This is a genomic window from Chryseobacterium paridis, from assembly GCF_016595215.1.
GTDB classification, from domain to species: Bacteria; Bacteroidota; Bacteroidia; order Flavobacteriales; family Weeksellaceae; genus Chryseobacterium; species Chryseobacterium paridis.
Genome location: NZ_JAENHK010000010.1, coordinates 1 through 115,343, shown reverse-complemented (window position 1 = coordinate 115,343; position 115,343 = coordinate 1). Strand labels below are relative to the sequence as shown.

Below are 115,343 nucleotides of genomic sequence, written 5' to 3'. Positions count from 1 at the left end.
TGTCAATGGTTTCGTAGCATGCATATGAGCATATGCACCTTCCCTTGCAGACCATTCTGATCCGGTTTTTTGAAAAGCTAATACCTCATCAGAAAGCTTTTCGTCATCTGCCAGGTAGGGCTTATAAGAACCAGAGATATAGTTGAGGTGCAAACCCATCATATGAGATGAATATTTTAAAGACAACCAGGTGCTGATCCCCGAACCTATATCGCCACCTTGTGCTCCATATCGTGGATACCCTAATTCCAACATTAATTTATGCCAAATATCAGCAACAAATTCGCTGTTGCAACCGGGATCAGTAATTTTGCCAGAAAAACCAAATCCTGGAACAGACGGGATAACCAAATTAAAAGAGAAATCAGGGTCTTCAGTCAATAGAGGTATCAATTTCATCATTTCCAGAAATGATCCTGGCCATCCATGGGTAATGATCAATGGTATCGATCGCTTACCCTTTCCTTTGATATGCATAAAATGAATCTGATGGCCATCAATATCAGCCATGAAATTGGGATAAGAATTGATTTCAGCTTCAACTTTTCGCCAATCAAATGTTGTCTGCCAATAGGTTGTTAGTTCTTTCAAATAAGTAAGATCAGTACCATAATTCCAATCAGATCCTGTTATCTGATCTGGCCATCGGGTTAGATTTAATCTTAATTTTAGATCCTCCAGAACTTGTTGTGGAACATTGACTGAGAATGGTTTAATCATATTGTTAGGTGTTGGCATTTTTAGAAATAAATGATTTGTCTTTGTAATCAAAGGTAACGAAATACCGATAAAGGCTAAGCTACTCTTTTTAATTAATTCCCGTCTGGTTAGCTGTTTCATTGTCAAAAATTGAAATAATTCCAGGTTTAATTTATTCGCATGATTTTGCCGCTTCAAGAATCAACTGAGCCACCTCTTGTGGTTTGGAAGCTAATGAAAAATGACTGGCTTCTAAATAGATTATCTTTTCAGGATTCATTCTTTCTGCCATTTCTCTCTGCGTTTCTGGCAAAATCATATGATCGTTTGAAGACACCTGATACCAGGTTGGTTTATTCCTCCAGGCAGGATCGCCCATTACACTACCAAAACATTGACTATGAATTGGTTTTTGTGCCAAAGACGCTACTAAGGCATCAGTTTCATTTACATCATGACAAAAACTTTTACGGTATTCATCATATGTAATCCATAAAAAGCCTTTGCTATCACGATATATGCTTGCTCTTCCGGATGGTTGCTCTGTCTTTTGTGCGGATATACTTCCTAAACTCTCTCCTTTGTCTGGTGCGAATGCTGCAATATAAACCATACCCACCACCTTATCATTATTTCCGGCACCAGAAATTACGGCTCCCCCGTATGAATGACCTACCAGCAAAACCTTCCCGTCTTGCGCATCAATTAAATCGTTTGTTTTTTCAATATCGTCCTCTAAGGAAGTTAGGGGATTTTGAACACTTCTGACTTTATATCCTTCTTTGTGTAACAACGGAATAATATGTCTCCAATTAGAACCGTCCGACCATGCTCCATGCACCAATACAATGGTTAAATCTTTTGTTTCCATTTTTTGATTATTTTAAAAGTTCAAACCAATCACCAGGTTCTTTAATCATAATACCTGGATCCAAATTCGTTAAACTGATACCCAATCGCTCTACTGCGTTTGGAGTCTCGACATAGACAGGGGGTTGATGCATGGTACCATAATGCATGGGAACCACAAAATCAGCCCTAAGAATATTTGCCGCTACAGCAGCTTGCTCTGGATTCATTACCGCCTCAATGGAACTCATTGGCCTTAGTGGTGGAAAATCTACAACGGGTGCATTGATCGGTAAGAATGCAATGTTGATCGGACCAAATCGGTGAAAAATCTTCCACCACAAACCATGATACAAGGTATCTCCGGCATGAAAGATTCTCAATCCCCCACACTCTATAATCCAGCTCAACTGTGGATCTCCAAACCCATCAACAGCAGGTGCTGAAAAAATCCGAAACGGCCCGATTTTTCTTTCTTCCCACTCCCCGATTATTTCAGTCTTGAGCCCATATTTTTTGAGTTCCATCTCCGTATGCGTTGTCAAAACCATATCAGCATCGTTGCCTCTGGCCGCAGTCGGCCTAAAAACGGGCGCATCTTTGCGAAGTGCCACACTTAATGCCTTAGCATCTGCGTGGTCACTATGTAAATGTGTTAATAACGCAACTGAAGCCGCGCTTGGTTGAGAAGATGCCGGAAAGTGCTCCTCAGGATTATGGATCACCGCTAACGGGGAAATATCCAGAACATAATCTATTAAAAGTGTTTCTCCTGCGCATTCAATTTCTACTCCGGCCCAACCCAGCCGTCGTATTCTGACTCTTTTTTTATTGTCCATGATGTTTTCTCATTTTTTATTGAAGAGACAAATGTGCGGGTAAAAAAGAGGACATTGATAGGCAGATATTCCTTAAAAGTTAGCAATTCTTCCTGTATTTGATATATGAAAATATGATCGGAATGTAAAAGGGTTTATTTATTCTGCAATGTGAATTTATCACGGTATTGAATGGGAGATATGCCTTCTCTATTGCGAAAAAAACGACTAAATGTCTGGATATCATTGTAGCCCAATTGATAGGCAATTTCCTTGATTGAAGAGTTGCTGTAATTAAGCTGCCTTCTGGCATGGATCATAATCCTATCATGAATAATCTCACGTGGAGTACGTTTTAGGATCGTAGAAAACAAATTGGCCAGTGTTTTTGGTGATTTGTTTAATTTTGATGCATAAAAAGCAACATCATGATGCTGAAGGAAGTGAGAATCTACCAGATAGTTAAACTCTCTGATGATATCCAGTTGCTTTTTCTCCACGCCTTCTAAATAGGTAGATTTGCTTAAAATTCTTACAGAGAGAATAAGCATTCTTTTAAGCATCGTTTCCAACATTTCTTTTTTCAGGAGACTTTCCTTATGCATCTCTTTACAGAAAATTTTCCATGAGGTCTCAAAATCTTCAGCTTCACTTTCATTTAAAACCAACCTTGGAACGTGTCTTGCGCTATAAAATAACAAACCTTTGCTCCCCACCTGACTATCCTGATCAATCATACAGAAAAAAGGTTTATTGAACCGGATCATTCGAGCACTGGAAAGTTGTACATGATCGATTTTGTGAAATTCAGTTAAAAAGATAATCTCATTTTTTGAAAGCTGATAGGGAACGCTATCAATGGTTATTGCTAAACTATCTGCGGTATTCCAGATAAAAGTTTTGTCCATTTTCTGAGCACGAAAAACATGAGCCTGATTTTCACGATCAAGTTCACTAAGGCTGAGAAATTCATTCGAGTCATTTTCGAAAACCATGATTACAAATATAACTTCGTTTTTGAAATTGTCAGATATTCCAAGGTAATTGGCTTGGGTGGAAAAAAACCTTCATGGTCACATTTTACACACCCTATCATCAACTAAAGTTTTAACAAATGTATTAAAAATGAAAATCAAATAATTATTGAGAATTGGTCAATTAAATTATCTTTGCCACAAATCCCTTTTTTCACATCAGTTCTTTGCTGTATTTTTTAGGCTTCTTCCCAATATTCTTTTCAAATACTCTTGAAAAATGACTGAGATTCTCAAATCCCATTTGATAGCCCACTTCCGATACGGATAATTTTTCATCCCGTAAAAGCCGTGCAGCTTCTTTCATACGTACATTTTGATAATAATCGTAAATACCCATTCCAAAAACCTGCGTGAAAAGTTGACGCATTTTTAATTCATTCATCCCTGCAACTTGCTTTAACTGTGCGATAGGAACTGGTTTGTCTAATGACGAAATTAGGGTATCCCTTACACTGTAAATAGCTTTTATGTCCTTACTGTTTAGTTTTTGATGAACAGATTTTTCCCGCTTATTCAAGCTTTGAAACAAATAAAAAAGCAGCTCAATTGTTTTCAGCTTGTAATAGTAACTGTTTAGTCCGGTAGGTTCTTCTTTTTTTACGATGTCATTTATTGTTCGAAGAATATCGTCCGTCATCATTTCTTCAATCAAAAATTGATTGCCATTGTCGAATAAGAATGGGAAATGCTCAACATCATCATTCAGAAAGCTTTTTAGATAATCGGCACTGATAAACACAGAAACCACTTTTACATGCCAGTTTTTTCTGAAAATGCTTGTATGTGGAAGTTCTGAGGGAAATATGCGAACGTATGGCGGCTTTTCGGGTGTTTTTAATTTTCCTTTTCCGTTCGTGGGTTCATCATCAAATACATTATGGAAAAAAAAGCGGATGCTGTTTTGAATTTGCTTCGGTGGTGTAGTTTGCCGTGAGAATGTTTTCTTTACTTTATAAGAAGCTATAAATAATGCAAAGTCAGGTAAAAAATCGAAATTTTTCTGAAAGTGCATATCTATATTTTGCTCCATGTTCTCTCCAATATCATAACCGATTTTATTCGCAAATTGAAGAAAGTCTTGTCCATTGCCTTCTGTTTCCATAATTTTTACGACTATTTTTATAAGTTATTGAATTATTTTATTCGTAAAAATACTAACAATTTTGTATTGTAAAACAAAAAATAAAAATTATGAAAAAGCAGGTTTTAATATCAGGTGCAAGTATTGCCGGATTGACCCTGGCCTATTGGTTAAACAGATTCGGGTATAAGGTAACCATTGTCGAAATTTCAAAAGGGTTGAGAAGAGGCGGCTCTCCCATTGATGTAAGAGGAGATGCCTTAAACGTTGCAAAGGAAATGGGCATACTGGAAAAAATAAAAGCGAAAGAATTTTTGCATGTCGATGAAATTGTAAATGCCAAAAATGAAACAATCGTTACATTTTCATTAAATGCCCAAGCCGAATATCTTGGTGATATTGAAATTCATCGCGATGATCTGGTAGATATACTTTATGAAAACATTCCAAAAAATGAAGTAGATATTCTATTTGAAAACAGAATTGATACCTTAGTTCAGTATGAAGATCGGGTTGAAGTCACTTTTAAAAATGGAGCTAGCGGTAGTTTTGATTTTGTTTTTGGTGCTGATGGAACGCACTCTGCTGTAAGAAAAAAAATATTTGGAGAAGAAGAGAATTATTCAAAGTTTTTTGGTGAATATTTTGCTTTTGCTGAAGTACCATCCATTAAAACCAAACCCAATACGGGAGTGCTATATAACGAGCCTCGTAAGTTTGCGGCGCTCTACCCATTTAAGAATACGGTGAATGCTATTCTTGTTTTCAGATCTCCTAAGCTCAGTTTTGATTACAGAAACCAGGAACAACATAAACAGATACTGAAAGAAACTTTTCAAAACTGTTCATGGAGAATACCGGAAATTTTAGATACGATGCTTCAATCCGATAATTTATACTTTGATGAAGTTTGTCAGATTCATATGCCTTCCTGGACTAAAGGACGTATTGCATTGGTGGGTGATGCCGCACACGCAGCGAGCTTTCATACAGGAATGGGTACAAGTTTAGCAATGCAAGGAGCATCTATTTTAGCAAAGGAATTGTCTTCAAATGATGATTACATAACTGCATTTGCAAAATACGATGAAACATACAGACCGTTTGTTGAAAGTGTACAGGCAAAAATCCATCGTGGAATAGCTTATTTAGTCCCTGAAACAGAAGAAGCCATCCAGGAGGCCTACAAACGTTTTATGGTAAAATAGATAAATAGACTGGCAAACATTAAATTCTATATTCAGCATACTTTTTCTTACCATGAAAATTATAAAGAAATTTCAAGTAATTTGAAAATAGAATTAATATTAACTCTTTAAAAAATCGAATAAAACAAAGACCTACTGGTTTTCAGTAGGTTTTATTTTATATCTGTAGATAACGAATTCAAAATGTTTCTACATTATACCAATTGTGCTTTTAAGCTCAGGTCCATGCTCACTGCCCTATTTGTGATTGCGCCCAAGGATACATAATCAACACCCGTGCGTGCGTAAGAGAGGATGTTATCGAGAGTGATTCCACCTGATGCTTCAGTCTCATATCTGCCGCCTATTATTTCAACAGCCTCTTCCACTAGTTCCGGCGAATAGTTATCGAGCATAATGCGGTACACGTTGCCCGTTTCCAGTACTCGGCGAACATCATCCAGGTTCCGGGTTTCTACCTCTATTTTCAGGTCGAGATTGTTGATCGTCAGATATTCATTGGTCTTCTTTATAGCCTTCTCAATACCTCCGCAAAAATCGATATGGTTGTCCTTGAGCATGATCATATCATACAACCCCATGCGGAGATTGTATCCGCCACCTATGCGTACAGCTTCTTTCTCAAATTCACGGAACAACGGCGTGGTCTTTCGGGTGTCGAGTATTTTGGTTTTAGTCCCTTTTATTTTATCAACATACCTATTGGTAAGGGTGGCAATTCCGCTCATGCGCTGCATGCAATTCAACACCAGGCGTTCGGCTTTTAGTATGGTGTGCACACTGGCTTCAACTGTAAATGCTGTTTCGCCGTTGTTCACCACATCGCCGTCTTTTTTATAAAGGGTAAATTTTGCACCTTCTTCCAAATAATGGAAAATTTCCTGTGCCACCTGCATACCTGCCAGTATCCCGTCTTCCTTTATTTTGAGTACCGCTTTACCTTTTGCATCGGCCGGGATGGATGCCAGTGTAGAGTAATCGCCGCTGCCCACATCTTCCAAAAATGCTTCGGCAATGAATTCCTGTGTTGTCATTTGTTTTAGTATTTTCAGATGTAAAATTAGTACATATTATTGGCTTAATGATAATAATTCTCTAACCGTAAAGACTTTAAACCAATGAATAATTCTGATGCTTAAAGAGAGCTCAAACACCGAAACTATTGATGTTAATTTTTTAAGCATTTTGATTGACAAAAAAAGATTCATTTAACAAAATCCGTCACCAAAAAATAAAAATCAATTCTATTTTTTTTGAGACCAAGCCCAAAAAGCAGAGGTTAATATTCCTAAAGCTAAAAACTCTAATGTAAATTGGATTTCACTAGCTACAGCTGAAGTGAATTTGAGTTTGAGATAAGGTGTAAAAAGGAAAAGTGGAAATAATGCTCCTTTGATTAAGCAGATTAAAATTCCTATTGAAACTACTTTCTGCCAGGCTTTCCCAGCAATATTATCCCAAATGTAATATACTATTACAAATGCAGCAATAACGGGTTCTGCAAAAGTCAGATAAGCGGGTACGAGTACGTGCCAACCATAAGGCAGTTCATAAATAGCCTCATGTGCCAGATGTGAATAAGAGGCAATAATAGGAGCAAATAACGAGTTAAGCATAGGCTCAACTATAAACTGAAAAAGGCAGGTTATTAAAATTGAAACCATAAACAGTTGCCATTTCTTTTTAATAAAAAAGTTGCTAATTACCAATGCAAAAGCTAAAATTAAATACCCTAAAAGTTGTGGCCCGGCCTTTATAAATGGAAATATCCAGGATGTTGTTACTACACCTTCCATTAAGTTCGCACGAATAAGTACTTCTTTTAGCATTGAATACAATAAAAAAACAATAATAGATTGTATTATAATTGATTTCTTAGACAATTTATCTTTAGCCAAATAATAAAAAATAAAAAGTGCTAATATAGATAACCACTTATTTAGCAGTCTTGGAATTAAAGGTACTCCTGAGTTGTCTGGATATTGGACACCAATGACTTGAAGCATTACAATATGGATACTCAAACTGACCAAAATTGCTATGATAAATCCTGAAAATAAAATGATACTTTTTTTAGCCATAATTTAATTATTACATTTTAAACACTTTTAGCTATTATCAATTCCAATTTAATGAGATTTACTACGAGAATCTATATCGTAGTACTGCCGCTTATTATACACAGAACTTGCTGCTCTTAATAAACTTTGGCAAACTTATTCCGGTACTCAATAGGCGTAAGTCCGGTGATTTTTCTGAAAATATCGCGAAATGCCTTCGTATCTGTATAGCCTACCTCATACATTACTTCGGAAACATTTTTTCGTGATGCTTCAAAAAACTTTTTGGCAGCCTCTATCCTTACCCGCTGTATATATTCTACAGGCGTATTGTTGGTAGCATCTTTAAACCTTCTTTCAAACGTACGGCGTCCTATACCGGCATATGTCGCAAGATCTTCAACCGTTATTTTCTCTTCATAATGTTCCTCTATAAAATCCTGAACTTTTTTAATCTGTTCATCTATATGACTTCTCTGACCACGGAAAATGGCAAATTGAGACTGGTTATCTCTGCTTATGTCCAGCGCAAAATATTTTGAGATCATAATAGCAGTTTCCCTGTCTGAATATTTTTCTACAAGGTATAATATCAGGTTCCATAAGCTGCTGGCTCCGCCACTACTGTAAATATTATCATGTTCTGTTATAATAGCACCGTCTTCCACTTCTATCTGTGGATACCTGTTTTTAAACTCGTTGATATAAGCCCAATGAGTGGAACATTTACTGCCGTCCAGAAGACCTGTTTCTGCAAGAAGGAAGGCTCCGACACATAAGCTGGCAAGACTTGTCCCTCCGAAATAAAGTTTCCTGAAATAAGGAATTGCATCTGCATTAGCTGCTATACCTTCATCCATCTCCCCAAAAGTAGGAGGAATAATAAGCAGATCAGTATGAGTAACATTCTGAAGGAGTCTGTTTGTCTTTATCGTATACTCCCCGCTATTAGCCGGAACATACTCGGTTAATCCTACATACTCTACTTTAAAAATGGGCTTTTTCCCAAACACGGAAAGAAACTCATTGGCAGTATGAAAAGTCCTGAATGCCGGGGTTATGGCTTCTATCGTTCCATATTGAGGAACAAAAACTGATATCTGCATACCTTTTATTTTGTGGTAAAGATACTTATATTTTTTGTCGTAATCCACCCCTTAAGTTGTCGTTTTTGCAACAGTCTTATTTTTATTATCCATACGATCTTTGTCATAACAATAACAACAAAAAATTAAAGCAATGAAAAAACAAGAAAAAATCAAGGTACAAGCTGAAATTAATGCTCCTGTGGAAAAAGTTTGGAAAATGTGGAATTCGCCGGAAGACATTATGAACTGGAACTCAGCAGACCCAAGCTGGCATTGTCCGAGCAGTAATAATGATCTCCGGGTAGGTGGTACATTTACCAACCGAATGGAAGCCAGAGATGGAAGTTTCGGTTTCGATTTCTCCGGTATCTATGATAAGGTTGAGCAAAATAAGGAAATAGCTTATACAATGGCCGACGGAAGAACAGCTTCTACTATCTTCAATATGCAGGACGAAAAAACATTGATAACAACAAGCTTTGATCCTGAAACCCAGAATGATCCTGAATTTCAGAAGCAAGGCTGGCAGGCCATTCTAAATAATTTTGTAAAATATGCAGAATCACCTAATAATTAATAAATCCAAAATCATGAAAAAGAATAAAATAATCTTCTGGGCAGCTACCATTGTACTGATCCTGTGGGAAGGCGCTATGCCAGCTGCAACATTATTGTTTGCAAGAGAATATGTAAATGCTGGAACAAAAGCCCTGGGATATCCAGACTATTTTGCTTACGCATTAATTATCTGTAAGGTATTAGGAATTGTGGCCATATCATTTAATCAAATACCGGATAAAATAAAAGAATGGGCCTATGCAGGCCTGGCTTTTAACCTGATATTTGCATTGATAAGCCATGCATGTGTTGACGGGAATGTAGGATATATGCTTATGCCACTTATATTTTTAGTAGTGCTGGCAATTTCTTATCGCTTCCGGAAATGGAATGTCCGAAAAGAAAACTTAAAGGCTTCCGGGGCTACTTCCTATGATAAAATATCCTCAGTACAATAGCCTTCGGATAATTTTAAAAAATTAAATATATTCAAACATCTAAAATCAAAAAAAATGACAAACAACAGCGTTTCATTACACAGAATAATCACAGCTGCTCCGGAAAAAGTTTTTCGCGCATTTGCGAATGCGACAGCTTATGCCTCATGGATTCCACCCTATGGATTTATATGTACTGTACAGCAGGCAGATTTTAAAGAAGGTGGACAGTTTAAAATGACTTTTATTAATTTCAGTACCGGTAACGGACATTCCTTTGGTGGTACCTATACTGAAATCAGAGAAGGGCAGTTTCTTAAATATATTGAGAAGTTTGATAATCCAGATTTGAAGGGCGAAATGACTACTACAGTCTCATTCAACAAAGTATCGTGCGGAACAGAAATCAGAATTGAACAAACCGGTATTCCTGAACAGATACCTGCAGAAATGTGCTATCTGGGCTGGCAGGAATCTCTGGAGAAATTAAAAAGACTTGTAGAGCCTGAAATTCCGGATGCTTAATGTAACCATATGCTTACACAACAAAATAAATCTGCAAAATTCGGAGTATTCATAACCCTGGCAGGGAATTGTAAAGAAGCACTTACTTTTTACCAATCATGCTTTGGAGGTGAACTTTTTCTTGAAATATTGGAAATGCCTCTCAATCCATATTCCATTAAACCAGTGATTAGTGGTTCTCTGATCTCTGAACGTATCGTTCTTTATGGTTCCGACCTTGTTCATGATGAAGGATATCAAATGGGTAACCACCTTGCAATTTATTTTCCCTGCCGGAATACCTCGGAACGGTTTAGTCTCATAAAGCAGCTTGTCGGAGATATAGAAGATTTTCCTATGGAGATGAAAAAGCAAAGGCTCATCGAAATAACAGATCTTTTTGGGGTTCGTTGGATATTGGGGGTGAGTCCCGAAAAGTAAAAATAGTTAAGGATAAAATCCAACAAATCCAGATGGAACAGATAACGTCAACGCTTTAAACTAAAGTTTTTAACAAACATATTAGGGCAAAAGCCTTCAATAAAAATAAAAACCTACAATTTCAGTAGGTTTTTATTTAATATCTGCGGAGAGTGAGGTAAAATAACCTTCTCTTTATTAGGAGAAATCATTAAAAGACTAAGAACTGGCTTAAACTTAAGTCATGATGATGTTGCTTTTAAATAGTAATAGAATTATTAAAGCCATTATAAGTGATATTGAGAATAGTAAGCGAAACTTTTCTTTTACCCCATTACCAGATTTAGCGAAAGGTTTAGGAAAGCATCTAAGGGAATTATTAGCTTTTTAATTTATTTAATAAAGTAATCAATGTTTATTATTGTATAGCTTTGTTTTATAATATCTTGCTAAATAGTCATAAATAACCATCTCAAATAATCTTTGATTAGATATAAAAAGCCTGTTGATATTCATATGAAATATACTTTGAAAAAAACTTTGTATTGATATTCCTAAAGATTGAGTTTCATGATGCTTAATAATGTTCTGCAATGCGAGATAACTTTCTTTAATATTGGAAATCACTGAATTCCTCTCTTCTAAAAATTCTTCTGATTGAAGAAAATCTAAATATTTTGGTTGAAACTCTCGATATTTTTTGTCTAATTGAGAATTTAATTTTTTATCCGCATTAAATTCTCGTTTAAAGGCTGTATTAAAATCTTTGATCCAAACCAGCTTTTCCTTAAGTGATAAATTCAGGTTATTTAAAATCTCATCAATATAAAAAAGAGAAATGATAATTTTTTCCTCATCATTATAATGGAGGCATTGTAAAGTAAATTCACTATTTTTTTGGAATAAAGTTTCTGCATCTCCGATGGTGCCTTCTCCATATCTCTCAATTTCTCTATTATAAGTGTCAATTTGGATATTTAAAATCTCACCACTATGTATGTGTTTATTTAAAACTGCATTAATGTTGTAAATAACGGTATGAAAAAAATGAACTTCATTTAATTGAAACCTTATTCTAATATGAGATCTCGGAACATTGTATCTGATAAAAAACCATTTTGAAGTAATGTTCTCATCTTGAAAACTTTTAATTAATGGCTTAAGTAGATTTAAAATTACATCCGAAATTATGATTCCTGTAGAAATTTTTAAATATACCCATTCACTTCCAAAAATAAATTTCCTTTTTACCATTCTTATTCAATTTTATACATTGGAAAAATAAATTCGTGTCTAAAATTATCATTTTCATCATATAAAAATTCTTCAATTAATATTGATTTTTCATTATTAATAGTTTGCATAAAAAGTCGAGCCATATGATAATTTTCTAAATTCAATGCTAAGGTTTTATCAGACTTAACTAACTGAATCCATTTAGGAATTTTTTTTTCATTTCTCCACATTTTTAATTTTGAAATTAATTGATCTGCATCATTCTTTATTTTAAATAGGAAAGAAACATCACTAATTGTAATCTTCCATTGCGCTTTACATAAAATAATATTTTTATATTCTACCCTTGGTAAAAAAAAATAAAGCTGATTCAAACCTCCCCAATCAAAAGTCAATCCAGATTTTATATCTTGAGAATTTATATCAGATAAAAAATGATAGATAGGTAAAGAATTGGAATAATAATTATGCGCGTTTGTTAATTTTGGTTTTACTTCTTTATTAAGTGTTTTAGATCGTAATATAATCCTGTCATCCTTTATAGAAATGTAAAGATCTTCTAATAATATTTGATTTTCCGGAGGTAAAGTAGATTTTGCCAAATACGGAATTTCATATGTTCTTAAAATAGGTCTTCTAATTATATTTCCTATTCTAGCATCTGGTAAATGTATAACTTCAGCTAATATAACATCGTTTTCAAATTTTTCCTCTTTTTTAGAAATAGTTTTTGCAATATCTTTGATTTTTGATTTTTCTGAACAAAATCTTCCAATTAGATTTGCGGCACTACTTCCGTTAACGCCGTATAAAATCATTTTTTCAAATCCATTTTCTGAAATTAGCTCTCCCATAAAAGAAATTGTGTAAGGAGTTGTAACCCAATTTTCTTCAATATCAGCAAAATCTTCATCAGAAAGAGTAACTATAAAATTCCCCTTGTGTAGGGCTTCTTGAAGTTTTTTATTAAGAATGATTTGAATTGGGGTTAATTTGATTATTGTCTCTTCATTCTTAACTTCTTTTATTTCCAAATCATCCAAGTAAGAATGCATACCTTTTGCCTCAATATCTTGTCGATAACCAATCCCAATCTCTGTATCTAAAACATAAGATAATGGAAGCTCTTCATTTTCAAATGTCTCTTTGAAAGCCCTCTTAAACCTCTCCAAATGTGTTTCTTTATTTGCGGTTGAGATTTTATTGAGAAAACTAATGCCACTCTTAATTTGTTTTATCCAATGATTAGATAATTTATACTGATTATTAAAATAAAGATCGGACTGAAATAGATATTTCCTTTCATACTGTACTTTAAATGATTTAAGAAGTTCTTCAATTTCAAAATATTTTTCGATTAAATTACCTACTTTTTGATCCAGCTCCAAAAGTTTGCTACGCACTAAAACTAAAGTTGATGCTTCTTCCTTTTTTTCTTCAATTTTGGACAAGATTTTAATTATATTTTCAAAAAAATCATCTCCTGAAACATTTGGCTCAAGTTCACTTACTAAAACTTTATTTAGTATTAGCTCTTGAATAAACTCATGTGCTTCCTCCTTTGTTATTTCATCATTAATAAGAATTTCTGAAAGTTGGGAAATATTTCCTCCTTTTCTGGAAAAATGTAAAACAAGTTTTAATTCATCTGTTAATGTTGCGGTCGAAATAATATAATTTCTTTTATCATTTTTAATTTCATACTCCACATATCTAATTTTGTCTCCAACTATATAAATACTATTATTGGGATAAAATAATAGTTGATCTTTAACACTAAGTTCAGTTTCAATATTCTTTGATAAAGTTGTTAAAAAATGCATATCTAATTTTGTATCTCTACTAATTGCATTTTCTATAAAGTTGTTTTGTTTAATGGCGGAATTACATTCGATATTCTCTTTATCAAATTGTCCTAAACCTACACCTGAAAATAATCCAAATGGTGTACAACGTGTACTCATTCGAATATAATATTTTAAAAGTGAGTCTTTAAGTTTTTGACTATCCTTATCTTGTAATTCTTTATTTGAAAGCCATTTAATTAATATTAAATATAAATCAGGTGAGGCCAAATAAATTGCTTCCTGAAAAACCGGATTAATACAGATTTCTTTTAGTTCATTATCCAAAAATCCTTCACTTCCATATTTTGTTAGAAAGTTTTTATTTGAGAACAATGGAGTTCGAACAATAAAATTGTCAAAAAATTTATATGGAAAACGTGGCATTGATTTTCTATTTAGGTTGGTAGCCCGGAATACCTAATTGCCAAGCAGCAAATGCAAAAATATCCGATAGATTAGAATGTGCGTGAATAATTGCAGTATTATTTCCATGCCCACCTTCAAAATCAACTTGTAACAAAATAGGATTTTTTGATTCATCATCTTTTATTAGTTTTGCTGCAAATTTCGCTGGTTCCCATACAGCTACACGCTCATCATTGATACCACCAGTTATTAATGTAGAAGGATACTTTATTCCCTTTTTAATATGTAAATATGCATCCATCTCAAGCAAATCTTTAAATTCAGCGGGATCTTTAACTGATCCGAATTCCTCAATATTACTATTAGGTGCTATTTCGTCACGAACTGCATTTACCATTCCTACTTCTAAAATAACAGCTTTAAATAGATCGGGTCTTTCTGTCATTGCTCTTCCAACAGTAATTCCACCTGCGCTGGCTCCCCAAATTGCTATTTTCTCTTTTGATGAGTATTTTTCTTTTATCAAATATTCAGTGCAATCAATTAAATCCTTCCATGAGTTAGGTTTGGTATTTTTATGCCCCCCTAAACGCCATTTTTCGCCTTTCTCTCCACCACCTCTTACATGAGCAACAGCGAATATTCCTCCTTCTCCCGCCCATAAAAGATAAATTCGAGCAAAGAAAGGACTTCTTGATATTCCATAAGCACCATAAGCATCAATTAGTAACGGAGCTTTTCCATCTTTCTTTAAATTTTTATTGTAAATAAGAGAAATCGGAATTTCCTCACCATCTCTTGATTTTACCACTTGCTCCTCAACGACAATATCCTTAAACTCAGGATAATCAATTGAAGGAACTAAGTTCTCCGTTTTGAAAGTATTATTTTTTATATTATATTTAAAGCGTTGCTTGTCATTTGCCCATCCGGAGCATGTAATCCAGATATCTGAAGATTTTTCATCTTTAACTTGCATTTCAATATCCCCTGAAGAATATGGAAGGAGTATTTGCTGATCCTTACCATCTTTATAAAAATATAATTTAGATTCCACACCATTCTTTGTTGTTGTATAATATATACCGTCTGTTGTTACCTTAAAGCTTTTTATAACTTCATCTTTTCTTTCCGGAATAAGAATTTCTGGAGTTTTAAAGTTTGGCTTTTTAACATCCGTCTTACAAAGTTTGTAATTTGGTGAATCATATTTTGATAAAAACAAAGCACTTTGATCTAATAGTTGTAAAGAACGAACTTTATCATCCTTTCCATAAAATTGTTTCCAATTTTTTTTTCCTGCCAATAAATCTTCTTTTGGAATTATGTAGGTCTTTCGATATTCATCATAATCGAGAATCATTCCGATATAATATTGGTCATTATAATCTAAAATGATTGGATATTTTGAATCACTAATATGTAATTCAGGGTTATTTTTTGTCGAAAATATATCTTTTCGATTTTTTGGATCTGTCCCAATTTTATATAGAATAGTCTCTGTATTCTTATTATATATTTTAGATTTTGTATCCATTTCAGGATAATATACATAAAGAAAGGCATTATTATCATCTAGCCATTGAACTCCACCTACATTTGACGGTTGTATATTAGTAATAATTTCTGGTAAAGTAGTTTTGTCATTTACGTTAAGGATAACCATCTCAGACATTTCTTTACCGTTTTCAGACATGGCAATAGCAATTCTACTTCCATCTTTACTAGGACTAATATAATTGATTACAAATTCATGGTTATTACTTGTACTATAGGTTGATATAAAGCTAGATGGAGAGTAAAGTAGTTGTTCTTTCCCTTGAAATCCGTCTCTAAAATATAATTTTGCTATCTTTTCGGTAGCATTTTTTTTTAAATAAAAATATTTATCATTACCAGTAATTTTAAGATCAGATATAGAATATCCTTGTCTCTTATCAAATTCAAGCCTTTTTTTCAAATAATAAGCTCTTTTAGGGAGTTGGTTAAGAATAGAATTAGTATAATCTGTTTGGGATTTCATCCAAGCCATTGTTGTTTCATCCTTTAAATTTTCTAAATTTCTATAAGGATCTATAATCTTAATTCCATGATAGACATCAGTAACTGATAATGTTGGAGCTAGATTTGTTTTCTGACCGTAAATAGAAAATAACCAAAAACTGATAATGATAAATATTACTTTTTTCATTTTTTATCCTCTGATACTATTACCATCCTTAACTGGCGGCTTACTTGGTTCGTCATCATTATCAATGTTTTCCCAAGCGTTTAGATTTCCTAAGCCTCCAAAAACTTTGTTTAAATTATTGATTTTTGTAACTTGTAGTTTGTCCAAAGATAACTTCTTTTTTTCTTGAATTTTCTTTTTCATTATTTATAATAATTAAATTAATTGTGGGACAAAGAAAAAGATTTCTAATAATTTAACAAAAAAACACATCCCTGAATTTATAAATCCTGTGTTAAAAACAGGGGTAATAAATTAAAAATCAGATATATATTTTTTTGTTAAAAAAATATAAAAAATTTTTTTTTAACTAGAAAACCATATTTTTGCATCGAATTATATGGTGATGAAAATTTTATTTTCTTTAGTATTGCTATTTAGCAATCTAATTTTTGCTCAAAAAGGTATTAATCGTTTACAAGAATTCAATTATGAACAATTGAAAAAAAAATTCTTTGATAATTATGATCAAGATAAAACGACTGAATCGATAGTTATTGCTAAATATTACCTACAAAAAGCTAAGCAAGAAAACAATAAAGATCACATTGCTGAAGGTTACATTCTTATGCATATCAATGTAAGTTTTCAAGATGCTTTAAAGTATTTAGATAGTCTATCTATCATTACAAAAAACTCGAAAGGTAATGTGTTTCCAGCAAAACTTTATTTATTAAAAGGTAATGTTTATTATAAATATGATAATCTTAAAAGTGCCCTAGATAATTATATTTTGGGATTAAAGTATGCTAAGTTACAAAATAACAAAGACCAGATAGCGTACGCTGATATGAACATTGCTTATTTAAATACTTATATAGGAAAAAATAAAGATGCTATAAAAATATTTAGACATTACCTTTATAACACCAATTATTTATCAGAATTTGATTATCAACAATTACACATAAGTCTTACCAATAGTTATATTGAACTATCTGAAATTGACTCTGCAAATATTTTGATTAAAGAAGGATTAAAGGAAGCAATTGTAAATAAAAATAAATATAGTCAAAGCCAATATCTCTACCTTTCCGGCAACTATAACATAAAAATCAAAAATTATAAAAGAGCTGTTGAAGATTTGAAAATAGCTGAAAGCTATTTTTCAAGTATTCATGATATCAATGTAAATTCGGTTCTCTATAGCTTAGGTAAAGCATATGATGGACTAAATCAAAAAGATAAGACCATACAAAATTTTACAAAATTAGATTCACTTGTAGTAAAAACGAACAATACTTTTCCTGAGCTTAAAGAAGTTTACACTTACCTTATTGATTACTTTAAGAAAAAAAATAATACAGAAAAACAATTATATTATATAGATAGATTTTTGAAAGTTAATCAAAAGCTTGATGAACAATTTAAATATTTATCTGTGGAACTTCCTAAAAAGTATGACGCTCCAAATTTACTTCAGGAAAAACAAAATATTATTGATGGTTTAAAAAGAAAAAAGATTTTCTCATATACTGGACTTATTGCACTGACATTATTACTTATAATATTATCCTTTTTGTTTTATAAATCTAAAAAAGCAGAAAAAAAACATAAAAAAATTGCACAAAACCTTATTTATTCTATCGAAAATCGTCCAAGGGAACAAAAAAACAATGAGAAAGAATCTATCTTAGAAGAAATAGTAGAAATTGAATTAGAAGAAAAGATTGTAAAAAATATATCTGATAATGTTAAACTAATTATAATTAAAGAATTAGAAAACTTTGAAAACAAAAAATTATTTCTTAAAAAGGGCATAACGTTATCTTCTCTTGCTAAATCGATCAATACCAATACTACCTATTTATCTGATATAATTAATAATACTAAAGCGAAGAATTTTACAACTTATATTAATGATCTACGAATTGATTACGCATTGGAACGCTTAGTTGAAGACAAAAAATTCAGATCTTACAAACTTCCTATTATTGCTGAAGAGCTTGGATATAACAATGTACAGGCATTTTCTGTTGTTTTTAAAAAGAAAACAGGAACAACACCATCAATATATATAAAAGAAATCGAAATTTCACTTCAATAAAAATCTCTTTACACAAATTCATATAAATAATTAGATTGCAACTAATTACAACTATAAGGATTTATAAATTCATGGGAATGAATTTATAAATCCTTATACCATTATTTTTTTTCATAATAAATTCTAATCTATGTTTGTCCAACCAAATTTGGAAAGACAGCGGAATCCGAAAAGCTAAAAGAGTAGGAAAATTATTTAAATTTTTATTATGAAAAATCTTAAAAAATTATCAAGAGAAGATTTGAGAAATTTAGGAGGAGGTCGTAGAGCCTGCTCTGTTGCGATACAAGGCAGCGATGGAAAATGGACAACTCGCACAGGCTCTTGTGTAGAACCATCCCTTAGCAATATGTTTAACGGGTATTGTGAAACCGGTTTAGGGCAAGTTGATATAACTTCAAATGGTGGAGTTTCTCACTGTAATGATTAGTAAATCTATAACAATAATTTAAAAAAAATATTATGAATAATTTAAAAAAATTATCACGAGAAGACCTAAGAAATTTAGGCGGTGGGAGAAGAGCTTGTTCAATTGCAATTCAAGGAAGTGACGGAACTTGGGTAACAAGAACTGGCTCATGTATGACATTAACAGCTGAATCACCATCAGGATTGCAAGTCTCTACAAGCTATTGCGAAACTGGGTTAGGAATGATTAATGTAACTTCAAACGGAGGCGATTCTCGTTGTAATTCATAACAAAATAAAAGAGGAGAAGACTAAGGTCTCTCCTCTTATTAAAACCTAATTATGAAATTTTTTTTCTTGTTTGCAATTATATTAAGTTTTGCAATTTATTCATGTTCTAAGAAGAAAGAACAGCATGCAACTATTATAGAAGGTTATATTTCAAATTTACCAGATGGAGTTTTATATGTTTATGAAGATGATTCTTCAAATAGAATAGATAGTGTAACCACTAAGAATGGTAAATTTCATTTAAACCATAAATGGAACATTAAAAATAATTCCAGCTATTTGGGACTAGATCATAAGGACAAGAATGGAATTACCAGATCTTTCAGTTTTCCAACCCATGCAAATTATAAAGGTGCTCCATGGGAGTCTCAATTTTTTATGTCAGATTCAAGAATTCTAATAAATGGCACGCTAAAAGATTTTAACCCCAAAGGAATGATGTTACAGTCAAAATACAAATTAGTTTCTAGCCCATCAATTATTTCAGGAAAACAAACAGATGCTTTATATAATATTGATACCGATTTATTTGAAGGAAAAACAACCAATGATAAAATAAATTTGATACAAGAAAAGATAAAAAAATACCCTTACTCTTATCATTTATTATTTCAAATAGAAAAAAATAAAAATAACTTTACTCCTGATCAGCTACAAACCTTCCTTCTATCTTTTCAACAAGATGTTATTAATAGTCTTACTTATAAGCAGCTATTAACATATAATAAAAAAATATTTAATCAAGAAAATATAAAATTGCCTTTATTGGTAGATGATAAGGGAAATAAAACAAATATCCTAAACCCTGCATATAAGACACATCTAATAATATTTTGGGCAAGTTGGTGTGGACCTTGTCGAAAAGAAATTCCATTACTGAAAAAAAATTACACCAGAAAAAATCACTCAATAGAATTCATCTCTATCTCTATCGATTCCAACAGAAATTCTTGGTATAAAGCATTAAAAGATGAAAACATGACCTGGAAACAATTAATTATTACTCAGGAAAATGAAAATTCCACATATGAAGATCTACAAATAAAGTTCAAATTAAACAAAGCCATACCCTATACAGTTATGGTTGACAATAAAATGAACATTTTATTTCAATCAACAGGATTGTCGTCTGAAAAAGAAATTGAAAATATGATCCTGAAATAATAAAAAGTATATCTAAAAAATTAATACTTAAAATACATTCGGATTACATGAAAATAGAAAATTTAATAAAAAATTTAAAAATAGACCAACAAGAATTCTTCTTCCAATTCCAATCGCATCCTAATTATCCATCAGCGTTAGCGTTATCTGATACATTAAACTTCATGGGAATCACAAATAATGCTTATCACTTAAATAAGCAATATTGGCATGAGATAAAAGATGAATTCATTATTATATACAAAGATGCTTATTCTCTTATTAAAAAAGAAAAAAATGGCTACCGTATTTATTCTAACGAAATAAAAATAATCCCTGAAAAAGAACTTCACCAAGATTCAGAAGATTTTGTATTGCTTTTTGAAAAAGATGAAATCACAGAAAAGAAACACTTTTTAAATTTTAATAAACTAGTTTATATACTTTTTACTTTATATGCAATTTATTCATTAGTACTTTTTTCATGGGTTGCATCATTATTCAATATCCTTTCTATCATAGGGCTTTATTTATCATACGAAATTTTTAATCAAAAATTTGGACGATCAGCACCGCTAATCAATAATATATGTGGAATTGGTTCTCACTTTAACGAGCAAACCTCTTGTCATAAAGTAATTGATATTGATAGTATTAATTTTTTCGGATTAAAGTTATCTGATTTTAGTTTAATTTATTTCGTAAGTATTTCTATTCTAGGTCTTTTTAATACTAATATTAGTGCAATTGTTGGAGTTTTAACTCTAATGGCAATACCTTTCCTGTTTTATTCAATTTATATTCAATCTTTTGTAGTGAAAACTTTCTGCAGAGTTTGTTTATTAATAATTTCAATTTTAGGATGTCAAATCTTTATTAGTATCTCTTTTTTTATTGATCAAGAAATTTATTGGTTGGGAGTCGGTTTGATTCTATTGATTTTTGCAACTACATCAATTTTAATTTGGGGAATTAACAGTACTCTCAATACTTTCAAAGAAATAAAAAATAGCAATATCAAGAATTTAAAATTTAAAAGAAATTATAAATTTTTCAAAAGCGAACTTTTAGAAAGTGATAAAATATTATTTGATAATAATCCATACTTTTTACTTGGTAACAAAAATGCTAATCTAAATATTTCAATAATATCCAATCCATACTGTAGTTTTTGTATGGATGCACATTTAATTCTGGAAAAAATTCTAAATAAATATCCTAACGATATTTCTGTACAAATCAGATTTAATTATTCGAAAGATCAATCTACTGAATACACCAACTTATTGAGCACTTTTATTCAAAGTTATAAGTTTAGCTCAGAAGCTATTTTCTTATTAGAGCTAAAGAAATGGTTTCTTACAAAAGATTTAACTAAACTCACCCCAATAAATAAAACTATTAGTTTTAAAGAAGAGTTAAATGATTTGCATGAAATCAGTTTAGAGAATGGTCGGCACTCATTAAATTTCACTCCATTCTTTATTATAAATGGTCATTTATTTCCCGATAAATATGATAGAGAAGAAATTTTCTATTTCATCGACGAAATGTTGGAAGATTTAGATTTTATAAAATCAAAATAAATTAAAAACCTATTCTTTTCAACATAAAGTTACTTCTATTATAAACTTTACAGATGAACAAAAAAAAATTCCCCTTTTATATCCAACCAGATTCAAAAGATTGCGGACCCACTTGTTTGAGAATCATTAGCAAGTATTATGGCAAAAATATTTCACTGCAACAAATACGCAATCTTTCAGAAACCACTCGCAATGGTAGTAGTCTGTTAAGTTTAAGTGATGCCGCAGAAGATTTAGGATTTAGATCTCTAGGAGTTCAGGTAAGTTTTGAATCACTTGTAAAAGAGATTCAACTTCCATGCATTGTTCACTGGAACAAAAATCATTTTGTTGTTGTTTATAAAATTGATAAAAATAATATTGTTTATATATCTGATCCCAGTTATGGATTAATTAATTATAATCGTGATGAATTCATAAAACAATGGATCGGAGTAAACTCTAATGAAAAAACAGAAGATGGTATTGTCCTTATGTTAGAAACAACACCTTCGTTTTTTCAAGATGAGTTTGATGACACTGACAACAAAGCCAGTTTTAAGTTTTTGTCAAAATATCTATTAAAATATAAGTCACTTATTATACAACTTGCAGTTGGACTTATTGCCGGAAGCTTACTATCTGTAATTTTCCCATTCCTAACTCAAAGTATTGTCGACGTCGGAATTCAAAATCAGGATCTTAATTTTATTTATGTAGTTCTTCTTGCTCAGGTCATGCTTTTCTTGGGGAGAATGGGAATTGATATTATTCGCAGTTGGATTTTACTTCATCTCTCATCAAGAATTAATATTTCCATTATTTCTGATTTTTTTATCAAATTAATGAAACTACCTATTAATTTCTTTGATACAAGAATGACCGGAGATATCATGCAGAGAATAAATGACCATCACAGAATTGAGCAACTCCTCACTAATTCATCACTTAATACCTTATTTTCTCTCATTAACCTAGTTATTTTCAGTATAATACTATTATTTTATGATTATAGGCTTTTTATCGTTTACATTGTGGGTGCTGGATCATATATTGGCTGGATTCTATTTTTCTTAGGAAAGAGAAAAGAACTTGACTATAAGAGGTTCTCACAGGTTTCTCAGGAACAAAGCAAGGTAATGGAACTAATTAACGGAATGCAGGAAATCAAAATGCACAACGCCGAAAAACAAAAGCGTTGGGATTGGGAATTTTTACAGGTTAAATTATTTAAAATCAGAATAAAATCTCTCTCTCTTGAGCAATGGCAGTCTGTCGGAGGGAATTTTATTAACCAAATAAAAGATATCTTAGTAAGTTTTCTTTCTGCAAAATTGGTTCTTGATGGAAATTTGACTTTAGGAATGATGCTATCCGTTCAATACATTATCGGTCAATTAAACAGTCCTTTACTACAGTTAATTGATTTTATCAAACAAACTCAAGATGCCAAGATTTCTCTTGAAAGATTACGTGAAATTCATGATAAAGACGATGAAGAAAGCAAAGACGAGCAATATGTTCACGATCTTCCGCAAAAGGATATTGAAATTGAAAATATGTCTTTTCGATATATTGGCTCAGACCTGCATATTTTTGAAAATCTAAATTTAATCATTCCTTATCAAAAAACAACAGCCATTGTTGGAACCAGCGGAAGCGGAAAAACAACACTTTTAAAACTTTTAATGAAATTTTATGAGCCAACAGAAGGTGAAATTAAAATAGGAAATACAAAACTGAAGAATATTTCGCCAAGATATTGGAGAGATCATTGCGGTGTTGTGATGCAGGAAGGCTATGTTTTCAATGATACTATTTCTAATAATATTGCTATCGGAGAAGATCATGTTAATAAAGAAAAACTGAGAAAGTCCGTTGAAATAGCCAATATCAAAGAATTTATTGAGGAATTACCATTAAGTTACAACACTAAAATCGGAAACGAAGGTTTAGGAATAAGCGGTGGTCAAAAACAAAGATTATTCATTGCAAGAGCAGTTTACAAATCTCCGGATTATATTTTCTTTGATGAAGCAACTTCTGCATTAGATGCCAACAACGAAAAAGTAATCATGGAAAATCTTGAACAGTTTTTCAAAGGTAAAACAGCCATTATTATTGCACACAGACTTTCTACCGTAAAACATGCTGATAAAATTATCGTTCTTCATAAAGGAAAAGTAGTAGAAGAAGGAAATCATGGAGAATTGGTTGCTTTAAAAGGCGAATATTACAGATTAGTGAAAAATCAACTGGAACTTGGAAATTAATTAAAGTATAACATAAAGTATAACATGGCAGAAAAAGAAATCTTAGATAATATTGAACTACGCTCAGAAAGCGTTCAGGATATTCTGACCCAACCGCCTCATTGGATGATCCGTTGGGGAAACAGCATTATATTTATCATTCTTTTACTTATTTTATTAATGAGTTATATTATAAAATATCCGGAATTTATTCCTGCTCCTGTTGTAGTGACTTCACAAAATCCACCCGAAAAACTGGAAGCCAGAACCAATTCTAAAATCGAAAAAATATTCATTAAAGATCATCAACAGGTTCATAAAAATGAAGTTCTGATGGTGATGCAGTCCAGTGGAAACTATAGAGATGTTTTAGAGCTAAAAAAATTGGTTGACTCATTATCTCCAAGTCAATTACCATTTTTTCCTGTTCAAGAAGTTTCTCATTTTAAATTAGGAGAATTACAAGGTGATTACAATAGTTTTGCAAAGGCATTTCAGGATGAAGCTTTATTTACAAGACTTCAGCCGTATGCTCCAGAAAATTTAGCAGCTAGCCAAAGTCTTTCTGAATACAGAATAAGAACGGCTACTCTAAAGCAACAAAAAAGTCTGGAACAGGCAAAATACGATCTTACAAAGAAAAATTATCAACGCTCTCAGGAATTATTCAATCAAGGGGTAATTGCTTCGATGGAATTGGAAAATGAAAAAATAAAATATCTTCAGGCTCAACAGAATCTTGAAAACATTACGATTTCTCTTTCTCAACTTGAAGAAGGAATTTCGAATTTAAATAAAACCAGAAGCGGAACCGCGATCAATACTGAAAAAGATAAGATCACCTACTCTTCTCAGACGCTACAGTTGTTTGAACAGCTAAGAAAATCTTTGAAACAATGGGAACAAAATTATCTTATCATTTCCAATACGGAAGGGATTGCGAGTTTTCAGCAGTTTTTTGGCGAAAATCAGTTCGTAAAAACTGGGGATATCATTTTATCTATTCTTCCTAAAAACACGGAAAAATTGATTGGAAAAATGTCTGTACCGGCAACCAATTCGGGGAAGATCATGGCTGGCGAAAAAGTTTTAATTAAATTAGATAATTATCGTTTCCAGGAATACGGTATTGTAGAAGGTAAAGTTCAAAATATTTCGCTTTCTCCAGATAAAGACGGAAAGTATTATGTAGACATAGTTCTTCTGAAAGGCTTAAAAACTTCTTATAATAAAAACCTTACTTTCGATAAAGAATTAAAAGGTAGTGCCGAAATTGTTACACAGGATTTAAGACTGATTGAAAGATTCTTCTACCAAATCAGAAAATTATTAGGATATCAATTATAAATAATTATGAAAATTGAATTTACAATTTTACTTTAACTAGTTTTTTATAAATCTTTCTCTCTATAAAAATAAAAATCAAGTATATAAAAAACAAAATATTTCCAAACAAACTATTATCTATAAAATAATAAGAAAAACAAGAAAATAATATTCCTATAGAAACGTAAAGAATACATGTTTTTACCTTATATGGTATCGGATAATATTTTTGTCCTAAATAATAGGAAGTGATCATCATTATAAAATAAGCAATAAGTGTTGCCCAAGCACTTGCCCAATAACTGTACAAAGGAATAAAGAAATAATTAATTATTACCGTAAAAACTGCACCCATTAGCGATATATATGCACCAAATCTGGTCTTATCTGAAAGTTTATACCAAATTGAGAGGTTTAAATATATTCCTAGAAATATCCCTGCAATCAAAACAATTGGCACTATGGGTAAACCAATATAAAATGCTGAATTCCTAATATATAGTTCAGAGATCCAATTAAGGTTGGCACACAACCCAACGCATATTACACAATTAATTATAATAAACCAAGTCATTAACTCAGAATATATTTTAGGTGAATTTTCTTTTTTGGAGTTTGCAAAGAAAAAAGGCTCGACACCTAATAAATATGCTTGCCTAAATAAAACAATAAATGTAGCTAATTTACAAACAGTTCCATATATTGCCATTTGAGCTAAGTTTTCACCATTTGGAAGAAGATATTTTAAAAATTGCCTATCCATTGTCTCGTTAATTACACCCGATAAACCAGCAATCATTATTGGCCAAGAATAGGACAACATTTCCTTCCATAATTTAATATCAAATTCAATTATGGAAATATTTTTAAATTCCTTTAATAACAATATTAAAGAAAGCATACTTGCTATAAGGTTAGCAATAAAAACATATCCAATTCCAAATTTGGGATTATATTCTAAACCCATTATCCCACTTGAAAACTTTGGAAGTACTACAATAAAAAAAATTACAAATATGAAATTTATAAAAGCATTAATGGTTTTAATTATTGCATATTTTTTAGATTTACCATCACTTCTGAGAATAACAAAAGGCATTGCGCAAACTCCATCTATTGTTAATACTATTAACATTATCACTAAAAGCCCAACTTGAGTAGGTGTTTTAAATGCATCTGCCAACCATTGCCGAAAAAATAATGTTATGATCAAAAAAAATATTGATATTCCAATTACACTTAGGGAAGATGTAGATATCAATTTTTTCGAACTAATATTTTTATGAGCAAAACGAAAAAATGAGGTTTCCATTCCGTGCGTTAATAAAACTATAATTATCCCTGCCGCAGAATAAAAATCAACAAATGGAGCAATTGCATTTGGACCGAATCTTTGTGAGATAAAGGGGGCTATAACAAATGGAAACAACTTAACAATAACTGTACTAAAACCGTACATCGCAGTTTGATAAAATAGTTTTTTTAACACTTTAGCAATAGTAAATTGAAATTAAATTAAAAATGAGAATTCAAAATTAGCGTAATTATTGGAAAGTAGTAGTAATTAGTTTACCAAAAAGCCTTAACATTTATAAGATTCAATTTTCTAATCCATCTTAATCATTCAATATTTGGGATTATCCTAATATTTAAAAAAAGATGTGAGAAAAAATTCTACTTTGTTTGGCAATGAAACTAAAATCGGATATTGTAGACATGATTTAAGTCCATAAACTCACTTTAGGAGGTCTGTCAAAAGTTGCAAATTCAAAGAATTTTAATCCATTTAAATAAAAATTGAGCCGATAACTTTGTTCTATTAACATAATTCAACATTTTAATGATTAAATGTCAAACTAAAAATTACTCGAATCAAAATATTAAAACCTACAACACTTTCGTTACAAATCAGTTAAATGCATTTTTATGACTTTTTAAATTTGTTTCTGTGGGAATTTTTAACCTATTTAAAAATTCCCACAGAATTGACACAAACTTTTGGAGCATTTTTCAAAATTACAGCAATCAACATAAACAAAAAATCCTGTAAATCATTGATTTTGCAGGATTTATTTATTTTTAAAAGCTTTTTGAAAACTTTCGTTTTCACATTTTGCGGAGAGTGAGGGATTCGAACCCCCGGACCTGTTACAGTCAACAGTTTTCAAGACTGCCGCAATCGACCACTCTGCCAACTCTCCTTAAACTCCGGTCACACCGTCGTTTTCAGTGGTGCAAATATAGAGAGTTTTTTATTTCTGACAAAATATTTTTGTCAGTCTATGTATAAAAATTTAAAATTTATATACAAATGCGTTAATATTCATCCCGGCGCCTACCGACGCAAATAAAACAACATCACCTTCATTGATATCATGAGAATCCAGTTCATCATTTAATATCATAGCAAGTAATGATGGAATTGTTGCAACGCTGCTGTTTCCTAGCTTTTTAATAACCATCGGCATCACATCTTCCGGCATGGGGCTATCATACAACTGATAAAATCTTTTTACAATAGCTTCATCCATTTTTTCATTAGCCTGATGAATAATGATCTTATTCAACTCGGTGATTTGATAGCCACTGTCATCAAGGCATTTCTTCATGGCATCAGGTACATTGGAAAGCGCAAATTCATAAATTTTACGTCCATCCATCTTGATATATTTCGTATCCGGACATCTCTCATTGTTGTATGATTTTCCGAAAAACAGATAATCTTTTTCATTCAATGTAAAAGAGGCTGAAACATGAGATTTTATTCCTTTGTCTTCATCAGAAATTTCCAAAATAGCAGCTCCTGCCCCATCTGCATAGATCATGCTATCTCTGTCATGAATATCGGACACTCTGGAAAGCGTTTCTGCTCCAATAACCAGACATCTTTTAGCCATACCTGACTTAATAAATGCATTAGCCTGAATAACACCTTCGATCCAGCCGGGACATCCGAATAATACATCATAAGCGACACAATAATTATTTTTGATCTTTAGTAAATGCTTGACTCTTGAAGCAAGACTGGGAACCATATCAGACTGAACAGTCCCAAAACGTACATCGCCAAAGTTATGGGCAAATACGATATAATCTATCGTTTCACGGTCAATTCCAGCATTTTCTATGGCTGCTTCTGCAGCGATAAAACCAAGATCAGAAGTAACCTGATCATGTCGTGCATATCTTCTCTCTTCAATACCTGTAATGTCTTTTAGCTTACTAGCAATAATAGCATTACTTTCTTTTAATGACTCGCCGCTTTTGTTTATAAAATTGTGTTTATCAAAGAATAAATTGGTAATGGTTTCTGGGGGAATGTAGTTTCCTACACCAATGATTTTACTTGTCATTTAAAGGTTACAATATTTCATATTTCAATTCATTTTAATACAAAAAATTAAAATGGTTAGACAAATATAACGACTATTGTCAATAAATAGTGTTCAGCAAAAAGAATTATTCAATCCTACTTCTGTTTTCACAGGTGGAATAGGTATAGAATTCATATAAAAAGCATTCTATAGCCAGCTACAGGCATTTTATGAATAAGTATGTTTTGCATTTTAATTTCCACCATTTCTGTTAAAATATTTTAAGAAATGATTTATAAAAAAAAGACTGTCTCAAAATGTAATGCTCTACTCTGAGAATCTCCTAAATGACAAAAGTGGTTAGATGGAATCAGAGAGAGGGACTTTTGAGACAGCCTCATTTAATCATTATTTTTTCAAGCTAATGCTAATTATAAAAAAGCAATTTTATGAAAGATAACAATCACTGGTCTTATAATATATCCCCTTTGATTCATATTCAAGCACACCCGTTTTTCTATTAATTTTTACATAGAATGCTTCACGACTAACCGGGCAATTTTCAAATTTTGCTAGATATAGATAAATAAAATCTTTATCTATCTTGAAAGATCCTCCAATCGGATTTTTGTAATCAAACAATAAATTATAAGTTCTAGCGAGAAGTAATGCTTCAGGTAAATTGTCAACATATCCTATAAAATCTTTCAATTCTCTTTCACTCGTAAAATATTTCGGTTTTTTATTTTGATATGCCGTTATATAAGTGAAACACCAACCAGGCAAGCATTCTCTAAAAAATCCTTTTTCAGATGAATGAGTTTTCACATACTTTATATTCTTTACTTCTTTATTTTCATAAATCAACTTTTCTTCCAGGGTATCATCTTTACGCATAACCTTCCAATATTCATATTTTTGATTTGGAATTATAAACTTATATAAATCATTTCTAGATCTTAAAGTATCTGGAATCTTTATATAATCACTAGGGACAATTATTTGACTAAATATTAAATTAGAAAATAAAATAGAAAACATTAACATTATCTTCATTGAAGTTTTTTTATGGTATTGAAATAAAATAAGCCTCGTTTTTTTATTAATATTAATAAAAATACTAGTAGCCGTCACGTGTAAGATTATCAAAAAATTTGCAGTTCATAATAAAAAATTCATTGTATAATTATTTTAGATTTAAGAACTCTAAGTAACCTGTTATATTCCACTTCAAACAGCGAAAGAGCCCCCCTCTGATAAGAAGGATAAATTAAAACTTCCGATTTCTAATGCATACATAGTCTCATCTTACAGCATGCCATCTGTTCAGTAAAACATAATTACAGGTTCAATGATCTTTTTATTATATGAAAGTATTCTCTAAATAAGCTACATTGCAGAATTATATTTTATTTCTTTAGAATAAGTTCTAATTTACCTTTTAGTTTTCCATCATAAATTTTATACCCCTGATTTAATAAGCTATCTACATATTTTTTGCAACCATAATAATAAGGTGAATTTGTTGTATGGGTAGTCTCAAAATCTATCTCATATTTTTTGCTATCATCAAATTCATAGAATCCTCTAATTACGTTAATATGCAAAACAGATTTTACTGTTTGGTGCTTTGGAATTAATAAGATATTTCTTTTACATTCTTCGTTGTTCCAATCCATAGGATTTGAAGAAAATTCTGGTTTAATAGGTAATAGTCTTTCTTTATTTACATAGATATTGGAGGTACCCAGAAATCCACTAATATTTAGTAAATAATTATTATCCGTATTATTTGTAATAATAAAGTTATTAGGGTATCCGTAGAATAACGTTTCTACTTCAGTACTAATTTTAAGGCAATCTTTATTACTAATTTTAACTTGAGAAGTAAAAAATATAAATGATAGTAAAAAAAATATAATAACGACTTTAAGCATATTTTTTATTAATTAATATCTATACGTTGTTAGATTTCATTTGATTAAAACAAAAGCTAAATAAAAAACAAAATGGGAATAAAATAATTTTCTTCATAATTCTGTAATTGACGTTTCATTAATTTAAAAAAAAGAGCGAATGTTTGTGCATGTATATCTCTTTTCTATTAGAAAAAAGATTTTTGAGACAAATACAGCCCATTGATAGCTTTCGGTATATACAAATTACTAATCAATTTTAACTGCGTTATTATCTTCAACTATTTTTCCTGTTTTTTCATCATACTTAAGTCCTTTGGGAAGTTTTGGAGGAGTGGCTAATTCGTTAGAAAAAAAAGTGTGTATATCTATTTTTGTTCTTGGAATATCTATTTTATTAAGAATTATTGTATTCTTTTTAGCTAAGGAATCTAGAAACTGTTTAGGATAGAAAACATCATTGAAGAAAACAGTACCTTTAAGATAATAATCTGTCTTTTCCAGTGGTCTAAGTGGTTTTGTAGGAGCACTAAATGTTTTTAACTTTAAAACTTTCGTGCATGCAGGAGGAATGACAATTTTGCTTTTCGTGTTTTGCAAAAAGTAAAAAGTTTGCTTATAATCAATATTATATTTTTTTTGGGTTCTATCCATTAATACTTTACTAAAATCATTGTTATAATTATACTCATCATATTCTCTTGCGAAATTATCATAGCCAATAATCCTTTCATTATTCCATAGCTCGAATCTCACATATAAAGAATTTTCATAAATCACAATTTTTTTGTCTGTTGTGTTGTGAACCTTCACCATTAGGTAACCTTGCGGATTATTAATACTTACAATCTGTATTTTCTGAGCTTTATATGTTAAAACCAATAATATAATACAAAAAAAAGAAAAAAATGTTTTCATTATCTAAAACCGTTAATCAATGAATTAAAGTAGTAAGTTGGATAGTATCGATTAAAAGCTGGTGAGAATTTTAAATTTGCACCTGTCATATAATCCGATTGTAGATGGGCAAAAAATTCTGAAGCGGTTGTAGCCATTTTATGAAAGATAGCAATCACTGGTCTTATAATATATCCCCTTTGATTCATATTCCAGCACACCCGTTTTTCTATTAATTTTCACATAAAATGCTTCACGACTAACCGGGATTTCCGTAAAAAATGCCCCTAAAAAGGTCTAACTTTTTTGGGGCAGTCTATAACATTTTTAAATTGTTGTTATGCTTTATTTGCATAAAGGCAAGTTACTAATACATATCTTCTCAATATGATATTTTTTTTAACCAATCATTATTCTTTGCTTTTTTAAATATTTCCATTTTTTCTCTCTATTTTCAAAGAAATAAACATCCACAGTTGTTCCTTTAGAGTTTGCCGCCCTTTTTTCTATTATTATAAAAGCTTTTTGTTTATTCTTATCTATGTAAAGATTGCTAAAACTTACTTCTATTACTTTTCTATTATAAAGCCCTTTTTTAGGTTTTGTTAGAACAATATCATATCCATTAATTTGATTAATTGGTAGGACATCTATTTTAAATTCTGTAAACCGATTTTGATTAATATTAAGCCTATCATTCTTTATTTCAACTAGACATGGTACACACTCATTAAGTGTAAAATCATCATAGCTAACTGAATCTTCAACTTCCACAGTATTATTTCGCCTTTCATTATTAGATAAAATATTATCTGTTAAAGCGTAATATCTATCAATGGAATCTAGGATAATTGGTAAGTTTTGATGAATTATTTCTTGCCCTATTGATTCTGATGTTTCTTTTTTACTGCAATATGAGAATTGCAGTAAAAAAATGAAGTAAACTAAAAATTTAAATATTTTCATAAAAGTTTTTATAGATTTAAAATTTCCAACCATATTGATAGGATAAATTAATTGTAGCTTGGTTTGTACCTGAAACTACCCCCAAAATATCTCATCTCCCAATAATCACCATAGCCAATTAGTCCTCATTTATTAGTAGGAGGATCACTAGATAATAATGATCTACCCGATTGAAATCCAAATTGGATCCTTCCTCGTGATTTAAGCCACTGGTAATTACCCTTTGTCTAAACCCTTGCCTAAAATTACCATCTACAATAATAGATGAAATTCCTCTCGATAATCCTCGTGATATAATCATTACCACTTTTATTAGATCATCACTTCCAAAACTGTTCGTCAATACATAATTACGATTGGTATCCTGTAAGGCTCTTACAGCATGCCCTCTGTGAAGTAAAACACAATTACTGGTTTAGTGATATTTTATTATATAATAGTAGTCTCTAAATAAGTTACATTGCAGAATTATATGTTATTTCTTTAGAATAAGTTCTAATTTGCCTTGTAGTTTTCCATCATAAATTTTATACCCCTGATTTACAAAGCTATCTACATATTTCGTACAACCATAGTAATAAGGTGACATTGATGTATGGGTGCTCTCAAAATCTATCTCATATTTTTTGTTATCATCTAATTCATAGAATCCTTTAATTACATTAATATGTAAAATAGATTTTACTGTTTTATATTTTGGAACTAATAAGATATTTCTTTTACATTCTTCGTTATTCCAATCCATTGGATTTGAAGAAAACCCTGGTTTATTAGGCAATAGTCTTTCTTTATTTGCATAGATATTGGAAGTACCCAGAAATCCACTAATATTTAGTAAATAATTATTATCCGTATTATTTGTAATAATAAAGTTATTAGGGTATCCGTAGAATAATGTTTCTACTTCTGTACTAATTTTAAGGCAATCTTTATTACTAATTTTAACTTGAGAAGTAAAAAATATAAATGATAGTAAAAAAAATATAATAACGACTTTATGCATATGTTTTTTGTATTATTAATATCTATAAGTAGATAGTATTCGTGGCATTGCTCTAATTATATGGTCTTGTACTATTGTTGAAATATTTAGTCCCCATTTTGCTTCTTCCATATAAGCTCTCGTCTCAATATAGCGAATAGTTTCTTCAGTAGCAAATTTCCCCAATTTAGCCTTAAGCTCCAAGTGTGTTCTGCATTTTAATTTCCATTATTTACGTTAAAATATTTTTTTAACGCGTCATAAAAAAAGAGAAGCAATTGCTTCTCTTTTTCAGTTGTATTATGTAATAATTTTCATTTTTACTTGAAAATTTTAAAATCATTACTATATATTATTCTTTAATCCACTTGATTGTTTTGTCAATATTTTTTGATTTAACATTAATCATGTACTCTCCCTTAACTAATTGATCTAAGCTAAACGAAGCAACCTTATCCTGATTCAATCTATTCCCTATCTTACTAAATACCAATCTTCCTGTTACATCATATACAGCAATATCGAAAATATCATTTTGTTTTGTAAACTTAATATTCAATACTCCTTTGCTTGGATTAGGATATATTACAAATACATCATTATCCTTAGATACTTCATTCACCGCTAAATTTTCATTAATTGTAAAAGTAACAGGGTTGATGTGGTAGAAAACATTTCCCACACTGGCCACCATAATTCTCGCCTGATTTGTTGTAATATTAGGAACTGTAATCACTTGCGAACCATCATTGGGTGTAGAAGCCAGAATCGTAATTGGATAAGTAAGACCTCCATCAGTAGAAAGCAAAATACTTACATTAGCACAGCTTACAGGGGCAGCCGTTGTATTGGCAACATCCCATGTTACGGTTTGAGAAGTATTTCCCATCCATGCTGTAACCGTAGCAGGTGAAGTTACTTTAAATGGTCCTGAACCTCCATCAACAGTAATCGCAACATCATCATTAGCAACACCTGCACAACCTGCATTATTATCTCTTACGGTCAACCTAAATGCCATAGATCTGGCATAAGTAGGTAAAACCTCTCCTTTAACTGTTGTATTGCTTAATACATCAGCAATTTTCGGGAAATATCTGTAAGGTGCAGTAACTGGTAAAAATGATCTGAATAATGGAGCATTTCCAGTAGCTGCATTCCAGTTTCCTGCCGGACCTACATCATTTTGTTCCCAACAATAAGTAAGTGCGTTCCCTTGTGCGTCTGTTGCAGAACCTGTTAATTTAAAAGGGGTATTTAAAGGGATTGTATAGTCGCTCCCTGCATTTACAACAGGCGCTGTATTGGAAACAGGAGTTGTTACCTGGCATGTTGCTGCCTGAATTGTTGAAGTAATTGACTGGAAAGAACGTGTATGGAAAATTGGAATACTATTATTAGCTAAATTATTTAAAGCTCCACAAATACCTGCGTATGCCATAATCGTAATACCACTTCCTGGTTCTACCGCATTAGATGCTGACCTGTTACCATTGCAGCTGCTTGTTGTAGCATTAAAAGTATGTGGACCTCCGAACTGATGTCCTACTTCGTGAGCTACATAATCTATATCATATGGATCTCCAACAGGATTGGGTGATCCTGTAATTCCACTTCCTTTTTGACCATTAACACAAATAACTCCTAATCCGGCCAATCCGCCACCTCCTGTACTAAAGGTATGTCCTATATCATAATTAGCACTTCCTATCAGTGCATCAATCTGAGCCTGGCTTTCATCAATCAAGGTATATGCATCATCATTACCGGTAAAAGGATCTGTAGCAGCATTCGTAAAAATAACATTGGTTTCATTAGGAACTAAGATCAGTCTTGCAGCTACTTCCTGTTCGTACACCCCATTTACTCTGTTTACAGAAGTTACGATTGCTGACAAGGTTTGAGCAACCGTAGGTGCAGCTAATCCTGTTGCTGCTTTTGCATATTGATTGGTACATGCTACTACAAACCTGAAAATTCTAATTTGATTTCCTACGCTTGGGGTAACGGTTTTTTGAGCGCTTTTTTTTTCTGCTTGTATTTCCTCGTCTTTTGTACCACAGGTTCTTGGGTTCCTGTCAATTAAATCACTTTTGTTGTAAATGATATAATTATTAATATCAGTTTTTGCATAAGGATCAATATATATGTCCCCGCTTACCACCGATTTTATTTGAGCATGGAATCCCAGTTCTGTAAAATCTAATTTTATAGTTGCATATTTATCATCGACACCCTGCCCTGTAAAAGTAACGAGTTGAGGAAATTTCTGTGCTAATTCAGGTGCCATCACCGAAGATTTCCAGATCTTGAATTTCGCTTTTGTTCCGTTCGGCATAGGCAGAACAATAATCGGTGCGTTATCTTTAGAATCATTATCTCTCAACTCCGGAACAGCGTTGAAATAGTTCTTCATTCCTGATACATTCAATGTATAAGTAAGGAATTTTTCAGGTTGAACAGTTTCGGATTTGATACTCCTTTCACTGATAGGCGTAAAAAAGTCCTGAGCTTTCCCTAAAGAAATAGAAAAGACAAACAGTACTACATAGAATAATTGTTTAATTTTCATAGAATATGGTTATTTAAATGTTTAAAAAAATTAATTCCTTCAATCAATGCTTTAAAAAGCTATTTCTTAAATTCATTACCCATTTTCATATGAAACAGCACAATAAAAAGAGCTTCAGTTAAAAGCCTCTTTTCCGAATTCTAATAAATGAGCTGCTACACAAACCCCTCCTTAGAAAGTCTTAATACTGACATTCTGAACATTTATTAATTTTGCATCTGAAAAAATCTTTTACATACATCAACTATCATTAATTAAAATAATGCAAAAGAATCCGTGATTTATTTTAAAATCAACAGCGTGAAGATAGTAAAAACAAAATTAATTTAAATTAAAAAGAATAAGGACTAAAAAATTATTTAGGAAAACAATTAATTATTGCTTTCAACAGATACTAATACTTCCTTTATCTGATATTCTCTCTCCCAATCTTCGAGTAAATGTAGAATCGGTAGCAGAGCAAGTCCTTTTTCTGTAAGAGCGTATTCAACTCTGGGAGGTAATTCTTTAAATTCTTGTCTGATGAGCAAACCATCTTCTTCCATTTCCCTAAGCTGATCTGTTAAAACTTTTCTGGAAATAACGTGAATGCGTGCAGCAATTTGTCCAAAGCGCAATACCCTGTCTTTAATTACCATTACAATGATGGGTTTCCATTTACTTCCTAATGCCGACATCGCTTTACCGAGTGGGCAACTGCATTGGGTCATTTTATTCTGTCTCATAAGTTACTGCGTAGTTACTATCGTTGGTTACGTCAAAGTTACCACAATTTTCTCTCCAATAGATACAAAAATGAATTATTATTAGTTACTTTGTGTAACAAAAAGAATTCACATCATATAAATTTAAAAAAAATGAATACAGACGCATTATTCAGTCCATTTAATTATAAAAACCTTCAGCTGAAAAACAGAATCGTCATGGCCCCTATGACCAGAGCGCAATCAGCAAATGGGATACCTACACAGCAAATCGCAGATTATTATGGCAGAAGAGCTGCTTCAGAAGTTGGATTAATCCTTTCTGAAGGAACCGTAATCAACCGTCCGGGTTCAAAAAATATGCAGAATATCCCTGACTTCTATGGCAGCGAAGCTTTAGAAGGTTGGAAAAATGTAATCGACCAGGTTCATCATAATGGTGGTAAAATGGGACCACAGATATGGCATGTTGGTGATACCAGAATGTCAGAAGAATATCCTTTAGTTCCTATGGAAAAAGCTTCAACCATGTCATTGGAAGATATTGAAGACACGATAAAACAGTTTGCAGCTTCTGCAAAATCAGCCAAAGATCTTGGATTCGACTGTCTTGAAATTCATGGCGCTCACGGTTATCTTATCGATCAGTTCTTCTGGGAGGTAACGAATACAAGAACGGATGAATATGGAGGTAAAACATTAAAAGAAAGAACCCGTTTTGCAGTAGATGTTGTCAAAGCAATAAGAGCTGCTGTTGGAGAAGATTTCACCATCATCATCCGACTTTCTCAATGGAAACAACAGGATTATAAAAGCAGATTGGCAGCAACTCCAGCTGAAATGGAGGATTGGTTACTTCCTTTGAAAGAAGCAGGAGTAGATATTTTCCATTGTTCACAGCGTCGTTTCTGGGAACCTGAATTTGAAGGTTCTGATCTGAATTTTGCAGGATGGGCTAAAAAAATAACCGGACAGCCAACGATTACTGTAGGTTCAGTGGGTCTTAAAGGTGATTTTATGGCAGCATTTGCTGGAGAAAGCTCAGAAAAATCTGATCTTACAGAATTGTTGCGAAGACTGGAAAGACAGGATTTTGATTTGGTAGCAGTAGGACGTGCCTTATTGAACGACCACCAATGGGTAAAAAAAATAAAAGAAGGAAAAATAGAAGAACTTTCAGGCTTTGCAGCTGAAAGTATGGGAGTTCTGTACTAAGCTATTTTCCTGTTTTTAATCATCATAAATTTTCTTCAATAACCGGAAGTCTAATCTCCTGACTTCTACTATGCCATTGGTTTTCAAAATCATTGGCATAAAAAACCTTCAAATTCTAAGAATTTGAAGGTTTTATTTTTATTGCAGAAATTACTTTACAACCGTTGCTTCCAGTTCGACTGTCAATGTTTCAAATAATCCTGTCACTTCCAACATCGTTACCGCCTGTTCGATCTGATGTTTCGCAATCCATTCCTGAAGAAGAGGAAAATGAGGCCATAATTCTTTAGTGGATGTGGTATAAATATTTAATCTGACAATCCCACTGCACTCATAACCGGCAGCTGTGATTACCTCTTCCAGATTCGCTATTGCCTGCTCGAGCTGAGATTTCATATCCTTATTACTCGATGTCCCATCCGGGTCAATCGCCGCCTGTCCTGAACAGTATAAAGTGCTTTCAACATTTTTTACTTCTACAGCTTGAGAATAACTGCGTTCCTTTTGCCAATCCCAGGGATTGATTGTTCTTTTTTCCATTGTTTTGATTGTATCAATTAATAGAGCAAAGTTGCAATTTATCCTGTGATCGGTCTCTTGACCTTTATCACGATTATGGAGTGAGTAAGATCACATATTAAGGAGAAAGGCGGCTCAATGTTTCCCGCGAAACACCAAGATAAGCAGCCAGAAGAGATTTTGGAACACGCTGCACTAATGCAGGATGTTGTTCGAGCAATTGGGTATATCGTTCTTTGGTACTGGAAGTCATCGTAGAGATAATCCGTTGTTGCGCAGCTATAAATCCAAAATATGCTTTTTCAAGAAAGAACCTTTCCATCTTTGGGATGGCATTGCACAACTTTCTATAATCCTCTAAAGTAAGGCACAAAACTTCAGTATCTTCAACGCATTCCAGTGACATGGTTGCTTTGGACTGGGTGTAAAATGCCCGGAAATCACTCTCCCACCAATCTTCCATGGCAAATCCGACAATATGACTTTTATCGGTATCGTCAGTATACACCAGTTTTAAAAGTCCTTTTAAAACAAAGTAGTTATACGCTACAGCCTCTCCTTCCTGTATTAAAAACTGATGTTTTTTATATTTTTTTGGGGTGAAATAAGAGGATACTACAGCAAACTCTTCATCGCTCAGCGGAACGATTTTTTCAATATGTATTCTTAACAGATCCTGCATTCTTGATAGCTTCGAAAGTATAAAAATACTACTTTTACTTTTTTTACCATTCAATTTAAAAAGATGGTCACGTTTTTCCCACCTTATGGGTCTTAAAAAGAAATGACATGCAGGAAAATTACCGTCAATTATTAACTTACGCCTACAATATTACAGGTTCTTACGACGATGCTCAGGATCTTGTGCAGGACGTAATGGAAAAATATATTTCTTTGGACAAAACTGATATCAGGAATGAAAAGAACTTTTTAATTAAAAGTACGATTAACCACGCCATTAATTTCAAAAACAGACATTCAAAAAAAATGGTATATGGCGAATGGCACCCGGAACCATTATCTCTGGAAAATGCAGAAACTAAACTTATTAAAGAACAAACCACCCGTTATACCCTATTGGTACTTTTAGAGCGATTAACTGGTAAAGAACGTGCTGTATATATTTTGAAAGAAGGATTTGACTATTCTCATCAGGAAATCGCTGAAGTTCTTGACATCACTATTGAAAATTCACGAAAGCTACTAAGCAGAGCAAGCAAACAACTTCAGGATATACGATATACTCCGGATCATATTGACTCTCCTATCCATAAAGAAACCCTTACCAAATATCAAAAAGCATTGAGCGAAGGCAGTATTCCAATGCTTGAAGAGCTTTTAGTGAACGACATCAGGCTTTCGGCCGATGGTGGGCAACGTGTACGGGTTGTAAAAGCGGTTGAAGTGGGCAAATCAGCTACAGCAACTCTTCTGGCTTATGTTCAGCAACAGTTTCTTCATCACAAGCCTTATACTTTCCATATTTTCAATCACCAGCCTGCTATTTGTTTCTGGAGGGAAAATCATATCTACAATTGTCACATTCTGGATGTGGATGATCAGGGGATGATTCGGGAAATTTATTCCATTGTAGATCCTGAAAAATTAAAAAAACTTATGTAATCGTCACGTTTTAGAAGAGCTGTTTGTCTTTAAAGAAAAAAGCAATATGATAACACTACTTCGCATTGACAGCAGTCTCAGAATGAATGATTCTTATTCCCGATTGATGGGTGATTATTTTGTACAGGAATGGAAAATACAACATCCTCAGGGAAAAGTAATTCAAAGAGATGTTACCTTACAGCTTACTCCTCATTTGACTCAGGAAACTTTAAATGGTTTTTTTGATGAAACAATTCATTCTGAACATCTGGAATTGTCGGATCTCCTGATAGAGGAATTGCATACCTGTGATGAAATCCTGATGACCTGTCCCATGTATAATTATGGGATTCCTTCTTCATTAAAGGCTTATTTTGACCAGGTAGTCCGGACGAAAAAAACATTTACAAATGACAGCAATGGGATAAAAGGATTACTCCTGAATAAAAAAGCATCCATTATTTCTGTCATGGGCATGCCACAACCTCTCACGCAGAAAAGAAATCCCCTCGAGGTTCAGATAACCAATATTTTTAATCAACTGGGAATCATGGAGATCAGTTATTTTCCGATGGACGGAATGATCAACCCTGAAGAGGCTGTCCTGAAAATGGAACAACAAAAAAACTTTATTAATCAACATTTTAATCATCAAGAATATGCAACACATACAACAAGCCATTGAAAGCTTTATTAAAGCTGGCGACAATAGTGATATAAAGCTAATGGAGGAAATCCTTCACAAAGATTATCAAAATATCCAGGACGGATTCTTCGATCAACAAGGCATTTTTATGATCTCTAAAGAACAATATATAGAACATATCCGGAATAAAACATTTGGTGGAAAGCCCAGAACCATTTCCTATGATTCTATCGAAGAAAAAGGAAATATTGCCATTGCAAAGCTAACTTTGGAGAGTGAAGTTCTCCGGTTTTCGTCTACTATCGTTTGTGTGAAGGAGAATGAAAAATGGGAAATAATCACCAATATTCCTGTTATAGAAAAGAAGTAAGCTTCAAATACAATGTCATTAAAATCAATGTAGGAATGGGCAATCTTCCTATATTGATTTAAAAAGGAATTAATCGGTTTTAGCAATTGATCTGATCGAAACAATGCGTTTTACAGGTTAAAAAAAATTAAGGAGATTTGTAAAACAGAAACAATTGAAATCTATTCGAGAGTTTTAACGGTTAAAATAAACAATAATGTCCACTCAACCTACTATAGCTATTCTATTTCCCGGAGATATGGGAGCTCAAATTGCAAAAGCACTCGTCAAAAATAATTATACAGTAATCACTGCCGGGGAAGGAAGATCAACTCGAACTTTAGAAAATATTAAAAGCATAGGAATTGATGATGTTGGTTCTTTACAGAATATAGCGGAACAAGCGGATGTTGTTCTTTCGCTTACCAGTCCTGAAGGAAGTCTGAAAGTTGCAAAGAATATCATGTGTTGCCTGGAAAATACAGATAATCGTCCTGTTTATATAGACTTGAATTCCAATACTCCTGAAATAGCATTGACTATTGAAAAATTATTTTCATCAAAAAATATTCAATTTATAAATGGTGCCGTAATGGGAGCATCCAAAGATATCCCGGATCATGGAACATTGATTGTAAGTGGTGAACATCGAAAGGTATTTCTTGATCTTTTTTCTTCTGTATTTAAAATAAAAGATGCTGGTGAAAAAACAGAAGCTGCCTCTGCTTATAAACTACTGTTTTCTATGATAAATAAAGGAATGAATGCATTATTTTTTGAAACCATGACCGCCGCAGCCCATTTTGGTATTCTCGATGAGCTGAATGGCAGTCTTCAGGAATTCCTTCCCGGAACCTATCAGGATCTTATGAAAACAACTCCAACCTATCCACAACATATTTTCAGAAGAATAGATGAAATGAAAGGCCTTACGGATATGCTGAAAAGTGAAAATTTACCTAGCGTCATCGCTTCCGGAACCGCAGAAACATTTGAAAGGGTTTATAAATCCGGAATTTTTGAAAATGAAAATTTTGAAGGCGTTATTGAAACCCTGCAAAGTTTTAAAAAACTATCCTCATAGTAATTATTCTCATTTTTTATATGTTCCGAACAACTGATCCCAAATAGACGTATAAAAACCAAAATTCTTGGTTTCGTCCAAATGGTGTTGATTATGAAATTGAGTGGTTCCTACAAAAAGCTGATTAAACCGCGAAGGAAAAAACTCTTTGTTCAGATGTCCGATAGTTCCCCATATAAGATTGATAAAAAGATATAATGTAATAGAGACAACAGAAAAGTCATGGCATACCAATAGAGCTAAAATCATTAATCCAAATCCAATGGTTTCTACCGGATGCAGTACAAAAAGACTTAAAAAATTGGTATTGACATGTTCATGGTGTTTACCATGCAATACCTTATAGACAAAAGGTAAATGTGCTGCATAATGAAAAAGATACATACAAAAATCCATTAGGAGAACTAATGCAATAACCTCTATGAAAATAGAACTTACTGAAAAAGTTTGATCAAGTTTAATCCAGTCGTTCTTCCACAGAAAAACACCAAGTAACATCACCAAACAATTACAAATAATGGTCAGAAAGCTTGTATAAAAATCAGCTTTTGTAATGGGATGGTTAACCTCCTGCAATTGCTTCTTTCTACATGTTTTTTCAATGAACTGATATAGTCCTATTGAAAACAAATAAAGAAAAATATTAACCATAATACTGAACACAATCCATTGCATCCAGGAAAACTGTTCAAGTAATTTTAAATATTCTGAAAATACCAATGTATTAAAATTCATAAGTTGATCATCTATCGATCTGCGCCTATAAATGTATGAATTTCACGTTACAATTCCCTATAAGAAGCTCCATCAAAATGATTGATCAATTCTCCTGTTTGATCTTTTAGGTTGTTTGTTTTCCAGATTTGGATTTTAATATCATATATGCCAATCCAAGCCCTATCCCCGCTACGATAGCCATTTTGGTTTTTTTTGAAGGAACCGGCAATATGGTTTCTCCATAAATACGATGGGGTTCTGATGAAGGCTGTAAAACATTTCCTGCATCAGAAGGTGCTTTTTTAACTTTCATTACAGTACGCATCCCTGCAGAAGCCACATTTATAATACTTTTTGGAAACAGACCATATATCGTTTTGAGAACTAATGAAGCTATATCCGGAAATAAATCTTTTTGTGGTCTTTTAGCCAGCTGAACAATTTTCGAAGCTGTATCTCTCGGGTCAGCTGCAAACGGAGGAATTTTAAAGTCCAATCCGGAATACTTTGCAGAATGCATGTTTCCAGTAGATCTTTGGATCTGTGGATAAAGATTACAGATATGAATATCAGGAAAATCTGAAATTTCACCTTGCAGGCAATCCATCATTCCGCGAATTCCGAATTTGGTTGATGAATACACCGCACTATAAGGAGCAGGCATAAATCCACCAATGGAAACATTATTGATTAAAATCCCTTCCTGCTGTTTTTTAAATATAGGGAGAACACTATAAGCTCCGTGCATGTAGCCAAACAAATTGGTTTTGATAACCTGCTCGTTAAGCTCCATGGGTATTTCTTCAAATTTTCCACTGGCCATTACTCCTGCATTATTCACCCAAATATCAATTCTACCGTTAAATTCTATCGCTTTTTCTGCAAGATGGGAAACTTCTTCAGCTACAGAAACATCAGTCGGTACAGCCAATGCTGTCACTCCAAGATCTCTACATAAACTTACCGTTTCGTCGAGTGCTTCTTTACCTCTGGCTGCAACAACGATGTTGCATCCCTCTAATGCAAAAGCCTCAGCAGTTGCTCTACCCACTCCACTACTGCCTCCTGTAATCACTACAGTTTTACCTCTTAAACTTTTTTGTAATTTAATATCTGATTTCATTTTGTGATTGGTTTGGTTAGTAGCCTAAAATCAACCTATTATCATGCCATAAAAAAATGCATGGAAAACATAGTTTAATTCAAAATTTAAATCCAACCTTTTAATCACTTCCTTAAGAGGTAAACATTGCTTATAATAGCTATACTACAACTATATATTAATAGACCACATAATTTATTTTATCTACCCCGGTATTTCCTGTTTTGGGATCAAAGGCATATACGAATAGTTCATAATTTCCAGGGGTGGAAATGGATATATTACCTTCAAAAAGATTTGTAGATACTAAAGACAGATTGCTTTCACCTACAAATTTTCCATCTTTATTAAGAATCACTTTTGTTTCAAATTTATCAGAGTCCCATACTCCTCCTTTATCGATCACACACCCACACATCATAACAATATTGGCCTGAATCTGAAAAGGTTTTCCACTGATAGAGTTTAAAGTAATATATTGGTGCGTACGAGGTTTTAAAATATCAATGATAAAGCCTGGTATTTCAAGAATAATTCCATCACCCAAAATATCTTTTCCGGGAATTACCCAAAGTTCTGTGCTTACTTTAGCCTGTGCTTGTTTATGATTAAACGGAGATAATACTTCAATGCTGATAAATGTAGGTTCATCAATATTCAGCGTTGCTAAAAACTTTCCCGTGGTATCATCTGCAATTGAGCTTTCTCTCAGCTTGGGAACTTTCATAATCAGGTCTGTATTCCCTGTACTTCCACTTGTCTTTCCTTCTGCTAAGATGGTATTGTTGATTTTGTTTCGGATGATCACATAAGCTCCTCCTAAAGAGCTTCCTATAAATTTAGCATCTTTGGCTTTTGCTCTTACGGTAATTTTTGTCTCTTTTGCATATGAAAATACGCAGAATAGAGAAAGAAAAAGGACTACTATATTTTTCATAGGTTTTATTTTAAGTGTTTTTTATATTCCTGCTTGAATCTGTTATAAAATGATGTTTCTTCAAGTGCTGATTCGATCCCGTCCAGATAATTTAAAATAGTCAGATCTTCCTGTATTACATTTAAAATAGCAGCCTCACAGCTATTCCAAAGCATTTCAAATTCTGGCATGAGTCTGATAGCTTTTGAAGAAAGGGATACGATTTGCTTTCTTTTATCGGAATCATCTTTTTTCACATCCAGATAATCTTTAGCAGCCATTTTTTTTACAGTAATTACAACAGATGGATGCGAATATCCTAAGCTTTCAGCAATGTCTACCAGTGATAATTCGCCCTTATCTCTCAAGATCATAAAGATGAGATACCAGTTAGGCTCTATATCATAATCAAGATCTTTATACAGCTTTTTTACACTGTAAGCCATCTTTTCGCTGATTCTCTTAAATCTTGAATCAAGTGCTTTATAACCAAGTTCTTTTATAAAATCATCATTCATAGGATAGATCAATTAATTCATCAAATATATAAAAATATATGCAACTATATAGTCAACTATATTTATTTTTAAAAAAATTAATTTACATATACATCTTTCACCTTATGAACCCGCATTTATTTTCATAAAAAAGAAATATTTTTTCTACCGTTTATAATTACATTTGTCAAATAATCGCAAGAATAATGTATAGAAATATCTACTTGTCTCTCGTATTGTGCTTGACCTCAAGGTTCACATTTGCACAACAGTCAATAAAATATATTGACTCATTGAGATCAGCCTACTCTATTCCTGAAGTAAGTTATGCCGTAATTACGGATAAGGATATTAAAGAAATTTCTGCAACCGGCTTTCATTCTGCTATTTTGCCAGAGCCCGCCACATTAGAAGACCGTTTCCATATCGGATCGAATACCAAGGCGCTGACAGCATTCATTATTGCAAAATATGTAGAAAAGGGTAAACTCAAGTGGAATGATCAATTTTTCACCCTTTTCCCGGAATGGAAAAAAGATGCAAGAAAAGAATATGCACACATAACGCTGGAAGAATTGTTATCACACAGAGCCTTGATTCAGCCTTTTCAGGGAGAGAATGATCCGGCAATTCCTGATTTTAAAGGAAATAAACAAGAGAAAAGAGAAAGTTTCGGGAAATTTGTTTTGACTCTGGATCCGGTGAAAGCAGATCCTGAACACCCATTTGTTTATTCAAATGCAGGATATACTTTAGCTACTCTGATGCTTGAAAAGGTAACACATCAAAGTTGGGAACAGCTGGTAGACAAAGTATTTAATAAAGATCTGCATTTGGATGTCCAATTTTCCTGGCCCGACAATCAAACCAAAAAAGATACCTGGGGACATTCATTTGAAAACGGAAAACTGACTCCTATTGCATCCAATACAGATTATAAGCTGGATTATACAGAACCTTCCGGAGATCTTAATATCAGACTGAAAGACTATATCAAATTTATACAGCTGAACCTTTTGGGACTTGAAGGAAAGAATAATTATTTAAAATCTTCAACCTATAATTACATTCATAATCATTTTCCAGGATATTCATTTGGCTGGTTTACTGTCTTGGAAAATAATATAAACTGGTCCACTCATTCGGGGACTGCGGGAACGTATTATTCAATGGTACAAATTGATAAGACTCATTCGTTAGCGTATATTGTATTTACCAACTCATTCAATGAAGATACAGTGAACGGAGTACGATTGATGATACGAAAACTTAAGAGCACCTACGGCAAATGATTCTAACTTTTCATGATCATAGAGCTTTTAATACCAATAAATTATAAAAAATCCTCACCATTTTAAAGTAAGGATTTTTTATTAGGTCGCTTTATAATAAGAAAGCGATTTATTTAGCTTTAATCTTTTAAATATTTAGCCACCTTTTCTTCAAGATCATCCAGATTGAATGGTTTTGCAATATAATCATCTGCCTGAGCACTTTCTGCTAATGCATTGATATCATTATTAGCCGTTATATAGATAACAGGAATTTTCTTGAACTCTTCATGATTTTTCAAAAGCTTTGTTGCCTCTACTCCACCAATATTAGGAATCCAATTATCCATCAAAATCACATCAGGCTGAAATTCGGAAACCTTGTCGATAATATCATGTGACGTTTCTGAAATTCCCACTTCGTAACCATTCTCTTCAAAAATAATGGTTGCTATATCTAAAATTGTTTTATCATCGTCAAAAATTAAAATTTTCTTCTTGCTCATAGTATGGTAGTTTAATTTTAAAGCTTATTTAATCCGTTAATGTGTTCTGCTAAATCTGTTGGTGAAATGATCAGATCATAAGCAACCCCTTCAATAGCATGTTTGGGCATATAATTGACTTCGGCTGTATCGGGATCCTGAATCCAGACAGCTCCTTTATTTCTTTTAATGTACTGTAACCCTTCTACACCATCCGCATTGGCACCGGATAAAAGAATTCCAATAAGACTTTCCCCATAGATCTCAGCAGCTGATTTAAAGGTAACATCAATGGACGGTCTTGAATAATTCATCTTTTCAGAACTGTCCAATGAGACCAGATGTTTGCTTTCAAATAGCAGATGGTAATCGGCAGGCACTATATAAATATGGTTGTTCTCTATTTCTGTCTTGTCTTCAATTTCCGTTACTTCAATAGGCGAAAATTGTTGCAGTAAAGTTGGCAAAATACTAACCGATTGTGCTTTCCGGTGAACCACAAGAATAATAGCGAAACTGATCTCAGAATCCAGTTTTTTGATCATATCTAAAATAACCTCCAGACTCCCGGCTGATCCTCCTATTACGACTAGTTCAGTATTAACATCCATCCTTTTCATATTATATATTAATGAAGATCCAGTTTTTTCCAGATTTTTTGATCATCAGCCTGATGATAATATTTACTTAGATTGGAAAACCGCAATGTTTCCTTAGAACCCAAGGCCAGATAACCCAAATTTTCCAGACTGTCATCAAAAAGTTGAAACACACGCTCCTGAAGTAATCTGTCAAAGTATATCAACACATTACGACATATAATTAACTGAAAACTATTAAAAGAACTATCAGATACTAAATTATGAGTAGATAGAATTAATTTCTGTTGCAGGCTTTTATCAAACCTTGCGCTGTCATAATTTGCGGTATAGTAATCTGAAAAATCTTTTTTACCTCCGGAAAGGATATAATTTTCAGAGTATAGTTTCATTTGCTGTAGTGGGAACACTCCTGCCCGTGCGGTCTCTAAAACCGACGGATTAATGTCTGTAGCGTAGATCAATGACTTATGATAGAGATTAGCCTCTTTCAGTAATATGGCCATTGAATACGCTTCTTCCCCCGTTGAGCAGCCAGCTACCCAAATCCTGATCAAAGGATAGGTTCCCAATTGCGGCAATATATTATCCCTTAATGCTTTGAAAAAATAAGGATCCCTAAACATTTCTGTCACATTCACCGTGATCTCCTCAATAAAATGTTTCAGATAATCCGGATCATTAAGCACAGTATATCGCAATTCTGCAAAACTGGTAAATTTATCAATCAGGCAGATGCGATTAATCCTACGCTTGAAAGATGCTCTGCTGTACAAGGAAAAATCATATCCATACGACTGGTAAACATCTTTGATCAGTTGCTCTACATCTTCATCTTTTACAATACTCGGCTCTAACATTTAATGAAGTTTTTCCAGAGCAGTTAATAATACATCTACATCAATAGGTTTTTTCACATAGTCCTGTGCTCCTACATCCAAACATTTCTGACGGTCTTCCTGCATAGCCTGCGCCGTAACGGCAATAATAGGTACCTGACTGATAGACGGCGTACTGCGAATAACTTTAATGGCTTCATAGCCATCCATTTCAGGCATCATCATATCCATCAGCACAACTCCAATTTCATCATCTTCCTGTAAAAGCTGGATGGCTTCTTGTGCCATGGTACAGCTCTCCATCTGATAACCCCTTGATTTCAGGGTTAGTTTGAGTGCAAATATATTCCGTGGATCATCGTCCACAATCAAAATTTTCTTTTTCATCAGTATTGTGTGTTATTTAACTTTCATACAACCAAACGCGTAATAAAGACAAGAGCTGGTCTACATCCACCGGCTTCGATATATAATCTGAGGCACCAGCTGTAATGCATTTTTCACGATCCCCGATCATTGATTTTGCTGTTACAGCAATGATAGGTAGTCTGGTAAACATTGGTTTTTTTCTAATTTCCTGAATGGTTTCATAACCATCCATTTCAGGCATCATCATATCCATTAAAATAGCATCGATATCAGGATGGGCTTTGATCTGTTCCAGCGCTTGCTTTCCATCCATTGCTAAAATCACTTCAACTTTATACTTTTCTAAAGTTTTGGTCAGTGAAAATATATTCCGAACGTCATCGTCTGTGATCAGAATTTTCTTTCCACTTAAAACTTCGGTTAATGAACCTAAATTCTTATTTCTTGGAGCTTCTGCACTATTTTTTTCTTCAACCAAATGTAAAAATAAACCAACTTCATCCAATATTCTCTGGTAAGAATGAGCAGTCTTTACGACAATAGAATCTGCATATTGTTTAATCTTTAATTCTTCGGAGGATGATAGATTATTTTCTGTAAAAATAATAATAGGCAGGTTCTCTAAGCCTTCATAGCTTTTAATAGACTCAATAATTTTATATCCGTTACCTCTTGCCGGTCCCATGTCTAAGATAACACAGTCAACTTCTTCTTCGGTCAAAGCTCTCACACTGTCTTCTACATTATCTTTTACGGATAACGAGATATTAAAATTGCTTAAGAAATAGGACAATGCACTGGCATGCTTTGCATTTTCTTCTACGATCAAAACTTTTTGAGGTGACTTTCGAATAGCTTCTTCAATTTTTCTGAAGACTTCCGTCATCTGTTCTAAAGCAAAAGGCTTATTGATAAAGTCAATAGCTCCCTTCATCAGACTTTCCTGTTTCTTCACCTTCAAGGATGACATCATATGGACAGGAATCGGTTTGGTCTGTGGATTCGATTTTAATTCTTCCATCACCTGCCATCCATCTTTTACCGGCAACTGGATATCCAGTAAAATGGCAACAGGATGATATTGTAATGCAGCAGACAAGCCATGATCTCCCCTTACAACCACTACTCCTTTATAATTTTGTCTTTGGGCATATTTCAAAAGTGCTTTAGCAAAATTCGTATCGTCTTCAATAATTAAAATGACCTTATCGTCATCTGTAATGGTATCCCGATCGTCGGCTACTTCGTCAGGTATTTCTAAAGTGTTGACTGATGCCACCACCTCAGGTTCTTCATACCCGATAATATTTTTAATTTCTTCAACATCTTCCTGTATGGTTTCTACCAGATCCATATCAGAAGAAACTGGTATTGCTTTCATCTCCGAATGCATAGGAATTGATAAACTGAATTCACTTCCTTCATTCACTGTACTGGTAAGTGATAGCTCTCCTCCTAATAACTTGGCAATTTCACGGCTGATAGACAGTCCTAAACCTGTTCCACCAAATTTTCTTTGGGTGGAACCATCAGCCTGCTGGAATGCTTCAAAAATAATTCTCTGTTTATCTTCCGGAATTCCGATTCCGGTATCTTTAACACTGAAAATAATAAAGTCTTTCTTTTCAGGATCTTTTTTAATATGTAAGCCAATGCTCCCTTCAGAAGTAAATTTGAAGGCATTTGATAATAAATTCCGTAATACCTGATCTAGTCGTAATCGATCCGTTTCAAAAGTTTTCTCAAGTCCGTCTTCTACTATAAGATCAAACCGAATCCCTTTTTCGTTAACGAGTGGATTAAATAAATTGCGGAGATCTTTTACAACATCGTCAATAGCAACATCATCATATTCTAACACCATTTTACCGGATTCTATTTTGGCAAGATCTAATATTTCATCGATCAATGTTAATAAACTTCCTCCTGAACTTTGGATTACTTTTGCCGATTCGATCTGGTCTTCATTAAGGTTTTCATCAGGATTCTCAGCCATTAAACGGGATAGAAGAAGAATCGAATTAAGCGGCGTACGCAACTCGTGAGACATATTGGCCAAAAACTCTGATTTGTATTGCGTACTCAACGCCAGTTCTTCTGCTTTTTTCTGAATTTCCATATTACGTTCGGCAATCAGATGATTTTTTTCTTCTAATAATTTTGAACGTTCTTCCAATTCAGCATTGGTTTGCATCAGCTCTTCCTGCTGTACTTTCAGCTCTTCTTCAGAGGCTTGTAGTTTTTGCGTCTGGGCTTCTAATTCTGTATTCAGGTTTTCGAGTTCAGCATGCTGTACCTGTAATTCTTCTGATTGTGCCTGAGTTTCTTCTAATAATCGCTGCTCTTTTTCACGGGCATTTGCTGCACCAAGAGCCGTTGCAATATTTCTGGAACTGTCAGTCAGATAATTAATTCTGTCCTGATCAAAATTAGTAGTAGAACTTACTTCCAACACTCCTATCGTTTGTCGATCTAAGCTTATTGGAATCACTACAATTCCATTGATTTTAACTTTGCTACTGGCAAATGTTACTGCAAAATCATTTTCGTTAAGATCATTGTAAACTTTTGTTTTGTTCTGAAGGAAAACCTGTCCTATCATTCCTTCTCCCGGTTCGAAGAATTTTTTCATATTTTCCTCTAACCCTACTGCAGTTTCCAGCTGTAATTTACCTTCATCCATTAAATAGATCGCTCCATTTGTACCATCACCATACTCGATAAGATGGTTTAAGGAATTTCTGGTAACTTCTTTAACGGACTTATTTCCCATCAATGATTCATTCAATAAAACCAACCCTTTCTGATGCCAGTCGCTTTTATTTATTTTCTCGAATGATTTTTTTAATGAATCGGTCATATTATTAAGCGAATCTACCAAATCACCCAGGTCATCCTGAGAGTTATCAATAGCCCTCTGGCTGTAATCACCATTTGCCACTCTGTTAGCCACTTGCTGAATAGCGCTTACACGTTTGGTAATTTCAACATCTTTCGCTTTTAATTCTTTTTCCAGTTTATCTCTGCGAATGAGGTCACTTCTTAATTTAAGATAGAAAACAGTAGTCACTACGATTGCCGCAATCGCAGATAATAGGATAAAAATAATCGTTGTATTGGTAGACTTATTAAGATCTTTATTTTTGATCTCGAGCTGAATTTCCTCATATCTTACAAAATCACGAACGATCTTCCGGCATTTATCCATATAGGATTTGCTCAAAATGATCTGATCTTGTGTCATTTCTATTCCCTTCCGTCTGTTTTCAACATATTTCTTCAGATTACTCAGGTTGTTGTTGACATTTTGCTCTAAAACCAAAATGCGTTCTTTCTGTGTATTATCTGAAACCTCTAAAGATTTGGCATTAGCTATCACTTTAGGATACGCTGCAATACTTCGGTTATAAGGTTCCAGGAAGTTTTCTTTACCTGTTAACTGATACCCTCTATTAGCTGTTTCTGCATCTAAAAGGGCGATTAAAACATCTTTTACGGCAGTAATGGATTTTCGGGTTTTGGATAAACTTTCCCTGTTTTCCATTTGTTTTTGAATACTCCAATAGGATGCTACTGAACTTGCTATTAGAATTAACAAGGACAATCCAACTCCAAATTGCAGGTTTCTTATAACTTTTTGTGGCATAAAAAATTAGTTTAAAGGTAAAGTGAAATAAAATGTAGAACCTTCATTCGGAATACTGGATAATCCGATAGTCCCACGATGTTGTTTGATGATCTCCGAACAGATGTACAAACCTATTCCCATTCCCTGAAATTGTAATGATGATTCTTCTACACGGTAAAATTTTTGGAATACAGCCTTCTGCTTAAATTCAGGAATACCAATCCCAAAGTCTGTAACGCTTACTTTAACTCCTTCTTCATCTACAAAAGTGGTTACGATAACCTGATTATTTTCGGGTGAATATTTAATAGCATTGGTAAGGAAATTAATCAATACCTGCTCTATCCGGATTTCATCAAAAGGAATCAGGATATCGGGTTTTTGACCATGACGCTTGATTTTCACTTTATCTTCATCATGTGTCTGAATTATGGTTTCGATGGCATTTTCAATAACCTTTTCCAGATTGGAAGGCTTTTTATTGATTTTCAATTTGCCATTTTCTATTTTAGAAACATCCAGCAGGTCACCGATCAGGCTGTTCAGTTTTTCAATCTGATCCTGTACTTTTGTTACATAACCTGCTTCTGCGCTATTTTTATCGAGTTTTAATTTACGATCCAGCAGCTGTACATACGCCTTAATACTTGTAAGAGGAGTTTTCAATTCATGGCTGGCTATACTCAGAAATTCATCTTTTTCATTTTCAACCTTTTTCTGATCATCAATATCGGTAAATGTTCCGACCCAATTTTTGATGGCCACTCCGTCATACACAGGAGATATTCTCAATAAATGATATCGGTAGTCACCGGATTCAATATTCTTTATCCGGGTTTCCAATTCCAGGGCTTTTCCTTTTTTTCTGCAAGCTTCAAACTCAGCCTTAATATCGAGATCATCCTGATAGGTTTCAGGAAAAACCTGCTCAGAAGTTGAATACTGATACCATCTACCATTTACAAAATCAACAATCCCTTCTTCATTTAATGTAAAAGCAATTTGTGGTAAGCCTTCCAACAACAAGTGAAAGTGATCGATCTTAGATTTCATGCTAACCTGGGACTCGCGTCTTCCTTTTACCTCAAGTTTCAGACTCTCCTGAGTTTTTTTCATCTCAAGGTTCTGCTCTTGTAAATTATAGAATGTTTTAACCTTAAGCAAAAGAATTTCCGGATCTACTGGTTTGGTAACGTAATCTTTACCTCCGGAAGCATACCCTTTGGTAATGAATCTTTTTTCGGTGTTTACCGCGGATAGAAATATGATGGGAATATCTTTGGTCTTACTATAGCCTGCAAATATTTCGGCGACTTCAAACCCATCCATTCCAGGCATCTGAACATCTAAAATAATAAGAGCATAATCATTTTTCAATGCTTTTCCTAATGCCTCTTCCCCGGAATTAGCTGTATCCACCAGAAAATTCTTGGATTCCAATAACTTCTTTAAAGAATATATATTGTTTTCGTTATCATCGACAATTAAGATCATAAAGCGCAAATAATCTAGTAAAAGTTCATACTTATTTAAGCTTTCAAAATTACTTACAAAATATCAGAAAATGCTTTTATTTTCTTAATAATGTTATGTTAATCTGGAATTCAACAAAAAAAATACTAAAAACATCATTTTTAGTATCTATGAGATTGAAATTATATGCCTTACATTGTATTTACATGAATTTTTTCCAATTGATTTTCACTTCCTGACCACAAAAAGTTCTTGATTTGCTTCTTTTCGATAAAAACAATAATTAACAAGCTGGAAATTGCCTATTTATGGTTGATCGTTTCACGTCTCAATTTTCTGATATTCTGTGTCAGTTGTTTCCTGATCTCAACATGTCTTACTCTATAGAGCTTGATACAGGTTTCAAGTCTTTTTTTTATGCTGAGATACTCATCATACAGTGCTGATAGCTCTGTATTCATCATAAAGATCTCATCAGTATGTGTTCTATCCGGTTCGGGGGTTTGTTTTAATAACTGTTCTAGATCATTCATTCTTTTGATCACTTCCTGATGTATTTTTGGTTCTATTCCCTGCATGGTGAATTCAATTTTAAAAAAATATAGTATAATTTGGTTGTTCTTTTCTTTTTTTACTTAAATAATATCACTATTTAAGCCTTGGTATTAAAAAAGGTCTTTCACTTTCTGTAAGAATTTTCACGTTATTATTTGAGTTTTCCTGATGAGCAGATTTTGAATAAATTTTATTCAATACTGCCTGAAGCAGGCTCTCATTGGCCTCTCCCAACTGAGCCAAAGGAAGTGATATGTATTCGTTCATCGGAATCTGAGGTGAAATACCATTGCTGTATTCTCCTTGCCCATTGGCATTGTATACTTTATAAATAACTGGATGCAGCTGCCAGGAAATCTTCTTTGGCTTACGGTCATCTGATATTGCAAATCCTGCCATATCTTTCCCCAGCGTTGTATCTCCTACCTGTATTACCTGTATGTAAGGTTTAAGATTATTGATCACTATTTCGGATGCTGATGCTGTATTTCTGGAAGTGAGAATAAATACCCTGTTTAATTCCAATGTATTCGCGTGAAGTGCTGAGAAACTGAGAGCCGTAGCATCGTAGGCAATCTGCTCCGAAAACGTTTTTTTAACTTCACCTCCATTTTTATTTCCTTTATAGGTTATAAAAGGAGAATTAGCAGTTATCCCTGAAGGGATCATTGAACATAATGCTGCTGCAGAAGCCACTGATCCGCCATAGTTATATCTAAGATCTATGACAAGATCTTTTACTCCGTTAGCCTTGAATTGTGCAAATTTCTGATTAAGGCTCTGGGACAATCCATCCGGAAAATCATAGATGTATAAATATCCGGTTTTTTTTCCATTTTGGTCAAAAATCTTAGATAAGATGGGCTGATCAAGGGAAAAACCATAATAAACTCTGATTTCCTGTTCATTGATGATATTTCCTGCTTCCCAATCTCCAACTGTCAGATCAAGGGTTGTATTATCCGGAATAGAGTTAAGCAGGCTTTCTGCATTGGAAGCATTGATCAGACTTCCATTGATCTTTTTCATGATCATTCCACGTCGCAAACCAGCATTTTGAGCAGGGGAATCCTGCAATACCAATTTTATCACTGCTGTTATTTGTCCATTGGCAAGTTGAATTACAGCATAATCAAAACCGTACATATTTCTGACTGTACGTAAATAGGTTGAAGAATCTTCTGTATTTACAATACTCGAGAAACGATCATTTTGTGATAAAAGACTGGCGAAAAATTTCTTTACCGGAAGATGATAATCTGGTTTTGAAGGCATCTGATCTTCCCAGTAATAATATCGTTTCATATTGTCCTGCACCCAGACATTAATGGACTCTACACTTCCCTCAGGAAAGTCAGGAATCGCCTCGTCTTCAGATTTACAGGAGTTGACAACTATTGAACTCAAAAACAATACTGTCAGTATACAAAACTTTAAAAATTTATTCATGGTATGACCTCAAAGATTTTTATAAATAGTCTACAATATCAATATCACCAGCCACCACTACATTGCCATTTTCCTGCTTCTCTTGCAGAACAATCAGGTTGGCTCCGATATCCTGTTTTATTTTTACTTTAATGAGTTGTGATCCAAAATAGGGATCAGTAGTTCCAGGTTTATACAACTCTAAATAAACCGGTGCTGTAACACTGAAAAAGCTATATACATTTAATGGCGAAAAGTTATTTTTTTCAATATTGTCAAATTCAGCCAGTACATCTCCATTCTCTTTTTTCAATACTCCTTTTACTCCTTGTAAAGGCGAATGTGAAAATTCTCCCAAATTAGGAAAGATCATTTCAAAACCTACTTTTCCCAGGTTAACCTGAGGCTTTACGACATAAGTCTGCAGATAAATTCCTGGCAGGTTGAAGAAATTTAAATTCTTATAGTGATCTGTATTATTAAAGTTGATTGTATAATTGGCTATTCGTTTTCCGTTTTCATTATTGAAGATTTCAATCTGATCCGTTTCTCCTTCATCAACGACAAAACTTAGCTTGGTTTCTATAGTATTGGTATAAGATGTACTTCCGTTGATACTTATCGGTTTACCGTTAAGCCTTAATTGCAGTACATCCGGTTTTGAATATCCCTTGATATTAATTTCCGCAGGTCTCTGCGATTTATCATAAGGCTGCATTACCTCATCGGTACATGATAGCAAACCTGTAAGAATAAAAAGGGCGATTATTTTTTTCATTGTAATGATATTAATTATAAAAATTCAATTTAGAAATATTGCCCCAAGCCAGACTGAGGGCAATACTTTTAAATTGTATATAAAGCAGGTTGTGACATAAATCCTATAATGATAGTTCTGACATGGTTGTTTTTTTACATCTATAAAAAATTGAAATAAGGGGAAGCACTTCCTGCATTTAAAAAATTATTTTTTGATAAACTTCACTTTTTCAGACAGTATTCCGTCTGATACTACAGCCATATAATTTCCTGAAGATAGCCCTGCAACATTGATCTCTCTTTTGTATTGAGATGTAAGAACTGATTGTCCTGCCATGTTAAATATAGTAACTGTAACAGCATTTTCCTTTAATCCTGGATTAAGTTTTAGCATAAGAGATGCTGCAACAGGATTTTGCATAATTGAAGTAGAATTTTTTACTTTTTTTACATCCTGTGTATTTAGAACCGACGTAAAGATCGCCATTTCGTTGATATTGATATTCTGTACATTGGTATCATCATCTGTTAATCTGTTTGACCACAATCCGATGTAGATCTTTTTCCCTGCAAAAGCGGAAAGATCAACAAGACTTTCTACATACTGATTTAAATCAGCAGGAAAAGGATTGCTACCTCCTGCACTTATAAAATAAGGGCTTCCAAGTTGGTTACCATTAGCATCTACTGCCAATGCTTGGAAGTCTGATAACTCAGGTACTGGTTTTTGAGCAGTACTCTCATAAATATATAAATATCTGCTCACTACCGTATGCGAAGTTTGCTGTCTACCGATATAAGCTGCCAGTGTAATAGTTCCTCCTGAAGCAGTAAGGTCAATAGCAGGAGAAATAGCCCAGTCATCTTCCGTAGCAAATCCCGGTACAAATCCTGAAGGAACATTGCTTATTGAATAACGAAGAGAACCTGATGGACCGTACGCCAATGAAGTACCATTAAAATAAATATTCGGGCCTTGTATCCACCCGTTTCCATTTCCGTTCAGATCATGGAAAGACCATCCTTGCATATCACTTGTAGAATTAAAAGAATTGGTCCAAACCGGATATTGTGCAGACACTAATTTTGATAAAACTAAAACAGATAATAAAATTATTTTTTTCATATCACAAATTTTAAAGAATAAAATAAAAATGGGATGGCAGGTTGTGCCACCCCATGTTGATCAATTATTGTACAATTGAAAAATTATATTTTGTCCATGTTCCTTTGAAATCACCACAATTTCTTGGAGTAACATTCCATGCCGGAGCTTCGTTAAAGAATGGCTGAGTCATTCCCCAAACGTTAGCAGGGTTAGTTGTAGAAGTAGTAACTCCAGGGATTGTAAGAGCTGCAGTAGTAGAACCTACTTTAGAAGCTGTAGCAAATGTAAATCCATGTGCCTGTACAGAAGTAAAGTTAAGATCTGAAAGATTTACAGCTGCTCCACCTACTGTTTCTAACAATACACCCACTGGGTAACCTGTTACAGCAACGTTATCTAAAGTTAATTTACCATTTCTTCTTACGTGGATACCATTTTCATATAATGCACCATTTAAAGGGCTCTTAGCACCTACGATAGTAAGATTTTTAACAGTTGGGTGTGTGAATGGAGAAGCTGAAGAACCAGTTCCGTCATTATCCAACTCGATACCGTTAGTATCAGAAACACCACCACTTTGGCTGTGTGTTGAATTGTAATCAGCTAATGCTAATGCACAAGTAATAGTTCCAGAATATCCGAAATCGAAATCGAAATTATCATCATCCGGAGCAAAAGATACAAGGTTTGATGCATTTACAGTACCTCCGAAGAATTCAAATGAATCATCTTTACCATAAGATACCTGGATGTGATCTAATGTAGTACCACTACCAACACCTCCACAAGTTAATCCGTTGATTTCATTTCCTGAGTTAGGAGCTAAAAGGTCATATCCTCCAAATTCAATACGAACATATTTAAGAGTTCCTCCGTTATGAGCTGCGTTTGTTCCACCATATTGAAAATCAGCACCTGATAATCCTTCGATAACAGTAGTTGTTGGCTTATTAGTAGGAGCATCCCCTAACATAATAACTCCACCGAAATCTCCTGGAGTCGCTTTAGTAGCCTCTTTTCCATCTAAAAGGTTATAACTTGTAAAGATAATAGGCTGAGAAGCAGTTCCTGTAGCGTTTATCTTACCAGTTTTAGCAATAACCAAAACTCCTGTTGGTGTATTTGTAGTGTTAGGTTTTGCTTTGATGAAAGTACCTGGCTGGATAGTCAAAGTAGCTCCGTCTTTAACAGTTACAATTCCATCGATTTCAACAACACCACTCCAAGTAGTATTAGTAGTAATTGCACCACTTACAGTAGTAACAGGAAGCGCAGAAGCTGTTATATACTCTGCAGAAGCAGATTGCATTTCAAATTTAGAAGAATCTGACATAGAATCATTCTCACGACAAGCTGTTAAAGATAAAGCTGTTACAGCGATTAAAGTTAATTTTCTCATTGTTGTAAAATTTAGAAATATGGATCCGGTTATTATTTTTTTTGGTCCGGAGGATTCCTGTTTTGCGGGATACTCACCTTTATATATCTCCGCGATTTGGTTACACATTGTTTTTAGAACCTTACATAACTGAGGTGCAGGTATGCAGAGCTCCCCTTAGATTTCATTACTGTCCGGGGGTACAGTAATGTCCCATTTTCATCTGAATGTTTACTGAAGTGCGCATCATCAGTTTTATTAGCTCAGATATCAGGATACGGAACCTGTAACATTTATCATCTATAAGATCTTATATCATGCTTTTGCCAAAAGCTAAATTTTTCATTATTTTTTCTTATCTAAAAGCTATAGCTTACTGATAAGCCAAATGTTCTTCCATTATAGGCTCTGAACAATATTCTATCAATATCTTTATCATACTTGTCTGTAGCTCCGGGTAAAAGTCCTAAAGATTCCCTTTGTGTGTCAAAAGAGCTTCCGCCTCCTTTCGACACAGAGTATGAATTGAAATTGTTATAATATTCTCTTACCCTATTGAAAAGGTTTCTGACATTGAATTTGAATTCCAGGTTTTTATCCTTTAAAAGCTTATAGGAAATCTGTGCATCAGCTACTGCATAAGGACGTTGTATTTCCTCTCCAATGTAGGCATACCCTACAGTAACATACTGATCACCCTTTGCATTGTATAAAAAGCTCAACCCTAAACGATCTCCGTTGTATAATAAACCCAGGTTGTAGGCATATGGAGTCTGTCCGTATAATGGGCGATCTACTTCATATGTTGCATCCGTATCTTCAGTTTTATATCTGTCTTTAAAAGCAACTACCTTCGTATCATTGTATGTGAAATTTCCGCTTACAAAAAGATTTTTAAGGAAAGTGTCTTCTTTTATGAACCCGAGACTTTTTCTGACTTCTACTTCAAATCCTTTTAATTTGGCATTTTTAGAATTCCCATTATAAAGAAACAGGTTCCCTTCTGCAGAGATATACCCTTCTCTTTCTATAGGACGGTCAATATTTTTATAATACAATCCCGCGGAAATAATCTCTCCTAATCCAGGAAACCATTCAAACTTGAAATCATAATTGTTAATTACAGATGATGTCATTTCCGTATTGTAGATCAAACCGTTTGCGATCGGATCAAAATAAGGCAATCCTGTTCTTTCGTTAAACTGAGGACGGATCACAGATCTGTTATAAGCCAGCCTTACGTTCATACTGTTTAACGGACTATACGTGAAATTCGCTGAAGGCATCCATTGCCATGCTTTTTCCTTAATAGGCGCTTTTATAACACTTTTAGGGTCATTAGGATCCTGTTGCTGGGAGATAAGATCATATTTGAAATATTCTGCACGTACTCCCCAAACCAGTCTTAACTTGTTCCAACGGTTATCAAACATGATAAATGGTGCATGTTGGGTAACTTTACCTTCATATTTATCATTTTTGTATAGTGCTTTTGTCTGCCATCCAATACCTCCCGGATTATAATGCGAACCATCAAACCAGCCTGCAAGAGAGCCGTACATGATCAAACTGTTTTTTTCGCTGTTGGGAACATCTCTATTTTCATCTACTCTCAGGAAAAACTTTTGTTGCTGATTGGTATTATTTTTTATGGCTCCTGCATATCCTATTTTAATATCATTCTTAAAATTTTCTGCATCCATGCTCCATTTTAATGCAGCTCCATAATTGTAATCCGTTTCTTTATTGGCAATGTACCCTCTTGCAAAATTGTCCTGTGAATTATAAATCTGATTGTAACTCAAAATTTCATTTCCTATGAAATTATAATTGGTGCGGTACTGGGTATAATCTTTTGTATCAGAAGTCACTCCTGTTCTTGCTGCAAACCAGCTGATCTCCTTATTCCCTATTTTATGACTACCCTCCAATTTATTCTGCAACAAAGTCTGATAAACAGGATAATCAGTTGTTTCTGTAATCGGTTTATCCAAAAGTTTTGGATCTGTATTATTTGGATTGAGACCATAATAGAAATAGTTATAGGAGTCCGTTGCATCTCCATTTCCACCTACATATTCATTCCATCCTGTAATTCTTGTAAGCGTTTGGTCATATATATGGGTATAAGAGTTCCTGAAAGAAATTCTATTTTTCCCAAGCTGTAAACCAAGATTCAACATCGTTCCGATTGTAGAATTATAAGTGTAAGAAGCTCCTTTATTTTTAAAGTTTGAGAAGCGAACCGGAGCAACTCCCAGCTCTTGCCAGTTATTAATTACTGTAGCATTGTCCATCCATCCTCCTCTTCCTGTGTGGTCAATATCCAGTTTGTTCTGTTCATTCCTTGTGGTAATTGCAGCTGCAAAACCCCATTTGTTATTATTTTTTAATTTGAAGGTTCTTCCTAAAGCGACCTGCATGTTAGAATTCAGATTAGCTTTAGTAGAATAATTCGTAAAATTATCATTGGTAAATTGTCTGGACTGCTCAAAAAATAAAGGATTATTCCAGTCCGTAGCTACCAGACCTTTTGGAAAATCTCTTGTTCCATCGTCATACCCCCAATAATCATATTTCCCTCTTTTCTTTGAAAGAAATTCTTTAAATGTTGTTACATCATTATAAGAAGAACCCACATTCACTGTAGTAAAATTCTCATTTGGAATATCTTTTGTACGAACTTCTACATATCCTCCGGCAAAACTGGCATTCATATCTGGCGTCGCTGTTTTGCTTACTACCACGCTTTCTACCATTGCTGTAGGGATGATATCAAATGAAAAATTTTGATTATAAGCCTCTGTACTTGGTAAATTGATACCGTCCATTGCCGCAGTATTCCATCGTTCCCCCATTGAGCGAACCACTACATATTTATTATCTATAGTTGTGATCCCCGTTACTCTTTTTAATGTTCCTCCAACATCACTATCGGGCGTCTTGGAAATCTGTTCAGCAGAAATCCCATCGCTCATTTGTGCCGCTTTCTTTTGCTGTGCTAAAAGTCCGGCCTGTGTATCTGCTTTACGAGATCCTCTAATCACAACTTCTTTAATTCTCGTTTCTTTATTTGAAGAGATATGGTTCATGGCGAAAGAAACTGTATTTGTCTCGTCATTACTTATCTTGAGTTTCTCTACCCTTAAAGAATTGTAGCCAGATGCTTTTACAGTTAGTGTATAAATCCCTGCAGGAACACTGAAAGTAAAGTCTCCATTGTTGTCCGTTACGGTTGCTTTACCAGCTATGTTTACTTCTGCGTCTATAACCGGATTTCCTATCTCATCTACAACCTTCCCGATCAATTTTCCATTTTTTTGTATTGAAGATACAGACATGGGAGATCCCTGATATCTTACTGAGATCAATTCTCCTCTTTGGCGCACCGCAACCGGAAGATTATCTGTAATATTCTTCAAACAGTCGGTTACTGGAATGTTATCACATTTTACCTCGCCCACTTTAAGATCTTTAATATCTGATTTCGAATACACCAAACGCATTCTTGCTTTATCTGCAAATTCTTCTAATGTTCCAATCAAAGGCTTGCCTGCCTGAGCAGAAAAAGACACTTTCATTGTTAACTCCTGCGCGTCTATGGTTGTAGCAAAAAAGATAGCCGCTACGGTAAGACTGCATTTCAAATTTCTCATATTTTTAACACCACTTTTTATTACTGACTGACTCATAATTTTATTCATACACTCCATCACACAATCCTGTTCCTATTTTTTTAATATATAAGTGGTATTGTTTTCCTTTTGTACTTCTAACCCTGTTATGAATGCTAAAGCTTCTACATTTTCATCCCAGCTGCTTCCTGTAAGATCTGCTGTAATTTTTTTCTCAGCAATTTCTTCCGGGTATCTGATGCTTATTCCATAATTTTTATATAAAATCTCCATGATACTTTTGAAGGATACATCATTGAAGGTCAAGGTGAGAAGTATTGAAATCTTCTTTCCCGATTTCTTATCTGTTTTATCATTAATAACTGCAGCAGTATGTGTTGATCCAAAATTCGTCCATCGCTGATTAGGAGTAAGGTAAGAAACAGCATTTCCTGGTGAAGAAACCGCCACTTTTCCTTCATATAATTCTACTGTTTTGTTTGCTCCTCTCTGCATTACTTTAAAGACTGTTCCCATTACTCTTGTACTGAAGCCATCAGCTTTTACAATGAATGGATGTATTTTGGATTTAGCTACTTTAAATACTGCGTCCCCTTGTAAATCCACAACTCTTGTTTTAGCTGGAAAAGATTTTTCGACGGTCAGCTTTGCTCCAGGCAAAAGCATTACTGTGGACCCATCTTTCAACTTGATAACCTGGTTACTTTCTGCTGCAACATATATATCAGGTTTGAAAAAAATTTGATAAGAGAAAAAACCGGTAAGGCCGAACAAAAGAAGCAATACAGCAGCTGCACTATAAAAGTTTCGTCTCAGGTAAAACACATTATTTTTTACCGGACGTCCAAAATAGGATTCTAAACCAGACAGTACTTTTATTTTAGATTCCTGGATATGGTTTTTATCCAGATTTCTACTTGCTTCACTTTTCCACAATTCCAGGACTTCTGATTCTTTTTTGGAGATCTCTTTACCAGATACTTCCCTGCTCCATAATTTAAAAACAAATGCCTCGGCCTTGCTGTATTTCAGTTTCTTCACTTTATGATGTTGTTGTATTAGTTTTATGTTATATTGGTTTTTATAAATACCCTCACTTATAATACTGGGCAAAAAGAGAAACTTCCCAAACGGTATTTAATATTTCATTAACATTGATATTATTTTTTCAACAAAAACAACACATTTATGAACAATTAGACACATTATCAGTGTAAAACGAGAATTTTTTTCAGAATTATTTAACCTTAAAGACCAGATAATTCATAAAACATTAATATTAGTTTAGGTAGATTTGCAATAGAAGATATGAAACCGACAGACTATACTTTATTAAAGAAAATAAAAACAGGTGACCGACCTGCTTTTGTTGTACTGTACGAGCGATATTGGGATAGTTTCTATACAATGATATTCACCCGTACGAGAGATAGAGAAGCTACAGAAGAGCTATTGCAGAACCTCTGGATCAGAATTCTGGAAAACCCGGAATTTGTACAAACAGATGAAGAAGAAAGTGCTAAGGGATATTTATTCCGCTTTATACATTATCGCATTTTAGACTATTATGCGAGTATCAAAAAGATACAGGAAGTATATGTAGATGAGACTGAGGATTTTTTAGAGGAAATAACGGATGCGGAATATGCTGAAATATTGGAGGATCATGATATCAATGAACTATTTGCTCTGATAGATGAGGTAATTTCCCGTCTTACCCTGACCGAGCAAAAAGTCTATGACCTGAGAATCCGTAAAAATATGTCTGTTGTAGAAACTGCCGAAGCACTTAACCTTAGTAATAAAACAGTAAGTAATAATCTCAGTAAAGCTTTAAATGAGATCAGAGAGCAGCTTAATCCTAATTATGAATCTTCTAAAAAACTGGTTTCTCTGCTCATTCTGATGGAAATAATGCCTAACTTGTACTCATAGAGGGTAGAGTCAGTTCTATTTTGTAGAATTGAGATTCAGAATATACAAAATGATCATTCATTTTTCAATCGACTAATGATGAAACTCCAATGTGGATTTTGGGGTTCTAATTCCCTTGCTTTTTCGAAATATTCTATGGCTTTTTTATGCTCATGACTTCGCTTGTATACTTCTCCCAAACTTTCATAGACGAGCGTAGATTTCGGGTATTCACTTTCATTAAGCTCAAATATCTTAACTGCATCTTTCAGCCTTTTGCTTCTTCTAAGCTCATGCCCAAGGTAATTCAGTTGGTTTTCATTAAAAATAAATTCGGCATCAGTACTGCTAGTCTTTAGCTTTTTATATAATTGAATGGCCTGATCTACCCCTTCAATATTGACAGTTGATCTTAAAGTATCTAATAATTTCCAGGAATATCTATAAAGTTCCATTTTATATTCGGGATGTAGAATATGCAACCCAATATCTGTGACACCATTTCCTGAATTGGACAATATAATGACACCTCGTTTATTCTTTTTATCAATTCCAATAAACGAACTGAAGCCCGGAGTTCCACCATCTTTAAAGACAATATCCTGTCCTTCATCATCCCAAAATGTCCAGCCAAGCGTTGCATAGCCCAAATGATTTTCTTTTTTAGATTGCTTTATATGAGTGAGCTCCATAGCCGGAAACAAATCCGATTTTATAAATCCTAAATTGACAGCTGCAAAAGTAAACATATCATGAAGATTGGAGCGTATGCCTCCGCCTGCTTCTATAGCAGATAACACCACAGAATTTGTAGGTTTTCCATATTCAGTATATCCTGTCGCTTTATTTTTATTCATATCGTCGGTCATGGTAATAACCGTATGATTCATGTTAAGAGGTTGACAAATCTCTTCTTTTATTAAAGTTTCATAGTTTCTTCGTTTGGAAACTGAAGTAAGTACATAGCCTAATAGCCCGTATCCTGTATTCGAATATCTCCATTTTGAATCAATATCAATATCCGGTTGAAAGTTTGAAAGATATTCAAACATCTTTTTCTGAGTATAATCAGCGTATGGCTTATCAAGGTCTTTGGGATCTACATTATATGGAAACCTGGGAAGTGTGGATCTGTGTGTAGCCAAATTCAGTAAAGAAATTTCTTTTCCATTCTTCACAGGCAGTTTTGTGCCTTTGGTTAGAAATTTAGAGACAGGATCAGTAAGGTTTAATTGATTTTTTAAAGACATTTCCGCTAGAGCCAACGCAGTAAAAACTTTGGTGATAGAACCAATTTCGTAAATCGTATTTTCGTCAGGAAGTACTGGATGTTCATCGCTGATTATTCCTTCTCTGACTACTGTTCTACCTTCAGCATCAATAATCCCAATAATGATGCTTTTACTTCTTTTGTCAGCAACAGCTTTTTTAGCAATAGCTCTTATAGAGTCTGCAGGTAATTGAGCAAAAATTGAAAATGTTGCAAAAAACAAAAAAATCAGATTGATATGATTCTTCATTTTATAAAAATGTGATTATTTACTGTTCTTTGGATCTTCTGTCAAAGTTAATTTCTTCAACACCTCTTTCCCGTTTTCATTATCCGGATTCAGTTCAATTGACTTTTGATACATCTTAATGCTCTGATCTTTATCTCCCAGTTTTAATAAAACCTCACCGTAACTATCATAGGCATTTGAACTGTTGGGAAATAAGTAAACATTTAATTTAAAAATTTCAGAAGCATTTTTTAGTTCATTTTTAGACATCATCCGGTAGCCCCATTCATTCAATTCAAATTCCTGAGGTTTAAAATCAGGATTCTTTTTCTTTTCTGAATTCACTAATTCTATTGCTTTATCAAAACCCATCTTTTTTAGATTGAGCCTTAAAAAGGTAACAGGATCAGCCTTAATAATGTCAGGATTATAAACACCGGCAAGCTCTTCCAGGAAATCTTCAGGAGTACTTCCACCCAAATTGGTAAGAACAATTATTGCTAAATGATCATCAGGATAAACTAAAAATGCAGACCTACCGCCACCTGACATTCCCAAGGCTCTGTGTTTGGTTCGGAATTTTGCCAGCCCCCATCCAGGTGCCCAAACTGTTGGAGTTCCATTATTCATTTTTATAGGCGACCACATTCTATTTAATGCTTCAGGAGTTTTGAGAAGTTTACCGTTTTGTAAATCGAGAATCCATTTGGCCAGATCCTCGGCTGTACTGTTGATACCCGCACCTGTTCGGGTAAAGTCCGGAAATATATAATAATCATTCGTCCACTTCCCTTCACCGCCAATTTTCCCATTATTTCTATAGCGATACGTTGGTGCAAAATGAGGAATAACATCTCTGGAATCTCCAAACAAAGTATGAGTCATACCCACAGGCTGAAATTGTCTATTCTTAAAGAACTTTTCAAAGGACCCACCTGTTAATTTTTCAATTATTTTACCCAGCAAATAATAATTTGTCTGGTTATAGCTAAACTGTTCTCCGGTTTTAAAAACCATAGGGCGTTTTTTTAACTCCTCCCAGATTTCTTTTTCAGTTTTTGTTGTATTTCCTGTATTAGGATCAAGTACATTCAATATATCCGGAAATCCGGAAATATGGGTCATCATCTGCTCAACTGTAACTTTCTTCCATTGCTCAGGAAGATCAAGATCATCCAAATATGTAGAAATGGGCGCAGATAAATCCACTTTCCCTTCTTCCATCAGCTGCATAATAGCCGTGGCTGTAAAAACCTTGGTACAAGAGTTAATCGGAAAGATCGTTGTATCAGTAACCAAAACATGATCCTGTATATTGGCAATACCATATGTCTTTTTCAGTATAATCTTTCCATCTTGAACCACAGCGATCTGCACTCCCGGGATTTTTCGCTCAACCATTTCTCGTTTGATAATAGCATCAACAGCAGACTCCATATTCTGGGCATAAAAGAATGCTGATAAAACAGAAAGAATAAGTAAAAAGTAAGTCTTCATTTTGGTCGTTTGTTATAGAACAATATTAGTACTTATTATATTACATAACAACTCGATATTAAAAAACCCTGCAATAAGAAATTGCAGGGTATTATATTAATAACAGAATAGAATTATGAACTATTCTTTAATAATTTTTTTAGAAATAGTCTCTTTTGGCGTTTTTATTTCAATGATATAAATACCTTTGATAGCTGAAGACAGATCTACACTAAACTGGTCAGTATTAATTGTTCCATTTTGTATTTTTTTTCCGGAAAGATCATAAACACCAAATGTTGAATTTTTCGGAGCTTTCAATACTTTAACGATATCTTTAGTAATAGTAGGTGCAATAATGATATTACTATCTGTTTTTCCGTTTTCATTAGTTGCAAGAACTTCCTGGTTATACCCCGTAACAATTATTGAGTAATCCTGAGGTGCACCAGCTCCTGCATTGTTTACTAAATTTCCTTTATTAGTAATTTCTACTCTATAATTTCTTCCGGCAACGGGAGCATCGATAATAACCTGCTCTACATTATCTACTGTATTATCTCCTTTAGTAGCTGGCGTCATCGGACTATTTGCATTCAGTTTCCATGGAGTGTATACTGTATTATTGGTAGTATCAATAATTCTTAAATCTAGATCATTAACCAATCTTGAATTTCTGTTATTATAAACAGCTCCCCAAGTTAAATTAGCTGGAAGAACATAAGCAGGGTCTATCCATGAGATGGTCACCTTAAGAGGTTCTGATCCAGATGCCTTTACAACTTTAGTGTTGGCAATACCGTTATTTAACGTTTCATTATTAAAAATAACCGTATTATTTGCTTTTCCAACTAATAATTCAGCACCTTTCTTTGCATTAATGTAACCCCATCCAAACCATGGATCAGGACCAACGTTTCCTGCTTCTGAAGCAGAATGGATCATTAATGTCTTTGCACTCGCAGCATTTAATAACTGGTTAGCAAAAAGATCTTTATAAATCTGTGTCCACAAACCAATAACTCCTGTTACAACCGGTGCTGAATAGGATGTCCCACTACCATAATCATATTTTGTGCTTCCTACAGTATCTTCTGCAGTAGAAGCTGAAAATACATTAGTTCCTGTAGTGGAAATATCTGGCTTTATTCCGCCATCATCTCTTGGTCCGGCACTGCTGTAGTTAGAGTGGACAACATCCGTTGGTACTGAATATTTAAAATTATTAGTAGTAATAACATCAGTAGCTCCTACTACAATTATATTTTTCGCTAATGAACCAGGTCCTATGCAGTCATATCCTTGTGCACAGTTTGTAGATGGTAGTGTATCTGTGGAAGCAAACTGAAGTAAGTTACCATTTGCGTCTCTATAATATTTTAGAAATGCCGCTGTTCCAGGATAATCCGGACCATATCCAAAATAATTTCCAGCAGATTTTACAATAATATAAGAAGGATTGCTGTAAACAATCTGATCGTAATTCTGATCATTTGACAAATAAGTTCCCTGTGTATCAAAAGAATCATCAGGACTTGCAAAAGCACCATTCCAAACCCAAAAATTGGTTCCGTTCGCAGATCCCAGATCCCAACCGGAATTACTTCCATAAGAGTGATTTGATATTTTTGGCTGTGCAATTAATATTTTTTGAAATACATTACTTGCAGAAGTATTACCTGGTAATGTAGTTTGAGCAAATCTATATGAGTCTATTGTGGAGTTTACAGCCACCCCCTGAATATTTGCTGTAACCGGTACTCCATTTAAGTTTCCTGAAATATTCAATGCTCTACTCCCAATAAAACCTGCTACACCTGTTGAGTGTTCACTATATATTTCAGTAGCAGCTTCCTTATTGGATATTCTTCCAACTGCATTATCAAATGCCGGGTGAGCAGCATATACTCTGCCCCCGTCGAAAACTGTAAACTTAATATTCTCTCCTTTGTAGGCATTGGTTAAACCCGGTACACCACCAGCAGTATTCAAAACATCTGCATTGGCATTCTGAACTTGTCTTATATCCTGGTTTTTATAGAAATAAGGCATACCCCCAGGTAAAAAACCGGCAAGATTACTTCTTTGATCTTCAATTTCTTTTTGAACTTCAGGAGTTTTTGCTGAACCGTAACGCTTGGCAACATAAGAATTGAACTTTTCATTGTTTTCCTTATTTTGCTTTTCAAATTCCATCTTCAGGTTATCATTAGATTGGGCACTTGCCAAAGCAGCGAACAATATCCCGATCACAAGTAATTGTTTTTTCATAAGTGGATAAAATATTAAATATGTTCTTTTAAGTTTAAACAAACCGGAACAAACAAAATAATTTTTCTTTCATTAATATTTATGGAGAAATTTAATGTCTAAGCTTAAAAAAAGTAACATATTTTTTACACCCCTTTATGTACTTTTACTCAATCTCCAATAATTACTGACTTTAAATGTGTTTCTTTTAAAGATTACATTATTTTAATGAAATCTCACTGCAATAGTAATAAAAAAAACATAAAATAAAACATTGTTATAAAAATTATATAAATTTTAACGTAATTAAAAAAAAACTGAATCAAAATTTGAAACAAAAAAGAAACTGTCCTTTAGGACAGTCTCTTTGTAAAGGCATCTAAACGGCTTTATAGAATAATGCCTACGCCTTTGTTTACATAAAAAAAATAGTGGAATAGAGAATTACGGCTTACTCTTTAATAATTTTTTTCGAAATAGTTTCTTTATCTGTTTTTAACTCGATAATATAAATACCCTTGATACTTGAAGATAGATCTATACTCGCATTATCAGTATTAATGGTTCCATTTTGCATTTTCTTTCCGGAAAGATCATAGACCGTAAAAGTAGAATTTTTAGGAGCTCTCAATACTTTAACGATATCTTTAGTAATTGTAGGCGAAATAACGACACTGTTTTCGGTTTTTACATCTCCTACTTTATCAGTAGCAAGAACCTGCTGACTATAGCCGGTAGCTATAATCGAATAATCCTGAGGTGCACCTGCTCCGGCACTGTTCACCAGATTACCTTTGTTTGTAATCTCTACTCGGTAACTTCTACCAGCAACCGGGGCATCGATAACAACCTGTTCTACATTATCTACTGTATTATCTCCTTTAGTAGCTGGTGTCAACGGACTATTTGCATCCAGTTTCCATGGAGTGTATACTGTATTATTGGTAGTATCAATAATTCTTAAATCTAGGTCATTAACCAATCTTGAGTTTCTGTTATTATAAACAGCTCCCCATGTTAGGTTAGCAGGAAGAACATAAGCCGGATCTATCCATGAGATGGTCACCTTAAGAGGCTCTGATCCTGATGCTTTAAGAACTTTGGTATTGGCTACGCCATTACTTAGAGTTTCATTATTAAAAATAACAGTATTATTAGCTTTCCCAACTAAAAGCTCTGCTCCTTTTTTAGCATTGATATACCCCCATCCAAACCATGGATCTGGACCAACGTTTCCTGCTTCTGAAGCAGAATGAATCATTAATGTTTTTGCACTTGCAGCATTTAATAACTGATTAGAGAAAAGTTCTTTATGAATCTGTGTCCACAAACCAATAACTCCTGTTACAACCGGTGCTGAGTAGGATGTTCCGCTACCGTAATCATACTTCGTACTTCCTACTGTGTCTTCTGCCGTAGAAGCAGAAAAAACATTGGTTCCTGTAGTGGTAATGTCTGGCTTTATTCCACCATCATCTCTTGGTCCGGCACTGCTATAATCAGAATGTACTACATCAGCAGCAACAGAATATTTAAAATTGTTAGTAGTAATAACATCGGTAGCACCTACTACAATTATATTTTTTGCCAAAGAGCCTTGCCCTATACAATCATATCCCTGTGCGCAGTTGCCTGGTGGCAGAGTGTCTGTAGAAGCAAACTGAACCAAATTTCCATTGTCATCTTCATAATATTTTGGAAATGCAGCAGTTCCCGGTCTTGCAGGGCCATCTCCGTAAGAATTTCCGGCAGACTTTACAACAATATAAGATGGATTATTATACACAATCTGATCATAGTTTTGATCATTTGCTAAATAAGTACCCTGTGTGTCAAAAGTAGTGCTTGGACTTGCAAAAGCACCATTCCATAGCCAATAAAAAGATCCATCAGCTGCTTTGCCTATATCCCAACCTGGGTTGGTTCCATATGAATGATTTGATATTTTGGGCTGTGCAATTAATATTTTCTGAAATACATTACTAGGAGAAGTATTTCCAGGCAATGTAGTTTGAGCAAATCTATAAGAATCTATGGTTGAATTTACAGCCACCCCCTGAATATTTGCTGTAACTGGGACCCCATTCAAATTTCCTGAAATATTCAATGCTCTACTCCCAATAAAACCAGCTACCCCTGTTGAATGCTCACTGTAAATCTGTGTAGCTGCTTCTTTATTGGATATTCTTCCAACTGCATTATCAAAAGCCGGGTGAGCAGCATATACTCTGCCCCCATCAAAAACTGTAAACTTAATATTTTCACCTTTGTAAGCGTTATTCAATCCTGCAACGGTACCTGCGGTATTTAAAGCATCAGCATTCGCATTCTGAACTTGTCTTACATCCTGGTTTTTATAGAAATAAGGTTTCCCCCCCGGTAAAAACCCTGCCAGATTACTTCTTTGCTCCTCTATTTCTTTCTGAACATCTGAAGCTTTAGAAGATCCATAACGCTTTCCAACATATGAATCAAACTTTTTGTTGTTCTCTACGTTCTGTCTTTCAAATTCTTTTTTTAGATCATCATTGGACTGAGCATTCGCCATAGCAGCGAATAATATCCCGATCATTAGTAATTGTTTTTTCATAAGTGAATAAAATATTAAATATGTTTTTTAAGTTATTGTCACCTGAAAAGAGCTGAATCCCCAAACATTATTCTTACTTTCTATTGTTTTCCACTCTCCTGTATAAAAGCTTTAGGAAAACATGCCATCAATTGCTCAGCCTCATTATTTATTATCCTGACTTTCTTAATAATCAATGATTTATTTGTATTGTTTCGAAAGATCAATTTCAATTAATGCAATCTAATTGCAATAATAGTAAAAAATATCAATTCCGCAACAATGTTGCAATTAATATTTAAAAAAAAATTATACAAGCTCCTTTTTGTTCTAAAATAAAATCAAAAAATAAATGGCAATAGTATTAATAAATTGACCAATTTATCGGATTCCATTTATTTATTTCTGAAACATGAATGCAAATATATAATATATCTCCAATTACTCTACAGAATTAATAGACTTTTTTATTATGTTAATTTATTAATGTTTGCGGTAGTATAAAAAGAGCTGACAAAGCTTATTGAGTAAAGATTTTTCTTATATTCACATAATATTTCAGTTTAATTATGAAGTCTTTTCAACCTGTTAACTGATACTAGAAACAAAAATTAAAACAATGGAAATAAGATCTGCTGAATCATTCATTGATTATTATGAAAAAGTAAGAGCAAGAACCAATCGGTTAATTAAAGTTATCCAACCAGAACATCTGGAGTATTCCTATAAACCAGGAAAATTCACTGTGGCGGATCAGATCAGGCATATTGCTGCCATTGAAAGATATATGTACGGAGAAACCATTTCAGGCAGAAAAAGCGCTTATCAGGGTTGTGGAAAAGAATTGGCTGACGGTTATGACAATATTATCAACTATTTCAATGAAATGCATACACAAACAATTGAAATTATCAGTAGGCTAAGTGACAAGGACCTCACCCGTAAATGCCTGACTCCAGCAAATAGTGAAATTACGATATGGAAATGGCTTAGAGCTATGATAGAGCATGAAATCCACCACAGAGGGGAACTTTATATTTATCTCAATTTACTCGATGTGAAAACCCCTCAGATCTATGGTTTTTCAGCAGAAGAAGTTCAGGAAATGAGTGTCAAGAATTATTAATACTTAGAGAGAGAGAGATTCAACTCATATAAGTCTATATTGATATCATTAAAAATAGACTATCCATTTATTTTATAGACACACCTTTGTCCATCCGAAAGGATATGGCTAATACGTTCTACTTTATATTTTGGCCCCATTAAATTTTGGAAATTAGACAATTCTGCGCGGCAAAATCCTTGACATTCGGCAGCAGCAGCACAGATTGGGCAATGGTTTTCAATTAAAAAATAATCCTGCCCTTCTTTTTTCCATTCTGCCATGTAACCTTCATCATTTCTAATCTTTGCCAGAATATCCAGACGTTGCTCCAGCGTTGATGCATTCACCAAAGCTTTTTCATATCGTTGATAGGTTATGTTTTCACGATCATTGATCAATAAGTCCAATGCATTTTCTCCTAACAGATTTTTTACAGATCTGATCAGTTGTACAGTAACATCAGCATGGGTATCGGGAAATTGTGCCAACCCTTTATCGGTAAGCATATAATACGTTGAGGGACGACCAACACCTTCGCTTTTAGCAATGGATTGTATAAGTCCCTCCTGAGCAAGGTTTAATAAATGTTTTCTCGCACCCTCCTTTGTTATAGATAATTCCTGAGAGATCAGTAATGAAGTTGCCTCTCCCCTCATCTTTAAAAACATCAGAATACGATCTGCCGCTGGTTTATTCATTTGGCAATATTTAAGTTGTTTTATTTTCCAACTACAAATATAGTCATTTTCTATAATCTTTAATTTAATCCTTTAAATCTATAATTGACAAGTCATTAGTATAAAATGAGCACTACATAATTAAACAACTTAAAAGTTGTTTAATTGAAATTAATTATTACCTTTGACACACATTAATCAAATAAAATCAAAATAATGAGCTCATTTACCTTACCTCAGCTTCCTTATGCATATGACGCATTGGAACCCTATTTAGACAAAGAAACAATGACCATCCACCATCAGAAACACCATAAAGCATACGTTGATAATCTGAATGCTGCTTTGGAACAAGCTGATGAAAAGGATGATGACCTGGATTCTCTACTGCAAAGAATAAGTGAATACAGTCCGGCTGTAAGAAATAATGGTGGTGGACACTATAACCATTCTTTGTTTTGGGAAATCCTTTCTCCAAGCCCCCGATTAAATCCTGAAGGAAAATTAGCAGAAGCTATTAACACTACTTTTGGAAGCCTTGATCATCTTAAAGCAGAAATAAAAAAAGGCGGACTTGGACAATTTGGATCGGGATGGGTTTGGTTGTATGTAAAATTCAATGGTTCACTAGCAGTCAGTTCAACTCCCAATCAGGATAATCCTATGATGGATATTCAGTCTGCAAACAGAGGCTTTCCTATACTCGGAATTGATGTTTGGGAACATGCATATTACTTAGCGTACCAAAACAAAAGAGCTGATTATCTTGATTCCTTCTGGGCTGTTTTGGATTGGGCTTCTGTAGAAAAAAAATATGAAGAGGTCCTTTCAAAAATCAAATAACGAAAGTAAACTGTGCTAAACATTTAATCATGGATCAGAAAGTTTTTATTAATAAAGCAGAAGCCTCCGGAATCATTGCGTTCGATCTTTGGGATTATAAACCTTCTATAGATATTATAGAATTCGACCTTAAGGAGCTTCTTTTCATGGGAATGATCGTGAAAGAAAAAGAATTTAAAGAATCAATTTCTGTTTTGGATTTCTCAATATATGCCGGCAAGGCAGTAGCTATTATCTGTTCTACCGACGCTATTATTCCACCATGGGCTTATATGCTATTAATGGACAAACTTTCCAGCTATTCTGTTTACACAGATATCAAAAATTCTGAGGAAATCCTTCTGGATCTCTGGAAGAAAAACCTTCAAAGTGCTTCAATGGAGCAGTATAAAGATCTGAAAGTAGTTGTTAAAGCAAGATCTGAAACTGCTCCGGCACTTTACCTTTTAGCTACTCAACTTCTGAAACCATACGTCAAAAGCCTGATGTATGGGGAAATAGGCTTACCTAAAGTCATATTTAAAAATTAAAAAAATGAAAGCAATATTATTCAACGGTGCCCTGGAAAGAAGAGCAAAATCAACTTCAGGGCTTCTATCCAAATACTTCACAGAAAAACTGGAAATGTTGGGCATTAATAATGAGATTTTTGCCCTGGCAGATTCCGGTATTCCTTTATATGATATTACACTGACCAAGACACCATTGGCTGTAGAACGTATGACCCAACTCTTTCTGGATGCAGATATCCATTTCTGGTTGGCTCCCCTTTACCATGGCAGTATCCCAGGAGTGATGAAAAATTGTCTTGACTGGCTGGAGGTTACTGCAGATCAGGAACAACCTTATCTTACGGATAAAACGGTAGGATTGGTTTGCTGGGCAGATGGATTACAGGCCATGCAGGGAATTAATACCATGGATGCCATTGCCAAGTCATTAAGAGCATGGCCTCTGCCCTACAGCGTTCCGATGATCAGAACTTCCTTATTTGATAATGAAAATAAAATATCATCTCTCTATGCTGACAAGCTGGATAAATTGATCAATATTGCAACGACCAACAAGGTGGAAAAAATTTTTCATTCTAAAGTTGATTAAAATAAATCATTCAGAATATAAAATCCCGTACCTTTATTAAAGAATCTAAACGATTGACAACATGGCCATAACAATAACGGATGCATGCATTAACTGTGGAGCCTGTGAACCTGAATGTCCGAACTCCGCTATTTATGAAGGTGCCATCGACTGGCGCTGGCAAGATAAAACAAAACTTTCGGGAAAAACAATTTTCCCGGATGGTACTGAGGTAGATGCCGATGCCTATAATCAGGCAGTCTCTGATGATGTTTATTATATTGTTTCCGGAAAATGTACAGAGTGTAAAGGTTTTCATGAGGAACCGCAATGCAAGGCCGTATGTCCTGTAGATTGCTGTGTCGATGATCCGGATCACAGAGAGAGTGAACAAGTATTATTTAGCCGTCAGCGATTTTTGCATACCTGATAATCTAATTTCAATATAAAAAGACCAGCTCATCAGAGCTGGTCTTTTATATTTGAAACGTTGTTTGTAATGCATCTTATACTATCCCTTCATAATCTGGGTTACTTCATCAAACTCACTATCAATGGATGAATCTGGCTTATAAGTCAGTAAGGAAACAATAACGTTTGTTATAAACGAAAGTGTAAATCCTGGAATCATTTCATACCAGTCTTTCAAAGGATGCTGAAAGTATACCCAGCACAAAACTGTTATACCTCCAGCTAACATTCCTGCTAGACCACCTTGCCAGGTTGTTTTTTTCCATAAGAGCGATAAAAGAATTAAAGGCCCGAATGCGGATCCAAAGCCAGCCCAGGCATTTCCTACCAGGTTAAGAATACTGTCCTGAGGGTTCAATGATAAAAGCATTGCAATAACGGCTACTAATAAAACGGAAAGCCTGCTTGCGATCAACAATTGTTTAGGTGTGGCTTTTTTATTTAAAAAAGCTTTATAAATATCTTCCGTTAATGAGCTGGAAGTCACTAATAATTGAGAAGAAATAGTACTCATTACAGCTGCCAAAATTGCTGTGAGTAAAAACCCAGCAATGAACGGATGAAATAATATACGTGAGAAATAAATAAAAATCGTCTCAGCTTCGGTCTTTGATCCATCAAACTTCATCATGGTCTGTACATCAAACTTTTGAAGATAAGCTATTCCTACCAACCCGATTGCCAAAGCACCAGCAACTGTAAATATCATCCACGTAATTCCTATTCGTCTTGCTTTAACAAGATCTTTAGGTTTATCAATTGCCATAAATCTTACGAGAATATGGGGCTGTCCACAATAGCCTAATCCCCATGCCAATAGAGATACAATACTCACCGTAGTCGTTCCTTTGAACAAATCGAGGTATTTAGGATCTTTAGCTTTAATCAATGAAAAAGTTTCCTGAACGCTTCCAATCTCTGAAATTGCCACAATCGGTACAATGACAAGAGCCAGCACCATAATCGTTCCCTGTACAAAATCCGTTAAGCTTACAGCTAGAAACCCTCCTAAAAATGTATATAATACAACTACCAGGCTTGTTAACAGCAAGCCCGCAGTATAATCCATTCTAAAAGCGGATTCAAATAGCTTACCCCCGGAAACCATTCCTGCCGAAGTATACAATGTAAAAAACACCAGAATAAAAATAGAAGAAGTAATCTTCAGAAGGTGGTTTTTATTTTTAAATCTGTTTTCAAAAAATACAGGTAAGGTGATTGAATTTTGGGCGACCTCAGTATAGATCCTAAGCCTTGGGGCTACAACAATATAATTGAGATAAGCTCCTATTGTAAGCCCTATAGCAATCCATGAACTGGAAATCCCTGTAAAATACATAGCACCCGGTACACCCATCAGTAGCCAGCCACTCATATCGGCTGCACCAGCGGATAATGCCGTAACGGCCGCTCCCATTTTTCTCCCGCCTATTAGAAATTCCTCTGAATTACTCGTTGACTTCCTGTAAGAATAAATACCTATGCCTATCATCAGCAACAGGTATAATCCGACTGAAATCGCTTCATATACTTGCATATCATTTTTTTTACGACACCGAAGATAGCCATTTTCTAAAAAACATATATATACCTATTCACACATATCTCCTGAAAAGCAGGAATAATTCCTACTTTATCAGCTTCTGAGCTCTTCTCAGATTATCTGTTGCCTGTAAAATTTTATTTTTCAGAATAGGGTTATAATCTGGATTTTGTAAAAGAAACTTAGTGGCAATCTCAAGTGCCTTTGGATCTTGATAGCTACTAAATGTTGAACGAAGCCAGTTATCCGGGAAAAAGATATCTCCCGTTTTTTGTATTTCCTGTAACAATTCCAAAGTTTTTGGAAGATAATTAATAGAAACCTTTTGTCTTAACGGATGATGAAGATAGGCTAATGAAGCTCCAATAGCAGATTCATTAGTTCTGTTTTTCTTTTCCGAAAGACCATTGAAAAAATCATCCCGGATTTTTTTATCCGAAGAAGCAGCTTTCATAATGATTTTAAAACGATTAATCCTGTCAGGATTCTTAATTCTGGCTAATTGTTCCTGTAGCAAATCATTATTATCATTATTTCGTAGGGATAAAGAAAGTGCCAGGCTTGTGAAATCTTCATCATTGAGGGAAACGTCTTGTGGTGGAGTTTGAGATTTCCAGATTGTATACAGATTATCGTATGCCTGTTGGGACTGAAAAACTCCCTGATAGCCATCGAACAAGATTTTCTTATTATTTTTTGTTGTCTGAGCCTGTAACGCTTTCCAGAATGTATTTTCTATATTTTCAGATTCTTTTAGCCTTTGAGCTTCAGGCAAAAACTCCCAATATATTGTTGAAATATACCCGGTGATCAAACGAAGATTCAATTCTGTACTTTCTTTTTGTAGCTGATCAGTAAAAAAATGAAACAATTCCAGAGGAGTGATTTCTGAACCTCCCAGCATATTTTCATATAACGATATATAAGTACTGGCACGGCTGACAGGATCTTTCACCAGCGAAAAATCAGACATAACCGTCTTATCTATACCAAATACCCCATACCCTATTCCTGATGTATTCTGAAGAATAAAAAGAGGTTTCATTTTCCCTTTTAATTCTGCAATCTCTTGTTGTTTTCCGGAAAGTTTTACCGTAACCTTTTCGATCTTGTCAGGATAAAATAAAGCAATCTGAAACTCTTGTGGCCAGGACTTTTGCTCCTTTCCATGTTCAGGATGTTGAGAAATGGTGAAACTCTGAATCTTCTTGTCTTTATAATTCACTTTATAATCAATAACAGGCCTTCCCGGATCATTTACCCATACTTTGTTCCAACTTTGCAGATCTTCTGGAGTATAGCTATCCAGAATGGTAATAAGATCCGGCCAGGTAGCATTGCTGTACGCATATTTTTTAAGGTATTCTACGATCCCCTTCCTGAAGTTTTCTTCCCCGATTAACAGCTCCAACTGACGCATCATAATAGGCGCCTTATTATAAATAATGGGACCATACATCATACCTGCATTCTTTAGATTATCTAAAACCTGACGTATGGGATTAGCTCCCAATGTACGATCAACAGAATAAGCTGCCGGAAAATGGGTCGTTAAAAATTTCAGATCATAAATACTTCTATCTGCAGATGCTCCCGTACTTTTATCTGCCATAAAATTGGCAAAAACCTCTTTCATCCACACATCATTAAACCAATCCATCGTCACCATATCTCCGAACCAGAGATGAGCCACCTCATGTGCAATGAGATTCGAACGGCTGTTTAACTGATTTTGAGTAGCATTTTTATCTAAAAATAAGGTAGAGTTTTGAAATAAAATTGCCCCTGGGTGTTCCATTCCTCCAAACTGAAAATCAGGAACAGCAATCATTCCATGTTTTTGAAATGGATGTGGAATCCCAGTCCATTTTTCATAGTAAGCAAGAGAATTTCGATAGAGTGTGAATATGGAATCCATACTGTTTTTAATTTTCACAGAATCGGTTTCTCTATATAAAAGTCTGGAGTCCTGCTGACTAATTTTTTCGGTAAAATTCTTAAAATCTCCAGCAGTAAAAGAAAACAAATAAGTGGGCAATAGATCTGATTGACCAAAGTTTAGTTTTTTACTTCCTCCTTCTACAGTTGTTTCTTTTAATTTTCCATTTGTTATCACACTCCACTTTTCGGGAATTGTTAACGATAAAGAATAATTTGCTTTCAGATTGGGCTGATCAAAACACGGAAACATGGTTCGTGCACGATCCGGAACAAATAAAGCATACAAATATCCGTCACGTCTGTTCAGTGCAGAATCACCAGCAAGAAATGTAAAATGAATCTCGTTCACTCCTGACTTCAGGAATTTGGATTCAATAATGATATGTTCATTTTCCAGAACCGGCTCTGTAACCCGTCCATTCACTGATACGGAAATCAAAGAAGTCGTCTCTTCTTTAAAATCTATTTGTAATGGATTTCCATTCTGTTTTTTATAGTTAAAATTTAGGATTTCAGTTCCCTGGATTCTTTCAGATTTACTTTCGGGAATTTTCAGATCAAGTACATATTTAATATCACTTACTGTACTCTTTCTAAGTTGAGCTAATTCATAAGAGACACCTTGTTCTACCTTTAGCTGGGATTTCATTTGTGCTTGAGAATAGCTGCTTAGTGCAACTAAAAATAACGTCAATAATCCTTTTTTCATAGATCAAATATAAGAATTGAATTGGAAATTGTGACACTATGATAAAGCTAATGCAAAAACCCTTTGTCAAATGACAAAGGGTTTATTTTTATGTATCTGCTGTAGAACTTTACTTAGGTTCCCACAATTCAATTTTATTTCCTTCCACATCCATGATATGAACAAATTTCCCATAATCATATGTTGCTATTTCATCAACGATGGTTACTCCTTCTTTCTTCAGTTCTTCAACCAGCGCCTCAAGGTCTGCTACTCTATAATTGATCATAAACTCTTTTGTAGAAGGTTCAAAATATTTTGTAGTTTCTGAAAAAGGGCTCCATTGTGTTGCCCCTTCCTTAGAAGTGTCTTCAGCTTCACGCCATTCGAAAGTGGCCCCATAATCATTTGTGTCTAAGCCAAGATGGGTTTTATACCATTCCTGCATTTGTTTCGGGTCTTTGCATTTGAAAAAGATGCCTCCAATACCTGTTACTTTTTTCATGTTTACTATTCAGTTGTTTAAAAAATTAGCTAATATGTTAAAATTATATTATTTTTTTATTATTGATCAAATATTTTTATAATTTTTCAGTTATAGTCCTGGATAACCAACTATTAAATCTCTGCAAGAAGATGGATTGAATTTTGTAAATGACTTCTCATAAAGCCAGAATCACAGGTAAAAAGTCACAATTGTTTGAAAAATAATACAAATACTTACATTTTAAAAACTATAATATTTATTTTCGCATTGCAGATTTAAAAAAACTATTCTAACCTATAACCAATCACCAAATCAGTACATTATAATCCATTTTTTCTTTATACTGGTTTCTCAGTAAATCTTTATACCGGTTTCTCGGTAAAATTGAGTTTCTCCTCTTTCCCCATGTAACAAACAACCATTAAACCCTACTACTATTTAAAAACTCTACTACATTAAAAAAAATAAACTGAATGCAAACATCCTTTTTTAAAATTGCTGCTGCCTCGGCCGCTCTCTGTTTCAGCACAGTGGTTATAGCGCAACAGAAGTATTCCGTAAGTGGAACTGTAAAAGACAAAAAGAACGGAGAACTGTTGATTGGAGTTACCGTAAAAGTAGCTGAAGATCCTTCGATCAGTGTAGTTGCCAATGAATACGGTTTCTACTCTCTATCACTACCGGAGGGGAGTTATACTATGATTATCTCTTATCCGGGATACAAAGATTTTGAGCAACCGATAAAAGTAGATCAGAATCTAAAATTGGATCTTCCATTGAATCAGGAGGAGGAAGAAGAAAGAACAGCAAAGATTGATGAAGTCGTAATAACAGGAGTAAAAAAAGATAAAAATCTTTCTACTGCACAAATGGGTACAGAAACTTTAAGCATTAAAAACATTGAGAAGCTTCCGGTTTTATTTGGAGAAAAGGATGTGATGAAAACCATTCAGCTATTACCTGGTATCAAGAGTAATGGTGAAGGAAGCAGTGGGTTTAGTGTAAGAGGTGGAGCAACTGATCAAAACTTAATTTTGTTGGATGAAGCCCCTGTTTACAATGCTTCACACTTACTAGGGTTTTTCAGTACATTTAATAGTGATGCCTTAAAAGATGCCAGCATTATTAAAGGAAACAGCCCTGCCCAATATGGAGGTCGTCTTTCTTCAGTAATGGATGTGAAAATGAAGGATGGAAATAATAAAGACTACAATGTTAATGGAGGAATTGGTTTAATCAGCAGCAGGCTAAGTGTAGAAGGTCCTATTCAAAAAGAAAAATCTTCATTTATTGTATCCGGAAGAAGAACCTATGCGGATCTATTCCTTAAAGGAAGCGATGATTACAAGGATAGTAAATTATACTTTTATGATCTTAATCTAAAAGCCAACTATCAGATCAATGAAAGCAACCGTCTTTATTTATCGGGATATTTTGGAAGGGATGTATTAGGAGTAGGAAAAACTTTTGCAACAGACTGGGGAAATACCACAGCAACACTTCGTTGGAATAGTATTATCAGCAGCAAACTATTCTCAAACACTTCTATCATTTACAGTGATTATAATTACAAAATCAGTCTTGAAAGCAATGATAATAAGTTTGGCTTAAATTCAGAGATACAAGACTGGAACCTTAAACAGGATTTCACATGGTTTGCAGGAAATAAACATTCTGTGCGTTTTGGTCTTCAATCTATTTACCATACACTTACACCAAGTAGTGCTTCTGGTACCAGTGTAAGCAGTTTCCCAAGGAATCCGAGATATTCATGGGAGAATGCAGTGTATATCAATGATGATTTTAAAGCAACAGAAAAGCTAACTATTAATTATGGGTTAAGACTTTCGGGATTCAGTGTTTTAGGAGGAGATACTTTTAATACTTACGAAAATGGAGTCCTTACAGAAAGCAGATATCTGGAAAAAGGAAAATTCGGGAAAACCTATGTCAATCTTGAACCCCGTATTACAGCTAATTATCGTATCAATGAGGTCAGCAGTGTAAAGGGAGGATATTCACGTAATACTCAAAATCTGCATTTATTAAGTAATAGCAGCAGTGGAAACCCTACAGATCAATGGATTGGCAGCAGCTACAATATAAAACCCGAAATTGCAGATCAGGTAAGTGTGGGATACAGTAGAAATTTCAATAATAACAATTATGAATTGAATGCCGAGGTATACTACAAATCAATGCAAAATCAGATTGACTATAAAAACGGAGCTCAAATCAATTTTGATACAGCAGCAGATGTAGAAAGTGAATTGTTATTCGGAAAAGGAAGAGCGTATGGTCTTGAATTGATCGCAAAAAAGAAAAGTGGAAAGTTAACTGGATGGATTTCCTATACTTTGTCTAAAACAGAGAGAAAAATAAACGGTATCAATGACAATGAATGGTATAATGCAAGAATGGATAAGACCCACGACCTATCAATAGTTGCTACTTATCAGCTTAATCCAAAATGGTCATTCTCAGGTTTGTTTGTGTACAGTACAGGAAATGCTGTTACCTTCCCAACGGGAAAATATGAACTGAACGGACAGACTATTTTTCAATACAGCAGCAGAAATGCCGACAGAATGCCGGCTTATCACAGAATGGATTTAAGTGCTACTTATGAGCCAAGTTCTAATGCCAACAAGCGCTTCCGTGGATCATGGTCATTTGGTATCTATAATATATATGGCCGTGAGAATGCCTATACGATTACCTTTGAAGATAACCCGAACAACCCGGGAACTACACGTGCCATGCAAACCTCATTATTCCGTTGGGTACCTAACATCACTTACAATTTCAAATTTTAAATCATGAAGAATACTTTTTTTATCATATTATCCCTGTTTTTATTAAACTCTTGCGAAAAAGAGATTGATCTGGATCTAGCGGACAAAAGTGGAAATATTGTCATTGAAGGGAATATAACCAATCAGCCAGGACCTTATATTGTGAAAATAACAAAATCTGTTGCCTTCACACAAAACAACCAATACCCTTCAGTTACTAATGCATTGGTAATTGTAAGTGATAACACTGGTCAAACAGAAACCTTACAATACATAGGTGATGGAAAGTATCAGACGACAAACTTTACTGGGGTTAGCGGTAGAACCTATACGCTAAAAATAGAAGCTGAAGGAAAACAATACTCTGCTAAGAGCACCATGCCAGCAGAAGTACCTTTTGAAGGCTTGAAACAGGATTCTTTTGTTTTTGGTGGTACAACGACTTTTACCCTTTTACCTATTTTCACGGATCCTCAAGTATTGGGAAATCGTTATCTTTTTGGGTTTACTGTAAATAATAAGCCTAAGAAAACCTTTAATGTATTTTCGGACAACGTGAATAATGGATTACCTAACCAAAGACCTTTATTCCTTCCTAATGATGATGGGGATGACCCAGATGATGTTTTGGTAGTTCCTGGAGATACTATTCACGTTGAAATGCAATCCATAGATAACAATATATTTACGTATTACAGTGCTCTCCTTGATATTTCTGATAATGGCGGTAGTGGCGTTACTCCTGCTAATCCACCAAGCAATATCAATAATGGTGCTTTAGGATATTTCTCAGCTCATACGCTTAGCAAACGAGATTTTGTTATTCAACAACCTAACTAGGTATACCATACAAAGGCTATTCATTTTGAATAGCCTTTTTTACATTCCTTATTGCATAAAACATTAATGCAAACTCAGATCTAATACAGAAAAAAGACATATCAATTCTCCTGATTTAAAAAATCCAGAATTATATTTACTGCGATTTGTGCTATGATCTCTACAATCTCTTTATTGATTACGTATCTTTACTCATCTATTTTTGTAACCATTTAAACACCTTACAATGAGAATAGTAACAATTGAAGAACATGTTTCATTTCCTGAGATGACTGATCTTATCCCGAATTATCAATCAGATAAAAAACAATCATCAAATGCTTTAATGCAAATGGTTCCCAAACTGGCTGATGTTTCCGGAGAACGTTTGCAATCTATGAATGAATCAGGTATTTCTATGCAGGTTCTTTCTGTGGAGAATACTGATGTTAATTTACTGGACAGTCAATCCGCTCCTATATTTGCCTCAAAATACAATGATCTCTTAGCAGATAAAATGAAAGATCATCCTGATAGATTTACGGCATTTGCCCATCTTCCTATGACCACTCCAATGGCCGCTGCTGATGAGCTTGAACGTACAGTAAAAACTTATGGTTTTCGGGGTGCAATGATCAGAGGAACCACCAATGGAGAGTTTCTTGATGCTCCAAAATTTGCCCCCATTTTTGAAAGAGCAGAACAGTTAGGAGTTCCCATTTACATCCATCCTGGTATTCCACCAAAACCTGTCATAGATGCTTACTATAGTAATATAGGTGATCAGACTGGTCCTTTCGATGCGATTGCCTGCTGGGGATGGGGATGGCATTCTGAAACTGCTATTCATGTTTTGCGTCTTTTGGTAGCAGGGGTATTTGACACATATCCAAGGCTGAAGATCATTATCGGACATATGGGAGAAATGTTGCCCATGATGTGGGATCGCTCTAATAAAGCATTTCAACCCGGCAATGGAGGAAAAAATAAACGTACATTAATAGAGACCTTTAAACAACAACTGTATATGACCACCAGTGGCATTTTTACACAACCTCCTTTACAGATTGCTTTGGACACTATTGGTATAGACAATATTATATTTTCTATTGATTATCCTTTTAGTACGAATCAAATGGGTGTTGATTTTTTACATCAAATTAAACTTCCCCCTGAACAGGTTGCAAAAATTGCCCACGAAAATGCAGATCGTTTGCTTGGTCTTTAAAATAACAAAGAAATGAATCTATTGTAAACCTATGAAAAGTATCCCGACACATCAATTACTGGACAAAACCGATAAGGGTTTTATTATTTTCCCATTTACTCAGGAGCAAATCGATAGCCAGCGTTCTGAATTAATGGGAGCACATCGTGATGATCACTACATATTCTTCATTTTGCTAAAAGGCTCTGCATCTACTGTAGTTGATTTTGAAGAAAAAATCATTCATGCCAATCAGCTTTATTATATTTTACCGGAACAGATTCATTACCGTATTCAATCCAGTGATGCCAGCGGTTGGTACATTGCTGTAGATCCTTCCCTAATAGAAACAACCTGCCGAAATACTTTTGAAAGATGGCTGGGTTTTCCGGATCCTGTTGATTTGATTTCCAATGATGTTAGAGATTATCATGAGTTACTCACTATTTTACATCGCAGAGCAATCAATCCGTCAGCCGACAGTCAAAATTTAAAGGTACTCTATGCCTTACTCCACTCATTCTTTGAAATGGCAGCGGCAACGGTTCAGACTTCAAAAGATTTTGAAGGAAACATTTCAAGGGCTGCAGAAATATCATTTGAATTTAAAAAATATTTGAATAAACATATCAGAAGATATAAAAGCCCATCAGATTATGCTGGAATGCTTCATATTTCAGAGCCTTATCTTAATGAGTCCTTAAACAAATATACAGGCTCGTCTGTTTCATTCTGGATCCGGTATAAGATCATTATGGAAGCCAAACAACTACTCTACTTTAGCCATATGAACGTAAAGCAGATCGCCAATGATCTGGGCTTTGAAAACCATTCCTACTTTTCAAGATTCTTTGCTAAAGAAACAGGAATGACGGCTCTTGAGTTCCGTAAGAGTTTCAGAAACTCCAATCCTGTACTCTCATACAGTATCAAGTAAATCTACCTATATCAAGATGTATTTTTCTTTCCTGTCGTAGTAAAAATGTATCAATACTTCGGATTTTTGTATAAGTCTTTCGCCTCTGCCTTGACCTACATTTGTATCAAACATTTTAACAATGGCAAAGACAATTTTTATCACCGGAGCTTCAAGAGGTTTTGGTAAATTATGGGCCGAGGCATTATTGCAAAGAGGCGACAAAGTAGTAGCAACTGCAAGAGATCTGCGTACGCTGGATGATCTTGTAAGTAAATATGGTAGTAACATTCTGCCTCTTCAGTTGGACGTCAACGATCGTGCAGCTGATTTCGCAGCCATACAAAAAGCAAAAGATCATTTTGGAAGCATTGATGTATTGATCAATAATGCCGGATATGGTTTATTTGGTGCAGTTGAAGAAACAACCGAGGAAGAAGCAAGAGCCCAAATGGAAACCAATTTCTTTGGTTTATTATGGCTGAGTCAGGCTGTTCTGCCAATTATGCGTGAGCAGGGTCACGGTCATATCATTCAGCTTTCAAGTATTGTAGGCTTGGTGGGTGTTCCGGTATTGAGTTTATATAATGCTTCAAAATTTGCTGTAGAAGGTTTAGGCGAAACACTGGCTGCTGAAGTAAAACATTTTGGGATTAATGTTACATTACTTGAGCCTAATGGCTATGCAACTGACTGGGGTGGATCATCAGCGATCCAAACTACTCCAATGCCAGAATATGAAGGTGTACGTGCGGCGTTTCAAGCTTCCGTGGACGATGATTTCTGGGGCGTTCCTGCTGCGACAACACCGGCTGTTCTTCAACTGATCGATAGTGAAAATCCGCCACTTCGTTTATTCCTTGGTAAAAAGGCATATCCTATGGTGAAACAAACATATGAAAACCGTTTAGCAGAATGGGATTCATGGGCTGAAGTCTCTACAGCAGCACACGGGAAATAATAACTTATTTTATCAATAATTCTATTCGCAAATCTATGTCATACTGTGGCATAGATTTGTTTAACTTGCATTCGTATGGAACATTTAAAAAATTTAGTGGATATTCACCAATTCAACGGTTTTCCAGCACCGGAAAATCCACTGTTTAGTGTTTATCAATGTACCCAGACTTGTCAAATGGGTGACAGACAGTTCATTTCTGATTTTTATATGATTGGTTTCAAAAAACTTAAATCAGGAATTATTATGTATGGCCGCACCAAATATGATACAGATAATGGCAGCATGATGTTTATCAAACCACGACAGGTTGTCGAATTTAAGAGTGTTGAATATGATGAAGATGCCTTTATCATGTTTATTCATGAGGATTTTCTGCATGGTCATTATTTACATTCTGAGATCAGTAAATATGGATTTTTTGATTATGAAACCAATGAAACCTTGCATCTTTCCCCGTCAGAAGAACAGATCATGTGGGATCTTTATTATAAAATAGAGAAAGAATACCATAACAATGCAGACGAGTACAGTAAGGATATTATTCTTGCCCATATTGACTCAATGCTCAAATATTCACAACGTTTTTACAAACGCCAGTTCATTCACCGTACGGAACTATCAAAAAAAACGGTATCAAAGTTCAATGAAGCGATAGCCAATCATTTTAAAAATGATCTTCCTCTCAATCAAAGATTGCCTTCCGTTAATGCACTAGCATCACAACTGAATATGTCTCCTCGATATTTAAGTGATCTTTTGAAACAGGAAACCGGAAAAACAGCTATCGAGCTGATCCATATCTACCTCATCAACGAAGCTAAAAATCTTCTTAAAACCAATGACAATAGAGTTTCGGAAATAGCTTATGAATTAGGTTTTGAGAACCTTCCCTATTTTTCGAGATTGTTTAAAAAAGAAACGGGAGTAAGTCCTAATCAATTTAAAAAGGGACTTCTTAACTGATTTCTTTAAGCAAGCTAATCCTGAAGAAATTGATCATTAAACACTTTATCCTATTCTTATAAAAAACAAAGGCTATCCGGAAAATTCCAAAATAGCCATTGTTGAATATGATGAATGAATGTTTTTTTTAATAAAAGAAAGTATATCTTTCCAAGTTACAAACCAGATTCCAGCACTTTTAAAAGTTCGGTTTGTTGCATGACTTCATTTTTACTGCTGATAAGATTATAATTTGCCTGAAGCCATCCATTTCGGACAACAAAAAATGTATAGGCATCCATCAACCCTTCCCGATATTTCTCTTCAGATTTCTGAAATGAAAGTTTTTGATTCTCAAAATTGGCATCCAGAAGTTGATATTTTTCCTGGGCATTTAGAAACTGAGCTTTGATCGAATTAATAGTCTGAGTAAGATTATTGATGACGAGTTCTTTATCTAAATTTGAATTAATGGTATTAAGTTTAGCGATCTCCACATTCGTTTTTACCTGTAACTTATTAAAGATGGGAATGTTGAGTCCGAACGCCAGAGACTGGTTTTTATTCTGTGAAAACTGATCTGAGAAGCTAACTGTTGGAGCATCATTTTTTCCTAGCGCTTTATTATAAAAACTCGACCAGCTATAGCTTCCATTTAATGTAGGTAAATAACCGGATCTCGCTACTTCTTCTTTTTTTCTCATTGCAACGATATCTGCCATCACCGATTGATATGCTGGATTTTTTTCCAGAAGCTTTTTTGTAAAGTCAGGATCCTGAAACTCAGATCCTACAAGGGTTTTCTCATCATCCATTACAAAGTCTATAGAATCTGAGGTAACTGCAACAGCATTCAGGAGATTAATTTTTGCAAGATCACGTTGATTTTTTGCAGATACCCATTGCTCCTGTAAAGTTCCTAAATTTGCTTTGATATCATACACATCGCTTTTTGGCCTGTTTCCAATTTCAACTTCCTTCTCAGTACGCTTGATCTGGTCTTCGATCCCAGAGATCTGAGTTTCCAGAACATTCAACCAGCTGCGACTATTCTGATAGGTAAAAAACATTTGAATAACATTTAGTTTTACATCATTCTGAGCCTGTTTAAGTCTATAGGTACTGGTTTCCTTATTAAGTTTTGATAAAGATATATTTAAGAAATTCTTCCAGTTGAAAAGTTCCCAGTCTGCTCTCACATTAAGCTCATCATACTGTGTGTTGAGCGCTTCTCTCTGATTGCTTGACTGGTTTATAGAAGAACCAAAACTATAATTGTGCTTCACACCAGCTTCTGCAGAAGGTAATAACATTCCTTTTGAAGCAGTGATCAGTCTTTCGTTTTTTGCAACGGTAACGGTAGCCTGCTTTATCGATGGATGATGCGTGGTTGCATACTCCAGACTTTGTTGCAGGTTCCATGATTGCTGGGCCGGAAAAAGGCCTACAAAAAATATGAAAATGAAATTTTTCATGAGACGTTAAAATTTTAAATCTATTCTGGATGATTAATAATAATGAATGGATTATTCATATTTCAGGTATTTAACGAGATTGACTTTTGTAGCCTTATACGCTTTAATACTTACTACTGCAAATGTCAATGCCAGTAATACACAAAAGCTAACTAAAAATGGCCAAATCGGCATATCAATTCTGTAGGCAAAATCTTTAAGCCATTCGTTCATCAGATAATAAGAGATAGGAATACTGATCAATACAGCAGCTATAGTAATCCAAAGAAACTGTTTTGTCAATCCAAAAACCAGGATACGGTCTGATGCTCCTAATGTTTTCCTGATCGCCACCTCTTTCAGTTTCTGTTCTATCATAAGAGAAGAAAGAGCAAAAAGTCCTAGTAAGGCAACTATCAATACCATCGCATTAAGAATTGAGAATGTGGTTTTCTGTTTCTGATACTGTACAAAGGTTCTGGCAAATCTCTGATTAACAAAATAATATTCAAAAGGATAACCTGGTTCTACAGAATTTTCCCAGTATTTTTTAATGTTATTCACGGTACCTTCGATATCATCAGGTTTCACTTTCACCTGAATATTATATAAATCAAATCTTTTACGTTCTGCATCTTTATAGTGGAAAAATGCGATTGGCTCTACTTTAAGTTTCAGATTTCTGAAATTAAAATCCTTAACAATTCCCACGACTTTATATTTTTTATTATCATCAAATCCTGGGGAGTAAGTACTCTGAAGTATCTTATCATCCGTCCAACCAAATTTTCTGACAAATGCTTCATTTACGATCATATTGTTAATAGTATCAGAGGCTAGTTCAGGATTTAACCAACGTCCCTTCACCAGCTTCACCCCCATAAATTGCAGGTAATTATAATCCATTGTACTGTAATCTGAATTAATAGTCTGGTTCTTACTGTCCATATTTGCACTGCTTCTCCGATTGCTTCCTGCAACCGCCTCTCCATAAGAAACTGCTTCAACACCGTCTATTTTTGAAAGTTGGGTTTTCAGACGTTCATATTTCAACCATGGCTTTACACTATTTTCATTAAAGGTAATGAGCATGATTTGTTTTCCGTTAAAACCCAAATCTTTATTCATCATATGTTTTACCTGGCTGTCTACAATTAAACCACCGATAATAAAAAATGAAGAAATCATCAATTGAAGAGTAAGAATTCCATTTCTTAGCCAGATTCCATGTTTACTTCGCGCGAAGTTTCCTTTCAGGGTTTCAATGGCTTTGAAGCTGGAAAGATAGAAAGCAGGAATGAGCCCGGATATTAAAGATACAACAAGTACCATTCCCAATGAATAGACGAATATGTGCCAATCATTTAGTTTTATCTCTTTATCAAAGAATTTGTTGAAATTAGGAAGTAAAAGTTCTGTTAAAGCTAATGAAAGGACATATGACAGCATACATATGATAAAAGCCTCTAGAAGAAACTGCATCATTAAGGAAGACCTTGTTCCTCCGATCGCTTTTCTTACTCCTACTTCTTTACCTCTTTGCGAAGATTCTGCCGTTTTTAAATTAATAAAATTAATGGCAGATAAAATAACGATCATTACTGACAGAAAAAATAGAATGAGTATGGTTTTGAAATCTCCCACTCCAAACCAGGATGCTTTTGCATGCAGTCTTAACTCATCCAGAGGAGTCAATAGACCATCGTTCGGACCATATTTTTCCAAAAACTCTTGTGCATTTATCCCTAAAGGTTTACCTTCAATAGCCGATCTGATTTCAATAATATCTCTCTTAAACTTCTTTTCGAAAACTGTAGGGTCCGTTCCTTTTTTCAACATAAAGAAAGATCCGTATTTGAAATCACTCCAATGTTCCCTGTCACTTCTCAACAGTTCCACCGGATTGATAATAAATTCAGGTTTTATCTGAGTGTTTCCTTCAGGAAGTTCATATACCGCAGTAACGATATATTCTTTGTTTTCAATTTTTATTGATTCTCCTGATACATTGGTTTTCCCAAATAACTTCATTGCCGTTTGCTTAGAAATAGCAATAGACGTTTCTGTTTTTAAAGCATCTTTAGTTTCTCCCGAGATGATTTTAAACGGGAAAAAATTAAAGAAGCTTTCTGACGATAAAAGTCCGTCTTTCTGATAAGCTGTCCGGTATTTTGTGGTCATCTTATATCCTGACGGGGTACTGAAAAGCACATAATCCAGAACTTCAGGAATTTTTTTAGAAGCACTAACCGCCATTGGATAAGATATAGTGCTTCCATAAGCGTTATCTTTTTTCGTGAAGAATTGAAAAGCATAGATCTGATCCTTTTTAGGATTCCATTTTTCGTAAGATTCCTCATCGTTCCAATGCATCAGGATCATCATAAATCCCGTAAGGCCTATAGTAAGTCCAAATATATTGATGATAGTGGATAATGCATTTTTTTTATAATTGATCAAGGCAATTTTGAGCCAGTTTTTAAGCATAATTGTATGTATTAATAATGAATGATAAGACCATTTCGATATGATCTGATTGATACACAACCGGAAAGTCTTGTGACTTATCCAAATTCTTTTGCTTCTGCTTTTGCAAATACATCCTTTCTTTGAGAAGCATGTTCCTCATTGAAAATTTCTCCGTCTTTCATGTTAATAATTCTGGAAGCATATCCGGCATCATATGAAGAGTGTGTTACCATCACAATAGTAGAGCCTTCTCTGTGAAGTTCTGACAGAAGATTCATCACTTCATTTCCATTGGAGCTATCCAGGTTTCCCGTGGGCTCATCCGCAAGGATCAGTTTAGGTTTTGTAACAAGCGCTCTGGCTACAGCTGCTCTTTGTTGCTGCCCTCCGGAAAGCTGTTGTGGATAATGTTTCGCACGATGGCTGATATTAATATTTTCCATAATTTCTTCCACTTTCTTTTTTCTTTCTGAAGAAGGAACTCCGTTATAAATTAATGGAAGCTCAATATTCTCATAAACTGTAAGTTCATCTATCAGATTAAAATTTTGAAAAATAAAGCCTATGTTTTTTTTGCGGACATCCGATTTCCCTCTTTCACTCAATCCTACCATTTCCTTTTCTGAAAACTGGTAAGAGCCTTCAGAAGCTGAATCTAAAAGTCCAAGGATATTTAAAAATGTAGATTTCCCACAACCGGATGGCCCCATTATAGCAAGAAATTCGCCTTCTTTAATACTAAGATTCACTTTATTTAATGCATGAGTCTGTACGTCTTCTGATTGATATATTTTTGAAAGATTATGTATATTGATCATTGTAATTTTATTTATTTGTTATGGTATTGATTCGATTATTAATTGCTATTTAACCTGTTTAATACTAAGTTAAAAGTATTCATATTTTTACTTTTTTATGTCCAGGATTTCATATTTTTTAAGATCAGCATAGTCGGATGTGATTATTGTTTCTCCAGACTTCAATCCGGACTTCACTTCATAATATAGTGGATTCTCTCTTCCTAAAATGATATTCCTTTTTTCTGCTTTATTTCCTTTGACCACGAACACCCATTTTCCATTGGTATCTTTATAAAAATTCCCTTTAGGGATCATGGTGCTTTGTGTATCTGCCGAAAGTTTTAGTTTAACTCCGAAAGTCATCCCTATTTTCAGGTTTTCAGGTTTCTTTTGAGTAAAATTAAGTTCAGCTGAAAATTGCCCGTCTTTTACTTCTGGTAGAATTTTCGTAATCACTACATCATAAGCCTGCCCATTATTGTCAAGGATTCCTTTGATCCCATTTTGCAACTTATTAATGTAATATTCATCCACTTTAGCTACTAATTTATAACCATCCATCAAATCTATCTTTCCAATACTTTGCCCACTTGTCAGATTTTCGCCTGCTGTAATGGTAAAGGATGATAATCGTCCTGAAGCTGGTGCCGTAATAAGGAAATTATTTTTATTAGAGCTTAGGATCGCAAGGCTTCTATTCATCTCTCCCATTGAAGCATTGATTGCAGACATTTGAGAGTTTCTGGAGTTCTTCTCGCTTGTATATCCTTTTTCTACGATCGATTTCCGTTGTTTTTGGTAATTAAGATTCTGCACGCTCATGTCATAATCTGTTTTTTTTCCAATCTCTGCATCATAAAGACGTTTCTGAAGATTAAAGTTTTGAAGTGCCGTATTATAATCATTCTGTGATTGCAGCAATTCTTTATCCTGAGCCAGTTCCTGATTTTTCAATTCAAGGAGTGTACTTCTCATCTGGCTGATCTGTTGCAGGATTCCATTTTGCTGATTCATATAGTTAAATTCAGTATTCGGATTATAGACCCTTGCTATAGGCTGCCCTTTGATCAGCATTTGCCCATCCTCCGTAAAAATTTCTTTCACAGCCCCACCTTCCAGAACATTCACCAAAGAGGAATTAAGAGATTGTGTCTGTGCAGTAACCATTAGCATATCCTCAAATTTCCCTTGAGTCACTTTATCCGTCTGGATATCTTCTATTGCGACATTATAGGTTTTTTTCTGCTGGGTAAAATAAAACCCGGATAGCGATAATATGACCACTCCTGCCAATCCGCCTAAAACAAATTTTAATTTTGATTTCTTTTTTACTATTTTCGTATCCATAATAAGATATAACTTACTTTATTACAATAGATTACACAATCAACATGCCAGAAAAATATAAGTCTGTAAGTCCTTGAAAATGTGGAATAATGTTTTTAGGATAATAGAATTAACTGTTCGATATCGGACACTTTTTGTTCAAAAATGAACAGTTTTTTATATAAAAGAATTAATTTTAATATGCTTAATATATAATATGCGAAAAAAAGAAGCTCATATTCTCATTGTAGATGACGACGAAGATATTTTGTTCTCTGCAAGAGTCTGGCTCAAGAAATTCTTCTCTGAAGTCAGCTGCCTCAGTAAACCAGCACAGATTCTGAAGTTCATTACAGAAAACCAGATCGATGCGGTAGTACTGGATATGAATTTCAGAAAGGGCTTTGAAAGTGGTCAGGATGGGCTCTACTGGATGAAAGAAATCAAAACATTGGAACCTCATCTCCCTATTATTCTCATGACTGCCTATGGCGAAGTAGAACTGGCTGTAGAAGCTTTAAAAAATGGGGCTTCGGATTTCATTCTTAAACCCTGGAATAATGAAAAGTTATACGCTTCGGTGAATCTTGCTGTTGATATTTCCCGCAAAAATAAGAAGCTCAACCAATGGGAAAATGTAAATCAGAAAAGTAATCAATATCAATTGGACAGCCATTCTGTAAAGATGCAGGAAGTGCTTGAACAGATCAAAAAGGTAGCACCTACAGATGCCAATGTATTGCTTTTAGGTGAAAATGGAACCGGAAAATATGTATTGGCTGAATCTATTCACGAACAATCCGAAAGAAAAAACGAGCCGTTTGTGCATATAGACCTGGGAAGTATCTCGGAGAATCTTTTTGAATCAGAATTATTTGGTTACAAAAAAGGAGCGTTTACAGATGCTCATCAGGATTATGCAGGAAAGATTGAGAATGCTCAGAATGGCACTGTCTTTCTGGATGAGATCGGAAATCTCCCACTTCAGCTGCAAACCAAACTATTGAGTCTCATCCAAAATAGAAAACTATCGAGGTTGGGTGAATCTAAAGAACGTTTATTAGATATACGTTTTATTTTTGCAACCAACGAAAACCTTAAAAAAGCAGTCGCTGAAAATCGTTTTCGCCAGGATTTATATTATAGAATCAATACCGTAGAAATACAAATTCCCGCTTTAAGGGAAAGACAGGAGGACATTGCTCTTTTAGCGGATTATTTTCTGGATCGTTATAAACAGAAATACCATAAGCCCAACCTGCAACTCAGTGATGATTTATTGCTTATTCTTAAAAATTATCCATGGCCTGGAAATATCCGGGAACTGGATCATTGCCTGGAACGAAGCGTTATTCTTTCAACCGATAACAATCTCCAGTTATTGATGCCTCAACAGGAAGAACAGGAAAATACCCTCATCAATCTCAATATAGAAGAAATGGAGGAAGTGCTGATCAAAAAAGCCTTAAGAAAACACACAGGAAATATTTCTCTGGCAGCAGAAGATCTGGGGCTTTCAAGGGCAGCGCTTTACCGGAGGATGGAGAAGTTTGGGATATGAGAGGTACGGGTACGAGGTACGAGTTGAAAATTGAAAGTGGAAAGTTAGAAGTTAGAGCAAAAATAATAATTTGAAATGTCCAAACCCCAAACCCCGAACCTCGTACCTCGCATCTCAAATCCCGTATCTCGAACCTCGTATCTCGTATCTCAAACCCCGAACCTCGAACCTCGAACCTAAACTACCAAAAAACATAGAAAATCATGAGTAAATATAATTACCGATGGCTGGTTTACAACTTCCTGGCAATAGTAAGTGGGATTGCATGCTATCATTTCTTTTTGCAAGAAAAATGGTTTAGTGCTATTTTATTTGCCGGAATAATGATTGCTTTTGTAGTTTTCATAAATTACTCATTGACGATCCAGATTTCAAAAACGGAAAAGATTATTTCGTCCATCAGAAGAAAAGATTTTTCATTATTTCCAAAAGAAGACGGAACAGAGCTGTTGGACAGCAGTATCCGTTTATATTACCAAAGTAAAGAGGAACAACTTTCCCAATCTTCTTATCAACTTCTCTATGAGAGTATTCTGGATCAAATGGAAACAGGTCTCATGATTCTCTCAGAAAAAGATGAAAACTGGGATGTTTTTTACGTAAATCAAGCATTTCTTGATATTTTACAGATTCCTAAATATAACACATGGAATTCATATGCGTCTAAAGTTCCGGAGTTTTATAAAATCATCAATGACACCGGTTACAGCAGCTCTCAAGAGTTTTTCGATATTTCTATCCGTGGAAATTCCAAACAATCTTTTTCACTAAGAACAAAACAGATAAAAAATATACAACATCGTTTTTATGTCATCACCCTTGAATCTGTTCAGAAAATCATTGAACAAAAAGAAAAACTGGCCTGGAACAATTTGATGAAGGTGATATCCCATGAACTTCTCAACACCCTTACTCCTGTTAACAGCCTTATTCAGAATCTGGAATACATCAGTAATCAGGAAACTGTAGATAAAGACGACCAGCAGGAAATGAAAGACAGTCTCATGATCATTAATTCCAAATCCAAACAATTGTTAAGCTTTGTCGATAGTTACCGACAGGTTGCGGAATTACCCAAACCAGTTCTGGCCCGCATTTCTCTTAAAAAAGTGATTGAATCGGCCGTTAGTTTTCTAAAACCTGAGTTTGAAAAACAGAATATCGTGACCATCCTTGAAATAGACGATTTTATCATTTCTGCAGATGAAAAAATGATCGAGCGAAGTCTTATCAATCTCTATCTTAATGCCATTTTTGCGGTTTCTGAAAAAGAACATAAAACCATTAAAACTACTGTAAGATCACACAACAGCCGGATCATTATCAGCGTTATAGACAACGGTATCGGTATTACTCCGGAAATTAAAGACAAGATCTTCCTTCCATTTTTTACAACAAGAGCTACCGGATCAGGAATCGGGCTAACGCTTACAAAAAGTATTATGGAAGCCCATGGCGGATATCTTAATTATCAGGCATTGGAAGAAGGCAGCAGTTTTGAATTGTGGTTTTTGGGGTGATTCGTTGTTTAACCATGAGCTTATTCAATTGAGCTTATTTTATCAAAGATTTCCTTTTTAGACTTTTCAAATATCTCGCCACCAAATTCTTCATTATCCAGAGAAAAAGTGGTAATATCTTGTATTCCCATAATACCAAAAATAAATTTCAAATAGTTGGTCTGGAAATTCATATGCTCATTTTTTTCACCTTCTCCATAGCCTGTATCCCCTCTGCTTGACAGTATAAATAGCTTTTTGTTTTCAAGTAACCCTACATAATCTCCATCAGGAACTCCGGATCTGAATTTCCAGGTTTTATTAAATCGCATAATCTGATCTATATATGCTTTTAATCCGCTGGGAATTGACCAGTTGTACATTGGGGTTGCAATCACATACAGATCATGTTCTTTCAACTCACTCACCAATTCATCACTTAGTTGTAAAGCATTCTGGCTAGCTTCACTTCTATCATCTGGTTTTATGAATGCCCCGGCAATCCAGGATTCATCAATCCCGGGAATGAGATTGATTCCCACCTCCCGGTACGTGAACACATCATTTGGATGTTTTGATTTCCAATTTTCAATAAAGAGTTGTGAAAGTTTTCGACTTTGTGATCTTTCATTTCTAACACTTGCGTTGATGATCAATACTTTTTTCATTTTGCTTCTTAAATTATTATGAAGCAAAATTCCCTATTATTAAATGGAAAAAAATTGATCTAGTTCAAGACGATTTATTTTTTTTTCGCAGTCTGCTTATAAATTCAGCGGACACTCCTAAGTAGGATGCAATTAAATACTGAGGGACTTTGGAAGCAATATTCGGATACGTTTCAAGAAAATCAAAATATCTGTGTTCTGCATCATAGATATTATTATAAATGATCCTTTTTTGCATAGTAACAAGATATCCCTCCAATATCAATCGAAAGTATCTTTCCAATTTTGGAATTTTGCTTAAAAGCTGTTGAAAGGAATGGTAGCTAATCTGTAAAACAGTCGTTTTTTCAAGAGCCTGTATATTGTAAATAGAAGCTCTTTGTTTGGAAAAACTGTCGATATCTGTTGCCCACCAATCATCAATAGAGCAATAAAGAATTTCTTCATTTCCATTTTCAGAATTGATATAAAATGCTTTTAATACGCCTGAGACCACATAGTTATCATACCGGCAAACATCTCCATTTCTTAAAAGGTACTCTCCTTTTTCCAATGTCTTTTCACTCCAAAAATTCTCAAAGATTAAAACTTCTTCTTCTGTTAGGGTTATATACCTCGAAATGTTTTTTATTAAAGCATGTTCTTTCATACCATGTATGTTCATTAATGGTTAAGCCAAACAAATTTACAAGAATATTCTCATGGGGAATATCAACGTAACTATTATCAGGAAAATAACCTGATGTGATTAGGGAATTTATCTATTTAATTAATTCTAAAAAAAAATCCATTTCTTCCTGACAGACTGTTGTCATCGTCTCCCCTTATTTTTGTTTAAAATTATCTAATATCAATTTTAAACATTATGAAACTAATCTCATTAAGAATTATCACAAAGGATATTAAACAATCTGTTCAATTTTATGAAAAAGCGATTGGATTAACAGCTCAATGGTATACCGAAGATTTTGCAGAGCTCTCAACAAGTACTATTACTATTGCAATAGGAAGTACACAAACTATGAAAATGTTTAGTGACAACCCAATTGAATCAACTGGTAACAAAAGTAGTATTATAGAATTTCTTGTCTCAAATGTCGATGACGAATATCAAAAAATTAAAGACATTACGCCTGAAATTGTTCAGGAGCCTACCACAATGCCTTGGGGCAATCGATCTCTCCTATTTTGTGATCCGGATGGGAATCTGATCAATTTTTTCACCCCAGTGAGTCCGGAGGCAATTAAGAAATTTAGTTAAGATTCTATCGAATCATTTCATCTATCATTTTATATTTAGCTACCAACTCCTGCTTTGCGTAAGCAGGAGCTTTTTATTTAGATTTTTGAACAAGATCTTTTATTAAGGCTTCTGTTGGTGTATTAATTTGATTGATAATATACATCTGAGTTTTATCACCTAACATTACGTTGTAGACAAATTCTTTTTCTGCTCTATAATTCCAGCTTTTCAATTCTTTAAATTTCCTTTTAATTAAACCCAGCTGCATTGTATTATTTTTGGAAACAATAATGATTTTAGTTAATGGTGTTGCTTGCATCTTTTCAATACTTGCATCTGTAATATGATCCTCCGACTCCGACATTGAGCAATAGGGAAAATATTGACCTAAAATATCAAAATCCTTTTTATGATCGGACAGCATATATCGATATGTCATGATGTTATCCAACTCATTGATCCATTCAGGATTATTCTTTTCATACGATTTAATATAATTGTCAATAAATTCTTTGTCTATCGATTTTCCCTGAAGAATATATTCTTTGATCATAGGATAAATGTGCTTAGCCATAAGGTTAATGTACTTTCTGTTATACCAATCACTTTCATCAGCCTTGTTAATCAAATTCTCATATACATATCCATTTCCTAAGGCCGTTGCTAATGCTTCATTTAAAAGTAAATAAGCATATGTGCTATATTTTGAATTATTTTTCCTAAAATAATTGTCAATTTCTTTTTTCAATTTAAGTGGTTGCTCATCATATAGCATATGAAATGATTCATGAAGTAAAACGCTTATTAACAGATCATAATCATCAAAATTATTCTCTATTGCACAAACTGCATTATTGTAAAATGCTTCAGCAGTAAATCCCTGAGAATCAGGTAAAGGATAAAAAGCAATTTCAAAAGGAATAGAATAATCCCAATTGGAATTATAAAAGATAGATCCTATTGTAAAATATTGAGAAATATTTTTTTTTATCACTTCATTGGAAATATCCTTAAGTTGACTTTCAAATTTTTTGCAATTTGGTTCAAAAATCAGTTGATTGTATACAGGGGTGAACTCGGAAAGTATCCAAACCAATTCATTAATCGAATTATTTGGAAGTAGTCCAATCGAATTCAGTTTAAATTCACTCAGGTTTGAAGCTGCAATAAGGTTTTTTTTAAGCAATGCCTCTGTCATTCCCGGCAGTTTAGAACCATATGGATAATCATTGAATTGAAAAGTATAATCTAATGACAAACTATCAAACTTCTTTATCAGATCCTGATATTGAATTGTATTAAATTTTGATTTCTGAAAAATACTTTTGAATGAATTATCACCTCGATGTCCTGATAATTTTTTCACAAAAATAAAAACACTTAGAGGTTCTGAAAACTTAATATTTAAAATAGGTTTTTGAGCAGGAATGAAAACTGCAAAAATTAAAAACAGAGCAACTACTATCTGATTTTTCATATTTTATATACTGATATCTTATCGTTAACCAGTCATACAAATATATCAAAAATGACATTCTTAAAATACAATATCAGTCACTATCATAAACTAATCGTGATTTAATTCAAATCTATATATAGATTAAAATTTCAAAACCTTTCATAGTCTATAGAAGGTTTTGAAATTTTAGTTCTTATCAAAAAACTGCTGATTTTTTTGATAAGAAGGAGTATAATGTCAACTTCATAGATCCGTTTTACAAACTTCTCGATACGATTTTTTCAAAATCTACTCGAAGTGACGTTGGCAATTTCCTCAATCTCTTACGGATATTGATCTCTCGTCAGGTCGAGTATTTTTAGAAATAAAGGATATAATCCTGCGAACATAATTCAAGAGAAAAATGTATCGAGATCCTTTTCAAATAAGATCAAAACTTATTTCATTCTATCACACTACTTAATCAGCCACATCGTTTCATTGATGTTATCACCACTTGGATACTGTTTGCTGATAGCGTTGTTAAGGTTTGTATTGTTATTATTAATCTCTGATGAAGGATACATCCATCTTTTAGGGATCTTCCCATTATTCAGAATGCCAGGTCCATCCGTATTGAACTTAGGAAATCCTGTTCTTCTCTGATCGTAAAATATTCTCCAACCTGTGTTAAAGAACAAGGCCGTATGCTTTTGATCCATGATCTGCTCGATCTCTTTTCCTGATTGTAGATTGATCGATGTTTGGGCAAGATATGTTGCAACATCAGTCGGACTTACTTTATAAAAGCTCATTGATGCATTGATCCCTTTTAAATAATAAGTATTTGCATTTCCGCTGATCCATCCTCTTACTGTGGCCTCAGCCAAAACAAACTGTAGCTCTGCATATCCCATTAATAAAGTAGGTTCATTGATTGGATCATTAAAATATCTTGGATTGATTCTCGATGCTAGTCCGTTAGATGCTTTAGTAGAATTCTGTCCCAGATCCCCGCTTCCATATAATCCGTCATAAAAGCTAAACGGATCTGTAGGCGTTGTCCCTACCGTGCTGGTTTTCTTTTCAGCCATTTTAAATAGTCTTGGATCTTTAGATATTTTCAGCTTGTCTACAAAACTCTGCTCCATATAATAGGCGGTTTGAAGATCATTGCTATTGAAAAACGGGTAACGATTATTCACCAGATTATAAAAAGGAAGTGCTCCGCTGTCTTCACTGGTTTCCATAATAGGATTTTGTGCCGGATTATTTATAATATTAGCAAATGTCTGTTTTACATTCAGATCAGGATCATCTGCTTTTTTGGAAAGGTCTATTAAGATCCTTAATCGGTAAGAATTGATCAGCTTTCTCCATTTAAGCAGATCTCCATTATAAATAATATCTCCCCTGATCGGAGTATTCAAATTGGATAACTCAGTATTAGCTAATGCAAGTTCATTAAGAACATTTTTATAAATACTTTTTTGATCGTCGTATTTGGGATAAAAATTAGCCGAATTTATCGCTTCACTATAAGGAATATCTCCAAATGTTTCTGATAACGAGATGAAATAATAAGATTTAAAGAATCGGGCCAGTGCAATGTATTCTTTTCCGCCTTTTTTATTAGCTTCTTCCACCATTTTTTCCACCTGCTTGATATTGTCATAAACCCCAAATGATCCTCTTTGCCAGTTATAATATTGCTGGGAATTCACTCCATTAATATAAGTCAGCTGTCGTGATGCTAAAGCTGCTTCTGCTTTAATATTACTGAATGCACTTACTTCAATTCCCGGAAGGATATTTTCGGCATCTACACTTTTAGGACGATTGGGATCATCATGGAAATCATCGACTCTGCTACAGCCTGTAACACCCAATACCGCAATTGATAACAATATATATATTTTAGTTATTTTCATTTCTATCGTATTTTTATCATTAGAATTTTACATTAAGGTTCACTCCAAAACTTCTCGTTGCAGGAGTCTGAAGCTGATCCACACCAGAATCAGGGTCTACATTTTTAATCTTCGAAGCCAACCAGAGATTTCTTCCGATCAGAGAAACACTCGCTGAAGATACTCCCAGTTTTTCTGCAAAAGATTTCTCAAAATTGTAAGTAACTGTGATCTCTCTTAGTTTGATAAAAGTTTGTTTATAATAATGGTAATTGCTTTCAAAAGCATTGCTGGTACTTTGCATGTAGGCATTATAATTGACAGCAACATCATTCTGAACAAAAACACGGGTATCCGATTTTACATTACCATTCTGATCATAGGTAATAGAACCACTCACTACTCTAACTCCAGGTGCGATATAGGTATTATTTCCAGCGTTTGCATCATCCCTATACTGATTAACAGTTCCTGGTGCAATTCCTCCCCACCACATTTTCTGGTTGGTGGTAGAATACATGGTCCCTCCTAATCTACCATCAAACAATAAAGAAAGAGAGAAGTTTTTATAGCTGAAATTATTGGATAATCCATAGGTCCAATCCGGATCAGAATATCCCATATTGCTTTCAAAAGGTGCTGTCGAACTTACCGGATATCCATTTTGTAATACCAGTTGTCCGTCAGGTGAGGTTTCGTAAGGCATAGCAGTCAATTTATCCGCTCTCTCTTCTACTCTGATGAAGTTATTTCTTCCATTAGCAGCATTATAGATTGTTGTATAATCTTTACCTCCATAAGCTTCTTTTAGATATCTGCGGTAATGACTCAAATTCAGCTGAGTGCTCCATCTGAAATCCGATTTCTTGATGACATCTGCATTCAAGGTAAATTCAACTCCTTTTCTTTGAAATACATTTCCGTTGGTCAGGTATGTTTTATAACCGACCCCTTCAGATAAAGGAATACTTGCCAGATTATTATAATCACGGGTCTGATAATAAGCTACATCTAAATTAATACGGCTTTTCAGAAATGAAATATTAGTTCCTATTTCCCATGAATTTGATGTTTCGGGTTTTATATTACTATCGATCAGAACATCTCCAAATGCGAATGTAGATTGTCCGTTCCAGCTGACATCGCTTTTTTCAAATGCAGCAATATAGCCATAGGTATCGTTAGCAAGCTTACCATTAGAAACCTGTGCTAGAGACCCACGAAGCTTGGCAAAACTGATCCAGTCAGGAAGCGTGATAAGCTGATTCAGCAATACTGATCCGGAAACTGATGGATAGAAATACCCGTTATTTCCTTTAGGAAGTGTAGATACTTTATCATAACGGGCTGTCATGTTCAGGAAAAATGCTTTGTAAATTTCCATATCCACATACCCGTATACGCTATTGATCTGTTCAAACTCTTTTCTGTTTCCGGCTTTTGGTGCAAATAAAGGCCCTATACTGTTGAAAAGATTATACCAGCCCGGACTTACTAATCCATCTGTACGTATTTCACTATTTTTTTGTTCTCTGTAAAAGTTAGATACATAGCCTTCACCTGTTAATGAAAAGTTGTCAGAAAAACGTTTTTGATACTTAAGCCCCACTTCTGAAGTGATATCAAAATAGTTTCCATTGATCTGTGTATAGTTCCCTAATGATTTATTGCCATATCCAATATAACTTTTGGGTTCTCTATATTCCCGGTTCAATGCATATATATTGGTTCCGACACGGGCTTTAGCAGATAAATTAGGGATAATCTGATATTCAAGGTTGACGTTCCCCATCACATTATCTTTATAATAAGGTCTCAGGTATTCATACGCCTGAAAGTAGGGATTATTGTAGTAAGATATGTTATAATGTCTTTGCTGATAGCCTTCTTTTCCGGCTACCCAATAATTTCTAAGATCTCTTACATCCACATCAGCACCGGTCCATAATACAAGATTGTAAAGATAGTTAGTAGGTCCATATCCAACTTCCGGGAAATTGGAAGTATATTCTTTATTGTAAGTTAAAGTAGAATTAATTGTAAGCTTTTCAGTAGGATGCATGGATCCTGCAAGACTGATAGAAGTCGTTTTCAGATCTGTATTAGGAACAATTCCCTTCTGGTAAATATTGGAAAGTGAAAGCCTGAATGTTGCTTTGTCACTTCCCCAATCCACGCTTAGGTTATTGGATTGGATAACTCCGGTATCAAAGAAATTTTTAATATTGTTCTTACCTCTGGAGATCCATGGTAATGGTATTGGTTTCCCTGTAGCCGGATCAATAGGGCTGTTGTATTGTGGCGTTTCGTAATATCCACTTGGGGTTGTCGGATCTTTTTGATCTAGTTTAGGACCCCAGATCCATCCACCACCTTCACTACCGGAACCACTTCCATCGATATAAGCATATTTCCCGTTGTTCCCGCCACCGTACGTTGTTTGTACTTTCGGAATACGGATAAAAGAAGTCTGGAACATCGTAGAATTGTTAAAGGAAATACTCATCTTTCCTTTTTTACCTTTCTTGGTCGTGATCATGATCGCTCCATCTTTACCTACAGATCCATACAATGCGGAAGCAGTCGGGCCTTTCAAAACACTGATATTATCAATATCATCCGCATTAATTCTCCATAAGTCAGCAGTTCTGTCTGGGACACCATCGATAACGATAAGCGGTTTAGCACCTCTCAGGCTGATTCCCGGATCCTGGAAAAGATCGGTACTGTTCTTAATATTCAATCCGGCAACACGTCCTGATAATGAATTGATAAAGTTAGGTTCCTTAGCTTTTTCAAACACATCGCCTTTCACCTCCTGCACTGCATATCCCAATGTTTTCTTGTCTTTCTTGATTCCCAGCGCTGTAATAACAACCTCATCGATCTTTTTCTCGTGGGTGTTTAACGTATCAATACGGTCTATTTTCTGTACATTTTGGCCATAGACCTCCAAACCGGAGACTAAGCCCAGTCCGATTAAAAGCGATAATTTCATAAGTAGATTCCTAATTTATTTGGTTGTGATCCAGGTATTCAGAAAACCTTCTTTAGTTTTCAGAACGATCTTATAGATATTGGAATTATTAATTTTTATTGTAGAAGTAAACTTGCCGCTGCCCAGATTAGCCTGCCCCAATAATTGATAGAGGTCTTTGCCTCCGGTTTTGAAATTATTGGTATCCGTAATATATACCTCTCCAAGTTCCTTGGAAGGACCTGTCGTTTTCCAGGTAAGTTCAAGCGTTTTATCAGCTGACAAAGAGGCTTTCAGATCGTAAGCGGTTCTGTTTTTAAGCAGATCAATCCCATCGATTTCCTGCTGAAATTTTTCAGGAACTTTAAGGCTCATAAAATCCGTGATCGTTGGAAGTATATCTGTAATTGCTACACGATTGTTCTTTGCGTATGTATTTAGGTTGGGTTTATTGATTGCGATCCAGGTATTTCGTTCCCTATCACTTTGTCCGCCATGTCCTTTTCCATTGTCAGCAGTTCTCCCATGATCTGTGGTTACAACAAACAGCCAATCTTCTCCATGTTTTTCCTGACGTTTTTTAACAGCATCATATACTTTCCCGATCAGTTGATCTTCGTAAGAAATTGCTTTATACAAAATATCACCATCTCCATAACCATGCCCCATATCGTCAGAAAATTCTAAATATACCCATGATAGATCCGGCCCATTTTCTGCGATATAACTGGCTGCTTTTCCAGCGACCAGACTATCGATTTTACGGATATAATTCCTTTGCTTATCATGTGGGAAATTCTTGGTATCTTTTTCCATTCCATCGTAAGCAAAATCTACTTTTACTTTCCCTGTAGCTTCAAGATTTTCACCAATCAGCTTTGTACGATTATCCTCCCACGTTGAAAATACAGCAGTCTTTTTATTGGGAAACTGATCCTTTAAAAGTTTGAAAATGGTTGGATAACTGTAGTTAGGATCTTTAATATCATTATCAAAAACATTATGCTTGTTCACCCATGTTCCTGTCAGTAAGCTGTTGTATCCTACTGCCGAAATAGTTGGAGTTTCACTGTAACCTCCTTTTTCTCCACCTACATAAGCTTTAAGTAATGCTCCTTCTTTTTTAATTTTATCAAGGTTAGGAATTTTAGTTTTGCTCAGCATATCTTCAGCGATACCGTCTACAATGATAAAAACCACTTTTTTTTGCGGAGCATGTTTCTGTGCAAAAGCATTGACTCCAGTGAAAGAAAGAACAAGAAATAGGGAAGTTTTGAAAAGATTCATGCTACATTTTTTATTGGGGCAAAATTCCATAAAAAACAGAAAGTATCTTTTAACAAAGTATTAACAAGTTTAAATAATATATTAACTTTCATTAAACACCTTCATCATACACCTTAAGACAGATATAAGCTGTTATTAATTAATAATGAAAAAACACATCACAATATTTTGATTAAACTTTAAATTATTCCTCTTTATACCCTATTTAATTTAAAAAAACAATATATTAACTGAATTATAATCCGTCCAATTTCAATTATGTATAAAGTAGTATTTTTCTTTTTATTTGTTTCTTTATTTATTAAATCACAAAACAAACGTTTTGTATATGAGTATGTTTTTGCAAAGGATTCAACGCATCTTGAAAATAAAGAAAAAGAGATTTTGAATCTGGATATAGGAAAGGAAGGATCTAAATTTTATGCAGCTCAAGTTTTAGTACTTGATTCTTTAATAAAAAATAAAGAGACTCCTATGGGAGATTTTCCTTATCAAAAAATAGGCTTTTTGGATGTAGTCGTAAAAAAATATCCCAGTTTTGATATGAATTTCTATACAAGCTGCCTTGTTGATTACAACGTGAGTTTGCATAAAAAATTAGATTGGCAAATTTTTCCTGAGAAAAAGAATATTCTGGGATATTCTGTCCAGAGAGCAACCACTACTTTATATAAAAGAAAATGGACGGTATGGTTTACCACCGACATTCCGGTACAGGATGGACCTTACTTATTTCAGGGATTACCCGGCTTGATCATAAAAGCTGAAGACGATCAACAAAGTATTTCATTTAATCTCATTGGAATACAATCTTTGCATCGTTTTGACATTAGTGAAATTCCTTACTATTTCAAGTCAGATCTATTACAGATTTCTGAAAAGGACTTGAAAAACGCCATTAAAAATTTTCATGATAAACCTTCCGTACAAATGCATGATGAAGGTGACCCACGAGCTCTTAATATACAAACTTTTCATATCGACGGTAAAGAAGTATCCCGTTCCGAGTTTTACAGAATTATGGAGCAAAATAACAAAAATGCCATAAAAAAGACGAACAATCTTTTGAATTACGATATTATAAAATAACAATATCCAAAAAATTCTACTAAAAAACACGACTTCAATGAAATCGTGTTTCCTTTATGCTTTACTTTTATTCAACACTCTATGATGATGTTTCTTTTTCGGCTTTTTCTTTGCTTTCCTTTTGTTCCACCACATGATAAAACCTGTTACAGGTAATGAAGCCCCGACTAATGAAGCCAAAAGCCATAAGATCTTTCCTATAATTCCGAAGAACTTTCCGGTATGGAGATCATAATTGGCTGCTTCGACCGTATCTGCAGCATTATTATTTTGATACAATTTACCTCGCAACAGCTCTCCTGTTTTTTGATTAAAAAAGAAAGTGTTCTGTTTACGCGACCATTGATAAGGATAGATCATTCTTACACGCATTTCATCTTTTTTCCTGATTGAAAAAGTTACAGAAACAGCACCGGGATAGGTTTTCGTTAGTGTTTTATAGATGGTATTGTATCTTGCTGCTAAGTTGGCTTTTGGATCAACAACAAATTTCATTGAATTATCGCCCTCATTTAATTTAGAATGGGTCACAAATCCCACAGCAGCTTTGACCCCTGAAAAAGCAAAATAGGTTCCTGTCAAGGCAATGATGATCAAAAAGATGGATGCGTAGAATCCCAAGACATTATGAAGATCATAGATTTTCCTTTTTAAAGAAGCTTCCCACTTAATGGTTAAACTTTGCTTTGCTTGTTTTATCCGGGCAGGATACCACAATACCAAGCCAGTGACCAACATTAGTAAAAAGATCACCACGCTCCAGCCCTGGATCATTTTACCTGTTTCCCCCAACATCAGGGAGGTATGCAGATCATACACTCCATTGAGCCAATCACGACCTTGCTTTCCTACCAAACTACCAGTGTAAGGATTAAAATAGAAAATTTTCTTCTTTTTGTTCAGAATCTGGATGGTAGCACCAGGCTCATTTTCGGTTATTCTGATTGAAGTGATTTTCTCTTTAGGAGCAATCTTCTGAAAATTCAGAATGATCTGTTCAAGTCCTATAAAAGGTTGGGAAGAGGGCTCAACATGCATCAATTCCTTGCCACTCGCATTCCTTATTTCTTCTTCAAAAACATACACGGATCCAGTAATGCAAATAACAAAAACAATAATTCCGGTCACTAACCCAAGCCACAAATGAATTTGTCGTATTGCTTTTTTAAACTTCTTATTTGCCATCGGATCCCTGATGATTAAAATTTAAACGTAAAACTTCCTGTTACCCTCGTTGGATTCTGAGCCGCCAGACGGTATGACCAATATTTTTCATTGGTTAAGTTATCCACTTTTACACCAATCCTGAATTTAGGTCGGTCATAAAAAACAGAAGCATCCAATACGGTGTATTCAGGAATGCTGAATGTAAAAGTATGCGTATTGGTCTGATAGTATTTGCTTCCATAGATTCCACCGATTCCTACACCTAAACCACTCAAAGGTCCATTGATAAAACGGTAACTTGCCCAAACGTTTGCCATCGTTGGAGAACTTGCTGTAGAAGGTCTTAAGCCATCAACATCTGCACTCGCTTTCGTATATTTACTATCATTATAACTGAAACCTGCTACGATATTCAGACCCGGAACTGGATTAGCAATCAATTCAGCTTCAAACCCTTTGCTTAATTGAGTTCCATCCTGGATCAGGAAACTACCTTCTGTATGATCAAGATCTGGTCTTGTCATATTGGTTACGCTGATATTATAATAGCTTACTGTAGCACTGAATTTATTAAGGTCTAATTTCACTCCACCTTCCCACTGATTAGCCTGACTTGGTTTAAAAGGATTTCCGTTGAAATCGGAACCTCCTACATTATTAAACCCGTTCATATAATTCGTAAACAATGATAATTTCTTTTCAATTAACTGGTACAACAATCCAAATCTCGGAGAAAATGCGGTCTGATTATAATCTCCAACGGTAAGGTCCTTTTCCGGGTAATACGACCCTTTATTGAAATATCGGTCTAATCTCACTCCTGCCATTGCGATGAACTTATCCGTTACATTAAACACATCAGATACGTACGCACTATAGGTTTGCTCGTTATTGGATGTAAAATTGTTGAAGGTCACGTTATTAAATAACGGTTCTATTTTCGAGATTGTAAAATTATTGTAAGCCGCTCCGGGATTTCTATAATCGATAGCTGGCATATTCACTGTTGCATCATTTCGGTAGGCTTTCAAGCTGTAAAAATCCAACCCTGCAACCACTCTGTTTCTATGCTCGCCAATTTTAAAATCTCCAATAAAATTCTGCTGAATATCAGTTCCGTAGTATGGATAATCCTGCTTGGTCACAGACTGTCTCAATGTGGTGTCTGATAAAGCAGATAATGATACTACATATCCCTCCGAAGAAGATCTGGTACGGGAAACAATCGTTTGTGAATTCCAGGTGTCAGATATTTTATACTTCATCTGGGCAAAAATATTGTACTGCTGTCCATTGTAATTTACCGTGTTATTGGCAAAAGAACGGGTATAAGGAATATTCATATCCTCGATGCTCGTTGCCAATGCCGGTTTCGTTGGATCTTTGCTGATGTATGGAGCTAATCTTGTTGGAGAAGTTCCCTTCATTATACCAAATTCTACATCCAATAAGAACGTTAGCCTCTCATTAACCGCATAAGAAAAACTTGGAGCCAGTAAAAAGCTTCTGTTGAATCCTGCATCCTGGAAACTGTTTTCGCTATGGAATGCTGTATTAAATCTTAATAACATTGTTTTCTCGGGATTCAGTGGAGTGTTGATATCCGCCGTAAAACGGTTCAGATCCCAGCTTCCAGCCGAATAAGAAATTTCCCCTTTGAAAGTATCAAATGGCTTTTTTGTTACCCTGTTAAACAGTCCCCCAAAAGAAGATATTGTACTTCCGAACAAAGTAGCAGAAGGTCCTTTGATTACTTCTATACGCTCAAGGTTAGCTGGGTCGATTGTGTTATAGGTAAAGCTTCCTACTCCATTCCTCACCAATTGTGGTGTTGGAAATCCTCGTGACATATTCGTTGTTCTTCCCTGATTTCTCACTTCTGCAATACCTGCTCCCGGAATATTTTTAAATGCACTGTTATAATCTGTAATATTCTGCTCTTTCATCAGCTCTTTGCTTACAATAGAATATACCTGCGGGTTTTCCATGTTCTTCAAAGGCATTTTGGAAACATCGTCACTTTCTTTTTTAGCGAAGCGGTTTCCTCCAGAGCTTACGATTACTTCTTCCAGTTTTTGGGAAGAATAATCTAGTTGTATATTTAAAAGAATATGCTCATTTTCAGGAGTGATCTCTATTTCCTGGGAATAGCCATCAGATTTTCCTTTTGCAATCATGATCGTGTATTTTCCAGGTGGCAGATTTTTCAGTTCATAATTACCATCAGCTCCTGCAGTAGTCGTTATATTTAATTCTTTGATTTTAACGTCAACCCCTTGTCCACTATTTCCGTCTGCCGTTGTTACAGTACCTGTCACCGAACCCATATTTCCCTCTTTCTCCTGTGCAAGTGCCATTGTGGAAAAGAAAACCATCAAAATCAGTAATTTCAATTTCATTATTATTATTTAGTCTTATTATTAATAGCGTGCAAATTACTGGAATTTAACTTACTAAAACAAGACAAAATTTCAGTTTAAGGAAATTATAATATATCACTGATCTGTGGCACGTTGTAGCTTATACGATGGAGTTGCTTTTTAAAGATAACTCTAAAAAACAATACTGCTTTATCCAAGCAGTATTGAGGGCATTTTGATCTGTGATTTTATTGAACAGGGAGAGATTTATTCGGTATTCGGTAATGGTACTCTTTTTATTCCAATTTTATTTTTATCTATAAACTGATTTAAAGAATCAAGACTTTTATATAAAGTTTTATTATATAAAATTTTTCCACTTTCTCGATTGATATTGATATAGGTATAAATCAATGTCATAAATAGATTCATATCATTTTTAACATTATTAAAATCATTATTGTAAAAAGTATAGACTTTGTTTTTGTTATAAACAATAACACAAGTAATAAATTTATTATTGTTCTTGTTTATGATATTCTTTATACTACTAGAATTCATTAGCGAAAAAGAAATCCATTTCTCAAAATCTTTATCTATTTCGACCTTTTTACTAACATTTCTTTCAACATCAGAAAAAATGATAAAATTTGGATAAATTTTAGCGTCGAATTCTTTAACTCCAACAGACTCATAGCTGTCTGTATTGTATGAAACTTCAATACTATCAAAATTTTTATCTAAATGGTCAGTAGCAATTCTTTTATAATCATCTCTTCCTAAAGTAATATCACTATTTTTAACAGTATATTTTTTATCTACAGGGAACATCAATTTACCATTCATTAAAATAGCATACTTATTTTCACTTTCTTTTTTATTAATAAAAATTCCTGTTAATGATATATTCTTAACTTTTTCTTTACAAGCAGTAAAAACAAGACATATACTAATTATTATATAAATTTTTGATTTGTGCATCAGTTCTTTTAATATTTAATTTTTGATAAAAAGATCTTAAAATAGGTGCTCCTAAATTATAAGCTTGATTAGTTTTTTTATCAACCATATGGTCTGGAACATTAGTGCTTCTGGATGTACTTTCTCCATAGTAATTATTCAAATAAGAAGATGTATATCCATCTCCTTTAATTGACTCATAACCACTTGAAAAATCAAATTTTTTATTATCAAAGTAATCCATGGATCCTAATTTAACATGAATTCCTAATTCATGAGTTAACGTTTCTAAAGTTTGATCTGTGAATGCTCTATCTTCAATACTTACTCTAAAGTTTATTCTACCATTTTCACTTATTTTATCGGTAATTCCAACAGCTTTGTTAAATGACCCTTTATTATAATTTGCTAATGATTTGCCAGAATCAAAACTTAAATCCATACCTTTATTATGATATTTACCTCCTTTATCACTATATTCCACTCCTGCTATTTTTTGGCCAGGACTAGCATAATCTTTCAAAAAAGCAATCCCTTCTTTGGAAGTAGCAAATGCATTCCAGGATTGAACTAGCTTGGGATTTTTATATGATCCATCTTTATTTTTCTCAAAAATGGCACTTGGATCAATATGCTTGGCTTCCATTCCATCTGGATCAATAAACATTAATGGGTTATCTAAAGCGTAATTATACGGTGAAAACCTTCTAGATTTCTCCGCCAGTGGATCGACCACACCCCATCTTCCTAAGTCAGGCATATAAAATCTAGCTCCATAATCATACATACCGGTCTCCTGCAGTTCTTTGCCATTGTACTTATACTGATAAACTGAACTTCCAGGAAGGCTATTATATCCTTCGTGTTTTAGCCCAAAAGGATAGTAATTATTTTCCTCAATGACCTCTATTCCTGATGTACCTTTCTGATAACTTAATCTTACATTTCCTAAGTGATCTGTATAATTGTAAATATACTTATTATTTCTAAAATTAAAATATCCTTCAGATGTAGGAACAAAATCTAAACCAAAGGTTTGGTCAGAATAATCGGAATATTGAAATCCATCCAGATAAGAAACTTTATAAGTTGAATTTGGAATAATATAATATGATTCTTTCTCGATTTTCACCCCATCGGCTCTATACTTATAGGAGTAGGATCCATAAGAATAACTATACTTATTCGGAAGATTTAAAAAGTTATATTTGATCTCATTTATGCCTTTATCCTTATGAATAGTCATATTCCCATTATTATCATAACCTATCACATTAGGTGCTGCGAAATAAGGATAACCCGAAGTATTTTGAGAAGCATCGGCAACTGTAGATAACCTATTCCCTGTATATGTATAAGTTAGATCATCAATTAATAAAGAGGTATTTTGTGCAGTAGGAGATTTCCCCATTCTAGTTAATTTAGTAATATTTCCATTTAAATCATAGTTGTAATTTTCATTGAAATAACCTGCCCATATAACGGAATTGTTAGGTTCCAGATAGTACCCTCCAGTAAGACGGTTTACAGAGTCGTACATATAAACATATCTTCTGACAACATTATCGTTTTTCGTAACCCAATCTATTTCTGAAATATTTCCATTATACCTTGGAGTCCAATTTTCTGTTAAGGGATTATTATACTTAATAGAATACCCAAACAAATCTGTTCCTAAAGCAGAAGGATCATTGATCTGGGTCATCCAGCCCCGGATATTGTATTTGTAATCAATTTGCTGGAGTGGGGCCGCAGCATTCGCTCCTCCTACTTTCTTAAATTCCAGTTGAGAGAGTTCGTTATATTTATTTTGAGTCAACACTTCTACAGGATTATTGTCTATCTGATGGGTATGAGTCAGCAGCCTGTTTTGAGCGTCATACCCAAAATTCTCAGTTATCCTTTTCTCAGGATCAGTAGCAAGTCTTTTATGTTGGGTAAAAACAAT

Annotated in this window: 96 protein-coding genes and 1 tRNA gene (1 of these 97 running past the window's edge); 34 read left to right on the top strand and 63 right to left on the bottom strand. The window is 34.2% G+C overall.

What is annotated here, in order from left to right; all coding sequences use genetic code 11:
• The 5 genes from JHL15_RS10375 to JHL15_RS10355 form a co-directional block, all read right to left on the bottom strand.
• Nucleotides 1-840 carry the 5' portion of an epoxide hydrolase family protein gene (locus JHL15_RS10375; protein ID WP_200245576.1) on the bottom strand. The gene continues 408 nt to the left of window position 1, outside the view, so only the first 840 of its 1,248 coding nucleotides appear in the window; its start codon is at nt 838-840; its stop codon lies beyond the left edge, outside the window.
• Between the two features lie 31 nt (nt 841-871).
• Nucleotides 872-1,540, bottom strand: coding sequence for an alpha/beta hydrolase (locus JHL15_RS10370; protein ID WP_317193029.1), 669 nt, complete (start codon nt 1,538-1,540; stop codon nt 872-874).
• A gap of 37 nt (nt 1,541-1,577) precedes the next feature.
• Nucleotides 1,578-2,387 carry an MBL fold metallo-hydrolase gene (locus JHL15_RS10365; protein WP_200245574.1) on the bottom strand — a complete coding sequence of 270 codons (810 nt, stop codon included), beginning with the start codon at nt 2,385-2,387 and terminating at the stop codon, nt 1,578-1,580.
• A gap of 134 nt (nt 2,388-2,521) precedes the next feature.
• On the bottom strand, nt 2,522-3,361 hold the full coding sequence (locus JHL15_RS10360; protein ID WP_200245572.1) for a helix-turn-helix domain-containing protein: 840 nt from the start codon (nt 3,359-3,361) through the stop codon (nt 2,522-2,524).
• A gap of 193 nt (nt 3,362-3,554) precedes the next feature.
• The gene (locus JHL15_RS10355) at nt 3,555-4,505 is read right to left on the bottom strand and encodes a helix-turn-helix domain-containing protein (RefSeq protein WP_200245571.1); all 951 of its coding nucleotides are present in this window, start codon (nt 4,503-4,505) and stop codon (nt 3,555-3,557) included.
• Nucleotides 4,506-4,594: 89 nt separating this feature from the next.
• Between JHL15_RS10355 and JHL15_RS10350 the strand changes: the two genes are divergently transcribed.
• On the top strand, nt 4,595-5,692 hold the full coding sequence (locus JHL15_RS10350) for an FAD-dependent monooxygenase (RefSeq protein WP_200245569.1): 1,098 nt from the start codon (nt 4,595-4,597) through the stop codon (nt 5,690-5,692).
• A gap of 194 nt (nt 5,693-5,886) precedes the next feature.
• On the opposite strand, the gene nadC is transcribed toward JHL15_RS10350, so the two are convergent.
• From nadC to JHL15_RS10335, 3 genes are all read right to left on the bottom strand, one after another.
• Nucleotides 5,887-6,726, bottom strand: a complete 840-nt coding sequence (gene nadC / locus JHL15_RS10345; RefSeq protein WP_200245568.1) for a carboxylating nicotinate-nucleotide diphosphorylase — start codon at nt 6,724-6,726, stop codon at nt 5,887-5,889.
• Between the two features lie 210 nt (nt 6,727-6,936).
• The gene (locus JHL15_RS10340) at nt 6,937-7,773 is read right to left on the bottom strand and encodes a hypothetical protein (protein WP_200245567.1); all 837 of its coding nucleotides are present in this window, start codon (nt 7,771-7,773) and stop codon (nt 6,937-6,939) included.
• A 116-nt stretch (nt 7,774-7,889) separates the two neighbouring features.
• A complete protein-coding gene (locus tag JHL15_RS10335; protein WP_200245566.1) occupies nt 7,890-8,858 on the bottom strand; it encodes a GlxA family transcriptional regulator in 969 nt (322 codons plus the stop codon).
• 133 nt (nt 8,859-8,991) lie between these two features.
• On the opposite strand from JHL15_RS10335, the gene JHL15_RS10330 reads away from it, so the two are divergent.
• The 4 genes from JHL15_RS10330 to JHL15_RS10315 are packed head-to-tail and all read left to right on the top strand — an operon-like array spanning nt 8,992 to nt 10,780.
• Nucleotides 8,992-9,417, top strand: a complete 426-nt coding sequence (locus tag JHL15_RS10330) for an SRPBCC family protein (protein WP_200245565.1) — start codon at nt 8,992-8,994, stop codon at nt 9,415-9,417.
• Between the two features lie 13 nt (nt 9,418-9,430).
• The gene (locus tag JHL15_RS10325; RefSeq protein WP_200245564.1) at nt 9,431-9,856 is read left to right on the top strand and encodes a DoxX family protein; all 426 of its coding nucleotides are present in this window, start codon (nt 9,431-9,433) and stop codon (nt 9,854-9,856) included.
• A 54-nt stretch (nt 9,857-9,910) separates the two neighbouring features.
• Nucleotides 9,911-10,360 carry an SRPBCC family protein gene (locus JHL15_RS10320; RefSeq protein WP_200245563.1) on the top strand — a complete coding sequence of 150 codons (450 nt, stop codon included), beginning with the start codon at nt 9,911-9,913 and terminating at the stop codon, nt 10,358-10,360.
• A 9-nt stretch (nt 10,361-10,369) separates the two neighbouring features.
• A complete protein-coding gene (locus tag JHL15_RS10315; RefSeq protein ID WP_200245561.1) occupies nt 10,370-10,780 on the top strand; it encodes a VOC family protein in 411 nt (136 codons plus the stop codon).
• 387 nt (nt 10,781-11,167) lie between these two features.
• Here JHL15_RS10315 and JHL15_RS10310 read toward each other — a convergent pair whose 3' ends face one another.
• The 4 genes from JHL15_RS10310 to JHL15_RS10295 are packed head-to-tail and all read right to left on the bottom strand — an operon-like array spanning nt 11,168 to nt 16,582.
• Nucleotides 11,168-12,013, bottom strand: a complete 846-nt coding sequence (locus tag JHL15_RS10310; RefSeq protein WP_200245559.1) for a thiopeptide-type bacteriocin biosynthesis protein — start codon at nt 12,011-12,013, stop codon at nt 11,168-11,170.
• 2 nt (nt 12,014-12,015) lie between these two features.
• Entirely contained in the window at nt 12,016-14,226 is a 2,211-nt protein-coding gene (locus JHL15_RS10305) for a lantibiotic dehydratase family protein (protein ID WP_200245558.1), read from the bottom strand.
• A gap of 7 nt (nt 14,227-14,233) precedes the next feature.
• Complete coding sequence (locus JHL15_RS10300) at nt 14,234-16,399, bottom strand: prolyl oligopeptidase family serine peptidase (RefSeq protein WP_200245556.1); 2,166 nt, start codon at nt 16,397-16,399, stop codon at nt 14,234-14,236.
• Nucleotides 16,400-16,402: 3 nt separating this feature from the next.
• Nucleotides 16,403-16,582 (bottom strand): hypothetical protein, encoded by a 180-nt coding sequence (locus tag JHL15_RS10295; RefSeq protein WP_200245554.1) that lies wholly within the window; start codon nt 16,580-16,582, stop codon nt 16,403-16,405.
• A gap of 202 nt (nt 16,583-16,784) precedes the next feature.
• On the opposite strand from JHL15_RS10295, the gene JHL15_RS10290 reads away from it, so the two are divergent.
• The 7 genes from JHL15_RS10290 (at nt 16,785) to JHL15_RS10260 (ending at nt 25,491) form a co-directional block, all read left to right on the top strand.
• Nucleotides 16,785-18,485: a helix-turn-helix domain-containing protein gene (locus JHL15_RS10290; RefSeq protein WP_200245553.1), complete on the top strand. Its 1,701-nt coding sequence runs from the start codon at nt 16,785-16,787 to the stop codon at nt 18,483-18,485.
• Between the two features lie 208 nt (nt 18,486-18,693).
• Nucleotides 18,694-18,915 carry a bacteriocin-like protein gene (locus tag JHL15_RS10285; protein ID WP_200245550.1) on the top strand — a complete coding sequence of 74 codons (222 nt, stop codon included), beginning with the start codon at nt 18,694-18,696 and terminating at the stop codon, nt 18,913-18,915.
• 32 nt (nt 18,916-18,947) lie between these two features.
• The gene (locus JHL15_RS10280) at nt 18,948-19,184 is read left to right on the top strand and encodes a bacteriocin-like protein (RefSeq protein ID WP_200245548.1); all 237 of its coding nucleotides are present in this window, start codon (nt 18,948-18,950) and stop codon (nt 19,182-19,184) included.
• A 51-nt stretch (nt 19,185-19,235) separates the two neighbouring features.
• Nucleotides 19,236-20,348, top strand: coding sequence for an AhpC/TSA family protein (locus JHL15_RS10275; protein WP_200245546.1), 1,113 nt, complete (start codon nt 19,236-19,238; stop codon nt 20,346-20,348).
• Between the two features lie 47 nt (nt 20,349-20,395).
• The gene (locus tag JHL15_RS10270; protein WP_200245544.1) at nt 20,396-21,913 is read left to right on the top strand and encodes a vitamin K epoxide reductase family protein; all 1,518 of its coding nucleotides are present in this window, start codon (nt 20,396-20,398) and stop codon (nt 21,911-21,913) included.
• A 53-nt stretch (nt 21,914-21,966) separates the two neighbouring features.
• The gene (locus JHL15_RS10265; protein WP_200245542.1) at nt 21,967-24,165 is read left to right on the top strand and encodes a peptidase domain-containing ABC transporter; all 2,199 of its coding nucleotides are present in this window, start codon (nt 21,967-21,969) and stop codon (nt 24,163-24,165) included.
• 24 nt (nt 24,166-24,189) lie between these two features.
• Nucleotides 24,190-25,491 (top strand): HlyD family secretion protein, encoded by a 1,302-nt coding sequence (locus JHL15_RS10260; protein ID WP_200245540.1) that lies wholly within the window; start codon nt 24,190-24,192, stop codon nt 25,489-25,491.
• Between the two features lie 19 nt (nt 25,492-25,510).
• Here JHL15_RS10260 and JHL15_RS10255 read toward each other — a convergent pair whose 3' ends face one another.
• The 10 genes from JHL15_RS10255 to JHL15_RS10210 form a co-directional block, all read right to left on the bottom strand.
• Nucleotides 25,511-26,959 (bottom strand): lipopolysaccharide biosynthesis protein, encoded by a 1,449-nt coding sequence (locus JHL15_RS10255; RefSeq protein ID WP_200245537.1) that lies wholly within the window; start codon nt 26,957-26,959, stop codon nt 25,511-25,513.
• Between the two features lie 627 nt (nt 26,960-27,586).
• A tRNA-Ser gene (locus JHL15_RS10250) sits at nt 27,587-27,671 on the bottom strand.
• Between the two features lie 93 nt (nt 27,672-27,764).
• Nucleotides 27,765-28,823, bottom strand: coding sequence for a 3-oxoacyl-ACP synthase III family protein (locus JHL15_RS10245; RefSeq protein ID WP_200245535.1), 1,059 nt, complete (start codon nt 28,821-28,823; stop codon nt 27,765-27,767).
• A 408-nt stretch (nt 28,824-29,231) separates the two neighbouring features.
• Nucleotides 29,232-29,840, bottom strand: coding sequence for a hypothetical protein (locus JHL15_RS10240; RefSeq protein WP_200245533.1), 609 nt, complete (start codon nt 29,838-29,840; stop codon nt 29,232-29,234).
• A 353-nt stretch (nt 29,841-30,193) separates the two neighbouring features.
• A complete protein-coding gene (locus JHL15_RS10235) occupies nt 30,194-30,721 on the bottom strand; it encodes a hypothetical protein (RefSeq protein WP_200245531.1) in 528 nt (175 codons plus the stop codon).
• A gap of 228 nt (nt 30,722-30,949) precedes the next feature.
• On the bottom strand, nt 30,950-31,618 hold the full coding sequence (locus JHL15_RS10230; RefSeq protein WP_200245529.1) for a hypothetical protein: 669 nt from the start codon (nt 31,616-31,618) through the stop codon (nt 30,950-30,952).
• A 378-nt stretch (nt 31,619-31,996) separates the two neighbouring features.
• Nucleotides 31,997-32,563 (bottom strand): hypothetical protein, encoded by a 567-nt coding sequence (locus JHL15_RS10225; RefSeq protein WP_200245527.1) that lies wholly within the window; start codon nt 32,561-32,563, stop codon nt 31,997-31,999.
• Nucleotides 32,564-33,038: 475 nt separating this feature from the next.
• Nucleotides 33,039-33,566 carry a hypothetical protein gene (locus JHL15_RS10220; RefSeq protein ID WP_200245526.1) on the bottom strand — a complete coding sequence of 176 codons (528 nt, stop codon included), beginning with the start codon at nt 33,564-33,566 and terminating at the stop codon, nt 33,039-33,041.
• A 331-nt stretch (nt 33,567-33,897) separates the two neighbouring features.
• On the bottom strand, nt 33,898-36,117 hold the full coding sequence (locus JHL15_RS10215; protein WP_200245524.1) for a reprolysin-like metallopeptidase: 2,220 nt from the start codon (nt 36,115-36,117) through the stop codon (nt 33,898-33,900).
• Between the two features lie 371 nt (nt 36,118-36,488).
• Nucleotides 36,489-36,842, bottom strand: coding sequence for a winged helix-turn-helix transcriptional regulator (locus tag JHL15_RS10210; RefSeq protein WP_200245523.1), 354 nt, complete (start codon nt 36,840-36,842; stop codon nt 36,489-36,491).
• A gap of 132 nt (nt 36,843-36,974) precedes the next feature.
• On the opposite strand from JHL15_RS10210, the gene JHL15_RS10205 reads away from it, so the two are divergent.
• Entirely contained in the window at nt 36,975-38,036 is a 1,062-nt protein-coding gene (locus tag JHL15_RS10205; RefSeq protein WP_200245521.1) for an NADH:flavin oxidoreductase, read from the top strand.
• A 150-nt stretch (nt 38,037-38,186) separates the two neighbouring features.
• Here the strand turns inward: JHL15_RS10205 and JHL15_RS10200 are convergent, their stop codons facing one another.
• Both JHL15_RS10200 and JHL15_RS10195 read right to left on the bottom strand, forming a co-directional pair.
• Nucleotides 38,187-38,576 carry a RidA family protein gene (locus tag JHL15_RS10200; protein ID WP_200245519.1) on the bottom strand — a complete coding sequence of 130 codons (390 nt, stop codon included), beginning with the start codon at nt 38,574-38,576 and terminating at the stop codon, nt 38,187-38,189.
• 97 nt (nt 38,577-38,673) lie between these two features.
• Nucleotides 38,674-39,237, bottom strand: coding sequence for a Crp/Fnr family transcriptional regulator (locus JHL15_RS10195; RefSeq protein WP_200245518.1), 564 nt, complete (start codon nt 39,235-39,237; stop codon nt 38,674-38,676).
• 107 nt (nt 39,238-39,344) lie between these two features.
• Here JHL15_RS10195 and JHL15_RS10190 point away from each other — a divergent pair, with 107 nt between their 5' ends.
• The 4 genes from JHL15_RS10190 to JHL15_RS10175 all read left to right on the top strand — a co-directional run bounded on the left by JHL15_RS10190 (nt 39,345) and on the right by JHL15_RS10175 (nt 42,239).
• Nucleotides 39,345-40,178, top strand: coding sequence for a sigma-70 family RNA polymerase sigma factor (locus JHL15_RS10190; RefSeq protein WP_200245517.1), 834 nt, complete (start codon nt 39,345-39,347; stop codon nt 40,176-40,178).
• A 46-nt stretch (nt 40,179-40,224) separates the two neighbouring features.
• A complete protein-coding gene (locus JHL15_RS10185; RefSeq protein WP_200245516.1) occupies nt 40,225-40,845 on the top strand; it encodes an FMN-dependent NADH-azoreductase in 621 nt (206 codons plus the stop codon).
• Nucleotides 40,820-41,176, top strand: a complete 357-nt coding sequence (locus JHL15_RS10180) for a nuclear transport factor 2 family protein (protein ID WP_200245515.1) — start codon at nt 40,820-40,822, stop codon at nt 41,174-41,176. Before JHL15_RS10185 ends, JHL15_RS10180 begins: the two co-directional genes overlap by 26 nt.
• A gap of 196 nt (nt 41,177-41,372) precedes the next feature.
• On the top strand, nt 41,373-42,239 hold the full coding sequence (locus tag JHL15_RS10175; RefSeq protein ID WP_200245514.1) for an NAD(P)-dependent oxidoreductase: 867 nt from the start codon (nt 41,373-41,375) through the stop codon (nt 42,237-42,239).
• 9 nt (nt 42,240-42,248) lie between these two features.
• Here JHL15_RS10175 and JHL15_RS10170 read toward each other — a convergent pair whose 3' ends face one another.
• From JHL15_RS10170 to JHL15_RS10155, 4 genes are all read right to left on the bottom strand, one after another.
• Nucleotides 42,249-42,974, bottom strand: a complete 726-nt coding sequence (locus JHL15_RS10170; RefSeq protein WP_200245513.1) for a sterol desaturase family protein — start codon at nt 42,972-42,974, stop codon at nt 42,249-42,251.
• 106 nt (nt 42,975-43,080) lie between these two features.
• Complete coding sequence (locus JHL15_RS10165; RefSeq protein ID WP_200245512.1) at nt 43,081-44,079, bottom strand: SDR family oxidoreductase; 999 nt, start codon at nt 44,077-44,079, stop codon at nt 43,081-43,083.
• 157 nt (nt 44,080-44,236) lie between these two features.
• Nucleotides 44,237-44,995, bottom strand: a complete 759-nt coding sequence (locus tag JHL15_RS10160) for a hypothetical protein (protein ID WP_200245510.1) — start codon at nt 44,993-44,995, stop codon at nt 44,237-44,239.
• 5 nt (nt 44,996-45,000) lie between these two features.
• Nucleotides 45,001-45,492: a MarR family winged helix-turn-helix transcriptional regulator gene (locus JHL15_RS10155; RefSeq protein WP_200245509.1), complete on the bottom strand. Its 492-nt coding sequence runs from the start codon at nt 45,490-45,492 to the stop codon at nt 45,001-45,003.
• Between the two features lie 272 nt (nt 45,493-45,764).
• On the opposite strand from JHL15_RS10155, the gene JHL15_RS10150 reads away from it, so the two are divergent.
• On the top strand, nt 45,765-46,763 hold the full coding sequence (locus JHL15_RS10150; RefSeq protein WP_200245508.1) for a serine hydrolase domain-containing protein: 999 nt from the start codon (nt 45,765-45,767) through the stop codon (nt 46,761-46,763).
• 119 nt (nt 46,764-46,882) lie between these two features.
• Here JHL15_RS10150 and JHL15_RS10145 read toward each other — a convergent pair whose 3' ends face one another.
• The 13 genes from JHL15_RS10145 to JHL15_RS10085 all read right to left on the bottom strand — a co-directional run bounded on the left by JHL15_RS10145 (nt 46,883) and on the right by JHL15_RS10085 (nt 64,039).
• Nucleotides 46,883-47,248 carry a response regulator gene (locus JHL15_RS10145; RefSeq protein WP_200245507.1) on the bottom strand — a complete coding sequence of 122 codons (366 nt, stop codon included), beginning with the start codon at nt 47,246-47,248 and terminating at the stop codon, nt 46,883-46,885.
• Between the two features lie 17 nt (nt 47,249-47,265).
• Complete coding sequence (locus JHL15_RS10140) at nt 47,266-47,838, bottom strand: chemotaxis protein CheB (protein ID WP_234047744.1); 573 nt, start codon at nt 47,836-47,838, stop codon at nt 47,266-47,268.
• A gap of 17 nt (nt 47,839-47,855) precedes the next feature.
• Nucleotides 47,856-48,686, bottom strand: a complete 831-nt coding sequence (locus tag JHL15_RS10135) for a CheR family methyltransferase (RefSeq protein WP_200245505.1) — start codon at nt 48,684-48,686, stop codon at nt 47,856-47,858.
• Nucleotides 48,687-49,031 carry a response regulator gene (locus JHL15_RS10130; protein ID WP_317193028.1) on the bottom strand — a complete coding sequence of 115 codons (345 nt, stop codon included), beginning with the start codon at nt 49,029-49,031 and terminating at the stop codon, nt 48,687-48,689.
• A 37-nt stretch (nt 49,032-49,068) separates the two neighbouring features.
• On the bottom strand, nt 49,069-52,680 hold the full coding sequence (locus JHL15_RS10125) for a response regulator (RefSeq protein WP_200245503.1): 3,612 nt from the start codon (nt 52,678-52,680) through the stop codon (nt 49,069-49,071).
• A gap of 6 nt (nt 52,681-52,686) precedes the next feature.
• The gene (locus tag JHL15_RS10120; protein ID WP_200245502.1) at nt 52,687-54,156 is read right to left on the bottom strand and encodes a hybrid sensor histidine kinase/response regulator; all 1,470 of its coding nucleotides are present in this window, start codon (nt 54,154-54,156) and stop codon (nt 52,687-52,689) included.
• Between the two features lie 281 nt (nt 54,157-54,437).
• A complete protein-coding gene (locus JHL15_RS10115; protein WP_200245500.1) occupies nt 54,438-54,713 on the bottom strand; it encodes a hypothetical protein in 276 nt (91 codons plus the stop codon).
• A gap of 70 nt (nt 54,714-54,783) precedes the next feature.
• Nucleotides 54,784-56,097 carry a S41 family peptidase gene (locus tag JHL15_RS10110; protein WP_234047743.1) on the bottom strand — a complete coding sequence of 438 codons (1,314 nt, stop codon included), beginning with the start codon at nt 56,095-56,097 and terminating at the stop codon, nt 54,784-54,786.
• A gap of 61 nt (nt 56,098-56,158) precedes the next feature.
• Complete coding sequence (locus JHL15_RS10105) at nt 56,159-56,896, bottom strand: hypothetical protein (RefSeq protein ID WP_200245496.1); 738 nt, start codon at nt 56,894-56,896, stop codon at nt 56,159-56,161.
• A 186-nt stretch (nt 56,897-57,082) separates the two neighbouring features.
• Entirely contained in the window at nt 57,083-58,003 is a 921-nt protein-coding gene (locus JHL15_RS10100) for a T9SS-dependent choice-of-anchor J family protein (protein ID WP_200245495.1), read from the bottom strand.
• A gap of 64 nt (nt 58,004-58,067) precedes the next feature.
• Entirely contained in the window at nt 58,068-59,384 is a 1,317-nt protein-coding gene (locus JHL15_RS10095; RefSeq protein WP_200245494.1) for a hypothetical protein, read from the bottom strand.
• 338 nt (nt 59,385-59,722) lie between these two features.
• A complete protein-coding gene (locus JHL15_RS10090) occupies nt 59,723-63,055 on the bottom strand; it encodes a TonB-dependent receptor (protein WP_234047742.1) in 3,333 nt (1,110 codons plus the stop codon).
• Nucleotides 63,056-63,091: 36 nt separating this feature from the next.
• The gene (locus JHL15_RS10085; protein ID WP_317193027.1) at nt 63,092-64,039 is read right to left on the bottom strand and encodes a FecR family protein; all 948 of its coding nucleotides are present in this window, start codon (nt 64,037-64,039) and stop codon (nt 63,092-63,094) included.
• A 267-nt stretch (nt 64,040-64,306) separates the two neighbouring features.
• Here JHL15_RS10085 and JHL15_RS10080 point away from each other — a divergent pair, with 267 nt between their 5' ends.
• Nucleotides 64,307-64,933: an RNA polymerase sigma factor gene (locus JHL15_RS10080; RefSeq protein WP_200245492.1), complete on the top strand. Its 627-nt coding sequence runs from the start codon at nt 64,307-64,309 to the stop codon at nt 64,931-64,933.
• 53 nt (nt 64,934-64,986) lie between these two features.
• Here JHL15_RS10080 and JHL15_RS10075 read toward each other — a convergent pair whose 3' ends face one another.
• From JHL15_RS10075 to JHL15_RS10060, 4 genes are all read right to left on the bottom strand, one after another.
• On the bottom strand, nt 64,987-66,432 hold the full coding sequence (locus JHL15_RS10075) for a serine hydrolase (protein WP_200245491.1): 1,446 nt from the start codon (nt 66,430-66,432) through the stop codon (nt 64,987-64,989).
• Nucleotides 66,433-66,447: 15 nt separating this feature from the next.
• Nucleotides 66,448-67,908, bottom strand: coding sequence for a serine hydrolase (locus tag JHL15_RS10070; protein ID WP_200245489.1), 1,461 nt, complete (start codon nt 67,906-67,908; stop codon nt 66,448-66,450).
• Between the two features lie 120 nt (nt 67,909-68,028).
• On the bottom strand, nt 68,029-70,158 hold the full coding sequence (locus JHL15_RS10065; protein ID WP_200245488.1) for a S8 family serine peptidase: 2,130 nt from the start codon (nt 70,156-70,158) through the stop codon (nt 68,029-68,031).
• Nucleotides 70,159-70,588: 430 nt separating this feature from the next.
• The gene (locus JHL15_RS10060; protein ID WP_200245486.1) at nt 70,589-72,727 is read right to left on the bottom strand and encodes a S8 family peptidase; all 2,139 of its coding nucleotides are present in this window, start codon (nt 72,725-72,727) and stop codon (nt 70,589-70,591) included.
• Between the two features lie 598 nt (nt 72,728-73,325).
• Between JHL15_RS10060 and JHL15_RS10055 the strand changes: the two genes are divergently transcribed.
• Nucleotides 73,326-73,832 carry a DinB family protein gene (locus JHL15_RS10055; RefSeq protein ID WP_200245485.1) on the top strand — a complete coding sequence of 169 codons (507 nt, stop codon included), beginning with the start codon at nt 73,326-73,328 and terminating at the stop codon, nt 73,830-73,832.
• Between the two features lie 59 nt (nt 73,833-73,891).
• Here JHL15_RS10055 and JHL15_RS10050 read toward each other — a convergent pair whose 3' ends face one another.
• Nucleotides 73,892-74,512 (bottom strand): helix-turn-helix transcriptional regulator, encoded by a 621-nt coding sequence (locus JHL15_RS10050; RefSeq protein WP_200245484.1) that lies wholly within the window; start codon nt 74,510-74,512, stop codon nt 73,892-73,894.
• A 195-nt stretch (nt 74,513-74,707) separates the two neighbouring features.
• On the opposite strand from JHL15_RS10050, the gene JHL15_RS10045 reads away from it, so the two are divergent.
• The 4 genes from JHL15_RS10045 (at nt 74,708) to JHL15_RS10030 (ending at nt 76,844) form a co-directional block, all read left to right on the top strand.
• Nucleotides 74,708-75,334, top strand: a complete 627-nt coding sequence (locus JHL15_RS10045; RefSeq protein ID WP_200245483.1) for a superoxide dismutase — start codon at nt 74,708-74,710, stop codon at nt 75,332-75,334.
• A 29-nt stretch (nt 75,335-75,363) separates the two neighbouring features.
• Entirely contained in the window at nt 75,364-75,864 is a 501-nt protein-coding gene (locus JHL15_RS10040; RefSeq protein WP_200245482.1) for a DUF2480 family protein, read from the top strand.
• 4 nt (nt 75,865-75,868) lie between these two features.
• Nucleotides 75,869-76,435: an NADPH-dependent FMN reductase gene (locus JHL15_RS10035; protein WP_200245481.1), complete on the top strand. Its 567-nt coding sequence runs from the start codon at nt 75,869-75,871 to the stop codon at nt 76,433-76,435.
• Nucleotides 76,436-76,496: 61 nt separating this feature from the next.
• A complete protein-coding gene (locus JHL15_RS10030; RefSeq protein ID WP_200245479.1) occupies nt 76,497-76,844 on the top strand; it encodes a 4Fe-4S dicluster domain-containing protein in 348 nt (115 codons plus the stop codon).
• 81 nt (nt 76,845-76,925) lie between these two features.
• Here JHL15_RS10030 and putP read toward each other — a convergent pair whose 3' ends face one another.
• The 3 genes from putP to JHL15_RS10015 form a co-directional block, all read right to left on the bottom strand.
• The gene (gene putP, locus JHL15_RS10025) at nt 76,926-78,422 is read right to left on the bottom strand and encodes a sodium/proline symporter PutP (RefSeq protein ID WP_200245477.1); all 1,497 of its coding nucleotides are present in this window, start codon (nt 78,420-78,422) and stop codon (nt 76,926-76,928) included.
• Between the two features lie 91 nt (nt 78,423-78,513).
• Nucleotides 78,514-81,078 carry a M1 family metallopeptidase gene (locus JHL15_RS10020; RefSeq protein ID WP_200245475.1) on the bottom strand — a complete coding sequence of 855 codons (2,565 nt, stop codon included), beginning with the start codon at nt 81,076-81,078 and terminating at the stop codon, nt 78,514-78,516.
• Between the two features lie 109 nt (nt 81,079-81,187).
• Complete coding sequence (locus JHL15_RS10015; RefSeq protein ID WP_200245474.1) at nt 81,188-81,562, bottom strand: VOC family protein; 375 nt, start codon at nt 81,560-81,562, stop codon at nt 81,188-81,190.
• Between the two features lie 455 nt (nt 81,563-82,017).
• On the opposite strand from JHL15_RS10015, the gene JHL15_RS10010 reads away from it, so the two are divergent.
• The 6 genes from JHL15_RS10010 to JHL15_RS09985 all read left to right on the top strand — a co-directional run bounded on the left by JHL15_RS10010 (nt 82,018) and on the right by JHL15_RS09985 (nt 89,208).
• Nucleotides 82,018-84,360 carry a TonB-dependent receptor gene (locus JHL15_RS10010; protein WP_200245473.1) on the top strand — a complete coding sequence of 781 codons (2,343 nt, stop codon included), beginning with the start codon at nt 82,018-82,020 and terminating at the stop codon, nt 84,358-84,360.
• A gap of 3 nt (nt 84,361-84,363) precedes the next feature.
• Nucleotides 84,364-85,179 carry a DUF4249 domain-containing protein gene (locus JHL15_RS10005; protein ID WP_200245472.1) on the top strand — a complete coding sequence of 272 codons (816 nt, stop codon included), beginning with the start codon at nt 84,364-84,366 and terminating at the stop codon, nt 85,177-85,179.
• 226 nt (nt 85,180-85,405) lie between these two features.
• The gene (locus JHL15_RS10000) at nt 85,406-86,386 is read left to right on the top strand and encodes an amidohydrolase family protein (RefSeq protein ID WP_200245471.1); all 981 of its coding nucleotides are present in this window, start codon (nt 85,406-85,408) and stop codon (nt 86,384-86,386) included.
• A gap of 31 nt (nt 86,387-86,417) precedes the next feature.
• Nucleotides 86,418-87,302 (top strand): helix-turn-helix domain-containing protein, encoded by an 885-nt coding sequence (locus tag JHL15_RS09995; protein ID WP_200245470.1) that lies wholly within the window; start codon nt 86,418-86,420, stop codon nt 87,300-87,302.
• A gap of 121 nt (nt 87,303-87,423) precedes the next feature.
• Complete coding sequence (locus JHL15_RS09990; protein ID WP_200245469.1) at nt 87,424-88,242, top strand: SDR family NAD(P)-dependent oxidoreductase; 819 nt, start codon at nt 87,424-87,426, stop codon at nt 88,240-88,242.
• A gap of 75 nt (nt 88,243-88,317) precedes the next feature.
• Nucleotides 88,318-89,208 carry a helix-turn-helix domain-containing protein gene (locus tag JHL15_RS09985; protein WP_200245468.1) on the top strand — a complete coding sequence of 297 codons (891 nt, stop codon included), beginning with the start codon at nt 88,318-88,320 and terminating at the stop codon, nt 89,206-89,208.
• Nucleotides 89,209-89,363: 155 nt separating this feature from the next.
• Here the strand turns inward: JHL15_RS09985 and JHL15_RS09980 are convergent, their stop codons facing one another.
• The 4 genes from JHL15_RS09980 to JHL15_RS09965 form a co-directional block, all read right to left on the bottom strand.
• Nucleotides 89,364-90,662, bottom strand: coding sequence for a TolC family protein (locus JHL15_RS09980; protein ID WP_200245467.1), 1,299 nt, complete (start codon nt 90,660-90,662; stop codon nt 89,364-89,366).
• Between the two features lie 51 nt (nt 90,663-90,713).
• Nucleotides 90,714-93,128: an ABC transporter permease gene (locus JHL15_RS09975; protein WP_200245466.1), complete on the bottom strand. Its 2,415-nt coding sequence runs from the start codon at nt 93,126-93,128 to the stop codon at nt 90,714-90,716.
• Between the two features lie 77 nt (nt 93,129-93,205).
• Nucleotides 93,206-93,928, bottom strand: a complete 723-nt coding sequence (locus tag JHL15_RS09970) for an ABC transporter ATP-binding protein (protein WP_200245465.1) — start codon at nt 93,926-93,928, stop codon at nt 93,206-93,208.
• Between the two features lie 87 nt (nt 93,929-94,015).
• Nucleotides 94,016-95,257 (bottom strand): efflux RND transporter periplasmic adaptor subunit, encoded by a 1,242-nt coding sequence (locus JHL15_RS09965; protein WP_200245464.1) that lies wholly within the window; start codon nt 95,255-95,257, stop codon nt 94,016-94,018.
• 196 nt (nt 95,258-95,453) lie between these two features.
• Here JHL15_RS09965 and JHL15_RS09960 point away from each other — a divergent pair, with 196 nt between their 5' ends.
• Together JHL15_RS09960 and JHL15_RS09955 are read left to right on the top strand one after the other, a co-directional pair.
• Nucleotides 95,454-96,797 carry a sigma-54-dependent transcriptional regulator gene (locus tag JHL15_RS09960; protein WP_200245463.1) on the top strand — a complete coding sequence of 448 codons (1,344 nt, stop codon included), beginning with the start codon at nt 95,454-95,456 and terminating at the stop codon, nt 96,795-96,797.
• A gap of 203 nt (nt 96,798-97,000) precedes the next feature.
• Nucleotides 97,001-98,317 (top strand): sensor histidine kinase, encoded by a 1,317-nt coding sequence (locus JHL15_RS09955; RefSeq protein WP_200245462.1) that lies wholly within the window; start codon nt 97,001-97,003, stop codon nt 98,315-98,317.
• A 20-nt stretch (nt 98,318-98,337) separates the two neighbouring features.
• On the opposite strand, the gene JHL15_RS09950 is transcribed toward JHL15_RS09955, so the two are convergent.
• Nucleotides 98,338-98,964 carry an FMN-dependent NADH-azoreductase gene (locus tag JHL15_RS09950; protein ID WP_200245459.1) on the bottom strand — a complete coding sequence of 209 codons (627 nt, stop codon included), beginning with the start codon at nt 98,962-98,964 and terminating at the stop codon, nt 98,338-98,340.
• 64 nt (nt 98,965-99,028) lie between these two features.
• Nucleotides 99,029-99,613 (bottom strand): Crp/Fnr family transcriptional regulator, encoded by a 585-nt coding sequence (locus JHL15_RS09945; protein WP_200245458.1) that lies wholly within the window; start codon nt 99,611-99,613, stop codon nt 99,029-99,031.
• Nucleotides 99,614-99,829: 216 nt separating this feature from the next.
• On the opposite strand from JHL15_RS09945, the gene JHL15_RS09940 reads away from it, so the two are divergent.
• Entirely contained in the window at nt 99,830-100,225 is a 396-nt protein-coding gene (locus tag JHL15_RS09940; RefSeq protein WP_200245457.1) for a VOC family protein, read from the top strand.
• 73 nt (nt 100,226-100,298) lie between these two features.
• Here the strand turns inward: JHL15_RS09940 and JHL15_RS09935 are convergent, their stop codons facing one another.
• From JHL15_RS09935 to JHL15_RS09920, 4 genes are all read right to left on the bottom strand, one after another.
• Nucleotides 100,299-101,684, bottom strand: coding sequence for a hypothetical protein (locus tag JHL15_RS09935; protein WP_200245456.1), 1,386 nt, complete (start codon nt 101,682-101,684; stop codon nt 100,299-100,301).
• A gap of 437 nt (nt 101,685-102,121) precedes the next feature.
• Nucleotides 102,122-103,576: a SusD/RagB family nutrient-binding outer membrane lipoprotein gene (locus JHL15_RS09930; RefSeq protein ID WP_200245455.1), complete on the bottom strand. Its 1,455-nt coding sequence runs from the start codon at nt 103,574-103,576 to the stop codon at nt 102,122-102,124.
• Nucleotides 103,577-103,595: 19 nt separating this feature from the next.
• Entirely contained in the window at nt 103,596-106,553 is a 2,958-nt protein-coding gene (locus JHL15_RS09925) for a SusC/RagA family TonB-linked outer membrane protein (RefSeq protein ID WP_200245454.1), read from the bottom strand.
• Nucleotides 106,554-106,568: 15 nt separating this feature from the next.
• Complete coding sequence (locus JHL15_RS09920; RefSeq protein ID WP_200245452.1) at nt 106,569-107,819, bottom strand: alkaline phosphatase family protein; 1,251 nt, start codon at nt 107,817-107,819, stop codon at nt 106,569-106,571.
• Between the two features lie 258 nt (nt 107,820-108,077).
• Here JHL15_RS09920 and JHL15_RS09915 point away from each other — a divergent pair, with 258 nt between their 5' ends.
• The gene (locus tag JHL15_RS09915) at nt 108,078-108,908 is read left to right on the top strand and encodes a GLPGLI family protein (RefSeq protein WP_200245450.1); all 831 of its coding nucleotides are present in this window, start codon (nt 108,078-108,080) and stop codon (nt 108,906-108,908) included.
• A gap of 54 nt (nt 108,909-108,962) precedes the next feature.
• Here the strand turns inward: JHL15_RS09915 and JHL15_RS09910 are convergent, their stop codons facing one another.
• The 4 genes from JHL15_RS09910 to JHL15_RS09895 form a co-directional block, all read right to left on the bottom strand.
• Nucleotides 108,963-110,093, bottom strand: a complete 1,131-nt coding sequence (locus tag JHL15_RS09910) for a PepSY-associated TM helix domain-containing protein (protein WP_234047741.1) — start codon at nt 110,091-110,093, stop codon at nt 108,963-108,965.
• Between the two features lie 14 nt (nt 110,094-110,107).
• Nucleotides 110,108-112,474: a TonB-dependent receptor gene (locus tag JHL15_RS09905; RefSeq protein WP_200245447.1), complete on the bottom strand. Its 2,367-nt coding sequence runs from the start codon at nt 112,472-112,474 to the stop codon at nt 110,108-110,110.
• A 228-nt stretch (nt 112,475-112,702) separates the two neighbouring features.
• Complete coding sequence (locus JHL15_RS09900) at nt 112,703-113,416, bottom strand: hypothetical protein (protein ID WP_200245445.1); 714 nt, start codon at nt 113,414-113,416, stop codon at nt 112,703-112,705.
• Nucleotides 113,385-115,343, bottom strand: a 1,959-nt coding sequence (locus JHL15_RS09895) for an RHS repeat domain-containing protein (protein WP_200245443.1), incomplete at its 5' end; no start/stop codon positions are given. The genes JHL15_RS09895 and JHL15_RS09900, both read right to left, overlap by 32 nt.

Excerpts from the sequence above, each read along its gene's own strand:
- JHL15_RS10365 (WP_200245574.1), bottom strand. The coding sequence starts at position 2,387 with ATGGACAATAAAAAAAGAGTCAGAATACGACGGCTGGGTTGGGCCGGA.
- JHL15_RS10360 (WP_200245572.1), bottom strand. The coding sequence starts at position 3,361 with ATGGTTTTCGAAAATGACTCGAATGAATTTCTCAGCCTTAGTGAACTT.
- JHL15_RS10355 (WP_200245571.1), bottom strand. The coding sequence starts at position 4,505 with ATGGAAACAGAAGGCAATGGACAAGACTTTCTTCAATTTGCGAATAAA.
- JHL15_RS10350 (WP_200245569.1), top strand. The coding sequence starts at position 4,595 with ATGAAAAAGCAGGTTTTAATATCAGGTGCAAGTATTGCCGGATTGACC.
- nadC (WP_200245568.1), bottom strand. The coding sequence starts at position 6,726 with ATGACAACACAGGAATTCATTGCCGAAGCATTTTTGGAAGATGTGGGC.
- JHL15_RS10340 (WP_200245567.1), bottom strand. The coding sequence starts at position 7,773 with ATGGCTAAAAAAAGTATCATTTTATTTTCAGGATTTATCATAGCAATT.
- JHL15_RS10335 (WP_200245566.1), bottom strand. The coding sequence starts at position 8,858 with ATGCAGATATCAGTTTTTGTTCCTCAATATGGAACGATAGAAGCCATA.
- JHL15_RS10330 (WP_200245565.1), top strand. The coding sequence starts at position 8,992 with ATGAAAAAACAAGAAAAAATCAAGGTACAAGCTGAAATTAATGCTCCT.
- JHL15_RS10325 (WP_200245564.1), top strand. The coding sequence starts at position 9,431 with ATGAAAAAGAATAAAATAATCTTCTGGGCAGCTACCATTGTACTGATC.
- JHL15_RS10320 (WP_200245563.1), top strand. The coding sequence starts at position 9,911 with ATGACAAACAACAGCGTTTCATTACACAGAATAATCACAGCTGCTCCG.
- JHL15_RS10315 (WP_200245561.1), top strand. The coding sequence starts at position 10,370 with ATGCTTACACAACAAAATAAATCTGCAAAATTCGGAGTATTCATAACC.
- JHL15_RS10310 (WP_200245559.1), bottom strand. The coding sequence starts at position 12,013 with ATGGTAAAAAGGAAATTTATTTTTGGAAGTGAATGGGTATATTTAAAA.
- JHL15_RS10305 (WP_200245558.1), bottom strand. The coding sequence starts at position 14,226 with ATGCCACGTTTTCCATATAAATTTTTTGACAATTTTATTGTTCGAACT.
- JHL15_RS10300 (WP_200245556.1), bottom strand. The coding sequence starts at position 16,399 with ATGAAAAAAGTAATATTTATCATTATCAGTTTTTGGTTATTTTCTATT.
- JHL15_RS10295 (WP_200245554.1), bottom strand. The coding sequence starts at position 16,582 with ATGAAAAAGAAAATTCAAGAAAAAAAGAAGTTATCTTTGGACAAACTA.
- JHL15_RS10290 (WP_200245553.1), top strand. The coding sequence starts at position 16,785 with ATGAAAATTTTATTTTCTTTAGTATTGCTATTTAGCAATCTAATTTTT.
- JHL15_RS10285 (WP_200245550.1), top strand. The coding sequence starts at position 18,694 with ATGAAAAATCTTAAAAAATTATCAAGAGAAGATTTGAGAAATTTAGGA.
- JHL15_RS10280 (WP_200245548.1), top strand. The coding sequence starts at position 18,948 with ATGAATAATTTAAAAAAATTATCACGAGAAGACCTAAGAAATTTAGGC.
- JHL15_RS10275 (WP_200245546.1), top strand. The coding sequence starts at position 19,236 with ATGAAATTTTTTTTCTTGTTTGCAATTATATTAAGTTTTGCAATTTAT.
- JHL15_RS10270 (WP_200245544.1), top strand. The coding sequence starts at position 20,396 with ATGAAAATAGAAAATTTAATAAAAAATTTAAAAATAGACCAACAAGAA.
- JHL15_RS10265 (WP_200245542.1), top strand. The coding sequence starts at position 21,967 with ATGAACAAAAAAAAATTCCCCTTTTATATCCAACCAGATTCAAAAGAT.
- JHL15_RS10260 (WP_200245540.1), top strand. The coding sequence starts at position 24,190 with ATGGCAGAAAAAGAAATCTTAGATAATATTGAACTACGCTCAGAAAGC.
- JHL15_RS10245 (WP_200245535.1), bottom strand. The coding sequence starts at position 28,823 with ATGACAAGTAAAATCATTGGTGTAGGAAACTACATTCCCCCAGAAACC.
- JHL15_RS10240 (WP_200245533.1), bottom strand. The coding sequence starts at position 29,840 with ATGAAGATAATGTTAATGTTTTCTATTTTATTTTCTAATTTAATATTT.
- JHL15_RS10235 (WP_200245531.1), bottom strand. The coding sequence starts at position 30,721 with ATGCTTAAAGTCGTTATTATATTTTTTTTACTATCATTTATATTTTTT.
- JHL15_RS10230 (WP_200245529.1), bottom strand. The coding sequence starts at position 31,618 with ATGAAAACATTTTTTTCTTTTTTTTGTATTATATTATTGGTTTTAACA.
- JHL15_RS10225 (WP_200245527.1), bottom strand. The coding sequence starts at position 32,563 with ATGAAAATATTTAAATTTTTAGTTTACTTCATTTTTTTACTGCAATTC.
- JHL15_RS10220 (WP_200245526.1), bottom strand. The coding sequence starts at position 33,566 with ATGCATAAAGTCGTTATTATATTTTTTTTACTATCATTTATATTTTTT.
- JHL15_RS10215 (WP_200245524.1), bottom strand. The coding sequence starts at position 36,117 with ATGAAAATTAAACAATTATTCTATGTAGTACTGTTTGTCTTTTCTATT.
- JHL15_RS10210 (WP_200245523.1), bottom strand. The coding sequence starts at position 36,842 with ATGAGACAGAATAAAATGACCCAATGCAGTTGCCCACTCGGTAAAGCG.
- JHL15_RS10205 (WP_200245521.1), top strand. The coding sequence starts at position 36,975 with ATGAATACAGACGCATTATTCAGTCCATTTAATTATAAAAACCTTCAG.
- JHL15_RS10200 (WP_200245519.1), bottom strand. The coding sequence starts at position 38,576 with ATGGAAAAAAGAACAATCAATCCCTGGGATTGGCAAAAGGAACGCAGT.
- JHL15_RS10195 (WP_200245518.1), bottom strand. The coding sequence starts at position 39,237 with ATGCAGGATCTGTTAAGAATACATATTGAAAAAATCGTTCCGCTGAGC.
- JHL15_RS10190 (WP_200245517.1), top strand. The coding sequence starts at position 39,345 with ATGCAGGAAAATTACCGTCAATTATTAACTTACGCCTACAATATTACA.
- JHL15_RS10185 (WP_200245516.1), top strand. The coding sequence starts at position 40,225 with ATGATAACACTACTTCGCATTGACAGCAGTCTCAGAATGAATGATTCT.
- JHL15_RS10180 (WP_200245515.1), top strand. The coding sequence starts at position 40,820 with ATGCAACACATACAACAAGCCATTGAAAGCTTTATTAAAGCTGGCGAC.
- JHL15_RS10175 (WP_200245514.1), top strand. The coding sequence starts at position 41,373 with ATGTCCACTCAACCTACTATAGCTATTCTATTTCCCGGAGATATGGGA.
- JHL15_RS10170 (WP_200245513.1), bottom strand. The coding sequence starts at position 42,974 with ATGAATTTTAATACATTGGTATTTTCAGAATATTTAAAATTACTTGAA.
- JHL15_RS10165 (WP_200245512.1), bottom strand. The coding sequence starts at position 44,079 with ATGAAATCAGATATTAAATTACAAAAAAGTTTAAGAGGTAAAACTGTA.
- JHL15_RS10160 (WP_200245510.1), bottom strand. The coding sequence starts at position 44,995 with ATGAAAAATATAGTAGTCCTTTTTCTTTCTCTATTCTGCGTATTTTCA.
- JHL15_RS10155 (WP_200245509.1), bottom strand. The coding sequence starts at position 45,492 with ATGAATGATGATTTTATAAAAGAACTTGGTTATAAAGCACTTGATTCA.
- JHL15_RS10145 (WP_200245507.1), bottom strand. The coding sequence starts at position 47,248 with ATGAGCAAGAAGAAAATTTTAATTTTTGACGATGATAAAACAATTTTA.
- JHL15_RS10140 (WP_234047744.1), bottom strand. The coding sequence starts at position 47,838 with ATGGATGTTAATACTGAACTAGTCGTAATAGGAGGATCAGCCGGGAGT.
- JHL15_RS10135 (WP_200245505.1), bottom strand. The coding sequence starts at position 48,686 with ATGTTAGAGCCGAGTATTGTAAAAGATGAAGATGTAGAGCAACTGATC.
- JHL15_RS10125 (WP_200245503.1), bottom strand. The coding sequence starts at position 52,680 with ATGCCACAAAAAGTTATAAGAAACCTGCAATTTGGAGTTGGATTGTCC.
- JHL15_RS10120 (WP_200245502.1), bottom strand. The coding sequence starts at position 54,156 with ATGATCTTAATTGTCGATGATAACGAAAACAATATATATTCTTTAAAG.
- JHL15_RS10115 (WP_200245500.1), bottom strand. The coding sequence starts at position 54,713 with ATGCAGGGAATAGAACCAAAAATACATCAGGAAGTGATCAAAAGAATG.
- JHL15_RS10105 (WP_200245496.1), bottom strand. The coding sequence starts at position 56,896 with ATGAAAAAAATAATCGCCCTTTTTATTCTTACAGGTTTGCTATCATGT.
- JHL15_RS10100 (WP_200245495.1), bottom strand. The coding sequence starts at position 58,003 with ATGAAAAAAATAATTTTATTATCTGTTTTAGTTTTATCAAAATTAGTG.
- JHL15_RS10095 (WP_200245494.1), bottom strand. The coding sequence starts at position 59,384 with ATGAGAAAATTAACTTTAATCGCTGTAACAGCTTTATCTTTAACAGCT.
- JHL15_RS10090 (WP_234047742.1), bottom strand. The coding sequence starts at position 63,055 with ATGAGTCAGTCAGTAATAAAAAGTGGTGTTAAAAATATGAGAAATTTG.
- JHL15_RS10080 (WP_200245492.1), top strand. The coding sequence starts at position 64,307 with ATGAAACCGACAGACTATACTTTATTAAAGAAAATAAAAACAGGTGAC.
- JHL15_RS10075 (WP_200245491.1), bottom strand. The coding sequence starts at position 66,432 with ATGAAGAATCATATCAATCTGATTTTTTTGTTTTTTGCAACATTTTCA.
- JHL15_RS10070 (WP_200245489.1), bottom strand. The coding sequence starts at position 67,908 with ATGAAGACTTACTTTTTACTTATTCTTTCTGTTTTATCAGCATTCTTT.
- JHL15_RS10065 (WP_200245488.1), bottom strand. The coding sequence starts at position 70,158 with ATGAAAAAACAATTACTTGTGATCGGGATATTGTTCGCTGCTTTGGCA.
- JHL15_RS10060 (WP_200245486.1), bottom strand. The coding sequence starts at position 72,727 with ATGAAAAAACAATTACTAATGATCGGGATATTATTCGCTGCTATGGCG.
- JHL15_RS10055 (WP_200245485.1), top strand. The coding sequence starts at position 73,326 with ATGGAAATAAGATCTGCTGAATCATTCATTGATTATTATGAAAAAGTA.
- JHL15_RS10050 (WP_200245484.1), bottom strand. The coding sequence starts at position 74,512 with ATGAATAAACCAGCGGCAGATCGTATTCTGATGTTTTTAAAGATGAGG.
- JHL15_RS10045 (WP_200245483.1), top strand. The coding sequence starts at position 74,708 with ATGAGCTCATTTACCTTACCTCAGCTTCCTTATGCATATGACGCATTG.
- JHL15_RS10040 (WP_200245482.1), top strand. The coding sequence starts at position 75,364 with ATGGATCAGAAAGTTTTTATTAATAAAGCAGAAGCCTCCGGAATCATT.
- JHL15_RS10035 (WP_200245481.1), top strand. The coding sequence starts at position 75,869 with ATGAAAGCAATATTATTCAACGGTGCCCTGGAAAGAAGAGCAAAATCA.
- JHL15_RS10030 (WP_200245479.1), top strand. The coding sequence starts at position 76,497 with ATGGCCATAACAATAACGGATGCATGCATTAACTGTGGAGCCTGTGAA.
- putP (WP_200245477.1), bottom strand. The coding sequence starts at position 78,422 with ATGCAAGTATATGAAGCGATTTCAGTCGGATTATACCTGTTGCTGATG.
- JHL15_RS10020 (WP_200245475.1), bottom strand. The coding sequence starts at position 81,078 with ATGAAAAAAGGATTATTGACGTTATTTTTAGTTGCACTAAGCAGCTAT.
- JHL15_RS10015 (WP_200245474.1), bottom strand. The coding sequence starts at position 81,562 with ATGAAAAAAGTAACAGGTATTGGAGGCATCTTTTTCAAATGCAAAGAC.
- JHL15_RS10010 (WP_200245473.1), top strand. The coding sequence starts at position 82,018 with ATGCAAACATCCTTTTTTAAAATTGCTGCTGCCTCGGCCGCTCTCTGT.
- JHL15_RS10005 (WP_200245472.1), top strand. The coding sequence starts at position 84,364 with ATGAAGAATACTTTTTTTATCATATTATCCCTGTTTTTATTAAACTCT.
- JHL15_RS10000 (WP_200245471.1), top strand. The coding sequence starts at position 85,406 with ATGAGAATAGTAACAATTGAAGAACATGTTTCATTTCCTGAGATGACT.
- JHL15_RS09995 (WP_200245470.1), top strand. The coding sequence starts at position 86,418 with ATGAAAAGTATCCCGACACATCAATTACTGGACAAAACCGATAAGGGT.
- JHL15_RS09990 (WP_200245469.1), top strand. The coding sequence starts at position 87,424 with ATGGCAAAGACAATTTTTATCACCGGAGCTTCAAGAGGTTTTGGTAAA.
- JHL15_RS09985 (WP_200245468.1), top strand. The coding sequence starts at position 88,318 with ATGGAACATTTAAAAAATTTAGTGGATATTCACCAATTCAACGGTTTT.
- JHL15_RS09980 (WP_200245467.1), bottom strand. The coding sequence starts at position 90,662 with ATGAAAAATTTCATTTTCATATTTTTTGTAGGCCTTTTTCCGGCCCAG.
- JHL15_RS09975 (WP_200245466.1), bottom strand. The coding sequence starts at position 93,128 with ATGCTTAAAAACTGGCTCAAAATTGCCTTGATCAATTATAAAAAAAAT.
- JHL15_RS09970 (WP_200245465.1), bottom strand. The coding sequence starts at position 93,928 with ATGATCAATATACATAATCTTTCAAAAATATATCAATCAGAAGACGTA.
- JHL15_RS09965 (WP_200245464.1), bottom strand. The coding sequence starts at position 95,257 with ATGGATACGAAAATAGTAAAAAAGAAATCAAAATTAAAATTTGTTTTA.
- JHL15_RS09960 (WP_200245463.1), top strand. The coding sequence starts at position 95,454 with ATGCGAAAAAAAGAAGCTCATATTCTCATTGTAGATGACGACGAAGAT.
- JHL15_RS09955 (WP_200245462.1), top strand. The coding sequence starts at position 97,001 with ATGAGTAAATATAATTACCGATGGCTGGTTTACAACTTCCTGGCAATA.
- JHL15_RS09950 (WP_200245459.1), bottom strand. The coding sequence starts at position 98,964 with ATGAAAAAAGTATTGATCATCAACGCAAGTGTTAGAAATGAAAGATCA.
- JHL15_RS09945 (WP_200245458.1), bottom strand. The coding sequence starts at position 99,613 with ATGAAAGAACATGCTTTAATAAAAAACATTTCGAGGTATATAACCCTA.
- JHL15_RS09940 (WP_200245457.1), top strand. The coding sequence starts at position 99,830 with ATGAAACTAATCTCATTAAGAATTATCACAAAGGATATTAAACAATCT.
- JHL15_RS09935 (WP_200245456.1), bottom strand. The coding sequence starts at position 101,684 with ATGAAAAATCAGATAGTAGTTGCTCTGTTTTTAATTTTTGCAGTTTTC.
- JHL15_RS09930 (WP_200245455.1), bottom strand. The coding sequence starts at position 103,576 with ATGAAAATAACTAAAATATATATATTGTTATCAATTGCGGTATTGGGT.
- JHL15_RS09925 (WP_200245454.1), bottom strand. The coding sequence starts at position 106,553 with ATGAAATTATCGCTTTTAATCGGACTGGGCTTAGTCTCCGGTTTGGAG.
- JHL15_RS09920 (WP_200245452.1), bottom strand. The coding sequence starts at position 107,819 with ATGAATCTTTTCAAAACTTCCCTATTTCTTGTTCTTTCTTTCACTGGA.
- JHL15_RS09915 (WP_200245450.1), top strand. The coding sequence starts at position 108,078 with ATGTATAAAGTAGTATTTTTCTTTTTATTTGTTTCTTTATTTATTAAA.
- JHL15_RS09910 (WP_234047741.1), bottom strand. The coding sequence starts at position 110,093 with ATGGCAAATAAGAAGTTTAAAAAAGCAATACGACAAATTCATTTGTGG.
- JHL15_RS09905 (WP_200245447.1), bottom strand. The coding sequence starts at position 112,474 with ATGAAATTGAAATTACTGATTTTGATGGTTTTCTTTTCCACAATGGCA.
- JHL15_RS09900 (WP_200245445.1), bottom strand. The coding sequence starts at position 113,416 with ATGCACAAATCAAAAATTTATATAATAATTAGTATATGTCTTGTTTTT.